The sequence below is a fragment of the Collinsella sp. TM05-37 genome (genome assembly GCF_003436455.1).
Lineage (GTDB): Bacteria > Actinomycetota > Coriobacteriia > Coriobacteriales > Coriobacteriaceae > Collinsella.
The window spans coordinates 1-115,343 of record NZ_QSPN01000004.1 but is presented as its reverse complement, the minus strand read 5'-3'; the positions used below and the strand labels follow the sequence as shown (position 1 = coordinate 115,343).

Sequence of the window (115,343 nt, the reverse complement as noted above, 5' to 3'; positions counted from 1 at the left end):
CCAAGTGCGCTAGCCGAACCATCGTCGGCGGGCGTCACGGTAAAGGTGAACTGGCCCTCGGTCATGGGGCGTCCGTAGAGGGTCTTGCTGAGCTTGAGGCCGCCGGCCGCGGCGTAATCGAGCTCAGTGCGGTACGTGTTGGTAAAGCGTCCGTTTTCCTTCTTAGTGACGTTGGCGGTCAGGGTGCCATCGCTGTCCTCGGTCACGGTCACTTCGGCGGTTGCGACATGCGCGTCATACGTCATGCCGACCGTGCTGCCCGCGTTCTCGCGAATCTCGTACTTATAGGTTCCGGCAGCGGCGTAGTGGATCTTACCGAACTTGATGGCGGCGATGCCGTCCTTCGCGTCCCTCTTGCTCACGGTTACGGTTGCGGGATCGGGCAGCGGGGTGCCTTCGGGGGCGGTGATGGTAAAGCTGAACTCGTCCCCATCCGTCCAGTCGCGACCGTCAATGGCCTTGCTCAGGCCAAAGTCGAGCTCAGTGTCGAGCGGGGTCACGCTGTAGGTGTTCTTGAAGATTGCAGCCTCGGCGTTCTTCAGAACATGCTGGGCGCTGAGCGTGCCGTCGCCGTTATCGGTGATGGTCGTCTCGATGGTGAACTTGGCGTCACTGTAGGTAATGCCCTTGCTAGTGGTTCCACCGTTGACCTCGCGCAGCGTGTAGGTGTGCGTTCCGGCCTTTTCGTACTTCACGGGGCTCATCGTAATCGTGCCGTCGGCGGCGTTCTTGCCGGTGGCGACGACCTTGGCGTCCTTGTCCCCGCCCTCGACGAGCTCGAAGGAGAACTCGCCCTCAGCCATGTCGCGGCCGGTCAGGAACTTGGTCGCGGTAATCTGTTCGGTGACGCTCGTCTCGACAGACTTCACGTTATAGGTATTGGTGAACGCAAATGCCGCATCGCCGTCCGGCTTGTGGGATACGCTCAGATTACCCTTGCCGTCATCGGTCACGGTGTAGGAAACCTTGCGCGTGGCGTTAGCGTCGTTGGTCACGCCAGCGACCTCGCCAGACTCGGTCACGGTGTAGGTAAAGGTGTGCTCGCGCTTCTCGGGCTTCTCGCCCAGGGCCTTGTTAAGGTCGTCGAGCGTAAAGGTGATCTTGCCAAAGTCGACCTTGCCCTTGGCATCATTGGTCACGCTCGCGTTCGCGGGCATGGGTGCGCCCTCTTCACCGGTCACGGTAAAGGTGAACTTGCCGGCAATATCGGCCGGGGTCAAGCCATCAGGAACCTGCAGGTTCTTCTTACCCACGAGCGATGCCGCGACGGGCGTGGCGGTGTAGGAGTTCTCGAACTTAATGCTCTTAACGTCCTCGGCGGCGCCCTGCAGCTCGTGCGTAGCCACCAGCTGGCCCTTGTTGTTATCGCTGATGGTCGTCACGATGGTGTAGGTCGTGCCATCGTAGGTGATGCCGCCGGCATTGCCCTTGACCTCGTGCAGCGTGTAGATGTGCTGACCGATCTCGGTGTACTTGATAGCCTTGAACGTAACGTTGCCGTTGGCGTCATTCTTGACGGTCTCGATAACCTTCGCGTCTTCGCCGAGACCCTCGCGCAGCTCAAAGCTGAACTCGCCGGCCTTGAGGTCGCGTCCGGTCAGGACCTTGGTCACCTTGATCTTGTCGGTGACGCTTGAATCGACGGAATTTGCAGCGTAGGTGTTCTTGAACTCAGTCTCGCCCGAAGTCACCTGTACGTCAGCGCTGAGCTCACCCTTCTTGTTGGGCGTTACCGTCACGGTAATCTCCGCGACATTCCCACTGTAAGTGATGCCATCGATAGTTTGGCCGGCGTTCTTCTCGCTGACCTTATAAACGTACGTGCCGGGCTCGGTGTAGGTAATCTCGCCGAAATCGATGGCTTTGTTGCCCTGGGTCGCGACCGCGGTCGTGGACTTCGGCATCGGGGCACCGTTCTCGGACGTCAGACCAAACTCAAACTTGTCCTCTTTCGTCCACTCGCGACCCTCGAGCACCTTGGTCAGGCCAAAGCTAGCCTTGGTGTCAACCTTTGCCGGCGTCATGTCGTACTTATAGCTGATCTTGCCGTTGTTGCCCAAGTAGGAATTGACATGCGTAGCACCCGCCTTGGCGGACACGTTGTTCCACCTGGGGTTGAGCACGTCGAGCGCGGTCTCGGTCAAGTTGCCGCCCACACCCTCCTTGGTGGTGTGGAGCTCGTCGATAAAGGCCAGGCGCGCGGTTCCCACGCTAAACGAAAGGTTATCGTCCTTGTCGCGAACTATGGCGCCGTCAAACTTCGCAGCGTCGCCGCCGATAAACTCGATGACGGCAGTGGCGGACTTGGCCTCGTTGTTCTCGCCCTGCTCCTCAAACTCATCCTTGTAGTAATAGGTGCCTTTTTCTGCCAGTGAAATCTTTGCAGGCTGCGTGCATTCCTTATCGGTGTAAATGGGAGTCTGCTTCTGGAAGTAGTAGTAGCGGTTGGTATCGGCCGGCTCAAAGGTCGCAACCGTATCACCCAACGCACCGGTCTTCCACTTGTTTGCGTAGAAGCTCACGGTCTTGCTGTCATCGTCGGCAACGGTCGTATTCTTTTCGATGTAAGTCTTGAGCCCCGTGACCTTCTCAGGCGTAAATAGGTTGTCGAGCGCAACACTCTTCACGCTCGAAGCATACTTCACCTGGATGGGCTTAACGCTGTCGACCGAAAGCTTGCCGTCTACGGTCTTAAAGTGGCTCAGCGGAATCAACGATGCAGGAATGTTAACCGTTACGATATCGCCCTTCTGGGGATTGTCATCGCCGGCACGCTGCACGGTAATGAGCAGGTCTTTTGCCTTGCCGGTGAACTCATATGTGTCGGTATTGGTTTCTTCATTGAACGTCTTGCTCGCCTCGGTAAACGGCGTGCCGTTGATGACGACTTCGGTAAATCCATCGACCTGCATAAAGTCGCCCAGCTCGTCGGTAAACGTGATGTAGCCAGACTTGGTCTTGTCATATCCCTTATGGATTTCGGTCGGATAAGGCGCCTCCGATGTGATGGCCTGCGAGATGTCGTCGAAGACCTTCTTGAGCTCTTCGGCATTGGTCGCCGACTTGTAGTAGTCGGAGTTTTCCGCGCGTGCACCATGAGTATCCCATGCCGTGGCATTGGGGTAGTTGCTCGAAACGGCGTGCATGAACTTGTTCTCTTTTTGGCTTTTTCCCGAATCCTGGATACCAGCGCTGGGGTCCGCGCCATCAAAGATGCCGATAGTATAAACGGTGGCCTTGCTGTCCTTCATGTTCTTAGCAGCTGTCACGGCAGCGTTGGCGACACCCGCATCGAATTTATTTTGCTTTGTTGGCGTACCGTCGGTAAAGAACACAATAATCTTCTTGGCGTCTTTGCGGCCAGAAGTGATAGTGATTCCCTCGGCCAGCTCTAGGCCATAGTCGGCGCGCGTGGCGCCGGCAGGCTGAATTTGATTAATTGTATTCTTCTTGAGATCATCCGCATTGCTGCCGGAACAGTAGGTCAATTCTTTCATAACCTGGGTGTAATTGTAGGAGTACCCTCCGTCGCGATACATATTGTTGCCGATATCGTTGGACTTCTTGCCCGCAAACTTAACAATGGCAACCCTATGCTGCCTATTGACGCCCTCGATGCCCTCGTTTTGCTTGGCAATGGTATCGATAAAGCTATTCGCAGCGTTCTTCAACGCATCGATACGCTTAGGTGAGTCTATACCGCCCATATGATCATCCATCGAGCCAGAGGCGTCCAGCACCATCACGATGTCGAGTGGCGTGGTAACCGTTACGGTTGAATTAGACGTCGAGGACATCGCCGAAAGCGTAGTCACAAAATCTGACGCTTCGTTTTCTCCGGCTTTCTTGACCGTCTTGTCGGTCCAGATTCGGCCGACGTTTTGAGTCGTTACTTTGTTACCGTTGTGACCGGCCGCCCAGATTTCCCAGCGTCCGCTGGTGTCGGGGTCGACGACCGTTCCGCTTACTGTCGGCCCGTCCATTCCGGTGCTGGACCTGGCGTTGGCCTCGGGCAGCATGGCAAATGCTGCAGCCGGCAACACAAGCACTACGGCAAGTATCACCGCCAAGAGACCCCTCGTGTACTTACTCATCACGTCTCCCTTCTCGCGGTCTCAGACCTTGCATCAGCCTAAAGTTACGGAATGAGACACAATTAGGGCAGGTGACACATGTTCCAGATTGTGTTTTGGGCGTGAGACAAATGTCTCACCAAAGTTGAGACACGGCGTTTTCGCAGGAAAACGGGTGCGACTCGAGCCATCAGGCAAAAATGACCCGTTTTCCTCCGTCCCCGGGGGATCAATTGGTGGTGCTCGCCTCAAAACTGGCCCATCTACTACGTTTGACCCGATACCCCTGACCATAGCCGCATTTCATGAAAAACCGCAGGCATTTTACCTGCGGTTTTGTTTTTGCGTTGTTCGTTATGGTTGAGGGTAGCGGCCTAAACGTAGTAGATGGGCCCATTTCGTGGCAGACGGGTCACGCGGCAGCCCTCGCAAGGCCAAAATGATCCGTTTCCCTCTGTCCACGGGAGATCAAGGGATGCTACGGATATGGTGGTATTTCAAAACTATGCCGGATTACGGGGCTAATGTCGGGGCCCTTATCCATACCACCATTTTTTGAAAAACGGCAGGCTAATTACCTGAGGTTTTGTTTTTGCGATTTTCTGTATGGTCGGAGGTTCGCTATCCAGCCCCGTAATCCGGCATAGTTTTGTTCGCGGCGGCTCCACCGCTCGTTTAAGCGCGGGGCCGGTGGGGCATTTGCCCCATCGGCCCCTATCCCAGCCCTATTCCGGTTTGGTTTCCACCGTGGGAGTCTTGTCCGCTGCGACTGGAGTGCGGGCGGTGTCCATAGTCAGGCAGTGCTTGGGGCAGCTCTCGATGCACTCACCGCACACCACGCAGGCATACGGGTCAATCGACCACATTCCGCCCTTGCGATCGACCGCAAGTGCACCCGCCGGGCAACGGCGCGCGCACATGCCGCAGCAGATGCACACGTCCATATCGTTGACGATATGCCCGCGCAGGCGCTCGGGTGCCGCGAGCTTCTCCTGCGGATAGCACACCGTTACCGGCTGCTTGACCATAGAACCCAAGGCCGTCTTGGCAAATGTCAGCAAACTCATGCCGCGCCTACCTTTCCGTGCAGCTAATACAGGGGTCGATGGTCAGGATAATCATGGGCACGTTGGCAATGAGCACGCCCTGCAGCGCATGCGTCAGACCCGCCAGATTTTGCGACGTCGGCGTGCGCACGCGAAAACGGTCCAAGTTCTTGGTGCCGTTGCCGCGCACATAGTAATACGCCTCGCCGCGCGGCTGCTCAATCACAACCTCGCCGCGTGCGCCGTCGGCCGGCGTAAGCTTGGCGCGCCCGCCGATCCCGTCGTGCGGAATCTTGCCCACAAGCTCCTTGATGATGTCCATGGCCTGCGTGACCTCGGCGCAACGCACCTGGCAGCGGGCATAGCAATCGCCATCGGTAGCAACGATGGGCTCAAACGCAGCCAGGTCCGCATAGGCACCGTCGCCGAACATGCGCACGTCGTAGTCCACGCCCGAGGCGCGCCCAAACGGGCCGACCATCGAAAGCTCCAGCGCGTCCTTCTTGCTGATCACGCCCACGCCATGCAGGCGCTCGCCGCAGCTATTGTCGTCCAAAAACGTATGCACCAGGGCCTCGTAGTCGGGGCGCATGGCATCGAGCGCCTGGACAATGCCCGCCAGCTCAGAGTCCTCAATGTCGTGTTTAAGGCCGCCGATTTCGTTGATCGACAAAATCACGCGGCCGCCGCAAGTGCTCTCAAAGATCTTGAGAATCTGCTCGCGCAGGGTCCACGAACGATAGAACAGCGCCTCAAAACCAAAGGCATCGGCAAGCAGACCCAACCACAGCAGATGCGAATGAATGCGCGAAAGCTCATGCAGAATGGTGCGGATATACTGCACGCGACCAGGCACCTCGATGCCGAGCATACGCTCGCAGGCGCTGGCGTAGCCGCAGCTATGGCCCACGGCGCAGATGCCGCAGATGCGCTCGGCGATGTAGCCAAACTGATGCATGTCGCGCTTTTCGGTGAGCTTCTCGAGTCCGCGGTGCACAAAGCCGATCTGCGGAATTGCCTCGATGACGCGGTCGTCTTCGATCACCAGGTCCAGATGAAGCGGCTCGGGCAGCACCGGGTGCTGCGGGCCAAACGGAATAACGGAGCGATGTGCCATGGACCTTACGCCTCCTTTTTCTGCTTGTCGCGGGCGGCCTTGGCGGCAAGCGCCGCGCGGACCTTGGCCGCTTTCTCGGGATCCATGGCGGCGAGCTTTGCCTCCATCTCGGCGGCCTTGAGCGCCGCCTTCGCAGCAGCCCCATCGTGCTGAGTATCGGAGCCGGCAGCCGCAGCGGGCTGAGCAGCGGCGCCCGCGGCATCGCCGGCGCCCGCAACGCCCTCCCCTGCAGCAGCCGCAGCCGCGGCGGCCTTCTCGGCAGCGGCCTTGCGCGCCTTGGCCTCGGCAGCCGCGCGGACCTTCATGGCCTTCTCGCGCGCGGCCTTCACCTCGGGCGTGATAACGCTCATGGGCTCGGCAGTCGAAACCTGGTAGAAAAAGCCCTTAAAGTCGATCTGCATATCGGTAATGGCAAGACCAAACAGGTCGTGGGCCTCATTTTCAAATGGGAACACCGCGGGGTAATACGAGCTGATGGACGGAATCTCCTGGTACTGGTCGATGCCCTCAACCACCAGATTCTCGATCGCATAGCTGCCGTCCTGCGCAATATGTTCCTGAGCAGCGTGAACGTTGATAAACGTATAGACCAAGCGATACGAGCCGTCGTCGACGTTGCGCTCGGTGTGCATTTGCACAAAGCGCGCGCCGACGCCCTTGAGCGCCTGGACATGCGACAGGAGCTCGTCGATCCCAACGGTGGTATAGATAGCCTTTTGCATTACTCGGCCTCCTTTGCAGCGGCGGGTGTCCCAGCAGGTGCGTCGCCAGCGGCGGGCGCGTCGCCGGCCTCAGCCGCGGCCACAAACCCGTCCTCGCCCAGCTCAACACCACCGTCCCAGGTAGCGGCACCGCCCACGGTAAGCGGATCGCCGCCGGCGCGCATCACGGCCTCCTTCTGGTCCAGGATGCCGCACGCCTCCACGATGGCATCGATCATGGTCTCGGGGCGAATGGCACACCCGGGCGCGTACACGTCCACGGGGATTGCGCGGTCCACGCCGCCGATCACGTTATAGGCATCGCGGAATACGCCGCCCGAACACGCGCAGATGCCGCAGGCCACCACGCACTTGGGCTCGAGCATCTGGTTGTAGATCTGGCGCACGACGGGCAGGTTCTGGGCATTGACCGACCCCGTCACCAAAAAGATATCCGCATGCTTGGGGTTGCCGGTGTTGACCACGCCAAAGCGCTCCGCGTCGAACAGTGGCGTGAGCGAAGCAAGCACCTCGATATCGCATCCGTTGCAGCTCGAGCCGTCGTAATGAATAACCCACGGCGAGCGCGACATTTTATAATCCATGGATGCCGCCTCCTAAATAAACACGTCGACGAGGATGGGCATAAGGTTGAGCAGGCCAAACACCAGCGCCACGCCCCAGCCGAGCTTAAAGCAGCTGCGCCAGGTGCTACGGGCGAAGGTGTTGTCGATCAGCACCTCGACAAAATACGTCGCGGCCATGACGACCAGGGCGACCACCCAGCTCACCGGGTTGTCCCAAACAAAGAACATGCCCACCCACATCAAAAACAGCACGGTCTCGCACCAGTGCATAAGGGTCATCTTGGCCAGCGTGCTGCCGCTCATCTCGGTGGCGACGCCCTGGACAATCTCCTGATGCGCGTGATGCGAGTACGAAAGGTCAAACGGCGACTTACGCAGCTTGATGGTGAGCACCGCGAGCAGCGCAAGGAAAATGGGCGCACTGTACACGATGATGGGCGCCGACTGCCCGGTCACGGCGATGGAATCAAAGCTATCGGTGGCGAGATACAGGCCCACGCTCATCAGCAGAACGGCGGGCTCGTAGCTCATAACCTGCAGCAACTCGCGATCGGCGCCGACCTGCGCAAACGGGCTTTGCGTCGAGGCGGACGCCAGCACCACAAAGATCGCGGCGAGCGTCACCATAAAAGCACACAGCAGCGTGTTGGAACCCGACACAAAGATGCCGCCGCCTACCACGGTAAAGATGAGCGCACATGCCATATAGGTATCGTCCATGGTGTTTACGCTGGCAGGAGCCTTGCGCAGCAGCTTGGCAACGTCGTAGAACGGTTGCAGCAGGCGCGGGCCCACACGGCCCTGCATGCGGGCCGAAAGCTTGCGGTCAAGGCCGTCGATCAGGCCACCCACAAGCGGCGCAATCAAGGCAAACGCCACGGTACCAATAAATATGCCCACGACACCCGAACCTTCAAAATACTTACCGCGCAGCACCGAGGGCGCACTCATGGCAAGTCTCTCGGGCCCAATCCACGCGCAACACAGCAGCGCAAACAAGATAATGCTGCAGCACACGACGCTACCCGCGGGGCCAATACGCTTCTCGCCAAGGGCGTCCTCCGAGTACCAATTGCGCTTTTCGGCCTTCACCTCGTGTCCCATCGAGCCGCGGAAATGGCGGTAATTGTCGGTTCCCACGCCCGAAAGATATACGTTTACGTGCGGTTTGTTGCTCACGCGGAATGAAGTCAGCAGCACCACGGCGATAAAAGCCACGATAACCACCATCAGATACATGGCATCCTTGCCAATAACGTACGGCACGCGGCCAAACACCATGGCCAAGTAAGGCGACACCAGACCGCTCGAGATAACCGGGAACGCCACGCAGCACAGAATCAGCAGCGCGGCGATGGTGTTGAGGGCCACCCATTCGGTCTTATGGACATTGACCTCAACGTTTTGAGCCGTGGGGTCGACGCCCGAAAGCTTGGCAAGCCACTTGCCCCAGAAGAAGAACGTCGCGGCCGAGCCAAAGGCAAGCACCATGATCATGAGCACGTTGCCGGTCTGCGCAAACGCCACCAGGGCGCCCCACTTGGACACGAGCATGCCAAACGGGGCCACGAACATGCCCATAATGCCCAGCATCATCAGGCGCGTCAGGTGCGGCATGCGGCTGAACATGCCGTCCATGTCCTCGATATTGCGGCTGCCGATATGATGCTCGGCCGTGCCTACGCACAGGAACAGCAGCGACTTGGCCACCGTGTGGAACAGGATCAGGAAGATCGCGGCCCACACGGCCTCGGGCGCGCCGACGCCCAGGCAGGCGCTGATAAGGCCCAAGTTGGAGATGGTGGAGTACGCGAGCACGCGTTTGGCGTTGCTCTGCGAGATGGCCATGAGGGCAGCGAGCAAAAACGTGATGGCACCCACACTCGTGACCATAAAGCCGGTCACGGGATAGATGGCATAGAGCGGGCTCAGCTTGACCATCAGGAACACGCCGGCTTTGACCATGGTGGACGAGTGCAGCAGGGCGCTCGTGGGCGTGGGGGCAACCATGGCACCCAACAGCCAAGTGTGGAACGGCATCTGCGCGGCCTTGGTGAGCGCGGCAAGCGACAGCAACAGGACCGGCATGACCAGCAGCGCGGATTGCGCGGTTCCGGCGCCGGAAAGCTCGATCATGCCTGAGATGGTCAGCGGCATGCCGTTAACGTGCAGGTATATGAGTCCGGCCAAAAACGCGATGCCGCCCAGCATGTTGAGGATGATCTGGGTGAAAGCGTTTTTTATGGCCTCGGGCGTGCGCGTGTAGCCAATCATGAGGAACGAGCACACGGTGGTGATTTCCCAGCCACAGAACAGCCACTCAAGGTTGTCGCTTGTCACGATGACGAACATGGCCGAGAGGAACAGGAACATAAGCGCCAGGAACTGCGGGCGTCGGTCGGGCGCCGCCTGCCCGCGCAGCGCGGCCTCGTGCTCGTCGTGGGCCTGGAAGTCCTTCATGTAGCCCAGGGCGTACACGCAGATAAGGCTGCCGACAATGCCGACGGCAAGCACCATGATCACACTCATGTAATCCAGGTAGAGCGGCGTTGCCGTGACGGCTTCGGTCGCGGGCAGCGTCATAGCTGCAAAGGCGAGCGAGCCCACCAGCTGCACCACGCCGAGCACACCGGTAAGCGCGTTCCTATATTTGAACGCGTTGTACAGGATGACGGCGCACAGAATTACGTCGATGACGGAGCTGATGATCGAGAGCACATGCGAGGTGCCGGGGGCGACCTCAAAGCTCTGAGGACCCGTGCCAAAAAACATGACGGCGACTACAACTGTCACCGCCATAATAATGCCGGAGCCTACAAGCCCTACCGCATCGCGGGCGCGGTCACCGCGCGCGAGCAGCATGCCCAGCGCCGGTACCAGCGGAAACAGGGTAAGGAAATACAGTAGCGTCATACCATCACTCCCCCATGCAAAAACGCTGCAATTGTTTAACGTTATAGCTCAGTTGAGGAGTAGCGACGGCGGGTTTTCGGTCAACTGGGGAGTTTTAGGCGTACGGGGTAAGGAGTCTGTCCGCTTTGGAGCAGAGAGGCGACGCTCCCCCTATCGCGGCGGCGGGCGCACGGGCCACTGCGCGCGGTTTATTAACCACTTTGGAGGATGTTCCAGTAGGCTCACGACGGTCCAAAAAGTTGGCGCGGCAAGAAAAATGCGCCCCTGTGGGCGCACCATCCCGTTCGCTATTCCGCTTTTTTAACGCGCGGCTTGCGACCGCGCGGCTTATCAACCAGCGCGGACTCACCGCTCTCGCGATACTGGCGGCACCAAGCCTTGACCGAAGACTCGCTGGGAATCTTGTGCTTGATCATGGCCTCGCGAACCGTTAAGCCGTTTTCCAAGCGGTCCTTGACCACGGCGAGCTTAACTTCGTACGAATAGGTGTGATGATGCGAACCGGCGTTGAGAACGGCGTCGGCACCGCCCACGGCATACGCGCGGGCCCACTGACGAGCCGTGGCCTGGGGAATGCCAAGCTCCGCGGCGAGGGCGCGATGACCGACCCCCTCTTGGAGGACCTCGACGGCGCGCTGCCTAACCTCGGGCGCATGCGTGCGAGTCCTAGTTGCTTCCGACATACCTGCCACTTCTTAGCCTTAACCGTTAATCTGCTTTCTTACGTGCAAGTTAGATAGTAGCATTTTACTGTTTGCTCAAAGCAGTTAATTAAAATAGACGCGGTGTTATCTGGGCATTTGGCACCAATTTACGACATTTCTTTATCGATTATTTACGCTGGTAGCTGACTCGCAGCCAATCGTCATTCGCTTGTCAACAAAGTTGGCATCTCTTTATGTCCTTTGCTATAGCGGATATGATTATTAACCCCTCCCCCAATTATTTTGAGTAATCGGCAAGGCAGTAGACGTCCTTACTCCTCATGATTACCGCGCATTGCCATCCACCGGAGCAAAACAAAAAGGGCGGGGCCTGCTGCGCTTGCAGGCCCCGCACCGGTTGACACCCGACGGGACACAGCCGGGCGAGACGGATCCGTGCTACCGTCCCGCCTGGCCGCGATGTTCAGCTACAGCTCGTTGGCCGCATGATACGCCGTGCGAATGGCGCTCGCGATGTCGGCGGTGCGCTCGCCCGAGCAGTCGCCCACGCAGGTCACGGGCACCGTCACGCCATCCAGGTCAAACGCGTTGGCCTTGGAGCCCACGGCCATCACCACGTAATCGCAGGCGATCTTCACCGGCTCCTCGGCACCGTCCTCGGTGGTGTGCACGGCCTCCACGCCCTCGTCGGTAATGGCGGTCAGGCGGGTCTTAACGTGCTGTTCCACGTTGTGGGCGGCAAAGTCGCTCATGATCAGCGGCAGAATGGTCTCGGACTCGCCAGCGGCAATCTTGTCGAGCATCTCGACAATCGCCACCTCGCAGCCGTGCTGCAGCAGGTACTCGGCAGTCTCGATACCCACCAGGCCACCGCCAATGACGGCGACGCGCCCGCTGAGCTCCACCTTGCCGGCCAGCACGTCCCAGCTCGAGACGACCTTCTCCGAGTCGGCGCCCGGAACGGGGATGACCACGTCATGCGCGCCCACGGCCACAATCGCGGCGTCGGCGGCGTTGAGGTCCGCGGGGCGAGCGGCATGGTTGAGCTCAACCTTCACGCCCAGGCCGGGCAGAATCTTCTCGTAGTACTCGACCGAGCGCATAATCTCATCCTTGCGCGGAGGCGCGGCCGCCAGCACAATCTGGCCGCCCAAGTGATCGCTCGCCTCATAGACGGTCACGTCGTAGCCGCGCTTGGCCGCCACGCGTGCGGCCTCCAGGCCGGCAATACCGCCGCCCACCACGGCGATCTTCTTGTCGCCCTCGCCCGGCTTAATGGCGATGGTCGCCTCGTCGCCGTTCTCGGCGTTGAGCACGCACGAGATGTACTTGCGGTTTTGAATCGCATCGACGCAGCCCTTGTTGCAGTTGAGGCACTCGCGGATGGGCTCGCCGGTCGCGGCCTTCAGCGCAATGTCGGGGTCGCACATGAGCGAGCGGCCATAGGCGATAATGTCGGCCGCGCCGTCCTCAAGAATCTTCTCGCCGGCCTCGACCGAAACAACACGGCCGACGGTGGCCACCGGCACGGAGACCAGGGCCTTGACGCGCTCGGCCACCGGCAGCGTCCAGTTGTAGGGCATGGCACCCATGGGCGGAATGGTGTCGCCCATGTTGCCGGTGTGGTTGGCCTGCGCGACCTGGATCATGTCGATGCCCGCGCCCTCGAGCAGCTTGGCGAACTCGCAGGCCTCGTCGGGCTGCAGGCCACCCTTGCCGCGCGGCGTGCCGTCGGGGTTCTCCATGATCACGGGGAGCTTGTACTCCACCATCAGCTGCGGCGCGGCTTCCTTAATGGCGGCGACGACCTCGAGCGCATAGCGAACGCGGTTCTCGAACGAACCGCCGTACTCGTCGGTACGCTTGTTGAGGATGGCCGAACATAGCGAACCCACCAAGCGGTCGCCGTGGACCTCGATGGCGTCAATGCCGGCCTGCTGCGCGCGAGCGGCCGAGGCGGCGATGGCCTCCTTGATCTGGGTGAGCTGCTCTACGCTCGCCTCGTTCACAAAGTGCTGCATATCGTGGTGCAACTTGGCGTAGGCCTGCTTGCGGATCTCGTTGGACTCGGCCATCTTGGCGGCAAAGGTCTCCTCGTCGCCGGCGGCCTTGGCCTCCTGCGCGGCCTTGGCGGCGGCCATGGAACCCATGACCATGCGGCCGACACCGGGCACGTCGTACTCGGGGTGGAACAGCTGCAGCGCGACCTTGGCGCCGTGCTTGTGAACGGCGTCGGCCAGCGCCTTAAACGTGGGGATCTGGGCGTCGGTCGCTAACTTGGGCGTGGGGCTTGCGGTCATAACAGGAGCAACGTCGCCGATGACGATGTAGCTCACGCCGCCACGGGCCAGGCGCTCGTAAAAAGCCAGGCTGCGCTCGCCAATGGAACCGTCGCGCTCCTCGTAGCCGGTGGTCAGCGGCGGGAACATAATGCGGTTTTTAAGCTCAAGGGGGCCAACCGTAATGGGCTGGAGCAGTTTGGATGCGGGTGCGGTCATGGACATTCCTCTCTTGTAGGCGCGGCGGCGATGTTGCCGCGTAGTTGTCTAGAGGATATGACATGGGAGCACGGCGACGCAACGGAAATCGGCAGATAGCAGGTAGCGGCAGGTGGATGGGGCGGGGCCGGCTGCCGGTTTGTCTCAATCTGTAACAGTAAGACCCTATTTTGCCGAGCAACTGTTACAGATCGAGACAAACCGAAACCGTCCCGGCGGAAAATCTCAATCTGTAACATCTACAGGCCAAAAACGACCCTAGATGTTACAGATCGAGACATTCCTCTCGACCCATCCCTAACAATCTAGATCTGTAACATCTGGACCCACTTTTGACCCCTACCTGTTACAGATTGAGACAAACCAATCCCGTCTGCCGAAAGATCTAGATCTGTAACAGTTACTCGGCAAAATGGGCCCCAGATGTTACAAATCGAGACAAACGGGACCCGCCTGCAAGAAAATCTCAATCTGTAACAACAACTCGGCAAAATCCGTCCCTCGTGTTACAGATTTAGACAAACTGAGACCGTCCTGCCGAAAGATCTCAATCTGTAACACCTAGCCGCCCAAATCGGGTCCACCTGTTACAGATCGAGATTATGTTTGAGAGGCTGGAAATTGGACTGAGAAAACAGTCCCGGAATAACAAAAAAGCTCGCCGGCTAGGCCGACGAGCTGCAAGTTCTTGGTCGCGGGGGCAGGATTTGAACCTACGACCTCCGGGTTATGAGCCCGGCGAGCTACCAGACTGCTCCACCCCGCAATGTCTGGACGCCTCATGTGCGCAAGAAAGAATATTACGCGGGAGTTCGGTAAGCGGCAAGGAAAATCTCGTAGAGCATAATTCCTTCATATTTAGAACCCCTCAGCCCCTATCACCGTGAACGAATCGCAGCCGAGCGCCGCCGGCGGCACGTATACAATGGTGCGCGTCCTTTTACGCCGACACCTGGAGTAGACATGCTGCTCGCTATCGATATGGGAAACACGCAGACGGCCATGGGCCTGTTTGACGGAGACGAGCTGGTGCAGTCGTGGCGTATGCCCACCGACCGCTCCTATACCGCCGACGAGATCCACGTGCGCCTGATGGGTTTCTTTAAGATGTACGACCTCTCGCTCGGCGCGGTCGACGCGATCGCCTTTGCCGGCGTGGTGCCACAGCTTTCGTGCGAGTGGCACGCCGTGGCCAACCGCATCGCGGCAGACGCCATCGTCATCGGGCCGCAGACGGCGGCCGTGACCAAGCTGCGGGCGGCACGCCCCCAGGCCGTTGGTGCCGACCGCATCGCCAACGCCGTCGCTGCCGAGACCTTCTACGGCGCCCCAGCGATCGTGGTGGACTTTGGCACCGCAACCAATATCGACGTCATCGACGAGGACGGTTATTACATTGGCGGAGCGATCGCGCCGGGTATCCGCATCTCCATGGACGCGCTCGCCGCCCGAGCCGCCAAGCTCGCCAGCGTGCCGCTCGAGGCGCCCGAGCATGCCATCGGCCGCGATACCGAGGAGTGCATCAAGGTCGGCGCCGTAACGGGCGCCGCCGCCATGGCCGAGGGCCTGGTCACGCGCATGAAGCGCGAGCTGGGGCGCGAGGACGCCACCGTTATCGCCACGGGCGGCCTCGCCAGCATCGTCGCCGATTCGACTGATGCCTTCGACATAGTCGACGGCCAGCTCACCATCAAAGGCATCTGCGAAATCTACCGCCGCATGCAGAAGCTGGGGTAAGGCGGGGTTTAAGTCGAGCGCGAGCGGCGAACTAGGCAACGCATCGGTCCTATTCCTCAAAATCGAAATTTTTTCGTTTTTGAGGAATAGGACCTTTTGCTAAGCCTCGCCGCACAACCACCTCGCCAGGTCCACGATCTGCACCCCATTGCGGTCCGTGGCCTCGTGATGCGTGCGGGCGAGAATCATCTTGGGGTACGCGTCGCCAATGCTCAGCAGTGGTGAAATCTCGCGTTCAAATGTCTTATCCGAGCTGATGTCGTCGCTCACCTGAATGTAGAGCTTCTCGCTTCGCTTGATTGCTACAAAGTCTATTTCCTTTTTATAGAGCACACCGACGTATACCTCGTATCCGCGGCGCAGCAGCTCGATGGCCACCATGTTCTCGTATACGCGTCCCCAATCCATATCACGTGTACCAAGCAGTGCGTATTTGAACGCGTGGTCTGCCAGGTAATACTTCTCGCCGCTCTTAAGGTATTTTTTACCGCGAATGTCGAACCGGCGAACTTTATAGAAGGCAAACGCATCGCACAGGTACCCCATGTACGCACCGACCGTTTTGTTCGTTATCTTTAGCCCATCTGCGTTCAAAACATCCGTAATGTTGCGTGCCGACGTTATGTTGGAGACGTTGTCCATCATGTAATCGGCAATGCGCAGCAGTGCCGATTCGTTTCTCACGTTATGCCGCTGCACGATATCCCTCACGATGAGCGTTTTGAAGACATTGGAGAGATATTGGTAGCGCTGCTCCTGCAGTGGATAAGGGTAAGAGCCGGACATACCGCCGGTTCTCGCGTACCCATCGAAGTCGCGATCGACCTCGCCCTCGTCACTATAGAAGCGATACTCCTCAAACGAGAATGGGAAAACCTCGATCTCGAACGTACGCCCCGTAAAGAGCGTCGACAGATCGCTCGACAGCAAAAAGGCGTTCGATCCGGTGATGAAGATGTCGTACTGCTCGGATGCATGGAGGCTGTTGATCGCGCGTTCAAAGCCGTCGCACATCTGAACCTCGTCGATAAGCAGGAAGTTTTGCTTGTCGGACACTCGATGCTCTTTCACATAGGCGAGCAGGGCATGATATTCGAGCAGGCCCTCGAACTCGTCGAGGTTGTAATTGATATGGATGACATTCGAATTGGACAGATTTGCCTCCACGTAATCGCGGAGGGCCTCGAGCAATTTTGACTTACCGCTACGGCGAATGCCCGTTATGACCTTGATGTCCGGTACGCCAATAAGGCTCGTCAACGTGTCCATATATGACGTTCTATTGATGAGTTTCATTGGTGCCTCCCTGCGGTCTTCTATCGCTATTCCTCAAAAACGAAAATTATTCAGTTTTGAGGAATAGACTCTGCAACGAATATACCTCGTTAAAGGCCGAGCTGGCTTAATTCTATTCCTCAAAATCGAAAGATTTTCAGTTTTGAGGAATAGGGTGCTGGCAACCCATTCACCAGATAGGCGAAACCCTCCCCGGCACAGGCCGAAGAGGGCTTCGTTGTCATCGTTATCTTTGAGCGCGGGCGCCTCGCGTTACAGTCCGCGAATCCGTACGGCCTCGGGCGGAAACTCCTGCTCGCCGGCATCGGTCTTGATGGTCGCGCGGCCCCAGATGTCCAGGCCCGCAAACACACCGACTGCGAGCGGCAAGCCGTTGGGCGACACCGCCGCGACCTGACGACCCAGCAGTGGCACCATGTCAAAGTACTCGCCCAGCACCGGAGCCAGCGGGCCGGCAGCGCCCTGCGGCGTGTTGGCGGCAACCGCCCAGGCGTCAACGCGGGTCAGCACAGCGGCGGCCAATGCCTCGATCAGCGCCTCATCTGCCATATCCACGCCAAGCTCACCCAGCGCCGCACGCTCAATATCAACCGTCACCGCGGCAAACATGCCCGCAGCACCGGCACCGCCGTTCACGGCAACACGCGCGAGCGACGCCTCAAACGCAGGCGCACCGCACACGATATCGCTCGGCCACTGGATACCCACTTTACCGGCAAGGCCCAACCCCGGCGTCGAAGCCGTGCCCACGAGCGCGTCCATCATGCCCATCGCGGCCACAAACGGCAGGCCGTGGAAGGCATGCATGTTCACATCGGGGCGCACAACCAGCGAAAACGTCAGCGAAGCATCGCCCAAGCTCCACGCGCACCAGCCCGCGGACACGCCCTCGCGGCCCGCGTCACGCGCCGCGTCGAGCTCGGTACCGGCGACAACAGCATTCATCTCGATCATCTACATACGCCCCAATTCGCCCACGATATGGCCCACGCGATCCTCGGGTTCCTTGACCTCGACACCGTTATAGCGGAAGAACCGCGCCGGGTCGTGCATCAGGTCCTCGAGCGGCACCAGCACAAAGTCACGCTCGCCGATCAGCGGATGCGGCAGGCGCAGTTTTTTGCCGCCGTGGGTCTCGCCGTCCATCCACAGCAGGTCCAAGTCGATGGTGCGCGGACCGTTGGCCTTGGCCTTTTTGGAGCGGTCGCGACCCAGCTCGGCCTCGATCTTCATGAGCTCGTCGAGCAGCACCAACGGCGCCAGCTCGGTCTTAATCTCGATGACGGCGTTGGCAAACGCGTCCTGGCGCGTCTCGTAGGCCGGCTCGCTCTCGTAGATCTTGGAGGAGTTGGACACGCAGGTGAGTGGAATCTCGGCGATCATGTCGCGTGCGGCGCGGATGTTGTCACAGCGATGCCCCAGGTTGGAGCCCACGGCCACAAACGCGCGGCGCGGCTGCGGCTTGGCAACCGCCCAGTAGCCGTTCAGGAACTGCGCAAAGCCCGCGGCGTCGTGCACGCGCACGATGTTGGCACCGGCCTGGATGGCGCCCAGGCACACGCCAAACGTAGCGGCATCGCGCTCGGCGGCCTCGGTCACGCCCGAGACGGCGCCCACAAAGCGCTTGCGCGATACGGCGCACATGAGCGGATAGCCCAGTGACGCCATCTTGGCAGTCTCGCGCTGGATGACGATGTCCTCGTTGGCCGTCTTGCCAAAGCCCGGACCGGGATCGATGCAGATGCGGTCGCGCGACACGCCGGCGTGGATGAGCGCGCGGGCCTGGTCGGACAGAAAGCCCATGACGCGGCGCATGATGGGCGCCGAATCGGGCAGGGTGAAGCGGCGGAGCTGCGAGGTGGGCACGTAGGCTTCCTCGCGGCGGGCGCTGCGGCGCATCATGGCGGCCAGGCGGTCATTGGGCTCCGATGCGGCCTCGGTGGCCTCGGGCGCGGGCGCGACGGTCTCGGCGGCAGCAGCCTGCTCGGCGGCCGGCGTCTCCTGCTTCTGCTCGTCCGTGGGCTCCGGCGCGGGCTCCGGATCGCCAAACGGCAACGAGGGCTGCACCACGCCGCCCGGAAGCTTGGCCTCCGGCTTAGGCTCGCCCAGCAACTTGCCGCGACGGCGGCGAGCCGGCTTCTCAGCCTCACGCGCGGCCTCGGCAGCCGCCTCACGCGCCTTCTCGGCAACAAACGCCGCAGCCGAGGTATCGAGCTGCACCGTTGCGTGCGTGCGTGCGGGCGCGGCGACCTCGCCGGCATGCATCACGATGACGCCGCAGGTGCTCGTCTTAACAAACTCGACCATCTTGGGGTCGGTGAAGCCCGTCACGTCGTTGACGATCGAGGCGCCGCAGCGCACGGCCGCCTTGGCAACCGCCACGTGGCGCGTGTCGATCGAGACGATGGCGCCCTCTTTGGCCAGCGCGCGCACCACGGGCAGCACGCGGCGAGCCTCCTCGTCGGGATTAACCGGGGTAAAGCCGGGGCGCGTGGACTCACCGCCCACGTCGATGATGTCGGCGCCGGCGTCAAGCATCGCCAGGCCGTACTCGATGGCGGCATCCGGGTCGAAGTGCTCCCCGCCGTCGCTAAACGAATCGGGCGTCACGTTGAGGACGCCCATGATGCGCGGACGGTCAAAGCTGAGCTCATACTTTCCGCACCGCCATGTCTTGCTGTCGTTCGCCATGAACATCCTCCTAAAATGCCCACGCCGCCGAGCTTGGGGAGCTGGCGGCGGGGTCGCTTTGCACTCAGTCTTTCTATTGTATCCGCGCACACGGGCTAGAACGCAAACGCGGCCGCGATGTCGCAAGAAATCAGCAGGTCGGCATTTGCATCCTGATCGGTGGGCGCCAAATTGCAAATGGCCAGCGTATCGCCAGTAAAGTAACGCGTGAGGCCCGCCGCCGGATACACTACGAGCGAGGTTCCGCCCACGACGAGGGCGTCGGCTGCGGCGATGGCAGCAACGGCGCCGGTAAGCACACGCTCATCGAGCGGCTCTTCGTAGAGGACCACATCGGGCTTGATGCGACCGCCGCACGCAGGACACACGGGCACGCCCACGGCATCCTCGTGCTCGCGCGCGCAAATCCATTCGGCGCTGTAGACCGCGCCGCACGTCTGGCAGATATTGCGGTGGACCGAGCCGTGCAGCTCAAACACGCGCCGTGAACCGGCCACCTGATGCAGGCCATCGATGTTTTGCGTCACCACGGCGTCGAGCTTGCCGGCACGCTCCAGCTCGGCCAGCTTGGTGTGGCAGCAGTTGGGCTTGGCGCCAAGCGCGATCATCTTGGTGCGGTAAAAGTCGAAGAACTCCGCCGGATGTGTCTCGTAAAAGCTGTGCGAGAGCATAGTCTCGGGCGGATAGGAAAACCGCTGGTGATACAGACCGTCCACGCTGCGGAAATCGGGAATGCCGCTTGCCGTGGAAACACCCGCGCCGCCAAAGAAAACCACGCGCTCGTGGGTGTCGAACAGCTCCGCCAACGCCGCGGAGGCCTGCTTGGGATCTGTTATCGCTTGCGTCATGTTTGTCCTCCGTCCATGTTGGTCGGGGCGGCTGCGATTGCGCCGTCGCCCACGGAGCCCACCCCGCCCCTGTTGCGCTAATCTTAAGCCTGCCAACCCCGTCGAAAGGACACCATGCCTCAGACTTACACTTTCGCCTCGTGGAACGTCAACGGCCTGCGCGCCGTGCTCAAAAAGGACCCGAGCTTTATCCAGATCGCGCAAGAACTCGACGTCGATATCCTGGCGCTGCAAGAGACCAAGCTGCAAGAAGGCCAGGTCGATATTGACCTGCCCGGCTATCACCAAACCTGGAGCTACGCCGAGCGTAAAGGCTATTCGGGCACTGCGGTCTTTAGCCGCCAGGAACCGCTGCGCGTGCTGCACGCCGACGCGCTGCTACCCTACGCCGGCGAGGGTGAGGCGGCCGCACTCGTCGCCCAAACCGTAACCGAGGGCCGCGTCTGCGCGCTCGAGTTCGACAAGTTTTGGTTTGTCGACGTCTATACGCCCAACGCCCAAAATGAACTCGCCCGCATCGACGTGCGCATGGCGTGGGACGACGCCTACCGCGGCTTTTTGAACGCGCTCGAGCGCGAGACCGGCAAACCCGTCGTGACCTGCGGCGACTTTAACGTGGCGCACGAGGAGATCGACCTTAAGAACCCCAAGTCCAACCGCGGCAACGCAGGCTTTTCGGACGAGGAGCGCGGCAAGTTTACCGAGCTGCTCGACGCCGGTTTTACCGATACCTGGCGCGCGGCAAACCCCGACGTCGAGGGCGTCTACAGCTGGTGGAGCTATCGCTTTAATGCCCGCAAGAACAACGCCGGCTGGCGCATCGACTACTTCCTGGTAAGCGACGCAATCGCCGACAACGTACGCGACACCGGCATCCGCGGCGACATCTTCGGCAGCGACCACTGCCCCGTCACCCTTACGTTGGAGCTCTAGCTCCAGCTGCCCCCGGAGACGAAGGAAAACGGATCATTTTGGGCCTCGTGAGGGTGTCCGCGTGACCCATCCGCCACGAAACACGCCCATCTACTACGTTTAAGCCACCACCCTCAACCACAGCGAACAACGCAAAAAGAAAACCGCAGGTAGAAAGCCTGCGGTTTTTCATAAAACGCGGTCATGGTCGGGAGTATCAAGCTAAACGTAGTAGATGGGCCAGTTTCGTGGCAAGCGCCGTCAACTGATCCCCTGGGGACATCTGGGGACGGAAGAAAATGGATCAATTTGGCTCTCTGAGGGCCACGATGCCCGTCATATCAGCCGGCCATTCCAAAACTATGCCGGTTTACGGGGCTGAATCGCGAACCCCCAACCATACGCAATTCCGAGATAATAAAACCGCAGGTGAACGGCTTACTCTATTTCGAAAAAAGCCGGCATGGTCTGCCTGCGCCAATCTAGCCCCGTAAACCGGCATAGTTTTGAAATGACACTTCGGCAGTATTGATTCCCGCCCCGACGCAACCAGCCCTACAGCCTGTATTTCACGACGACACGGTTAATGCGACGGCACCAAGGCTTGTACAAGGCGGCCAAAAACACGCAGGTCGCAAGGCCGTGCGTAATATCGAACGGCACTGCCGTGGCAAGACGCGCCACGGCACCCGCCCAAGTAAGCGGCTGTACAAAACCAATGATGTCATATGCGTTGATCACGACGCCATAGAGCAGGCCCGACGCAAAGCCGTACGCCAGCAGTGCTGGCATGCGCACGGTGCCGTCGACGCGGTCGAACGCACCCGCATACGCTAGCGCGCCGCCAACATAGCCAACCAGCCCCCAGGCATACATCTGCCACGGCGTCCACATGCCCTGTCCAAAAAAGAAATTACTGGTCAGTGCCGCCAGCGCTCCAACCATAAAGCCGTTGCGGCGTCCGAGCGTCGCCCCTGCGATGATGGCGATGGCGCTCACCGGTTTAAAGTCGGGAATGGGGCCAAACAGAATACGCCCCGCCGCAGCCAACGCCGCCAGAACCAGCGTGGGCATAATCTGGCGCAGTCCCGGGCGCGACGCCTCGTAACCCGCAAAGAACAGCGCGAGCACCAGCGCCACCACGACAAGCATGGCAAGTGCCGCCTGTTCAACGCCCGCCAGCAACGCCGCAGCCATCACGGCTGGCACCGCCAGCAGCAGCGGTATCTCCAGTTTTGCGAGTAGGCGCACGATGCGATAATCCGCCATCCCATCACGCCCTATAAAACACGTTGTCGGCAAAGAAGTCGGTCGGCGGCTCCATGCAGGCGATCTCGCCATCAAACATCATGGAAATGTCATCGGCAACCTGCTCGGCAAAGTCCAGGTCGTGCGTCGCCATGATGACGGTGCCACCAACCTTCGCATGGTCACGCAGGGCGCGGGCGATGATGCGGCGGCTGAACAAGTCTAGACCCTTGGTGGGCTCATCGAGCAATAGCAGTTCGGGGCCGATTAGCAGCAGTTTTGCCAATGCAAGCAGTTGACGCTGCCCGCCCGAAAGATCGTACGGATGGCGCCCATCCAGACCCGACAGCCCCAAGCTCGCCGCACGCTCCCGCGCCAAGTTCTCGTCATATCCGCAGGTCGAGGCCCATTCCATCAGCTCATCGCGAACCGTCTCGGCAACCAGCAATGCTTTGGGGTTCTGAGGCAGCAGCGCCGCCGAGGCCGCTCCGCGCACCATGCGACCGCGCTGCAGCTTGGCGGTCTTCGCCAGCACCGAGAGCATCGTCGACTTACCGCATCCGTTGCCGCCCACGATCGCATGCACCGCACCGGCCGAAAACGCCACGTCGAGCCCGCGCAGAACCCAACCGCCCGCGCGATCGTAGCGAAACCAGCTCCCTGCCAGGGTGGTAGCCGACCCGCCGTGCATTTTTTGGAGTATTCTGCTCCCATCCGTGCGCGGGAAGGCTTCTGAGCCGTTCTCGAGCGACGTTTGCGCCACAAATTCGGACGATTTGTCCAATTCCGAACTTTTTTTCGCGCTCGATACGTCCCCGGGCGGCTCCAGAGAGCCCAAATTGTCCTCACGCCTGCTGAATACTCCGTTTTTTGCACATCGGACGGCACCCCACCCCAACATGTCGTCGGAAAACAGCGATTCTCGACGCCCCAAAGAAGCCATATCCGCCACCTCGCGCACGCGACCGTCCTCAATCCGGTACGCACACGTCGCATACTCGAGCATTGGGCGCGGTTGATGCGTAGCCACAACAACCGTGCAGCCCAGCTCGCGATTCACACGAAACAGCGCGTGCAGAAAATTCTTCTCGGCAACGGGATCGAGCTGAGACGTGGGCTCGTCGAGTAGCAGCACACGCGGACACAGCGCCAGGACGGCGGCAAGCGACAGCAGCTGCTTGCGGCCGCCCGAAAGCGTATCGGTATCGCGATGAAGCCAGTCCTCCAGACCAAAGAAATAGCTGGTCTCAGCTACGCGACGGCGCATCTCATCACGTGCTAGCCCCAAGTTTTCCAGGCCAAACGCCATCTCGTGCCACACGGTTTCGCACACGATCTGGTTCTCGGGATCCTGGAACACATAGCTCACGCGCTCCGCCGATGCCCGCACGTCCATGTCGGCAACGTTCTCGCCCAGCACGCGCGCATCACCAGTGCGCTCGCCCGCCGGAGCGATCTCGGGCTTGAGCAGCGACAGCAGCGTCGACTTACCCGAACCGGTACCGCCAACAAGCAGCGCAAATGCACCTTGGGGAACACGCCAATCAAGCCCCTCGAGCACCGGTGCCTCGGCCCCGGGATAGGCAAAACTAAGGCCCTGCACCTCAATCGCCGGAATATCCGGGCCGCACGCCGCGCCCGACACCGGGCCCCTATCCAACCGAGCCATCAGCCAAACCTCTTCTCATCAATCGCATGAAACGCGCAAGGCAGCACCATCCAGGCAGCGTACACGACATAGCCCGGCCACGGCGCCGGCACCGAGAGCTGCGGATAAAACGAATACTGCGTCGTCGCGGTCCACGCCACTGCCACCGCGGCAGCACCAAACAGTGCGAGCCCGGCCAGCGCGGCAACGTCGCTGCGCCCCAGTCGATACCGCGCATACGTCGTACGACGCGTCGCGGCACCCCACCCGCGCGAGCGCATCGCGTCCGCGCGCTCCAGCGAATCTTCCATGCCCCAGCCCATCAACACACTCGATGCCCGCAAACGCGAGCGCACGGGGTCGGCCGGCGCGCGGCCCGGCACATCAATCGCATCCTGCACCGCCAGCACCGTACGACCGCGGCGCAAAAACTGCGGGATAAGCCGCATGCACATCGAGATCATGAGCGCAATCACCGGTGCGGCATTGCCCAGCAGCGCGAGCACCTTGTCGTATTCGAGCATCGACGCCGCCGCCTCAAACCACAGCACGCTCGCCACAAACAGCCCGCCCATGCACAGGCCGTATACCATGCTCTCCAGATACACCGCGCGCATGCCAATACGGAACAGCTCCGTCGAGCCCGAGGCGCTAAACAGCGGATTGAGCACCGCGACGATCAAAATCACCGGCAGCTGCCAGCGGAGTGCGCCCAGCGTGCGGGCAGCCCCACGCGTCGCAAATCCATACGCCAGCCCGCCCGCAAGTGACAGCGCAATCAGTACCGGCTGCATCGAGAACATAGTGAGCCCCAGCGTCAGCACTATATAGAGTGCCGGCACAGCCGGATGCGACATCGAGAATGCCGCGACGGGCTCGCCGCCAAACTCCTCTCGTATGTTGTCCACGGGCACCCCCGTCCCCTCGCTCAAACAACAGCTCCGCAGCACCGCCAACGCCGCACGTACGCAGTGCAAACGCCACGCCGGCGGCGCAAGCCTCAACCGCCGCAAACCAATCGTTACGCGCTCGTCATATGCCTGCGGTATCATATTGCGCCGTGTATCGTTTCCAAACACACGTCTCTATAACGTAACAGGAGATCACATGGACGCAACCGCAATTATCCTCGCTGCCGGCGAGGGCACCCGCATGAAGTCGAACCACTGCAAGGTTTCGCACAAGATCCTGGGTAAGCCCATGGTCCAGTGGATCGTCGACGCTACCATCAAGGCCGGCTGCAGCCGCGTCGTGGTTGTCATCGGCAGCCACGCCGACGAGATGCGCGCCCTCATCGACGGCGCCTACGCCAACAGCGCCACCAAGGTCGAGTGCGTCGAGCAGACCGAGCGTCTGGGCACCGGTCACGCCGTGAAGGTCGCGCTCGAGGCCTGTGGCATCACGCAAGGCCCCGTCGTGGTGCTCAACGGCGACCTGCCGCTCATCACCGCCGACACCGTCGCCAAGTTCGCGCAAACCGTCGCCACCGGCGAGCTCGCCTGCACCGTCATGACCATGACCCCGCCCGATCCTTTTGGCTACGGCCGCATCAAGCTGGGCGCCGATGGTCAGATCGAGCGCATCATCGAGCAGAAGGACTGCACGCCCGAGCAGGCCGCCACGCTGCTGGAGTGCAACGCCGGCTGCTACGCCTTTGACGGCGCGCAGCTCGCCGCCCACATTAACGAGATCGGCAACGACAACGCGCAATCCGAGTACTACCTGCCCGACATGCTCGAGATCCTCAAAGGCCACGGCCAGGCTGTCTCCATCTTCCACTGCGACGACTACCGCGACGGTCTGGGCGTCAACAGCCGTATCCAGCTCGCGCAGCTCACCGCCATCGCGCGCGACCGCATCAACGAGCACTGGATGGCCGAGGGCGTCACGTTCATCGACCCCACGCAGGCTTGGATCGGCCCCGACGCTACCATCGGCCGCGACACCGTCGTATGGCCGCAGACGCACCTGATCGGCCACGTCACCGTGGGCGAGGAGTGCCAGCTTGGCCCCAACAGCCGCCTCACCGACACCACTGTCGGCAGCGGCTGCACCATCGATGAGACCATCGCCATCGAGGCCGTCATCGAGAACGGCGTCGACTGCGGCCCGCGCGCTTACCTGCGCCCGGGCACCCACATGCTCGACGGCTCCAAGGCCGGCACGCACGTGGAGATCAAGAAGTCCACGATCGGCGAGGGCTCAAAGGTGCCGCACCTGTCCTACATCGGCGACACCACCATGGGCTCCGGCGTCAACGTGGGCGCGGGCTCCATCACCTGCAACTACGATGGCGTGCACAAGCACAAGACCGTCATCGGCAAGGACGCCTTCATTGGCTCCGACACCATGATGGTCGCGCCCGCCCAGATCGGCGACGGCGCGCTCGTGGCCGCTGGCTCCGTCATCACCGAGCCGGTCCCGGCAGACGCGCTCGGTCTGGGCCGCGCCCGTCAGGTAAATATTGAGGGCTGGGCCGCCGATTACCGCCGCCGCCTGCACGAGGACGACGAGGTATAACGTTTTACCAAGCACAAAAGGAGCTGCTCCATGGGGGCGGCTCCTTTTTCTATCGTGACCTGCGCAACCGGATGAGTGGTCGGTTCGTGTCCGTTGGCGGTAAAGACGTTATCAGGACCCGATAAACCCCGCCGCGCGGTTACAATGCAACAAGGCATCTATATGGCATTCGATGTATAAAGGAGAAGGGTAATGCCGATTAATGATCCCGAGAAGTCGGAGAATATGCGCAAGTCCATCCGCGTGTATTCCGGTTCCTCCAACCGTCCCCTCGCTCAGAAGATTGCTGAGTACCTTGGGGTCGAGCTTTCGGGCCTTACGCTAAAGCAGTTCGCCAATGGTGAGATTTACGCCCGCTACGACGAGACCGTCCGCGGCGCCGACGTCTTCCTGATTCAGTCCGTGGCCGGCGGCAACGTCAACGACATGCTCATGGAGCTGCTCATCGCCACCGACGCTGCCAAGCGCGCATCCGCCCGCTCCATCACCGCCGTTATCACCCACTACGGCTATGCCCGCCAGGACCGCAAGGCCGGCCCGCGCGAGCCCATCACCGCCCGCCTCGTCGCCAACCTGCTCGAGCGTGCCGGCGTCAACCGCATCATCACCCTCGACCTGCACCAGGGCCAGATCCAGGGCTTCTTCGATATCCCGGTTAACCACCTGTCCGCACTGCCGCTGTTTGGCCAGTACTACAACGACATGCACTTCGACACCGACAACCTGGTTGTCGTCTCCCCCGACGTGGGTCGCGCCAAGGCCGCCAAGAAGCTGTCCGACATGCTCGGCTGCGACCTGGCCATCGCCCACAAGGGCCGTCCGCGCCACAACGCCGCCGAGGTCATGGGCATCATCGGTGACATCAAGGGCAAGACCTGCATCATCAACGACGACATGATCGACACCGCTGGCACCCTGTGCGCCAACGTCAAGGAGCTCAAGGCTATGGGCGCCGGCGACATCTACGTCTGCGCCACCCACGGCATCTTCTCCGGTCCGGCCATCGAGCGCCTGAACGATGCCCCCATCGTCGAGTGCGTCGTCACCGACGCCATCCCCGTCGAGGTCGGCGGCAAGATCAAGACTATCTCGGTCGCCGAGGAGTTCGCTCAGGCCATCTCCGCCGTTTACCACGAGGAGCCCGTCTCCACGCTCGTCGGCGGCGACTTCGCGCTGTAGTCGCTTGACCCTCGCATCCCACCGGAAGCCCGGTAGGCCTGCGGGGTTATCACGCCGACGTCCTCGCCGCTTCGCGGCTGCGGGATGTCGGCTTAGATAACCCCTCCCGGCCTACCGGGCTTCCTGCTGTCTCGGGGCAGCTGTTTTCTGAAATGACTTTGCCGTGCCCTTTCCTCGCCTTCGGCGGGCGTGGTAGCCTTTGTCGTTGAACGAACTTCTTATGTAACGAAAGGAAGCCTATGGCAGCTGCACAGCCGCTTAAGATTCGCATGGTTGCCGGACTTGGCAACCCTGGCGATGAGTATGCCGAGACCCGCCACAACGCTGGCTTCAAAGCAATCGACGAGTTGGCCCGTCAGGCCGGTGTCACCTACTGGAAAAACCAGGCAGGCGCCGAGGTCGCGCTCATCAACATCAACGATCCCGAGGAAGAGGGTGGCAAGCGCCAGATCGTGCTGGTCAAGCCGCAGTCGTATATGAATACCTCGGGCGGACCCATCTCCAAGCTCTGCCGCGAGTACAAGATCAAGGCCGAGGAGCTGCTCGTCATCCACGACGAGCTTGACATTCCCGCCGGTGACGTGCGCGTCAAGGTGGGCGGTGGCCACGCCGGCCACAACGGCCTGCGCTCCATCATCGACAAGATGGGCAGCCGCGACTTTAGCCGTATCCGCACCGGCATCGGCAACCCTCCCGGCAAGATGGCCGTGGCAGACTATGTGCTCAAGCAGCTGCGCGCCCGCGAGGCCGAGAACTTCCAGGACACCTGCGCCCGCGCCGCCGACGCCGCCGGTCTGGCCATCGTGCACGGCGTAATCTACGCCCGCGACCACGTCAACGGCGCCGCCTCCGCCAACGGCAAGCACTAAAACCTACCATTTAGGGACAGGTTTATTTTGGCAGGTTTTACCTGCGGAAACGCCCCAGTTGCGGCATCGCAATAAACCGTGCGCCGCCATGCACACATAGCACCCCAAAGGGGGCCGGCCTCACCAATGCGCGGGCCGGCCCCCTTTGCCGTTTTGCCTGATAAAACCTGCCAAAATAAACCTCTCCCCCTTTGGTAGGCCGAAGTGGATAAACCCTTTTCCCACCTGCCGAAGATACACGTAAACGGCATGTCCATGAGGGTATAATTTGCACCGTATGTCTGCACAACGCCTGTGCGCGTACGGTTTTATTCGGGCTACCGCCCATTTCCGTGGAGGCACGGTTCGGCAGCCCTAACAAGAGAGGGGTTCTATGTATAAGATCCTGGAGAAGACGCAGTTCTCGGAGAAGGTGTTCAAGTTCCGCATCGAGGCGCCCGCAATCGCCAAGCATGCGCACGCTGGACAGTTCCTCATGGTTCGCGCCAACGAGACGGGCGAGCGCGTCCCGTTTACCCTGGCCGGCTGGAACGGTGACGAGGGCTGGGTCGAGTTCATCTTCATGGTGATCGGCAAGACCACCGAGATGCTGTCCACCTACGAGGCCGGCGAGTCGCTGCGCGACGTCGTGGGTCCGCTGGGCGTTCCCACCGAGATGGCCGAGGGCCCCTGCGCCGTCATTGGCGGCGGCGTCGGCCTGGCAATTGCCTTCCCGGTCGCCAAGCACCTGGTCGAGACCGGTCACGAGGTCCACGCCATCATGGGCGCCCGCACCAAGGACCTCCTGCTCATGGAGGACCAGTTCCGCGAGCTCCTCGACGAGGACCACATCCACATCACCACCGATGACGGTTCCTACGGCGAGCAGGGCGTTGTCACCGCTCCGCTGGAGCGCCTGCTGCAGGACAAGGCCGTGAGCCAGGTCTTCTGCGTCGGCCCCGTTCCGATGATGAAGTTCTCGACCCTCACCGCCCAGAAGTACGACACCCCCATCACCGCGTCCCTCAACCCCATCATGGTTGACGGCACCGGCATGTGCGGCTGCTGCCGCGTCGAGGTGGGCGGCGCGACCAAGTTCGCTTGCGTCGACGGCCCCGACTTCGATGCCACCCTGGTCGACTGGGATGACCTTCGTGCCCGCCAGGCCGCTTACCGTTCCGAAGAGGGCGAGTCCCTCAAGGCCTATGAGGAAAAGAGCTGCGCATGCCACTAGTTAACGGTCGTTTCGTTGCCGATATGAAGTCGCCCCGCACCCCCGATAACGAGGAGCCGGCTGCCGAGCGCGCCTGCGACTTCCGCCCCGTCGACAAGGGCTTCACCGAGGAGATGGCGCTGGCCGAGGCCGAGCGCTGCCTCAACTGCAAGAAGCCGTTCTGTGTTGAGGGCTGCCCCGTCAACATCAACATCCCCCGCTTTATCGAGCAGATCCGCGCGAAGGACTTCGGCGGCGCTCTCGATACCATCCGCGAGGACTCCATGCTTCCCGCCATCTGCGGCCGCGTCTGCCCGCAGGAGAACCAGTGCGAGGGCAAGTGCATCCGCGGTAAGAAGTCCGAGCCCGTGGCCATCGGCCAGCTCGAGCGCTTCCTGGGTGACCGCCCCGAGCTCGCTTCCACGCCCAAGATGGCCCCCAAGAACGGCAAGAAGGTCGCCGTCGTCGGCTCCGGCCCGTCCGGCATCACCTGCGCCGGCGAGCTCGCCCGTAACGGCTTTGACGTTACCGTCTTCGAGGCCTTCTTCACCGGCGGCGGCGTGCTGGTCTACGGCATCCCCGAGTTCCGCCTGCCCAAGGCAGTCGTCAAGCGCGAGATCGACGGCTTGGAGGACATGGGCGTCAAGTTTGAGTACAACTCCGTCGTGGGCAACATGGCCACGGCCGAGGAGCTGTTCGAGCAGGGCTTCGACGCCATCTACGTGGCGACCGGCGCTGGCCTGCCCAAGTTCCTCAACGTCCCCGGCGAGAACCTGCCCAACGTCTTCTTCGCGAACGAGTACCTCACCCGCGTGAACCTGATGAAGGCCAACAAGTTCCCCGAGTACGACACCCCCACCAAGCACGGCAAGAACGTCGTTGTCTTTGGCGGCGGCAACGTGGCCATGGACGCCGTCCGTACCGCCAAGCGCCTGGGCGCCGAGCACGCCATCATCGCCTACCGTCGTACCGAGGACGAGATGCCCTGCCGTCGCGCCGAGCTGCACCATGCTAAGGCCGAGGGCGTCGAGGTTCTGCCGCTCGTCTCCCCGCTCGAGTTTGTCGCTGGCGAGGACGGCTCCGTGTGCGCCGTCAAGGTCCAGAAGATGGAGCTCGGCGAGCCTGACGAGTCCGGCCGTCGTCGCCCGGTGCCCATCGAGGGCGCCATCGAGGAGATCCCCTGCGACGTCGCGATCTCGGCTATCGGCACCAACGCCAACCCCTTCGCAAAGAAGATCGGCGGCAAGATGGAGCTCAACAAGTGGGGCTACATCGTCGCCGACGAGGAGACCGGCCAGACCACCGATCCCCGCATCTGGGCCGGCGGCGACATCGTCACCGGTGCCGCTACGGTCATTCTGGCGATGGGCGCCGGCAAGAAGGCCGCCGCTTCCATCACCAAGAGCCTGCTGGGCGAGTAATCACCTGCAGTGCTAGCCACCAAACGGCAAAGTCCCCGTCGAGCACACGCCCGGCGGGGACTTTTTCTATGCCGACCACCCCAACCACCACAAAGGGGACAGGCACCTTTGTGGTGGTTGGGGACTTGCCCGGTCGTTTTATCTCAATCTGTAACAGTTAGGCCCTGTTGAGCCTTGTAGTTGTTACAGATCGAGATATTGTGCCGGCCGCCCACGCTGCATCTCAATCTGTAACAGTTAGAGACCAAATATGCCGCCTGGTGTTACAGATCAAGACGTTGGGCTGACGGCCGAACGGTTCATCTAAATCTGTAACAGTTAGAGCCATTTTCGCTGGCTTGGTGTTACAGATCGAGATTTGCAAAAGCCGAGGATAGGCACTGCCGCCAAGGCCTTCCCCTCCGCCTAAAACAAAAACCACCACAAAGGTGCCTGCCCTTTGTGGTGGTTTTGGTCGGTTAGCCTTCGAGCTGGGCGACTTTGTAGCGGTAGGCTGCGGCGATGACGTCCTTGCAACCCTCGCGGCCCAGCTTGGCGCGGTTGACGACGATGTCCTTGCCGCTCGTCATCTTCCACTTTCCGGCACTGTAGCGCTTATAGAACGCCTCGCGCGCCTTCTGCTGCTGCTTGACCAGCTTGGCGCCCTTCTTTTTGTTAAGGCCGCGCTTCTTGCGCACTATCTCGACGCGGTCCTCAAAGGGTGCGGTCACCAACACGGCAATGTGGTTGGGATTGTTGCGCAGCAGGTAATCGGACAGGCGGCCTTCGATAATGCAGCTCTCGGTCTCGCCCAGATCCAAAATCACCTGGCTCATCTTTTGGAACAACTTGTCCGAGTACGAGCGGGCGTCGTAGCGGTCGGGCAGAAACGCCATGTTCTCCACGGCCAGGCGCTCGTCGTAGGCAGCCATCTTGTCGAGCGACTCGCCCGCACGCAGCGACGCACGTACCAGCAGCTCGTTGTCATACAGCGGAATCCCCAACTCGTCGGCAAGCATGCGACCAATCTCGTGGCCCTCGGCGCCAAAGTCGCGCGCGATGGTAATGACCACAGGACTCTTCTTGTTCTCCAGATCGCTCATCGCGATTCCTTTCTAACAAATGAGAAAAAGGCTGTCTATCGCCTTTTCCCACGATAGCGTACCAGGGAAAGCCAGGCTACGCTGCCACCATTCGCCTCTGATATGCTCTCACCAGCAGCGAGATACCAAAGTTGAGCACAAAGTACATCGCAAACACCAGACCGTAGAGCATAAGCACCTGCGACAGGTCGATCGCGTGGGCCATCACGACATTTGCCGTGTACATGAGCTCGGCAACGTTAATGCCCGAAAGATACGAGCTGTCCTTAATGACGGTCGTACACTGGCTAAACAGCGCCGGAATGATCGTCTTAAACGTCTGCGGCAGAATGATGTAGCGCATGGTGGCAAAGAAGCCGAAGCCCTGGCTCTGCGCTGCCTCAAACTGGCCGCGCGGAATCGAGTTGAGGCCGCCGCGCACAATCTCGGCCATAACAGCGCTGGTAAACAGCGTAAAGGCGATGGTCGAAATCACAATGTCCAAACCCTGCACCGTAAAGTAGATAAACAGAATCCACAGCAGGTTCGGCGTGCAGCGGAACAGCTCGATATAGACGCTCACCAAAATACGGAACGGGCGGGGCGCATAACTCTTAACGAGCGCCAGCACCGTGCCAAAGATGAGCGAGAAAAAGATCGACAGCGCCGAGATCTCGATGGTCTTAACAAAGCCGCCCCAGATGTAGAGCAGGTTGGTCGCGTTGAAGATTTCCATGCGCTAGGCCTCCTCTACGTTGTCGAGCCCCAGCTCGGCCAGGCTCACGCCGCGCGGACGCTCCTTGGAGCGGCGCTCGAGCCACTGCACCAGCATGGCGAGCGGAAAGCAGATGATGAAGTACATAAGGCAGCAGACGATGTATCCCTGCAGGTAACCGTACAGACTCACAAAGTTGTCGGAACGATACATAAGGTCGCCGCCGGCCACGAGCGCCAGCACCGACGTGTTCTTGACCAGGTTGAGTGCCTGGTTACACAGCGGCGGCAGAATGATCTTGAACGTCTGGGGCAGCACGATGTACCAGTACGCCTGGGCACGGGTGAAGCCCTGGCTCTGGGCCGCCTCCATCTGACCGCGCGGAACCGCCTCGATACCGGTGCGGATGACCTCCGAGATGTAGGCCGCGTGATACAGGCCCACACCCAAAAAGCCCAGCACAAACGGTGCGATGCGCACCGGCTGGTCGGCGCCGGTTATGGCCTGCAAAAACTGTGGGCCGGCCATGTACATAAAGAGCACCTGCACGGGCAACGGGGTGTTCTGATAAAACTCCACGTACACGCGGCTAATACCACGCAGCACGCGCGAACGCGTGGTCGAGAACACGCCCAGCAGCGTGCCCAGCACCAGCGACAGCAACAGACCGGCAACAACCACCTGCAGCGTCACACCAAAGCCCTCCCAGAAGGGCCCCATGTTTTGGAATGTCGTCGACCAACGGTCGGCGTCAAATAATCCTTCGAGCATTTGATTCCTTCCTTGGACGATGCGCCTATACAAGACCCCAGGTCTTGACCTCTTGGTCGAGCCAGCCGTCGGCCAGACGATCGCAAATCACCTGATCGACCACGGCCGAAAGGTCGCAGCCCTTCTTGGTCGCCACGCCGTAGCCCTGCTCGCCAAACTTGACCTCGGGCTGCAGCAGCTCAACGGTCTCGTTCATGTAACCGGCCAGCGTGGAGCGGTCCATGGCAAAGACGTCGATATTGCCGGCATCGAGCGAGCTCTTGATGATGGGGTAGCCGCTAAAGGCCCTAAACTCGGGCTTGCAGCTAAAGCCGTTGCCCTTGATCATCTGCTCGATCAGGCCCTGCGTGGTGGCACCCTGGCTCACGCCGATGACCTTGCCGTCCAGGTCCTCAATCGAGGTAAAGCCCGAACGCTTCTTGACCATGAGTCCAACGTAGTCGGTGCGGTACGGCGTCGAGAAATCCCAGCTCTTCTTGCGCTCGTCGGTGATGGTGTAGGTCGCCGCGACCACGTCGAGTTGGCCGTTATCGATCAGCGGGCCGCGCGTCTTGGGCGTTACGTCGGTAAACTCGACAAGCTCCTGGGCGCGGGCCTCCTTGTAGCTCACGCCAAAGACGGCAGCGGCGATCTGGTAGCACAAATCGACTTCCATGCCCTCAAAGCGGCCCTTGGCGGTGTCGTAATAGCCATAGCCGGGAACGTCCTTCTTGACGCCGGCATTCAGATGACCACGCGACTTAATGGCCGCAAGCTTGGACCCCTTGTCGGAGCCCTCGCCGCTGGTAGAGTTACCGCAACCGATAAGCGCGGTCCCCGTCAGCGCAAGCATGCCGGCGCCCGCCAGCTGCAAAAAGTGACGGCGTGACACGGCCGCCCTCGTCATATCCGTCATGTCCATCACCGCGCCTAGTGCAGAATCTTGGACAGGAACTCGCGGCAGCGCGGGTTCTCGGGGTTATCGAAGAAGTGCTCGGGCGTACCCTCCTCCAGAATGCGGCCGTCCTCCATAAAGATGACGCGGTCGGCCACCTGGCGCGCAAAGCCCATCTCATGCGTCACGCAGATCATGGTGATGTCCTCCTGCGCGAGCTCAATCATAACGTCCAGAACCTCCTGGACCATCTCGGGGTCGAGTGCCGAGGTAGGCTCGTCAAACAGGATGATGGGTTGCTTGGTGCACAGGGCGCGGGCGATGGCGATACGCTGCTGCTGACCGCCCGAGAGGTTCTGCGGATACTCGCCGGCCTTATGCGCCATGCCGACGCGCTTGAGCGCGGCGATGGCGATCTCGGTCGCCTCCTCCTTGCTCTTCTTTTGTAGCTTGATGGGCGCGAGCGTCAGGTTGCCCAGCACCGTCATGTTGGGATACAGGTTGAACTGCTGAAACACCATGGAACTATACTTGCGAGCCATCTCCAGGTGATTCTTTTTGGTAAGCGGCGTACCGTCGATGATGACCTCGCCCGACGTGGGCTCCTCCAGATAATCAACGCAACGGATGAGCGTCGACTTACCCGAGCCGGAAGGCCCGATCATTACGAGCTTCTCGCCGCGCTTGACGGTGAGGTTGATATCTTTGAGCACATGCAGGTCGCCAAAGTACTTGTTGAGATGCTTGATCTCGATCATGTCTGCCATGAATGTCCCTTCCCTGCGTTTACACGAGTTGAACTATTGTACGGAAAGAACCACGTTTCCGCAGCCCACACTACATTCCCGTAAAGAACCCGCAATCTTCCACCCACTCATTGGGCACTCATTTAAGTCTGTCCCCAGTGAGCGCCCAACCGCCCTTGTTGAGCATAAGTCAGCGAAAACCCGTACACGCGAGCAAGGTGACGTGAAATGAAAGGGCGCAGACCTTATGGTCGCGCCCTTGAAATTGAACGTCAGATTGCCGCGTGTACGGGTTTGCAGCGTCGAGGCGTTACGCGGTTTGGTAAAACCGCGTAACAAATTACGCGAGTTTGGCTCCGACGATCTTTGCCGCGGCAGGCTTGTCGAAGTTGCCGCCGGTGGCCTTGCCCAGAGCGCCCATGACCTGGCCCATCTGCTTCTTGGACGTGGCACCCAGCTCGGCGATAACTTGCTCAATCAGGGCCTCGAGCTCCTCGCCCGAAACCTGCGCGGGCAGCAGGCTCTCCAGAATCTTGACCTGCTCGGTCAGGTTGTCGGTACGGTCCTGGTCGGTGCCGGCCTTGATGGACATCTCCAGCGTCTCGCTCGTCTGCTTGATGAGACGCTTGATCATGCTGTTGACGTCTTCCTCGGTCACGTCGCGGCGCTCGTTGACCTCGATATTCTTCACCTCGGCCTTAACCTGGCGAATGATGGACAGGCGAACCTTGTCCTTAGCCTTCATGGCGGCGATCATTTCCTTCTGCAGCTCTTCGTTGGTCATCTGCAAATCCTCCTCAATAGTGCGGGCGGCACTCACACGAGCGCCGCCCCATGATTACTCAGTCGTCGACGAATTGTCGGTCGAACTCTTGGTGACGCCCTTCAGGCTGACGTTGTACGGCACGTCCTTGGGCATGGGGTTGACGGTGATGTCGGCATCCTTCTTGTACTGCTCCAGCCACTCGCTGTACGCAGTGCTCTCTGCCTGCGTCTTCACCACGTTGGAGACATACTTCTTGATGTCCTTGGGCACCTGTTTAATGTCATCGACCTGGCTATCGACATGGAAGTAGTCGGTGCACTTGATGATGTGGTAACCATACGTCGACTCGACGACGTCGCTCACGTCGCCCTTGTTAAGGCCTTCGAGCGCCGCCTGATAGCTGTCGACGAAGGTGGTGAGCTTGTCCCAACCCACATCGCCCTTCTTATCCTTGGAGCCGGTATCGTCGGAGTACTGCTTCACGGCGTCTTCGAAGCTCAGCTCGCCGGAGTTAATCTTGTCCAGGCACTCCTGCGCCTTGGCCTTGGCGGCAGCCTTGTCCTCGTCGGATGCGTCGGAATCGACCTTGATCAGGATGTTCGACGAGCGGCGGGCATCGTTGTACTTCGACAGGTTCTCGTTGATGTAATCGACGATCTCGCTGTCCTTGGGCTTGCTGGTGGGCGCCACGGCTTCCTTGAGCTTTTGCTGCGCCAGGCTCTCCTTGAGCGAGCTCTTATAGGTGTCCTCGGTGTAGCCGTAAGTCTTAAGGGTCTTCTTAAAGGTCTTGGCGCCGCCCGCGCTCTTGCACGCGTCCTTCCAAGCCTTCTCGACTTCCTCATCCGACACCGTCACGCCGTTTTCCTTCTGCGCCTGCTGAAGCAGAATCTGCTGCGTGTAGGAATCGATGAGCTGCTTGCGGTACTTCTTGGGCGTAAGGTCGTTGTTGACCAGGTACTGCGCCCAATCCTTGTCCTTGGTATAACCATAGGACGTGCGCATGCTCATGATCTGCTCGGTCACGGTGTCCTCGGTGAGGTTGGTGCCGTTGATGGTGGCGGCAACACCGCCGGTCAGCTTGTAGCCCGAGGTGTCCTCGGTCTGCGACATAAGACCGGAGCACGCCATGGCCGAGACGGAAAGCAACATTGCCAGCACGCCGATAACCACCAGAACAATCTTGACGGTCTTGGACACGCGGGTCTTGCGCTGCTTCTTGCGAGAGCTGGAGGCGGCGCGAGCCTGCTGCTCGGGCGTCGGCTCGGGTGCGGGGTTCTTTTTCTTATTTGCCATAGTTGGCCTTTCGCATAACGAATCGAACAAACGCCATTGTGTCACAACGCAGCCCCCGCGGCACGCTTGGTGCATTGGGGACAGGTTAATCTGCACCATTTTGGTGCAAAGGGGACAGCTCTGGCAGCCGGCACCTTAGAAGTGACGGCGGATGGCGTCGACCATGCCCTGGGACGTGGTCTGGCCGAGCACGTCGGCTGCGGCATCGGCGTCCATAAAGATGTTCATGAGCGCCTGCAGGGCCTCGACCTGGCCGCCCGGCTCGGCGATGCCCAGATTGATGACGATCTGCGCCGGCACCGGAGCGCCCATGCCAGCCATAGCGTTAAATGTCACGGGCGCGGCGGGCTTCACCACCGCGATATAGGGCTTGGCCACAAACCCCGGATCGGTATGCGGAATGGCAATGTTTGCCGCCGGCATGGCAAGACCCGTGGGATAGGCATCCTCGCGCGTGCGAACGGCGTCGAACCAACCGTCGGCAATGTAGCCACGCGGTACAAGCTCGCCCTCAAGCCGCGCGAACACCTCATCCGGCGTCGCACACTCCCAATCAAAAAACACCAGCTCAGGCGCAAACAGCGCTTCGTTATCCGCCATGCGCTCACCTCTCTCACCTAGTCATTCAAGAACGTCCCCGATGACTACCCAAAACAAAAGGTGGCCACGCGCGCCTTGGCACCAATGACCACCTTGACCACTCAACTAAATTGTACTGTGCGCCGCTAGCCGCGGGGCGCATCAATTGCGACCTTGCCGCTCTCCAGCACGTGGACGCGGCCGTCGGCGAGCATTTGCACGACCTCGGGATACAGCACGTGCTCAATCGCGTGGATGTGCTCCTCGAGCGTGTCGACATCCCAGTCCTCCTCAACAGCCAGCGCACGCTGGGCGATGATGGGACCGTTGTCGTAGACCTCGTTGGCAAAATGCACGGTCACGCCAGTTACCTTGACGCCGCGCACAAAGGCATCGTCAATCGCATGCGCACCGGTAAAGCTCGGCAGCAGCGCCGGATGCAAGTTGACCACGCGGTTGGGAAACGCCGCCAGCAGCGGTGTATGCACCATGCGCATGTAGCCGGCCATGACCACATACTCGCAGCCGCGCTCGAGCAGCTCGTGCGCGATGATCTCGTCGGCGGCGATGGGGTCGGCATATACATCCTTGGACAGCGTAAGCGTCTGGATGCCCGCACGCTCTGCACGTTGCAGACCCTTGGCCGAAGGACGGCTCGACACCACAAGCTCAATAGAAGCGTTGAGCTTGCCGGCGGCAATCAGATCGATCAGCGCTTGCAGGTTGGTACCCGAACCGCTGATGAGCACACCGATCTTGAGCGGCTCAGCCGTATCGGTGCCAGTCGGACGGGTATAGGGCACAAAGTCCAGGCCCTCGGCAGCAGCCATCTGCTCGTTAGCGCTCATCGGAGTACACGACCTTACCGGAACCCTCGACGCACTCGCCCACGCGGAACGGCTTCTCGCCCAGCGCGACCAGTGCCTCGGTAACCGCGGCCTCGTCCTCGGGGGCGACGATCAGACACAGGCCGACGCCCATGTTGAAGGTCTTGCATGCCTCGTTGGGCGCAAGCTCGGCCTGGCGCGACACGTAGGTGATGACGGGCGGAACGTCCCAACCCATCTCGGCACCGTTGCGGGTGACCACGGCGTCGACGTCATCGGCGAGCGCACGGTTGAGGTTCTCGGTAATACCGCCGCCAGTGATGTGGGCGATGGCGTGCACGTTGGCGCCGCCGCGCAGCAGCTCCAGGATCGGCTTGACGTAGATGCGCGTGGGGGCCAACAGAGCGTCTGCCAGCGATGCACCGCCGAGCTCCTCGAGCGGACGGCTCAGCTCCTCGGCCTTAGCGACGGCCTCGGGCGTGCCCGGCTTAACGCCGTCGACGCCAATGACCTTACGCACGAGCGAGTAGCCGTTGGAGTGCACGCCGGTGGAAGGCAGGCCCAGGATCACATCGCCCGGGCGGACGTTTGCGGGGTCGAGCATCTTGGGACGGTCGACGACGCCCACGGTAAATCCGGCAAGGTCGTAGTCGGCAGGAGCCATGACGCCCGGGTGCTCGGCCATCTCGCCGCCCACGAGCGCGCAGCCCGCGAGCTTGCAGCCGTCGGCCACACCCTTGATGATCTTTGCCATGTGCTCGGCCTCGATGTGACCGATGGCAACGTAGTCCAGGAAGAACAGCGGCTCGGCGCCCGAAGCCAGAATATCGTTGACGCACATAGCGACCAGGTCCTGGCCCACCGTCTCGTGACGGTCCATGATCTGGGCGAGCACGAGCTTGGTGCCCACGCCGTCGGTACCGCTGATCAGGATCGGGTCTTCCATATCCTTAAGCGCGGCGGCCGAGAACAGGCCACCGAAGCCGCCGATACCGCCGATAACCTCGGGGCGGTTGGTATCCTTGACCATCTGCTTAATCGCGTCGACGGCGCGGCCGCCCTCGGCGGTATCGACGCCGGCGTCCTCGTACGTCACATGCTTGCTGTCGCTCATCTGAGCCTTCCTCTCCCACTACCGTGGCGCCGCGCGTGCGCCAAACGGTGCTCATAGTTGCGTTCATTTCGGCGCGCGCCATAACAGCACGCTCCGTCATATCAACAAAACAGCAGGTAAAACCTACCAAAATAAACCTGTCCCCATATGGCAGGTTTTATGCCTCGCCGTGCTCCTCTTCCCAGCTGCGGTCGTCGTATTTCTCGATCACGGCGTCGTCGTCAAAGTGCAGCGGCTTGTCCAGGTTGCGGGGCTTAAAGCCCTCCATAAACTTGTCGCGGCCAAAGCTCTCGGGAATCGCCACGGGGTAGCGGCCGGTAAAGCACGCATCGCAGTAACCGCCCTTGGGCATGACCTTAAGCAGGCCCTCGACCGAAAGGAAGGCCAGCGAATCGGCGCCGATATACTCGCAAATCTCGTCGACCGTCTTGTTGGCGCTGATAAGCTGCGACTGCACGTCGGTATCGATACCGTAGAAGCACGGCCAGATGACCTCGGGCGAGTTGATGCGGATATGAATCTCCTTGGCGCCGGCGTTGCGCAGCATCTTGACGAGCTGCACCATGGTGGTGCCGCGCACGATGGAGTCGTCGATGACGACCAGGCGCTTGCCCTCGATGTTGTCGCGCAGCGGGTTGAGTTTCATACGCACGCCCATGGCGCGCAACTCCTGCGTAGGCTCGATAAACGTACGGCCCACGTAGCGGTTCTTGATAAGGCCCTCGCCAAAGGGAATACCGCTCTCGTGCGAATACCCCTCCGCAGGCGGCAGGCCGGAGTCGGGCACGCCGATGACCAGGTCGGCCTCGACAGGCTCCTCATGTGCCAGCTGACGACCCATGTCGTAACGGCAGGCATAGACGCTCTTGCCGTTCATGATGGAGTCGGGGCGGGCAAAGTAGACCTGCTCAAAGATGCAGTTGGCGGGCTCTTCGGCTGCAGGCACGCCCTGCTCGGATACCAGGCCCTCGGCGCTGATGCGCAAGATCTCGCCGGGACGGACGTCACGGACGTACTCGGCACCCACGATGTCGAGTGCGCAGGTCTCGGAAGCAACGACCCAGCCGCCGGCGCGCGTGACACGGACGGCGGAGTCGACCGTCGCGGCGCCGTCCTGCGACGGCAGCTGCGAAACGGCTGCGGCATCGGCCTGGTCCAGACCCTCGTCCACCAGCTTGCCCAGCACGAGCGGGCGAATGCCGTGTGGATCGCGGAATGCGTAGAGCGCCTGCTCGTTGATGAGCGTCATGGCGTAGCCGCCGCGCACGAGCTCCATGGTCTTGCGAATACCCTCGCGCAGGTGGCCCGTACGCTGGGTAAAGTAGCCGATAAGCTTGGTCGCGACCTCGGAATCCGAATTGGAGAGGAACGGCACGCCCAGCTCGATCAGCTGACGGCGCAGCTCGTCGGTGTTGACGAGGGTGCCGTTGTGCGCGAGCGCGATAATGACGCTATTGATGGTAGAGAGGTGCGGCTGAGAGGCTTCCCAGCTCTTGGCGCCGGCAGTGCCGTAGCGCACATGACCCACGGCCAGCTGGCCGGAGAGCGTCGACAGGTCGGCGTTGGAGAACACGCGGTCGAGCAGGCCCAGATCTTTGCGGACCATAACCGTGCCGCCGTCACCCACGGCGATTCCAGCCGATTCCTGGCCACGGTGCTGCAGCGCACGCAGGCCAAAGTACGTCAGTCGAGCCACGTCGCGATCGGGCGCCCATACGCCGAAAATGCCACATTCCTCATGCAGCTGGTCGGAGTCCGGATCATACGTCGACATGGTGTTCACCTGTCCCGCGGCACGCTCGGCCGCGCGGATGGTTTCTTGAGACATGGTATCCCCTCAGAGCCTCGTATTTTTGGCGTTACCTGCCCTATTATACGCACGGCAAGACAAGCACTCCCGCGCATGAACAGCGCTTTTTAAAAGCCCACCGAGCTAATAATCAGTTTTGTTGCCAAACATTTTATCGGTCTATCCAGTGCAAGCGCCCGCGCCCCCCCAGATGGCCGCCGCGTCCACCGTTGGGGATTACAAAGTTGCAATTGGGACGTTCGTCCTGTCTTTTGGCAGGTCGGCGGCGTATCCTTATAACCTACAACAAAGCGAGAAAGGTTCTGTATGGATCGAAACGAACTCGACCCCAGCGTCCCCAGCGCCACAGAGGTCAAGAAGATTCCCCTCATCATTAAGGTGTACGCCGTCCTGTGCATCCTTTCCGGCGTGGGCACGCTCCCGTCGGTCGCTGCCTTTATGTGGCAGGTCATCACGGCACTTGTTAACGGCAACGCCACCGAAAAGCTCGGCGACAACACGCTCGTCGCAGTCGGCCTTATCGTCGCCGGCATCATGCTCTCTGCGGCAAGTGCCGTCATCCTAATCATCTTTGGCCTGGACCTTATCAAAAACCAGCGCCGCAACGCCGCCCGCCTGTCCTACATCCTTATTGCATTCACCGTCGTCGAGCTTTTGGTCGACGTGATGCTCCAGGGCATCGGGCCCTTCCTGCTGCGTCCCGCGATCCAGCTCGGCATCCTTGTTGCACTTTCGGCAACCGTCGACCCCACGCTGCGTCAGGAGCGCGAACTGCAGCGCCGCCTGCAGGAGATGCTCGACCGCGACGCCGCCGCCGAGGGCATGCTCGGCCGCGATGAAACCGGCGAGGGCTACATCAAGCTCAACTACTTCAACCTGTTCTGGGTGTTCTTTGTCTGCTGCATACTCGGCCTGATCGCCGAGGACATCTGGCACATGACGGTCGACGACCCGGGCGTCTATCAGAACCGCGCCGGTATGCTGTTTGGCCCCTTCAGCCCCATCTACGGATTTGGCGCCGTGCTCATGACCATGGTGCTTAACCGCTTCTACAAAAAGAACCCCATCATCATTTTCCTGGTGAGCGCCCTGCTCGGCGCCAGCTTTGAGGTGTTCGTGGGCTGGTTTATGCAGACCGCGTTTGGCGTGGTCTCGTGGAGCTACTCGCACATAACGCTGTTCGGTTTGCCCGATCCGCTCGTGGTCCTCACGGGCGGACGCACCTGCACGGGCTTCGCCTGCTTGTGGGGCCTGGGCGGCCTCATCTGGATCAAGCTGCTGCTGCCGAGGCTGCTTAAGCTTATCAACAAGATCCCCTGGAAGAGCCGCTACTCGGCCACCGTCATCTTTACCGTTATCATGCTGGTCGACGGCGTCATGACGCTGCAGTCGCTCGACTACTGGTACCAGCGCGTTAACGGCACGGAGCCGGACATTCCCGTCGCACAGTTCTACGGAGAGCACTTCGATAACGAGTACATGGAAAACCGCTTCCAGAGCATGACCATGAGCCCCAAGGATGCGACGCGCGTATAGCGCTCACCGCGCCCAAAACGCAAAATGCCCGCCGGTATCACACGTACCGGTGGGCATTTTTATAAACGATCCTTCTATCGACGCAATCCTCTATGCCTCGCGCTCGACCTCACTCACGCATTCGTTCTTGATGGTGCCAACGAGCGCCTGCAGCGCATCGACCACGTGCGGGCGAATGTCCCCGCCGATAAGCACGAGCATGATGTCGTCACCTACGGCAAGCTCGCCGCTTGCCAGCCACACGCGCACATAGCCGATACCCGGCATCGCACGCGTCGCCTCGATAGCAGCCTGCACCTTCTGAGCATCGAAGCCAAACACCATGCCGCCCACCTTATGCCCAGGCGCCACGCCATCGGTCTCGACTCCGCGCACCTCAGCCTTGGGCGTCGCGCGCACCACACCGTTATGCGTCAGATACATCCCACAGCCTGCCGCCGAAGCATCGGCCTTGGCCTCGCGCAGCCAAGCATCAATCGAAGGCATCAATTTGCCACTCTCGAGCATCATTTCTCCCTTACCGTCGTCGAGTAGCCAATTTGGGACGGGGCCTTTTTAGCTACTCTCGAACAACTTATTCCTCGACTGGCGTGAGCACCATGACGGCGCGTGTGTTGCTCAGCGACAGCGAACGACAGGTCACGAGCGTTACAACCTTGGTTGCCGAAGCGGCACGATCGGTGGCATCACTCGCCACGGCAGAGGCGCCGTCGAGCATCTCGGACAGGTGGTTCTTGAGTCCGTCGTCGCCCTCAAAATTGGTCGTGCGCGCCTTGGCATACGTGTCCTCGACCACCTTGGTCGCCAGCGGACGCAACTTATACGTCGCATCGCGCGTGATGTAGTACACATATTCAATGCTATCGAACGTTGCCTGGTCAGTCGTATCCGAAATCACGTTGAACATCGACCCATCGTTCATATGGTGGCCGTAGATCGTGGTCTGCTGGTCGACCATTCCCGGCGCGGTGTCATCGCTATCCAGGAAAATAGCACCGGACGCGTTAGCCGTTCCGTCGAACAGCGTGTTGAGGTATTTGGAGTTGTTGTTGGTCTGCACCACGGGATAGTTGATGTTGGTTCCCGGCACGTAAATCCAACCCACAATCTCGGGGTTCGTCTGAGCAAGCGCATCAAAGTCGATAATCGGCACGCCGCTGGCGTCCTTATCGCTTACATATTGCTTCTCGATTTTCTGATACGAATCGCTCGCCTGCTTATAGCCAATCTGGGCATTAATAAAAATAGCGGCGGCGGCGACAATCAGACCGATACCGATGATGATGAGCAGAATGGGAATAATGGAGCGGCGCTTTTTGCGCGGCGGCTCGGTGCAATCCGACGGCGCGGCATGCGATGAAGACCGGGGCGGCTTCTTAGCGGAGCTATAAGACGAAGGACGATATGCGGCCGGCGCGGCCTGTCGACGATGCGTCGCCGGTGTCACGGGGCGCGGCGCGCGCGGCTGCTGAGGAGAGGATGTCCGACCCTGCTGTGCCGCACGGGCAGCACCCGGCTTCGACGGATCGGGAATCTGAGAAGCCTTGAATCGTTTTTCCTGATAATCGGACATGGCTCTCCTTATACTGCGGTGAAACGGCGGAACGCTTAGGCGTCAGCCATCTCCTGCTTCATCTTCTCGATAACCTTGCGGTACTCGGGGTCGCAAGCACCCAGAATCTGTGTGGCATAGATGGCGGCGTTCTTGGCACCGTTGATGGCAACGCAGGCCACGGGCACGCCCGAAGGCATCTGCACCATCGACAGCAGCGAATCCATACCGCCCAGGTCACTCGTCTTCATAGGCACGCCGATAACCGGCAGCGGCGTAAAGGCAGCCACGACACCACCCAAGTGAGCGGCCTTGCCGGCGGCGGCGATAATCACTTTGATACCGCGATCGGCGGCAGTCGAAGCCCACTCGTGGACCTTCGCCGGCGTGCGGTGCGCGCTCGCAATGACGAGCTCATAGGGCACACCCAGTGCCTCGAGCTCGGCGGTGCAGCCTTCCATAACGCCCAGATCGGACTTGGAACCCATGATGATCCCGACAACCGGCTTTTGATCTGCCATAAACAAAGACCTCCTGTTGAGAGCGGCGACGCGGCGGATCCGCGACCCTTAACTACTGAGAGTAGTATAGCTGCTCCCGTCCCTGCGGTCTGCGGGTGCCCCGCGGCGGTCTGGTGTTTTCATCTTCACTCCGGTTGCTTCGCAAAGTCGTTCAGATGAAAACACCAGACCGCCGCGGGGCACCCTCGACCTACCGGGGATTGCCATGACGTACGTTGGCTGATTTGGTTTGGAATGAGATGCTGACGGTAGTCAATGGGCACAACTGTCCCGGGTGCATTTCAAGATGCACCTAAATGTCTGTCTTTATCCTTATAGATTGTCCAGGTAGTCGTCGGCATCATAGGTAAGGCTGTAAGCTTTATTCAGGATGCGCACGAGCTCCTGGGCATCGTGCTCGCCGAGCGCTGAGAGTTGTTTCGAGAGCGATGCCACACTCTCGGCATTTTTTTTCGCCGCGAAATCACGGCCTTCCTCGGTAATGCTCACCAGCACACGCCGACGATCGTTTGGATCGGTCCTGCGCTGAACGTAACCCTTGCTCTCGAGTGAATCCAAGATATGCGACATGCGCGCACGGGAAAATTTCAGCTTCTTGGCAATCTCGGAGGGAGTGACATCACCGTCAATACCCGATAGATACTGTAAAACCGGTGCCTCGCCCACACTGGCGCCGCCGGCAGCACTCAAGGATCCCTTGGCAAGGGAACGTGAGTACACAATCAGTTTTCGAGCGACGTCATCGTAATCCACTGGGGATATTGTCCTTTGCAACTCTAGAAGGGCCATAAAACCGTCATTTGCCGTACATTAGTTAACATTCGCAACAATTATTTATGATACCCCAACGCGGAAGTCTATTGCTCGTCCTTCTTGCGTCGCATAAGCTCCTCAACGTCGATACCCGCGGCCTCAAGCATGCGCTCGACATTCTTTTTGGCGTTGGTCGTGCCAACCTTAAGCACGATCGAAAGCGGAGTGCCCACCACCAGGCACACGATGCCCACGGGGACACCCCAGCCGGGGCCTCCCTGCATACCCCACATCCCCACCAAAAAGCCAATAGCCACGAGCGAATAGCCCAGGCGCAGCCAAACGTTGAGCCGCTGAATAGCATCGGTCTGCATCTTTGCCTCGCGGATCAAGTCGTCGCGCGAAAGGTCGTGTCCGTGTTTCTCGTGCATATGGGTCCTCCTCGTGCAAAGCGTGCATCATGTGCAAGTGCATCGTTTTTCGAATACGTCATCTTTCAAGAGCAATATAGCGGGTGTCGTGTAGGCGATGGAGGTCGCTGGCCATATTGCCCTTGAAGGGCGGCGCAAAATCAGAAGGCCGTGCGGTTGAGGCCGCACGGCCTTACAGGGGGCCAGGGGATGATGACTAGTAGCTCAGTGCCGGGTCGAAGAAGCCAATAACAACGCCCACGAATGCGATCACGACGAGAATCAGCATCATAACGATGGGGTTGACCTTCTTCTTGGTCATCATGTACCAGCAGAAGACGATGAAGACCATCGGCAGCAGGTGCGGATAGATGCCATCGAGCGTGTCCTGGAACTTACCGCCACCGGGCAGCACCAGGTTGGGGCTGCAGGTGATGGAGACCCAGGTAGCACCGACTGCACCGATGACCATGGTACCGACCATCACGATGGAATCACGCAGAGCCTTGGCCTTGGGGCCGACGAGGGCCTCGACCGCCTTGCCGCCGAGCTCATAGCCCTGGTTGTAGGCAAAGCGCATGCCAAGGAACATGAGCAGGTTCCACACGACAATATAGAAGATGGCGCCGAGCGGGGAGCCGCCGGTCGAGAGACCGAGGGCAATACCGAGCAGGATCGGGATCAGGGTACCGACGATCAGCGAGTCGCCAAGGCCGGCGAGCGGGCCCATGAGGCCGGCGCGGATGCCGTTGATGGCGTCGTCGTCGATGGCCTCGCCGTTTGCGCGAGCCTCCTCGAGGCCGGCGGTGACGCCGACAATCATGGTGCCGATCTGCGGCTCGGTGTTGAAGAACGCGGAGTAGGTCTGGAGGGCCTGCTTCTGCTCCTCGGGCGTGTCGTAGAGCTCCTCGACAATCGGAAGCATGGCGCACAGGTAACCGAAGGTCTGCATGTGCTCCTGCGAGAAGCAGGTCAGGTTGCCATAGGACCAGTTACGGAACGACTTGGCAAGCGTTTTCTTAGAGAGCTTTTTCTTCTCTGCCATTAGATGTCCTCCTCTTCCTCATCATCTGAGCCTGAGGCGATAGCTGCCTTGGGAGCGTTTGCGAGGTCGATCTTGAGCGAAGCGATCTCATAGTTGATCAGGGCGAAGAAGCAGCCGATGCCGGCAGCGGCGATCAGGTTGCAGCCCATAACAGCGGACAGGGTGAAGCCGAAGAAGAACGTCAGGAAGTCCGTGGGCTTAGAGATGACCTGCTTGAGCAGGATGGCGATACCGACGGTAGGCAGCAGCGAGCCGACGGTAAACAGCGTCTTCATCGCGATGCCGTCCATGGGCATGTAGGTCTTCATGAGGTCGACCATGGCGGTGCCGCCCATGGTGATGATGAACGTCGGGAGGAACGAGCAGACGATGTGACCGATCCAAGGCAGAACGTTGTTGACCAGGTAGAGCTTGTGGAGATCGCCCTTCTCGAGCCACTTCCAGCCCATGCCCTGCCACACCAGGTTGATGGTGGCGGTGCCATAGAAGAGCACAGTGCCGAGCGTGCCGACGGCGGCACCGAGGGATGCGGCCATGCCGGCAGCCTCAGCGGAGGCGGGATCGATGCCCGAGTTCTTGATGGCGAGAATCGCCAGCGGGATGCCGATATAGGACACGGCGCGGACGTCGGCGGAGACGGTTCCGCCGGGGGTCACGAGAGCGATGTAGACAACCTGGATGGCAGCGCCGACGAGGATACCCGTCTGCATATCGCCCATGATGATGCCGACGATGAGGCCGGCGACCAGAGGACGACCCAGAGTGTAGTTGCCGATCGTCGTGCCGCCCATGCCAGGCAGGCGAACAGGCCGAACAGCGCGGCTTGGAATGCATTGATTGCCATGCTTTCCCCTTTCTTTATTCCTCAGCCCCTTTCACCAAGGGCTGTAGATACCAAAATGCGGCTGGCGCCTAACTAGAAGCCAAACTGACCGCGGAACTTGGGCCACTCACCGATGGACTTCTCCTTGATAAGGGCGAACTCGACCGTGTAGCCGGCGTTGGTGAGATCCTCGAGCGCCTGGGCCTCTTCCTGCGTGATCGACTGGTTGTTGCCAAGCTTGGTGGTGCCGGGACGATCGTTGCAGGGACCGACGATGATGCGGTCCATGCCGGGCTTAAAGCCAAAATCGACGAGAAGTTCCTTCATGTCGAGCGGGTTCTTGGTGATCAGGAAGTACTTGGTGTCGGACTTGAGAACCTTCTCGGAGACCTCCTTGAAGTGCTCCTTGGTCCACACGAACGTCTTCTTGCCCGAGGCACTCTTGTAGGCCTCCTTGAGCACGGGGTTGGACGCTGCAGCGTCGTTGACGGCGATAAGACCGTCGCAGGGATACTCGAGGGCCCAACGGGTAACGGTCTGTCCATGGATCATACGGTCATCAATACGGATGAACGAAATCATGCGTTCTCCCTTTCTTTATCACCGGGGGTCTTTCCTCTTAACCCCCGCTCCATCACGAAAATTTGGGCGGATGCGCTGCCTAGATGTCGTCGTCCTCGTCGTCGGCGTCATCGGTCGGGACAACGAGCTCGGACATACCGTTCTTGCCCTCCTGCAGCATCATCTGCTTGAGGGAATCCAGGTCCATGGTGGCAAGCCCCATCATGGCGGTCATAGCCATGGGCAGATTCATACCGCCGAAGGCAATGGTGTGGGCGAGCAAACCCTTCTCGGCCAGCGTGTTCATGGCATTGGTGAGCGGCGATCCGCCCAGGATGTCACCAAGCAGGACAACCTCGTCATCGGCGGTAACGGGAGCGAGCATCGCCTTGACGTTCTCGACATACTCGTCAGCGCCCATGCCGTCCACGAGACTCGTCGACAAGATGTTCGGGGCGTCATTGCCGAGCATCTTGAGGACACTGTGCAGTCCGGGAGCGAGCGTTCCGTGACTGACCATTACCAGATACCGCATGCGGTCTCCTCTCGACCTGCCGTGTGTCGCACGGCTTTGCTTTTTGCTGAGATTATTGTTGCGCCGGGGCATGTTCGGTACAAGAAAATAGTTGCGAACGGCAACTATTCATCGGTTAACGGTAGCAGCTATTTTTGTGCCTAAATTATTTTTTCTTCTAATTATTTTTAAAATAGCAGGTAGATTGCCTGATAAATGTTTTATGTTCCTTATGCACCATACATACCAGCAAGAATCGGGCCTGGCATCTCCGGTTTGCCCCGCAGTGTCAGACCATGTCACGTACGCCCACGACATGGAGGTACCCCATGGATATGATCTCGTTTCTCGCCTCCGAACCCTTCGACCGCAGCGGTGATACGCCGCTCTATGTCCAGCTTAAACATCGAATCGCTCTGCTTATCGCCAGCCAGGCGTTCGACACCAAGACGCCGCTGCCACGCGAGCTCGAAATCTGTGAGCGGCTGGAGTTATCGCGCGCGACCGTGCGCCGTTGCTTCCAAGATCTCGTCATCGAGGGGCGCGTGGTGCGCAAGCGCGGCCAGGGCACGTTCATCAAGCCCCAAACTTCAGCACCCGGCATCGACCTGGCCCTGAATTTCAGCGCGCGGATGCGCGAAGCGGGACGGGTTCCGAGCTCGCAGATTCTCGCCTTTTCAAGCATACCGGCCGTCCGCGGCATCGCCTCCGGGCTCAAAGTGCCCGAAGGGACACCCGTCTGGGAGATTCGCCGCCTGCGTCTCGCCAACGACAAACCCATGGAGCTCAACTACGTCTATATCCCCGTGTCACTTTGCCCCGAGCTCACGCGCAAAGACGTGGATGGCTCGCTCTACGCCTACATCGCGGAAAAGACCGGCATCCTGCCCGCAAGCGTCGATGCCGTCTACGAGACAGTCAACCTCGACAAGCATGAGGCGCGTCTTTTGGGACAGAACGCCGGTAAGGCGGCGATGCGCATCGTGCGTTCGACCTACGACAAGACGGGAACCCCGTTCGAGGTAGGCGTGCTCATCAGCTGCGACGGTCAGGCAAAGCTGCACGTGCACATCGCCGCCGACAAAACAACCTTCACCGCCACAGCCCAATAAATCCAAAACGTGGGCGCCGTCGTTCAAACGAACGACGCCGCCCACACTCATTTTCTATTCAGCCCTAGTCATCGCACAAAGCCCCTTCGGCAGCACACGGTGCAACCGAGTCACCGTAGGCCGGGGCGGGAGGCGGTCCTTTCTCTCGGAAAACTTCGCGAAGCCCAGTTTCCGAGAGAAAGTGTCCGGCTGCCGCCCCGGCCGACCAGGTCACATTACACCGTGTGCTGCGGCAGGTCCTGCAGGGCGATGACGTCCATGCCCATGTCGTTGGCGCTGCCGTGACCCTGCTGGTCCTCACGCACCGCCTCGATGGCACTCACGTACGTGTTGGCGGCAGACATCGCGGTCACGCAGGTCACACCGCGTCGCACTGCCTCGGTGCGCAGCAGATAGCCGTCGCCGCGCGAGCCCGGACCGTACGGCGTGTTGATGATCACCGCGATCTTGCCATCGGCGATGAGGTCGCCGATGTTGGGGCGCTCGCCGTCGTGCGGGCCGCTAATCTTCTCCACGATCTCGCACGTCACGTTGCCTCCACGCAGCACGCGCGCCGTACCCTCGGTAGAGCAGATGTCAAAGCCCAGATAGCGCAGGATACGGGCGACCGAAAGGATATGGCGCTTGTCGCGGTCGCACACGCTAATGAACACCTTGCCGCAACTCGGGTCGGGCAGCTTGTAGTCGATCGCCAGCTGCGTCTTGGCGTATGCCTCGGGATAGCTCTTGGCGATACCCATGACCTCGCCCGTCGACTTCATCTCGGGCCCCAGGATGACGTCGGCGCCCGGGAAACGGCCCCAGGGCATAACGGCTTCCTTCATGCAGAACCAGTCCAGCTGACGCTCATCGCTCGGCAGGCCCAAGCTCGCGATGGAATCGCCCGCCATGATACGCGCCGCGCACTTGGCCAGCGGCACGCCGGTGGCCTTGGAGATAAACGGCACGGTACGGCTGGCACGCGGGTTGGCCTCGATCACGTAGACGGTCTCACCCTTGATGGCATACTGCACGTTGACCAGGCCGCGTACGCCCAGCGCCATCGCGATGCGGCGCGTGGTCTCGCGGAGCTTCGCCTGCAGGCTCTCGCTAAAGCTAAACGGCGGAATGCAGGTCGCAGAGTCGCCGGAGTGAATACCGGCCTCCTCAATATGCTCCAGGATGCCGCCGATGTAGACCTCTTCGCCGTCGCACAGGGCATCGACATCGGACTCAATCGCACCCTCCAGGAAGCGGTCGAGGTACACCGGGTAGTCGGGGCTAATGCGCGCAGCCTCGGCCATGTAATCGCGTAGATGCCCGGCATCGTAGGCGATCATCATGCCGCGGCCACCCAGCACGTAGCTCGGACGCACCAGCAGCGGGTAGCCGATGTGCGCGGCCACGGCCTCGGCCTCCTCAAACGAGGTGGCCTGACCCGCCGGCGGGTACATAATGCCCAGCTTGTCGAGTAGGGCGGCAAAGCGCTCGCGGTCCTCGGCAAAGTCGATGGCGTCGGGCTTTGTGCCCATAATGTTGACGCCGCTCTCCTCGAGCATGCGCGCCAGTTTAAGCGGGGTCTGGCCGCCGAGCGTCACCACGACGCCGTCGGGGCGCTCGACATCGATAACGTCCATGACGTCCTCGTAGGTGAGCGGCTCAAAGTACAGACGGTCGGACGTGTCATAGTCGGTCGAGACGGTCTCGGGATTGCAGTTGACCATGATGGTCTCGAAGCCGCGGGCCGCCAGCGCGTAGCTCGCGTGCACGCAGCAGTAATCGAACTCGATACCCTGGCCAATGCGGTTGGGGCCGGCGCCCAGGATCATCGCCTTGGGCTTGTCCGCCGGCGTGGTCTCGTCGGGAGCCACGCACTTCTTGGCATCCGGGCTCGTGCGGTAGATGTTCTCGTACGTCTTGTAGTGGTACTCCGTGGCGCTCGAAAACTCCGCAGCGCAGGTATCGACCGTCTTCATGCTGGGAACCACGCCCAGACCCTTGCGATAGGCGCGCACAAAGCGCTCGTCCGAGCCGGTCAGCGCGGCAATCTCGGCGTCGCTCGTGCCGTACTGCTTGAGCAGGCGCATCGCGTCGGCGTCGATATCCTCCACACGCAGGCCGCGGATGCTCTCCTGGACCTGCACCATGTCGTTGATACGGTTGAGGTACCACGGATCGATACCGCAGATGGCATGGATGTGGGCGATGTCCCAGCCACGGCGCAGGGCCTCGACCACAAAGAAGATGCGGTGCTCGGTCGGGGTTGCCACGGCCTGAGCGAGCTCATCGTCGCTCAGCTTGTCGGCACCCTCCTTGCCACCGGCGCAGATGCCCTGGTGACCGTCCTCCAGTGAGCGCATGGCCTTGCCGAAGGCCTCCTCAAAGGTGCGGCCGATCGCCATAATCTCGCCCACGGCCTTCATGCGCGTGGTGAGCGTGGGGTCGGTACCCTTAAACTTCTCGAAGGCAAAGCGCGGCACCTTGACCACACAGTAGTCGATCGTGGGCTCAAAGCAGGCGGGCGTTGCCTTGGTGATGTCGTTGACGATCTCGTCGAGCGTGTAGCCCACGGCCAGGCGAGCGGCGGCCTTGGCGATGGGGAAGCCCGTGGCCTTGGAGGCCAGTGCGGACGAACGGCTCACGCGCGGGTTCATCTCGATGACGATCAGACGGCCGGTCTGGGGGTTCACGGCAAACTGCACGTTGGAGCCGCCGGTCTCGACGCCAATCTTCTCCAGAATGGCGAGCGACGCGACACGCATGCGCTGGTACTCAAGGTCGGAGAGGGTCTGCGCTGGCGCCACGGTGATGGAGTCGCCGGTGTGCACGCCCATGGGGTCGAGGTTCTCGATGGAGCACACGATGATGCCGTTGCCGGCGTGGTCGCGCATGACCTCCATCTCATACTCTTTCCAACCCTCGATGGACTCCTCGACCAGCACCTCATGGGCAGGCGAGAGCTCAAGGCCCTGGCTCACGATGGAGACGAGCTCCTCGTGGGTATGCGCGATGCCGCCGCCGGCGCCACCGAGGGTAAAGCTCGGACGCAGTACGCAGGGATATCCCACGCGCTCGGCGATAGCCTCGGCGTCGGCCACGCTGTAGGCATAGCCCGAGCGCGCGACCTCCAGGCCGATCTCGGCCATGGCCTCGTTAAAGAGTTTGCGGTCCTCGCCGCGCTCGATAGCGGCCAGGTCGCAGCCGATCATCTCGACGCCGTACTTGTCGAGCGTGCCGTCCTTTGCCAGCTCGACGGCGGCGTTCAGACCGGTCTGGCCGCCCAGCGTGGGCAGCAGCGCGTCCGGGCGCTCTTTCTTGATCACGCGCTCGATAAACTCGGCGGTGATAGGCTCAACATAGGTGCGGTCGGCCAAGCCCGGGTCGGTCATGATGGTCGCCGGATTGGAGTTGACCAGGATGACCTCAAAGCCATCCTCCTTGAGCACCTTGCAGGCCTGGGCGCCGGAGTAGTCGAACTCGCAGGCCTGGCCAATAACGATGGGGCCCGAACCAATAACGAGGATGCGCTTGATGTCAGTACGTTTAGGCATGTTAGTTCTCCTCGGTCGCAGCGTTCTCGGACTCGGCGAAATTCCAGCCGGCGAGGCGGTCCTTCGCGGTGTCGATGTCCAGGTAGTTCTCCTCGCCGTCCATGAGTCGCGTAAAGGCGGTAAAGAGATAGTGGGCATCGGTGGGGCCGGGCGAAGCCTCGGGGTGGTACTGGACCGAGAAACACGGGGCGTCGAGCAGCTGGATGCCCTCGGCGGTGCCGTCGTTGAGGTTCACATGTGTCAGGCGAATGCGACCAAAGCGCTCGTTCATCACGACCGGCGCGACGCCGCGACGCACCCAGGCGCGCAGGTCGCCATCGGCCGCATGCTCGGTTTCGCCGCCGGAAAGCTCCGGAATCAGTTTGCCCAGACTGGGGAACAGCAGGCCAAAGCCGTGGTTTTGCGCGGTGATCTCCACGCGACGGCTCACCAGATTCATAACCGGCTGGTTACCGCCACGGTGACCGAATTTAAGCTTTTCCATTTGGGCGCCGCAGGCCAAGCTGATCATCTGGTGACCCAGGCAAATACCAAAGACCGGCACCTTGCCGATCAGCTGCTGCACCTGCTCGTAGGTCTCCACCACGGCATCGGGGTCGCCGGGGCCGTTGGACAAAAAGACGCCATCAGGATTCATGTCGAGCACCTGCTGGGCGGGCGTATCCCACGGCACGACGGTGAGGTCGCAGCCGGCACGGACCAGGCCCTCCAGAATACCGCGCTTCACACCGCAGTCGTAGGCGACCACTTTGTGACGGGCAGGAGCGGCAGCCACAAGCGCAAAGCCATGCGTGGCAGGCAGGTCGGCGGCCACAAACTCGTGAGGCGCGGGACAGCTCACGGTCTTGACCAGGTTCTCGCCCACCAGCGTGGGCGCTGCGTCCAGACGCTCGGCGAGCTCGTCGACGTCGAAGATCTCTGTCGAGATAATGCCCATCTTGGAACCATTGTCGCGCAGATGGCGCACCAGAGCGCGGGTGTCGACACCCTCGATAGCGACGATGCCGTGAGCGCGCAGGTACTCCGGCACGCTGACGGCCGAGCGCCAGTTAGAAGGCGTGGCGCACATGTCGCGAACGATCATGCCGCGCATAGCCGGAGCGCTCGCAGGGCGCACGGCGTCGCCGGGGAAGGCCGACTGGACATCGGTCTCGTCGATACCGTAATTGCCGATCTGCGGATAGGTCATGGTTACAATTTGGCCGGCATAACTCGGGTCGGTCATGACCTCAAAGTAGCCCTCGAGCGAGGTGTTGAAGCAGACTTCGCCGGTCGCGGTGCCCTCGGCGCCGCATGCACGTCCATAAAAAATGGTCCCATCCTCAAGATACAGGATACAGGGACCGCAGGTGCCCTTGCTGGTTTTGGCCAGCATACGCTGGCAAAGCTCGCTGGGCGCGAAGGTGCGGGCGGCAGCGCCCGCGGTATGGTTGTTCGCCATAATTCTCCTTCCCGGTCTCACAGGACCGGCTTAAAGGTGTGTAGTTAGGCCTCGCGGTATTGTAACCGCAAGCATGCCTCATGGCGTTAATTTCATCGAAATGTTTACGAAATGATAATTATGACTTTCTATGCATAATGATTATTTAATCCCCGTCCCAGAAAAATTATCCCGCGTGGGCTTGTGGCTCACGCGGGATAATGGCCTCTTACTTTTGCTTGTCCTGTTCCAGCAGATCGGACGGTGAGCGATCGGGCTTGCCGCCGCGGAAAATCTCGCGGCCATGCAGACGATGCTCCAGGTCACGTTCGGCCTTTTCCTCGTCAATCTTGGTCTGGCTCACCACCGGGTCCTCGATCAGCGACGAAACCGAGTTCACCTGTTTTTGAATGCGCTCGGCAATGGTGTCGTCCATGCTTACGATGCGCATCTTCCAGTCGATACTCGTGGCGTTGGATGAGCTCTTGGTCCACACAAACGTCAAAATGGCGCTCTGATGACCCCGCGCGGGAAACATGCCAAAGAAGGAATCGTGCTGAATGTTGCTATCCTCGTCGATATAGGCGTGAACGTTATACACCACGCGGTCGATCTTATCGTTGAGCAGCGCGTTGGTCGCAAGCGCAGCGGCCTGAATCTGCCCGTTGGACAGCAGCTCGAGCTCGTTGGCAGACGATGTGTCCAACACCGTCACCTCGACCGTGCCCGTACGCTCATCAGCTTCATCGACGGTAAAGTCGAGCGGGAACTGCGTAAAGCCGTTGCCCCACTCAAGGCCGCCCTTCAGCGCCGTCGAAACGGTATCCACCGAAACGCTCTCGGACAGGTTGGCGGTGTTCAGGCGTCGCATCACGCCGTAGCCAATCTGCATGCCCACAATCAGCACCAAGATGCCAATGACCACGGCCATGGCAGTCTTCGTAATGGTATGGCTCACCTGCGAGCCCGAAGGGTCGTCCTCGGACAGCGGGTCGATATGTTTTGCCTGGCTCGCGCGGTCCTCGCTGCGCAGCTGCGCTAGCGCCGCTTTGTCACCGCGCTTGGCCGCAGCCTCCTTCTCACGCATGCGCTCGGTGCGCTTTTTGGCAAGCGTGGGATCCAAGACACCGGATGCATCGATTTCGGAGAATAACTCCGTCACTTCTTCCGGAGTCAAAGGGTTCTTGTCAGCCATAAACTTCCTGTCATATCAATCAGTCGAGCTCGTGCGCACGCGCACCTTCGAACTGCATTCGATAGTAACGGGCATAAGTGCCGCCACGGGCGAGAAGCTCCTCGTGCGTGCCACGCTCCACAACGCGACCATGCTCAACGGTCGCGATCTCATCGGCATGCTTAATGGTCGAAAGACGGTGGGCGATGATAATCGTGGTGCGGCCGCGTGCCAGCTCTTCGAGCGACTCCTGCACCGCCTCCTCGCTCTCGTTATCCAAAGCACTCGTCGCCTCATCCAAAATAAGGATCTTGGGGTTCTTGAGAAACACGCGCGCGATGGCAACACGCTGCTTCTGTCCGCCCGAAAGACGGCTGCCGCGCTCGCCCACGACCGTGTCATAGCCCTGTGGAAGCGACTCGATAAAGGCATCGATGTTGGCGCGACGGGCGGCCTCGGCGATCTCTTCAGCCGTAGCGCCCGGCTTGCCATAGGCGATGTTCTCGCCAATCGTACCGTCAAATAGATAGACATCCTGCTGCACCAGGCCGATGGCGCGGCGCAGGCTCTGCTGCGTCACATCGCGCACGTCCTGGCCGTCGATGCTAATGGATCCGGTAGCCACGTCATAAAAGCGCGGCAGCAGCGAACAGGTCGTGGACTTGCCGCCGCCCGAAGGGCCAACCAAAGCGATGGTCTGCCCGGGCTTGATGGACAGGTCCATATGGTCGATAACGGGACGCTCGTCGGCATCGCCCTCGCCCAGCTCAACATCCTCGTAGTTAAAGCACACGTCGTGATAAACCACGGCGCCGGCGGTCACCTGCAGATCCGTGGCGCCCGGCTTGTCCTGGATATCCGGCGCGGTCGAGAGCACCTCGTCCATGCGCTTAAAGCCGGCGATGGCCTTCTGATACGTTTCGGCCGAATTGACGAGCGTCTCGAGCGGCGTGCAGAACAGCGAAATATAGAGTGCAAAGGTCGCCATATCAACCGCCTGCAGCTGTCCCTGGGCGACCAGCCAGCCGCCCAGCAGTACCACGATCACATAGAGCACACCCGAGAGCAGGCCATACGTCGCAGTATAGACGCCCATGGCGTGATACATGTTCTCCTTGGACGAAAGGTAGCGATTGTTGGAGGCGCGGAACTTGAAGCGTTCGGTCTCCTCATTGGCAAAGCTCTTGACCACGCGCATGCCCGCCAGCGAATCCTGCAGCTGCGCATTGATGCCGCTGATCTTTTTGCGGTTGTCGCTAAAGACCTCGCGCATGCGCATGTTCTGCCAAAACATGATGACCGCAAACGCTGCTGTCACCACAGCCATGGCGAGCGCCAGCACCGGGGCGATGGTAAAGAGGATCACAAACGAGCCGATAATCTCGATGCCGCAGATGATGATCCACTCGGGCACGTGGTGCGCCGCCTCGCAGATATCGAACAGGTCGTTGACCACGCGGCTCATCATGTCGCCCGAGCTGTTGCGGTCAAAGTACGCAAAGCTAAAGCGCTCATACTGGTCAAACAGGTCCTCGCGCATTTTGGACTCCATACGCGCGCCCATCACGTGACCCCAATAGCTCACAAAATAGCGGCAGGCGCAGCGGACGGCATACATCAGCACCAAGCCCACCGCGATCATGCCGAGCGCCTGCATAATGACAGCCTGACCCTGAGTAAAGAGCCCACCGGTCAAATTGCGCAGGATAATGGGGAACGCCAGGTCAATGGCGGCAAGCACCAGAGCACAAACAGTATCGGCAACAAAAAGCCCCATCTGGGGCTTGTAGTAAGAAAGAAACCTCTTCAGCATAATCACCTTACGCGGTTTTACCAAACCGCGTTTCGTCTCGACGCTGCAAGCGCCCCATTTAGACAATCTGGCCTTCAATCGTCGGTCGCGTATATCCATACGCTTCCCTCCTCTTTTAGACCACCTTGTCTCAAATGGAGCACTTTCGCTGACTTACACAAACCTGCGGGATCATCCCCGCTCGCTACAGCTCTGCCCCGCCTAGTCGGTGAGCGATACTGTCGCAGGCAAGAGCGCCCACGACGGTCTTGGCGTCTTCGATCTTGCCGTCGAGCACGGCGTCGATCAGCTCGTGCAGCGGCACCAGGTCCACGTTGACAAACTCGTCATCGTCGGGGTTGGGCGCATCAAACTCGAGCTTGGTAGCCAAGTAGATGTGGATGATCTCATCGCAAAAACCGCAGGACGTGACAATCGACGTCAAAAAGCGAATGCGACCAGCCCTAAAGCCCGTCTCCTCATGCAGTTCGCGCTTGGCGCAATCGAGCGGGTCCTCACCTGAATCGAGCTTGCCGGCGGGAATCTCGACCGTCACACGGTCGATGGCGGTGCGGTACTGACGCACCAGTACGATCTTGCCGCTCTCGGTCAGCGCCACAACGGCCGCCGCACCCGGATGGCGAACGATATCGCGGGCGCTGCGGCGACCGTTGGGCAGCTCAACCTCAAGACGGTGGACGTCGAGGATCTTGCCCTTCCAGGCGCACTCCTCCGAAAGAATCTTCTCGTGCAGCTCGGCATCGTGTGGGTCGTCGTCGCCCAGCACCAGCGCCGGCTCGTCAGCGACCTCGCCACCAGGCTCGCCCTCGGCGTGCCCATACATGCGGCTGTCCTCTTCGACGATCTGCGCGTCCACAAGTTCTTCGTTCTTCTCGTCCATCCGTCTCATTCCTCTCGGATTTTAGGCATCCCAGGCGTCGCGGCCGCGCAGCGCGCGCAGGCCGATGTCGTGACGCAGGGTCTTGCCCTCAAAATCAATCTTCTCGCAGGCATCGTAAGCAAGGTTGCGAGCGTTCTCGAACGTGTCGCCCAGAGCGGTCACGGCAAGCACGCGACCACCATTGGTCACGAGCTGGCCGTCCACCATGGCAGTGCCCGCGTGGTACACGGTCACGTTCTCCATGGCCTCGGCGTCGGCGATACCGGTGATGACCTTGCCCTTCTCGTAGCTGCCGGGATAGCCCGCGCTCGTCAGGACAACGGCCACAGCCCACTCGTCACGCCAGTCAAGCTCAATCTGATCGAGCTCGCAGTTGGCGCAGGCGAGCATGACCTCGACCAGGTCGTTCTTAAGGCGCGGCAGCACGACCTGCGTCTCGGGGTCGCCAAAGCGAGCATTGAACTCCAGCACCTTGGGGCCGGCAGGCGTGAGCATAAAGCCGCCGTACAGGCAGCCGCGGTAGTCGATGCCCTCGGCAGCGAGCTCGGCCACGGTCTGCTCCATGACCGCCACCATGGTGGCGTGCTCCTCGTCGGTCACGATGGGCACCGGGCTGTAGACGCCCATGCCGCCGGTGTTGGGGCCCTTGTCGCCCTCGAGGGCGCGCTTGTGGTCCTGCGAGGTGGCCATGGGGCGCACGGTCTTGCCGTCGGTAAAGGCGAGCAGCGAGCACTCGGGACCAACGAGCATCTCCTCGATAACCACGGTGTTGCCGGCATCGCCAAAGGTGCCGCCAAAGCACTCGCGCACGGCCTCCTCGGCCTGCTCAAGTTCGGTCGCCACGATAACGCCCTTGCCCGCGGCAAGGCCGTCGGCCTTGACGACCAGCGGAGCGCCCTGCTCACGCACATAAGCAAGAGCCGAAGCCTCGTCGGTAAACGAGCCGTAGGCTGCCGTCGGAATGCCCGCGCGCTCCATGAGCTGCTTGGAGAACAGCTTGGAGCCCTCCATCTGAGCGCCCTCGGCACCCGGGCCAAAGCAGGGAATACCCGCCGCGCGCACGGCGTCGGCCACACCCGCCACGAGCGGAGCCTCGGGGCCAATTACCACGAGTCCGCATCCGTGGCTCTGCGCAAACGCCGCCACGGCCGCAGGATCGCAGTCGTCGAGAACAACGTTCTCGCCGCAGCTCGCGGTGCCGCCGTTGCCCGGCGCGATGTAGAGCTTGCCGGCGCGCGGTGATGCTGCGAGCTTAGCTGCCAAAGCATGCTCACGGCCGCCGCTGCCCAACAACAGGATGTCGATGGTTTGAGTGTCCGCCTTCAAGGGTGCCTCCTCTATGGATGAATGGCCCGCTCCGCGCGAGCCCTTTGCAAGCAAATATACCCCTCGGCCGCCCGCTTGGGCTGCAAAGGGGTATATCGCAATAACCAAATAGTCCCGATTACTTCCAGAATCGGTTGATGATCTGCTCGCGACCGGCGCCGACGCCAATGAACGTCACGCGGGTGTGTGCCAGATCCTCGATAAACGCCACGTAGTCCTGAGCCTCCTGCGGCAGCTCATCAAAGCTGCGGCAACCGGTGATGTCGCACTTCCAGCCGGGGAGCTCCTCGTAGATGGGCTTGGCATGCTCAAAGCGCACCTGATGCTCGGGCACGCTGGTGTAGCGCTCGCCATCGACGTCGTAGGCCACGCACACCTTGATGGTGTCGAAGGCCGAAAGCACGTCGAGCTTAGTCAGGGCGATATCGGTGAGGCCGTTGACGCGTGAGGCGTAGTTGGCGATGGGGCCGTCGAACCAGCCGCAGCGACGACGGCGACCGGTGGTCACACCGTACTCATAGCCCTCCTCGGTCAGCGTGTGGCCGGCCTCGGACTCATAGGAAAGCTCGGTGGGCATGGGGCCCGAACCGACGCGGGTGATATAGGCCTTCATGACGCCCAGCACGCGGTCGACGTTCTTCATGCCCACGCCGGAGCCGGTGATGGCGCCGCCGGCGGTGCAGTTGGAAGACGTCACGTACGGATAGGTGCCGTGGTCGATGTCGAGCAACGTCGCCTGGGCGCCCTCAAACAGCAGGTCCTTGCCCTCATCGATCATGTTGTTGAGCAGCAGGCTCGTCTCGGTGATGTAGGGACGCAGGCGCTCGGCCATGGGCAGATACTCGTCGCAAATCTGGTCCACGGTGTAGGTGGGCAGGTTGTAGATGAGCTCAAGCTCGGGGTTCACGCGGGCAAGAGCGGTCTCCAGCTTGTCGCGGAACAGTGCCTCGTCCAGCATGTCCTGCATGCGCAGGCCGATGCGGGCCATCTTGTCCTGATAGCACGGACCGATGCCGCGCTTGGTGGTACCGATGTTCTTCTTGCCGAGCTTCTGCTCAAAGGCGCCATCCAGATCGATGTGGTACGGCATGATGACATGCGCGTTGCCACTAATCTTGAGGTTCTTGGTGGTGATGCCGTCGGCCTCGAACATGTCGATCTCCTCAAGGACGACCTTGGGGTTGACGACGCAGCCGTTACCGATCACCGACACGTGATCGGAATACATGATGCCGGAGGGCACCTGGTGCAGGCCGTACTTCTTGCCGTTGACGACGATGGTGTGACCGGCGTTGTTGCCGCCCGAATAGCGCACGACGGCATCGAAGTCGCCGGCGACCAGGTCGCAAATCTTACCCTTGCCCTCATCGCCCCACTGGGCACCGACCAAAACGGTTGACGGCATGTTTACTCCTTACATTCATGGACTGTCTACGCGCCACGCCGGCACGCAGAAGCACAAAACATTCCCAGTATACCCGTGCAACGGGCGCCTGTCCTACTCCTCGGCATGTGCCCCATCAAGCTCATAGAACTTGGTGGATGCCGGCAGGAACATCAGGTCGACGTCGCCGATCGGGCCCGAACGGTTCTTGGCCACGACGATACGCGTAACGCCCTCGTCGGGTCGATCGTCGCGCGAGGCTTCGGCCTCGTCGGCGGAGCGGTCCAAGAACATGACGATATCGGCGTCCTGCTCGATGGAGCCCGATTCACGAAGGTCGGAAAGCTGCGGGCGCTTGCCGGTACGGGATTCGACCTGACGCGAGAGCTGTGACAGCGCGATGAGCGGGATCTTGAGCTCCTTGGCCATAATCTTAAGACCACGCGACATCTCCGAAACCTCGACGGTACGGCTCTCGGAGCGGCGTCCCGGTGGAGGACTCACCAGCTGCAGGTAGTCCAAAATGATGATTGCCTTTTCCTTGTTATGGAGCATGCGGCGGCTCTTGGCGCGAATCTCAGTCACTGTGGTGCCGGGCGTATCGTCAATCAGAATATCGAGCTTGGACAAGGTCTGCGTGGCCTCGTTGATATTGGCCCACTGCTCGGGGCTAATGCGGCCCATGCGGAAGTCACTGATCGAGATCATGGCGTAGGCGCAAATCAGACGCTGGGCAATTTCCTTGCCCGACATCTCCAGTGAGAAGAAGCCGACGGTATAACCAGCAGCGGCAGCGTTAAGTGCCAGGTTCAGAGCGAACGACGTCTTACCCACGGCAGGACGGGCGCCGATGATGATGAGCTGGCCTTCGCGAAAACCCATGAGCATGCGGTCGAGCGACGGGAAACCCGTGGGCACGCCCGCAGCCTGGCCGCCGGCCTGGCATACTTCCTCGGCCTCGTTATAGGCCTCGACCATAAACTCGGTCAACGTCTTGTAGCTCGACTTGACCTCGCGCGCCGTGACCTTGAGCAGCTTGCTCTCGGCCAGCTCCACGACCTCCTTGGTGTCGGTAGGGGCGTTATAGGCCAGCGCGTTGATCTCGTTGGTGGCACCGATCAGCTCGCGCAGCATCGAGTCGCGACGGACGATGGCGGCATGGTGCTGCCAGTTGACGAGCGACAGGGTCTGACCCATCAGCTCCAAAATGTAGGCCTCGCCGCCCACGGCATCGAGCTTGTTGATGCTGCGCAGGTAATCGATCAGCGAGATGGAGTCGATGGGAATGCGGCTGTTGTACATATCGACCATCGCGGTATAGATGGTCTTATGAATGGGCCGGTAGAAGTCATCGGGCTGCAGCTCGACCTGGGCCTCTTCGACCACCTCGGGCGATAGCAGCATAGCGGCCAGTACATTGGCCTCTGCATCTTGGTTTTGGGGAAGACCCAACTTTGAGCCGCGGTCCTCGACCGTCAGCCCGGTCTCCCTATCGTCATATGCCATGATCATCCTCATTCATATCGCTTGCGAGCATCCATAGTATCAGCCACGGTCCCAAAACGCGCCGCGCGCCGCCAATCATCACCGAACCAAACGGATGAACGGTCCTGTATATAGGACTTCGACGCAACGTTCACCATGACACTCACTCAGCGCAAAAAACAAAAGGGCGCCCTGGTTTCCCAGAGCGCCCTTCTTAGAACAAGATTGTTGCGTTGCAGCAAATGCTACTCGGCAGCAGCCTCAGTCTCGACCTCGGCGGTCTCGGCCTCGGCGACCTCAGCGGCCTCCTCGACCTCAGCCTCGGCAGCGAGCTCCTCGGCGGTAACGCCGACGAGAACGACAACCTCGGCCTTGATCTCGCGGTACAGCGAGATGGCAACGGTGTGGGCACCGGCAACCTTGATGGGCTTACCGAGCTCGACGCGCTTGCGGTCGATGTCCATACCGAGCTGAGCCTTGATGGCGTCAGCGATCATAGCGGCGGTAACGGAGCCAAAGAGGATGCCCTCGTCGCCGACCTTGACGTCAACGGTGACCGTCTTGCCCTCGAAGGCAGCCTTGGTCTCGTTGGCGGTAGCCAGACGGACGGCCTCGCGCTTGGCGATGTTGTTGCGACGCTCGTCAAGCTGCTTGAGGTTGCCCTTGGTGGCGGCAACAGCGAGCTTCTTGGGGAACAGGAAGTTCTCAGCGTAACCCTGAGCGACCTCTACGACGTCACCCTCGCCGCCCTTGCCCTTGATCTCATCGAGAAGAATAACCTTCATGATGCGTCTCCCTTCTTAGCCGCGGTCGCGGTTGCCACGAGAGGAAACCACGGGGACGGTGTACGGCAGGAGAGCCATCTCGCGGGCGCGCTTGATGGCGTTGGCGATGTCATGCTGATGCTGCGTGCAAGCGCCAGTGACGCGACGGGGCTTGATCTTGCCACGATCGGTCATGTACTTACGGAGAAGCTGAGTGTCCTTATAGTCGATGAACTCAGTGTTCTCCTTGCAGAACTGGCAGTACTTACGACGCGGCTGACGTGCAGAAAAATCATTAGCCATGTCAAAATACCTTTCATTTGGCAACTTCGGCGAACCGAAGCCGCCTCTCACTCAAAAATAGGTGAACAACCCTTAGAACGGGATGTCCTCATCGTAGACGTCGACCGCGGGCGGCGTAGCCACCGGTGCGGCAGGACGTGCTGCAGGCGCGGGAGCTGCGGGGGCATAACCGCCCTGATCGTAGCCACCCTGGCCACCACGGGAGCTCATAAACTCGATCTCATCGACGATGACCTCAAGCTTGCTCCGGCGCTGGCCGTCGCGCTCCCAAGAGCTGTAGCGCAGCTTGCCCTCGATCGCGACCTTGTTTCCCTTTGCCAGGAAACGGCTCACGGCCTCGGCGCGGGTGCCGAACATAGTGCAGTCGACAAAGTTGGGATAGTCCTCCCACTCGCCAGTCTGCGCGTTACGGCGACGATCGTTGACGGCGACGCCAAAGGACAGAACCTGGGTTCCGCCGGCGGTGGCGCGCAGCTCGGGATCGCGGGTGAGGTTACCGGTGATGTTCACTCGATTGATGCTCATAACTCACTACTTCCTCTTGGGGCACAAGCCCAGTCCAAAACGACAGTCTTACTCCTGGTCGTCGCGACGGACGATCATGTGGCGGACCACAGCGTCGGTGATGCGCAGGATGCGATCAAGCTCGGCGATCTGGGTAGGATCTGCGTGGAAGTTGATGAGGGTGTAGTCACCATCGGTGAGGTCGTTGATCTCGTAGGCGAGCTTGCGCTTGCCCCAGTCGTCAACGGAGTCGACCTTGCCAGCGCCCTCAGCGATCGTGGTATCGATACGCTTCATAACAGCGAGACGAGTCTCGGGGTCGAGCGACGGGTCAACAAAGAACAGCAGTTCATAAGCCTTCATATTGTCACCTCCTCTGGGCAAATGTGGCTTCAGGTCGTGAAGGTGCGCCTGAAGCAGGAAAAGACTTGGTAATAATATCTTTCAACCTCCTAGGCCGCAAGAATATGCAGCTACAACCTCATGACCTCCACATATGCCCATACTCGCACGACGTTTCATGCGTCTTCCAACCAAATGCTGACCAAGTGCTTGACGGATTTGTGGACAAGATACGACGCCGCGGGGACAAGCTGAGCCAAGCCACAGGTCAACGGGCACAAGGCTGTGGTCGCAAAATGCATACCAGTGGTCCACAGCGCCACCCAAAGATTTTTAAATTCATTGCCAAGTCGCTTATGAATACCCCTTTTGAACAATTGAGTTAATCAACCACGCTGGTCGGAAGCCGTTTTTTGGCACCTCAAACCCCACTGCAACGACAAGCGCGGCCAAGCGTTTTAAAAAATGCCAACTTTTCTGTTTGCACTTTGCGGTTCCTCGTGTATACTGACTTTCGCATTTAACGGAGAGTTGTCCGAGTGGCCGAAGGAGCACGATTGGAAATCGTGTAGGCGTCAAAAGCGTCTCCAGGGTTCAAATCCCTGACTCTCCGCCAGTTAATTCCAAAGCAGGCCTTCGAGCCTGCTTTGTTTTTACCCCACGCGGAGGGGTGGCAGAGTGGTTGAATGCGGCGGTCTCGAAAACCGTTTGGCCTGTATAAGGTCACGAGGGTTCGAATCCCTCCTCCTCCGCCATTTTGGTTGAGAAAGCTCCCGAAAACGGGGGCTTTTTTGTTTAGAGTCCCTTACAAGCAAATACGGCGGAGGAGGAGGGATTCGAACCCGCCAGGGCGCAAAGCGTAAAGAAAACGCGCCAGTGGCGCGTTTTTAGCGCAGCGCGGTCGGCGTAAGCCGACCGGATAAATTTTGAGCGCTGCTCAAAATTTGGACATCCCTCCTATTCAGCCACGCCCCCATCACGTTCAATCCCAACCCAACATCCCAAACATGTACATCACCCTCCAAAGATGTCAAAAAATGTCGTTTTTGGAGGGTGGTGTACACGTTTGTATATGACACACGCCGTGCATGAGTCGGCTTACTCGCATTCGGTATATTTCCCCACCTCAACGGACATAAGAGTTGGGTATCGACTCAGAGCGAGAGGTCCCCAATGGATACCCCTGTTCTCATTTCGCATAAAACTGCATGGCTCGTCCATCACGCGCCGCAAGGCCGGGTTCAAGCGGTCGCGCAACACGACTACCAGATAGGCGCAAGAGGTCTCTCCACCCAGCAACGCATCGCGCGCATACGACAGGCCCTCACCGACTGCGGCATTCCGCCCGATATGTTCAAGACTATCGATATCTCCGTAGTGTTTGCTTTCGAGCGAATTCGCACCAACGGCGTCACTTGCCATGTTCTCGGCCAAAGCCTACCCTATGGCCATATTGACGAGCTTACGCCCGGCATCTTTATCACCGACGAAGCCTTCACCTTCGTGCTCGCCGCCGAGTGGATGGATAGAATCGAATACCTCGAGTATGGCTACGAAGTTTGCGGCGACTATCGCATGGGCCTTAATCCCTCTGACCCTTATACCGAGCAACCAGCAACCACCTCCAAGGACGAAATTGTCGAACTGCTCGATCAACACCCTGGCAAACCCGGTGCCACACGCGCGCGACTCGCGCTCAGACATGTCTACGACCACTCGGTCTCGCCTATGGAGGCTGCATCGGCAATCGCACTTTCACTTCCAACAAGCGAAGGCGGCGTTGGCATTCGAGGCATCGAGCTCAACCGACCGCTCGAGATCCCTCAACGTCTTTGGCATTGCACCAAAGCCCGAACACTCAAAATCGATGCCCTCATTACCTATAAGCGCAGAGAGCTCGGCATCGAATATAAGGGTGGCTTTCACGACGAGACTGGCCGTAAGGGAGCAGATGCGGAACGCGAAGCTGTGCTCGCCCAAATGGGTTATCGCATTGTCACACTCACCTCAGCGCAATTTGCCAGTCAACTCGCTTTTCACCGTGCCATGAACAATATCCGCGAAGCACTCGGTATGCCCCGCTGCACGGATGCCGAGTATCAGCGAAAGCAAAACGAACTGCGAAAGGCACTTATCCGCAACTGGAAGGGCACGAAGGACATAGAGACGCCCTCCGAGTAACGTCGCCCGCTCGGCGCGCGCCAAAACATGTACATCATCCGCCAAAAACGACATTTTTCGACATCTTTGGAGGCTGGTATACATGTTTGGAACCTATGACCGCACCCAACCCCTACCGTTTGCCGAGCAATAGGGTCGCAATCGCCGCCAACCATGTACTATGTACGGGCATTGTCCAAACCTGCAACTCAAAGGATTCCATCTTGCCCGTCGTCGCCGCTATGACCGTTACCTCACGCGCCACAGATGCCATGGTCGCCATCCCGTTTTGGCTCGAAATGTTCGCCGTCGTCGCGGCTTCAATCTCGGGCGTGTTGGTCGCGCGCGAGCACAAGCTCGATCTGGTGGGCGCGGTCGCGCTTGCCGTGGTCTGTGGCTTGGGCGGCGGTCTTTTACGCGACATGACGCTGCAGGTGGGCAACGTCTACATCCTCAACCAGCCCATGGCACTACCGCTCTCCATCGCCACAGCCGCCATCATCTATATCTTCCCGGCAATCGTCGATAAGCCCGAAAAACTCATTCCCCTGCTCGACATCATCTCGGTCGGCATCTATGCAGCAACCGGCGCGGACAAGGCGTTGGTGTACGGATTTGCGCCCGCCGTATGTATCATGATGGGCTTCTTTACCGCCGTGGGCGGCGGCATGCTGCGCGACGGCTTTATGGGCGTGGTCCCGGGCATTTTCCAACGCACCAACTTCTATGCCATCGCGGCCATCGCCGGATCGGCAAGCTATGTAGCCCTCGTCATGAGCGGCCTCATGAGCAATGTTGCCGCGCTGGTCGTATGCGTTGTGGTGACCATGGGGCTGCGTTGGCTATCACTGCGCTTTGACATTAAAAGCCCTACCGAGGAAGACATCGCGCGCTTTTTGCACCGTAAAAAGTAGGTAGCACAGCACAACCCCTCGAAATGCAACCGAGAGATTCTTTTAGAGCGCCCGCGCGTTGGGTACCCTGTTAGATACCTGTCGAGTATCTAACGAAGGATTCACTATGCCTTGCAACCAAGTACCGTCGATCCGGCGCCACAAAGCGCAGGCCCGCATCACCATCCTATTCGCGCTGATTGCGCTCGCGCTCACCGCACTTCCCACGGTGTCGTTCGCCGGCACCGACACCGCGGGAAACGTGCTCGCAACCGAAGTTGACTCAACTCCGTCCGGTATCGAAGGCGACCTGTACTGGGCCGGCCAAAGTCTCAACCTAGACGACGCCTCCATCGGCCGCGATATTATCGCGGCGGGTGAGAACCTGTCGATTCGCGATTGCACCGTAGGCGGCGCCGTTCGTCTGGCGGCACGCACCATCGATATCGCCAAAACCGCAATCGATGGCAGCGTCACGGTGGCCGGCCAGCACGTCGTGCTCAACACCGGCAGCACCGCCAACTGTTTTTACGCGGCAGGCGAAACGGTCGCCCTGCGCGGCTCCGCCAAATCGGCGGCGCTTGCCGGCGACACCGTAACCATCGACGGCACCGTCGATGGCGATGTTGAGGTCTGGGCCGACAAGCTCATCCTGGGTAAAAACGCCCGCATCACCGGCACGGTGAACGCCCACGTCTCACAGGACCCCGAGCGGGCCGAGGGCGCCCAGGTCGGAGCTCTCAAGATCGACCGGACCGAGAACGAGAACACCTCTACGGCCAACGACATTATCGGCGGCATCGTTGCCGCGGCGCTTTCCACCTGCTTTGTCGCCATCCTGCTTGAGCTTGTCTTTCCACGCGCAACCGCCAGCGCTGCCGGCATGCTCCATCAGCGTCCCATGCCGCTGTGGGTAAGTGGTCTTCTGGGCACGGTCGCCGTCGCTCCCGCCGTGCTGCTGCTCATCATCTCGATTGCAGGCCTGTCGCTCGCCGCCGCCCTCATGTGCGGCGTCATCGGCATCGCTTTGGTCTCGGCGGCATTTACGGGCACCGCGGTCGCGCGCATGGTCGGACACAACCAAAACCGCTACGCCATGGCCGCCGTGGGCGGTATCGTCGCGGGCGCACTCACGGCACTTCCTCTTATGGGCAACTTTGTCAGCGGTGTAGCCTTCGTCTTCACGCTCGGCTACGCCATCCAGATCATCTGGCGCAACGCCCACCTCAAGCCGCAGCAGCCGGCTAACACGCCAGGACTCCCCACCGCCTAGCCGCCAACCACCACAAAAGGGCCAGGCACCTTTGTGGTGGCGCAAAGCAACCTGATCCCATTGCACCAAAAAGGGCGCCGACCATTGCGGTCGACGCCCTTTCTTATTGGCAGTTATAAGCCCCAGCGCTTATTTGTTGACCTGGCCGGCGCGGACGGCTGCCTTCTTACGGTCGGTGGCGTTGAGCAGACGCTTGCGCAGGCGGATGTTCTTGGGAGTAATCTCCACCAGCTCGTCGTCGGCGATGTACTCCAGCGCCTCCTCCAGAGAGAAGGTGCGAGGCGGCACCAGCTGCACGGAGATGTCGGAGGTCGAGGAACGCTGGTTGCCCAGGTTCTTGGTACGGGCGATGTTGACGACCATGTCGCCGGCCTTGCTGCGCTCGCCCACGATCATGCCCTCGTAGCACTCGGTGCCCGGCTCAACAAACAGCTGGCCGCGCTCCTGCAGCGTGCCCAGGGCATAGGCAACGGCCTTCTCGGTGGTCATGGAGATCATGGCACCGTTCTGACGGTTGCCGATCTCGCCGGCGTAGGGACCGTACTCCAGGAAGGTGTGGTAGAACACGCCCTCGCCGTGGGTGACGTTCATGATGCGGTTCTTAAGGCCCATGATGCCACGCGTCGGGATCTTAAACTCAAGGTGCGTCACGATGCCCGAGGTATCCATGCTCGTCATGATACCGCCGGAGGTACCGAAGACCTCAACGACCTTGCCCGAGTACTCGTCCGGGCACTCGACGACGGCCTGCTCGACGGGCTCCATCTTGTTGCCGTTCTCGTCCTTCTTAAACAGAACGCGGGGACGGCCGACCTGGAACTCAAAGCCCTCGCGGCGCATGGACTCCATCAGGACGGACAGGTGCAGGATGCCGCGGCCCGAGACCTCGACGCCGCTCTTGTCCTCGAGCTCCTCGATCTTCATGGTCACGTTGTTCTCGGCCTCGTTGAACAGGCGCTCCTTGAGCTGACGGGCGCCCACGATGTCGCCGTCGCGACCGACGAGCGGGGAGGTCGAAGCCTCAAAGACGATGGACAGAGTCGGCGGGTCGATCTCGATGGGCTCGAGCTCAACGGGGTTCTCGGGGTCGGTGTAGACATCGCCGATATCGGTGCGGTCAATACCGACAACGGCGGCAATGTCGCCGGCGCCGACTTCCTGGCACTCGGTGCGGCCCAGGTAGTCGAAGGTAAAGAGCTGCTTGACGGTAGCAGTTGCGCTGGAGCCGTCGTTCTTGACAACCAGGATCTGATCGCCCTGGTGAATGGCGCCGGAATACACGCGACCGATGCCGATGCGGCCGACAAAGTTGGAGTGGTCGATGGTCACGCACTGCATGGCCAGCGGGGCGTTCTCGTCAACCTCGGGGGCGGGCATGTCGTCGATGATCATATCAAGCAGCGGATACATGTCCATGTTGCCGTCGTTGGGGTCAAGACGGGCAAAGCCGTTCATGGCGCTGGCGTAGACCACGTGCTCCATGGCGAACTCGAGCTGGTCGTCGGTGGCACCCAGGTCGGCCATAAGGTCCAGGCAGTCGTTGTAGGCCTTCTCGGGGTTGGCGCCCGGACGATCGATCTTGTTGATAACGATCATGATCTTGAGGCCGGTGTCGATAGCGTGACGCAGCACGAAGCGAGTCTGGGGCATGGGGCCCTCAAAGGCGTCGACCAGCAGCAGAGCGCCGTCGGCCATGCGCAGCACGCGCTCGACCTCGCCACCAAAGTCGGCGTGGCCCGGGGTGTCGATGACGTTGATCTTGACGTCCTTGTACTCGATAGAGATGTTCTTGGCGAGAATCGTGATGCCGCGCTCGCGCTCCTGGTCGTTAGAATCCAGGACGCGGTCCTCGACCTGCTGGTTGGCACGGAAGGCGTCCGTGGCACGCAGGAGCTTGTCGACCATCGTCGTCTTGCCGTGGTCGACGTGGGCGATGATGGCGATGTTCCTCAGATTGTCTACGCGCATGTAGTTCCCCTATCTTCTATCCATATACAAACGGCACGCGTATGCGGCCCGCCCAGCGATACAACGCTCAGCGGGAATATTGAGCCTTTTACCGAAAACTCGTTTATTTTAGCGATTTTAGATGAGAGGGGTTTCCTCACCTGCAGGTTCAGGGTCGCTCCACATAAAACCATCGCCGGCGCCCATGCCCTCATACAGCACATATGCCGAAAAACCGCTCTCGAGCGTAGTCTCAAAGAAGCTCACGAGCAGAGCGTCGTGGTAGCCTCCGTCAATCTCGACGCAGCCGGTATAGCCGATGGCATAGCGGGCGATACGGCCCAGGCCCTCGTCCTTAAGACCCATCTTGTGCTCGGAGATAAAGTTGGTGGCCGCCTCGAGGCACGCCTCTTCGCCATCCTCATCGAGTGCCGCCAGATAACGGTTGGAAGCAGCGTCCTCAATTGCCACGACCACGCCAGGGTTTTCACCGGCGGCAAGGTCGTCCAAGAACGCGCCGATCAGGTCACACACCATGGCGTCGAGCTCGGCGGAGACGTTACCGGCGTCCTGCATATCCTGTGCCATCTTTAGACCTTCCCATCGAGTCTGGCGTCGTTACAGTTCTTGTGCCTCGGCAGCGATCTTGGCGGCAGCGTCGCGGGCGCGCATCATATCCATCGCGCGCTTGTCGAGTACCTTGATCTGGTTGGTCAGCATTACTGCATCGACCACACCCCAGATTACCAAGCCTGTTGAAATCGAAAACCCAAGCGCACCAACTGTACCACGAAGGCGCGAGCAGATTGCCGCGACAAGGGCGGAGACGACAACCATCTTGATAAACGAGCCGCGGCGCTCGCGAAGCGTGCGGGCCTGCGTCACATAGGCAATGCGAGCCGCCTCAGAAGCCTCCGAGCGCATCTGGGCTTCACGCGCGATGGCGGCCGCTTCAGCCGATATACCGCCGGCCATCAGCGAACACTCCGCAACTCTGCCGCCCCGCATTTAGAAGTCATCGGGGGAGAGCGTATGGACGAACTCGTCGAACTTCTCGAACTCCTGCTCGTCGTCGACATCCTCGGCGTGGGTGGAAACAGTGCCCAGGCGATTCATGATGTCGTCCTCCACAAACATGGGGGCATTGCTGCGCACGGCAAGGGCAATGGCGTCACTGGGGCGGGCGTCGATCTTGCGCTCCTCGCCATCGACCAGTACGACGATCGTCGCGTAGAACACCGGCGGCTCGGCGCGAACGATCTCGATGCGCTCGAGTTTGGCACCCAGGGCGTCAACGGTATCGAGCAGCAGGTCATGGGTAATCGGGCGCTCGGCGCGGCCGCTATCGATGCCGCGGCTGATGGCAGCAGCTTCAAACGAACCAGTCTGAATGGAAAGGGAACGCAGCGGCGCGGGCGAGTCCGATTTGCTGCTGCGCTCACGAAGTACGATAAGCGATGGCACGGGACCGGCGGCCATGACGATGGTCTCTATGTCGACACGAACCATGGAACACCTCCGGTACGTAGCGGTTAACACGCGGCAGCCCGCCGCATTGAATAGCTATACTACCCAAACTTTCGCACAGCACACAAAATCAAAGTAGTTAATTTGGGACGGGGCTTTTTTGACTACTTTCTGTAGGTAAGAAAAGAGCCCCGAGGCAACGCCCCGGGGCTCTTCACGGTTTTGATGGTGGACCTGACAAGATTCGAACTTGTGACCTCCCGGTTATCAGCCGGACGCTCTAACCAACTGAGCTACAGGTCCATCATGGTGGAGGTTAGGGGGATCGAACCCCTGACCTCAGGCTTGCAAAGCCCGCGCTCTCCCAGCTGAGCTAAACCCCCACGGAGACAGTAATAAACACCCCAGCGGCGACTCGGCTCTCGCTGGGGTGTTTATTGCGAAAGAAAGTGGTGGACCTGACAAGATTCGAACTTGTGACCTCCCGGTTATCAGCCGGACGCTCTAACCAACTGAGCTACAGGTCCATCGCGCAAGGGATATATTAGACGAGTCGTTACGCGCGCGTCAACAACTTTTTTGAAAATCTTTGGAGGGTGTTCGCCCCGGCCGCACGGCGGCATGTGAAGTCGCCTGCTCGGACAGTCCTGACTCGCGATCGACTTCACATGCCGCCGTGCGGCCGGGGCGTACGCGAGTCCCAAAGTTTTCAAAAAAGCGGTCGACGCGCAGTGCGCCGACCGCCGATATATGGGGTCTGATATTTTCTACCAGCTAGGGCCTCTTACTCGTCTAGGAGATCCTCTGGCATGTCGTTGCCGTCGCCTAGGTCGACTGGGGCCTCTTCGGTGTCGGCTGCGGCCTCGGCGCTTTCACCTTCGGGCTTCTCCTTGGCGGCCGTCATGCGGGCTACGGCGCAGATGCGGTCGTTGTCGTCGACGGTCATCATCTTGACGCCCTGGGTAGCGCGGCCAGTCTGGCTAATCTCATCGGTCTTGACGCGAATGACCGTCGCGCCCTCCGTCACGATGAACAGCTCGTGCTGCGGGCCCACCGTCTTCATGGCCGCGAGGTTACCCTTACGCTCGGTCATTTGGATGGTGTAGACGCCCTGGCCGCCGCGATTCTGCTCCGGGTAGTCCGCGACCGGCGTGCGCTTGCCGTAGCCGCGCTCGGTGATGACGAATAGATCGCCGTTGCCGTTAGTGACTTCCATGCCCAGAACGCTCACGCCGTCCTTCATACCGATACCGCGAACGCCGCTGGTATCGCGGCCGGTGGCGCGCACCTGCTCCTCGGAGAACATGATCGCCTTGCCCGCGGTGGTGGCCAGGATAATCTTGTCGCCCTCGCGCACGCGGCGCACGTTCAGCAGCGCGTCGTCGTCACGCAGGTTGATAGCGATCAGGCCGTCGCGACGGCTGCGGTCATATGCGCTCATCACGGTCTTCTTGACCATGCCGCTCTTGGTGGCAAACATCAGGTACTCGTCGGCAGGGAACTCGCGGCAGCTGATGACGCTCGCGATCTTCTCGCCCTCCTCGAAGGGCAGCAGGTTGACGATCGCGGTACCGCGCGCCTGGCGCGTACCCACCGGCAGCTCGTGCACCTTCAGGCGATAGACCTTGCCCTTGCTCGAGAAGAACAGCACGTACTCGTGCGTGGACGCGATGAACATCTCGTCGATGACATCGTCCTCTTTGAGGTTGACGCCCGACACGCCCTTGCCGCCGCGTTTCTGGGCGCGGTAGGCGGCCACCGGGATGCGCTTGACATAGCCGGTGTGGGTGATGGTCACGACCATGTCCTCGTCGGCAATGAGGTCCTCGACGTCCAGGTCCTTCTCGACCTGGCTGATCTCGGTGCGGCGCTTATCGCCAAACTTCTTGGAGATCTCGCGCATCTCTTCCTTAATGACGCCCAGGATCTTCTCCTCGTGCGCCAGCAGGTCCTCGTAGTAGGCGATGGCGCGGCGCAGGCCGTCCAGCTCTTCCTGAATCTTGTCGCGCTCCAGGCCAGTCAGGCGGCGCAGCTTCATCTCGAGGATGGCCGTGGTCTGCTCGGGCGTAAAGCCAAAGCGCTCGATCAGGCGGCTGCTGGCCTCAGAATCGGTCTGCGAGGAGCGAATGATGCTAATGACCTCGTCGATATGGTCGAGAGCCATCAAGTAGCCCTCAAGGATATGCGCGCGGGCCTGGGCCTTCTTAAGGTCGAAGCGGGTGCGGCGAGTGACGACGTCGACCTGGTGGTCGATGTAGTGCTGCAGCATCTCGCGCAGGCTCAGGCATTTGGGAACGCCGTTGACGAGCGCCAGGTTGTTGGCGCCGAAGGTCGTCTGCAGCGAGGTGTACTTATACAGGTTGTTGAGCACGACCTGCGGAATGACGCCCTTCTTGAGCTCGATGACCAGACGGATGCCCTTCTGGTTGGACTCATCGCGCATGTCCGAGATGCCCTCGATGCGCTTGTCGTTGACGAGCTGGGCGATCTTCTCCTGCAGGGTGCCCTTGTTGACCATGTAGGGAATCTCGGTAAAGACCAGGCGGTTGCGGCCGGTCTTGGTGGATTCCACGTGGGCCTTGGCGCGCACGGTAATGGAGCCGCGGCCGGTCTCGTAGCTCTGCTTAATGCCGGCGCTGCCCATGATGATAGCGCCGGTGGGGAAGTCCGGACCGGGCATGATCTGCATGAGCTCGTCGACAGTGGCGTCGGGATTATCGATCAGGTAGCAGGTGGCCTCAATCGCCTCGGTGAGGTTGTGCGGGGCGATGTTGGTGGCCATGCCGACGGCGATACCCTGGCTGCCGTTGACCAGCAGATTGGGGAAGCGCGCGGGCAGCGCCTGAGGCTCGGCGAGCGATTCGTCGTAGTTGGGCTGCCAGTCGACGGTATCCTTCTGCAGGTCACGCAGCAGCTCCATGGCGGGCTTTGCCAGGCGGCTCTCGGTGTAACGCATGGCAGCGGCGCCGTCGCCGTCGATGTTGCCGAAGTTGCCGTGGCCGTCGATGAGCGGCGTGCGCATGGAGAACCACTGCGCCAGGCGAACCATTGCCTCGTAGACCGCGGAGTCACCGTGCGGATGGTACTTACCGATAACTTCGCCGACCGTCCAAGCGGACTTCTTGTGCGGACGGTTGGGGTAGATGCCGCTCTCGTTCATCGCGTACAGGATGCGGCGGTGCACCGGCTTTAAGCCGTCGCGCACGTCCGGCAGGGCGCGCGCCGTGATGACCGACATCGAATACTCGATAAATGACTGCTTCATCTCGCGGCCAAACTCCGAAATCTGGAGCTGGCCGCCGTTTATATCCTCGCCGGCCGAGGCGCCACGATCGACTTCGCCAAAGCTCTCCTCGAGCTCACCGTCGTCGTCCTCTTCCTCGTCATCATCGGCATCGGGGTTATAGGCGTCAGGATCGCCGTCCTCGCCCTGCTCAGCACGGGCAAGCAGGCGCTTCAGATCGTCGGGCATGCCGGCATCGCCGGCCTCGCCCATGCCCTCGTTATTGTTGATATCGTCTGCCACGTTACCTCCTCTTAAGCGTCAAGGAAGCGTGCATCATGTGCATGCTTCTCGATGTACTCGCGGCGATAGCCGACCTCGGAACCCATCAGCTCGCGCACGGCGCGGTCTGCCACCACGGCGTCCTCGATCGACACACGCTGCAGAATGCGGGTCTTGGGGTCCATCGTCGTCGAGGCAAGCTGCTTGGGGTCCATCTCGCCCAGGCCCTTGTAGCGCTGGACGGTATAGCCCTTGCGCTTTTTGGTGATCTTGCCGTCCTTGGCCTTGCCGTCCTCGTCGTTATCGTCGGGGTTCAGTCCCAGACCCTGGATGGTGTCGCGCAGGATCTCGTCTTCGGGCTGGCGGCCGTTGGGATACACGTAGTGGATCTTGTTGCGCACCTTGATGCCAAAGATGGGCGGACAGGCAACATAGACGTAGCCGGCATCGATCAGCGGACGCATGTACTTGTAGAAGAACGTCAGCAGCAGGATGCGGATATGCGCACCGTCGACGTCTGCATCGGTCATGATGATGATCTTGTGGTAGCGAGCCTTAGTGATATCGAAGTCGCCGCCGTCGCCGGCACTCGTCGTGACACCGCAGCCGATCGCGGTAATCAGCGACTGGATGGTGTCGCTCGAGAACGCGCGATGGTCACCAACGCGTTCGACGTTCAGAATCTTGCCGCGCAGGGGCAGAATCGCCTGGATGTCTCGGCGACGGCCGTCCTTGGCCGAACCGCCTGCCGAGTCGCCCTCTACGATGAAGAGCTCGGTCAGCTCGGCATCGCGCACCGAGCAGTCAGCGAGCTTACCGGGCAGGGACGCCGTCTCGAGCAGGCTCTTGCGGCGGGTCGCCTCGCGCGCCTTGCGGGCGGCGTTGCGCGCCTTGCAGGCCTGTTGCGCCTTCTTGACGATCTCGCGGGCGGGCTTGGGATGCTCCTCCAAGTAATCGGCGAGGCCGTCGGTCACGATCTTGAGCGTGAGCGCGCGCATATAGGAGCTACCGAGCTTTGCCTTGGTCTGGCCCTCAAACTGCGGATCGGGCAGCTTGACCGAGATAACGGCCGAAAGGCCCTCGCGCACATCGTCGCCGGTCAGGTTGGCGTCTTTTTCCTTGAGCAGGTTCTGTTTGCGCGCGTAGTCGTTGATTACGCGGGTGAGCGCGGTGCGGAAGCCCTCAAGGTGCATGCCGCCCTCGGGAGTGTAGATGTCGTTGGCGAACGACATGACGTTCTCGCCGTAGCCGCTATTCCACTGCAGGGAAACCTCAACCTCGCCCATCTTGGCCACAGGCGCGTCCGGATCCGATTTGCCCTCGATGTAGATGGGCTCCTTAAAGGCCTCAGGGACGTCCTTGCCCTCGTTGAGAAACTTGACGAAGTCGACGATGCCGCCCTCGTAGCAAAACTCCTCCACGTGGGGAGTCGCCTCGCGCTCGTCGGTCAGCACGATTTTGAGGTTCTTATTGAGGAACGCCGTCTCCTGCAGACGGTTGTACAGCGTATCGAAATCGTAGATGCAGGTCTCGAAGATCTCGTCGTCGGGCCAGAAGGTGACGGTGGTACCCGTCGAATCCGAGGTGCCCACGACCTCCATCTTCTTGACGGTCTTGCCGCGCGAGAACTCCATCTCGTAGGTGTTGCCATCGCGACGAACCTGAACGACCACGCGCTTGGACAGTGCGTTGACGACGGAGATGCCCACGCCGTGCAGGCCGCCCGAGACCTTATAGGCCGAGTTATCGAACTTACCGCCGGCGTGCAAGATCGTCATGACGACCTCGAGCGTCGGGATCTTTTTAACAGGGTGCTCGTCGACGGGGATGCCGCGCCCGTTGTCGACGACCGTGATGGAGTTGTCGGCGTGGACCGTCACCTGGATCTCGGTGCAGAAACCGGCCATGGCCTCGTCGACGGAGTTGTCAACGATCTCCCACACCAGGTGATGCAGACCGCTGGCGCTCGTCGAGCCGATATACATGCCCGGGCGCTTACGAACGGCCTCGAGACCTTCGAGAATCTTAATCTCGCCGCCATCGTAATCGTTTTCGTTTGCCACACGTCCTCCTTCAGTCAAGAAAATGTGTACAGCCTTACTAGTTTATCGTAAAAAAATACCCTCGGGAACGAGGGTATTTGGCTCTACAAGGCCACCAGATGCGATTTAAGGCTCTTTTTTGCTTTGCACGCCCTTGGCCCACTCGGCACTGGCTCTCATGGCATTCTCGAGGGCCTCGCGCAGTTTTTGGTCTTCGATGGGCGCCACTTGGCGCTCGATCTCGGTACGCTCGGCCTCACTTAGGTCGGCGTGCGGGGCCGGCGGTCGCTCGGTCGTCGCCGGGCGCAGGCACTCCTTGGCGGCGGGCGGTGTGTGACCGGGCGCGGTGGTTTTGAACACCAGGCCGTCCACATGCGCACCGGCGCGCTCCATGCGTGCGCGGATGATCTCGCGCAACAGCGTCATTTCCTGCGTCCACGAGGGCGAGTCGAGATACACCAGCAGCTCATTGGACTCGGGCAGGTAGCGCAGTCCCGTCACATGCCGCCCCTCGCGCGTGCCCGAGCACACCGCGTTCCATGCGCGATAGACCGTGCGCGACTCCTCGGCAGCCTCCATCTGCGCACGGCGCTTAGGCGTTGCAGCCGCCAGGATGCGCTGGCGCTCTGCGTTCAAAAACCCGCTGAAGGCGGCTGTCTCGCTCTCGCGCTCGTAATTAGCACGTCTCACCCATGCTCACCACCTTGGCTCGATCAAGCAGGTCATCGGTAAAGTACCCCAAGTTGGTCGTAGTTATGACCGTCTGGATATCATCGCCGATCAGCCGCAGGAAAGCACCGCGACGCTCGCCGTCGAGCTCGCTCATCACGTCGTCCAACAGCAGCAGTGGGGCGGTGCCCAGGACATCGCGAGCCACGGCAACCTCGGCCACCTTCCAGGACAGCACCAGTGTACGCTGCTGTCCTTGGCTGGCAAATGAACGGGCGGAGCGACCCGCCACGGTAAACTCAATCTCGTCGCGATGCGGTCCCACCAACGTCACGCCGCGGCGGATTTCCTCGTCGGCGTGCTCATCAAGGGCAGCCAGCATGCGCTCGTACGCCCAGCCCTTCAGCTCTTCGCGATCCTCGACCTGGGGCAAATCCCCCAGCGTGGACGCATAGGTCACGCTGGCGGCCTCACCGGACGCCACTTGCCCGTAGGCAGTGTGCACATGGCCCGCCAGCCGGTCGAGCAGGGCCAACCGGTGCACGAGCAGGGCCGAGCCCGCGCGGGCAATCGAATCGTTCCACGCGCCGAGCATCTCGCGGCAGCACCAAATCTCCTTGAGCAAGGCGTTACGCTGGGTCACGCAGCGCCCATAGGTGCTCGCAAGATCGGCATAGCGTGCGCTCAGCTGCATGCCAAAGTCATCGAGGGCGGCGCGGCGCACACTGGCGCCTCGCTTAACCATGTCCAGATGGTCGGGGCAAAACAGCACGCTCGGCAGAACCCCGCGCACACCGGCGGCAGAGCATCTCTTGCCGTTGCGGCTAAACGAGCGCCTACCGTCCTCCGCGCTCAATCCCATATCAAGCACGCGGCCGTCGCCCTCGAGCCTCAGCTCAATCTTGCACGAGCCCACGCCGTCATGGACGAGCTCGGCTGCGGTCGGATGCCTAAACGAGGCGCCGCTCGTCAGCAGCTGCAGTGCCTCTATGAGATTGGTCTTTCCCGCCGCGTTGGGTCCCGCAAGTATCGTCACGCCCTCGTCCAGGGCAAGGCGATAGTTATCGAAGCTGCGGTAGTGCGCGACGGAAAGATCGCGGGCGAACATGGTCATGGCGCAGCGCTAGATGCGGACCGGCATGACCAGGTACAGGTAGTTAATCTTGTCGTAGGACTTAAAGATGCCCGCCTGCGAGTAACTCTTGAGCTCCAGCGTGATCTCCTTCTCCTTGGACAGGGCATTGAGGCAGCCGAAGATGTAGTGGTAGTTGAAGGCGATGGTGCCCGACTCGCCCTCGGCCTCGACATCGATCGTCTCCTGCGCAAGGTCCTGGTCATTGGAAATGGAGGACAGGCCCATCTGCCCGTTCTCGACATCGATCTCGAACTTGACGGCGGGGTTGGCGCTCGCGATAACGGCCACGCGCTTGAGGGCGGCGTTAAAGGCGGCGACATCGATCTTGACGCTCGTCACGCACGAATCGGGGATGAGCTGCTTGTAGTTAGGGTACACGCCCTCGATGCGACGCGACACGTAGGTGGTGTTGCCGGCCTCGAAGACGACCTGGGTGTCGGTAGCCCCGATCATGATGGTCGCCTGGCTGGCCATGATGTTCAGCGCGTCGTTAAAGGCGTCGGCCGGAACGTTGAGCTCAAAGGAGCCCTCGAGGGTCGAGGTCTCGACCTGCGTATCGCACACGGCCAAGCGGAAGGAATCGGTCGCCACCAGGCGTACGGTGTTGTTCTCGACCTTCATGTGCACGCCGCCCAGGATGGGGCGAGCCTTGTCGGTCGAGGTGACGCGCCACACGCGGCCGACCATTTCGGACAAGATATCGGTCGGCAGCTCCACGGCACTCTCGATGGCATAGGCCGGAAACTCGGGGAAGTCATTGGCATCGAGCGTGTTCAGCCTAAAAGAGCTCTTCTCGCAACCAATCAGCACCTGGCGCTCGGACAGCTCAAAGGTGACCGGGGCATCGGGGAGGGTCTTGGTGATATTGGAGAGCATCTTACAGGGGATAACCATCTCGCCCTCTTCTTCGACATGCGCCGCGATGCGATGACGGATCGAGATGGTGTAGTTAGAGGTCTGGAATTCCAAGATGCCGTCTTGGGCCTTAACGAGCACGCCCGACAGGATGGGAAGGGTGGATGCCGAAGCGACACCCTTCATAACGACGCCGATGGCTTGTGTAAGCGAGCTCTGGCTGACGGTGAACTTCATCTTTTAATACCTTTCTATAGATATAAATATCTTAATAATAGTAATAGCACTGACGAAACTGTTGATTACTCCCAAAGACGCAGGTCAGACCCAGAAAGAGAATCGACAGCAACCTGTGTGCAACAGGGGTGGTTTTTCACGTTCAAAACCTGCGCAAAACTTTTCATCACCGCGGGTTGGGTTTTAGACACCTTATGCCCGTGGTTTCGACAAGTTTTCAACAGGTGTCTCTATTTCCCTACGAGCGCAGTGTAATTTTATCGCGCAGCGACTTGAGGTCTTCGGTGACGGTGCGGTCTTCCTGGATCATCTTCTGGACCTTTTTGTAACTCGTGCTGACGGTCGAGTGGTTGCGGTTGCCAAATTCGGCGCCCACCGCCGTGGTCGTCATCTCGCACATCTCGATGGCCAGATAGATGGCAATATGGCGTGCTTTGGCGATATTGGCGTTGCGACGCGGGCCGATGAGCTCCTCGTGCGTCACGCCGTACTGCTCTTCGATGACGGACTGAACCGTCTGGACGTTGATCTTTTTGGCCGATGTGTCGAAGTACTGGCTGGCGATGGCGTCGATATCGTCAAAGGTGAGCTCCCCGCCCTCGCGCTCGCGGTCGCCCGCCTCGCCGGCGCAGCGCTCGCAAAAGCTCTCGAGTTCGCGGATGTTGGTGCCCGAGACCTCGGCCATGTGTTTAAAGTGCTCGTCGGTCAGGTGCCCGCCGTCGCCCCCATAGGCCGCCAGCAGCGAGTCGTCGCCTGCCTCGGGAGCGGCGACGATGGTGTTCTCGTAATAGCGCTGCAAGATCTTGTATTTCATCTCGTAGCTGGGCTCTGCGACCAGGCAGAGCATGCCGGCGTTGAAGCGGCTGGTCAGACGCTCGTCCATGCTCAGGTCCTTGGGGGCGCGGTCTGCCGCGATGACGACCTTCTTGTTGTTGCGGATGAACTCGTCCATGAGCTGGAAAAAGTAGTCCACGCTCGCGCGCTTGCCGATGATGTTTTGGATGTCGTCGATGATGAGCACGTCCACGCCGTGGTACGCCTGCATGATGGGGGCGTTGCTCTTCTTTTGGCGGTCGAACTCGGTCATCAGGTCGTCCAGATATGCCTGGGAGTTGGCATACTTGACCTTGATCTCGGGCGACTTCTCGGCGAGCTCGTTTTTGATGGCAAGCAGCAGGTGCGTCTTGCCCAGGCCCGATTTGCCGTAGATGAACAGTGATGTGCACGTGCCCCGCTCGTCCGCGAGGGCGGCAAACTTGAGTGCCGAGCGATAGGCATGGCTGTTCTCGGGGCCGTAGACAAAGTTCTCAAAGGTAAATTTTGAGTTCGCGGCGAGCGGGGCTCCATCCGTATTCTGTTCGGCCGGCGCGGTCGGTGCTGGCATGGGTGAAGCGGGGGTCGCAGCTTGCGTGGATTTAGTCGGCGCTCCGCCCTTCATCTGGTTCATCATGCGACGAAAATCATCGGCCGAGAGCGTGTTCTTGATTGCAATGCCCGAATCCGCGCCCGCCGCTGCGTCGTGAGCGATGGGCATGTGCGTGGCGGGTGCGTTCGTTGACGTCGCCGCCGCGGTCGGCAACGGTGCCATGGTTTCACGGGAAACATCGCTGTGCTGGTGCTCGATTGCCGGCACGTCGCCTGCGGAGGCTGGCGCCGCAGGGGAAGCAGCGGGAGCCGTGGCGGGCACCGTCGCGGCACCGGATTCGGCCGTTGCGCCTTGCGGTGCCACGATGTCGAGCGCAATCGGTGCAAAGGCGATTTCTTCCAGATAGGCCTCAATGGTCGGCTGATGCTTTTTGAGCTGCGCGATGGCAAAGCGCGAGGGGGCCTCGATCGTGAGCGTATCTTCGGTCAGGCTTATGGCGCGCGATTGCCCCAGCATGTTGATGAGGCGTGCATCTTGGCCGTCGCGCTGGCAAAAGGCGATGGCATCCCCCAGGATGATGCTTGCTTCCTCGTCCACTATCTCTCCCGTTCTTTAGCTCTGAGCTCGCACGCGAGCGGCGCCGAGTTCGGTCAGATGGTATTTCTGGCCATGCTTGATGACCAAGCCGGCCTGCGCCAAGTCATTGAGCGTGCGTGACCAAGTGGGGGCCGAGTTTCCAAACGCCCTCGCCAGATCGGTTGCACCGCACGCTTGATTTTGCGCCAGATAGCCCAGCGCGGCGTTGCCGCGATCGCTTACGAACACGTCCGGTTGTGGCTGCGCATACTGATTTGCTGCATTAGGATACATCATTTGAGCTGCTGGTTGTTGAGAACTCTGCATCGGCGGCATTTGCTGTTGAAAACTTTGAGGCCACTGTTGGTAAGGCTGCGGAGGCATCTGCTGGGCCCAGGGGTTGTACTGCTGCTGCGGCATCTGCTGGTACGGTTGCTGATATCCCTGCTGGTACTGCTGCGGGAACTGCTGGCCATACCCCAGTGGCGGCATCTGCTGATATGGATATCCCTGTTGGTACGGCTGATAGCCCATTTGCTGGCCACCCGGCGCCCCCGTCGCCTGCTGCATTGCTGCTGTATCCTGATCCGCCAGCGGCATGGCCTGTGGCACGTTTGGCGGCATCGACATCGACGCCGCCTGGGGCTCTTGTGTAGGAAGCATTCCGGGCTGCTGCATCTGTCCCACGCGGGGCTGCATCTGTTGCGTTGCCATGGGCTGCTGCGCAAAAGCTCCCGGCAGGGGATATGCGGGCTGCTCCGTCTCGGGCCGCACGGCAGCACCGCGCCCGCCGGCGCGTTCGATTTCCTGCACGCGTTTAGGGTCCAGGCTTACCGTAACCACGGTGCCGTTGCCCATGTTGTCCTCGATGGACACGGCCCCGCCGGCGTTTTCCAAATACTCCTGCACCATGGGAAACCCTGCTCCGGTTCCACGGATATAGCGCTTCATCTTGCTGTTTGCGCTGGTAACGCCAAAGTCGAAAGCACGCTCCTTGTCGTCGATGCCGGGTCCTTGGTCAGCAAAGCGGATGGTGTCTCCGCCGTCCAGAATCGAGATGATGGGCTCGGCAAAGTGCGCGTGGATAAAGTTTTCGACAATCTCGCGGATGACCATGAGCGAGATATGGCCACCTTGTTCTTTCATGCACTGGTAGACGGTGTTGGTCGTCTCTTCCAAATACGTGCGGACATCTTGCGGATCAATGACGATCACACGCGGTGTCGACAGCATATCGTCATAGACGGCGATGCGCGCGGCGTACATGGCTTTTGGCGCCTGCGTGGTCGTCTGCTCGCCTTCCTCACGCTCTTCGCGCACGCCGGTGATGTGCTCGTTGTCGGGTGCCGGGTCTCCGGAATCGACCATGGTGTAAAAGTCGTCAGACATGCCGCTCGCAATCTTTCAAAAGGTTTCGAACAAATAGTAGCTCACCGTGCAATGTTTCTCATCTTTCGACAACTTTTCAAAACCTGTTGAAAACTTTGGAAAACGGACGAAAAGTTCTCAACATTGCCAACATGACCTGTTGAAAACTCGATGAAATATCGTGAAAAGTTGCCATGCACCGTTAAATCGAGCTCGGCTTATGGGGGAACCGTGTGAACTGCGCAACCTTTTACCTTTGATTTCTTGACATTTGAACATTGATTTCCCTACAATCTTCAAGCTCACGTGTCTATATCTGCGTCCGCGCCCCCGCGGACACTCGAAATGCAGCAGGAGGAACTTAAGATGAAGCGTACGTATCAGCCTAATAAGCGTAAGCGTGCCAAGACCCATGGCTTCCGTGCCCGTATGGCCACTAAGGGTGGTCGTGCCGTGCTCGCCCGTCGTCGCGCCAAGGGCCGCAAGCGTCTCACTGTCTAGCAGCGATACACACATCTCGCATGAAGACTATTAAGTCTCGGCAAGATTTCGAGCATGTGTTCAGTCAGGGGCGTCGTTTTAATCACCCTCTGATTCGAATGACCATATGTGAATCGGTTGGCGAAGGCGACTCCGGAAGGGTCGCCTTCGTTGGTGCTAAACGGCTCGGTTGTGCTGTCGTGCGCAACCGTTCTAAGCGTGTGATGCGCGAGGCCGCCCGCAGCTGTGGATTTCCCGTTGCGGGTTATGACATCATCTTGTTCGCAACTCCCAAGACGAGGGTTTCTTCGCCTCAGGAGATGGACAATGCATTGCGTTCGCTTATGAAACGCGCCGGCGTTGCCGGGGAGGAGCGATGAGCAATCACGTTTTGCGACGTGTTGCCATCGCTCCTATTCGCATATATCAACAGGTTATTTCGCCCTTATTGCCTGACGCCTGCATTTATTACCCAACGTGCTCGCAATACGCCGTCCAGGCGATTGAGAAGTACGGTGTTTTGAGAGGCTGCTGGCTTGCCGTGAGGCGCATCGCTCGCTGCAATCCCCTGCACGTCGGCGGTTATGACCCTGTGCCCTAGCGGGCACTCGCTATCGGAGGAAAACTTACATGTGGGATTGGATCGTTAACATCCTTTTCGAGCTGCTCAAGCTCATCCAGACCTTTGCGGTCGACTGGGGCCTGTCCATCATCATCCTGGTGGTCATCATCCGTCTGCTACTGACGCCGCTTATGCTCAAGTCGACTAAGTCGACGGCACGCATGCAGGTGCTGCAGCCCAAGATGCTCGAGATCCAGGAGCGCTATGCCGACGATCCCCAGCGTCAGGCCGAGGAAATGCAGAAGTTCTACAGCGAGAACAAGTTCAACCCGATGGCTGGTTGTCTGCCGCTGTTGATTCAGATGCCTGTCCTGTTCGCCCTATTTACGCTGCTGCGTAACCTGCCGGACTACTTTAACGACGGCGCGTTCTCGTTCTTTAATATTCTGCCCGACCTGACCACCACGCCGAGTGCCTCCTTTGCCGATGGCTTTATGGTCGCGCTGCCTGCGCTGGTCTGCCTGATCCTGTTCGCTGTCCTGACCCTGATTCCGCAGCTCTATATGTCGCGCAACCAGACCGGCCAGCAGGCTCAGAGCATGCGTATGATGGCCGTTGTCATGACGGTCATGATGCTTTGGATGGGCTGGAGCCTTCCCGTTGGTGTTCTGCTGTACTACGACGTCTCGTCTGCTTGGCAGGTTATCCAGCAGATTTTTGTGACGCAGAAGGTCATCGACAAGGCGAAGGCCGATGAGGAGGAGCGCCTTAAGAACGCGCCGCTGCAGGTTGAGGTCACTCGTCGCGAGAAGAAGCCGCGCCCGCACAAGAAGAAGTAGCGGGATATCAATCTTATTTAGGTACCTAACTTTTGGAGTACGTTATGTCTGAAGAGATCATCGAGGATATGCTTGAGGAGGTTGCCCCGCAGGTCGCGGGCGATTATCCCGAGATTGCACAGCGCTACAAGGCCGGTGAAGAGCTGACCGACGAGGAGCTCGACACCATTGCCGATGTCGCGATTTCCATCCTGCGTTCCATCCTTTCGCACTTCGATGCCGCCAACTCTCCTATCGATGAGTATGAGGGCGACGAGGGTGAGCTGATTCTGGATGTAACGGCTCCCGACCTTGCTGTTCTCATTGGCCGTCATGGTCGCACCCTTGATGCCCTTCAGGTTATGTTCTCTTTGCTAGTGAGCCGCAAGCTTGGCTTTAGGTATCCGGTTGTAGTGGACGTCGAGGGATACAAGAGCCGCCGTCAGGACAAGGTTGCCTCCATGGCTCAGTCTGCAGCCGAGCGTGCCATCCGCACTCATAAGAGTGTTTCGCTTCCGCCCATGAATGCCTACGAGCGCCGACTGGTTCACATTGCACTTCGTGGCAATGACGCCGTCGATACTCATTCTGAGGGTTCTGACCCCGATCGCCATGTGGTGATTGTTGCTCGATAATCTACTCGAGCTTATGCTAAGGGGACGTGGTTTCCACGTCCCCTTTTTTTGTCAAAAGTTCTCGATACACTGATTTTTGTCAGAAAGGAGCTTTCGTTGTTAGTACTTACTGATCAGCAAGCTGACGAGATGTTGACTCGTCTAACTTCCTATTGCAAAGAGTATTCCTTGAGCGTATCTGATGTTGAGATGAGGAATTGTATTCAGCATTTGGATTTGGTTCTGGAAACAAATAAGACAACTAATCTCACCCGTATTCTTAACGTTGAAGATGCTGCGGTACTTCATATCCTCGACTCACTTGTTTTGCTCCCCTATATCAATAAGGCTCCTGAGGGAGCTTTGCTCGATATGGGGACAGGTGCGGGCTTCCCTGGTATTCCGTTAACCATAACCACGCATCGTAAAGCTACTTATATTGACTCTGTTGGTAAGAAGGTTGATGCCGTCAATTCTTTTGTTCATGCTCTTGGGTTGAAACATGCTCATGCGGTCCATGATCGTCTTGAAGAATATGCTCGAAGCCATAAGAAGCAGTTCTCTGTCGTAACTGCCCGCGCACTGGCTCCTCTACCGATTCTTGTTGAGTATGCAGCTCCGTTCCTCAAGGATGGAGGGCTATTTGTTATCACCAAGGGCAATCCTTCGGATGAGGAGCTTGCTTCTGGCATGTCAGCAGCTAAGATTTGTGGCTTCACTTTGCTTCTGAATGACGCAATCGATTTGCCTGAGGGCTTGGGCCACAGGGAGTTCATTGTTCTTAAGAAGAGTCATCCAGCATCTGTTTCATTGCCTCGTGCAAATGGCATGGCAAAGAAGAATCCGCTTGCCTAGATGTTTCACGTGAAACATAATGGATACTAACAACTTGCAGTGTTTCACGTGAAACATGGCAGTTGATATCGAATCGGAATGTTTCACGTGAAACATCCTCCGTTTGACAGCTTTAATACACACCAGGAGGGACCGTGGGATTTCGCGACGTTAAGCGTTCTAAGAACGCAAAAGACACGCGTATCATTGCAATCATCAATCAAAAAGGCGGCGTCGGTAAGTCAACAACGGCTGTAAACCTTGCAGCAGCACTGGGTGAGCAGGGTCGTAAGACACTGATTGTCGATTTTGATCCGCAGGGAAACAGTACCAGTGGATTTGGAATTGAAAAAGAAGACCTTGATCACTGCATCTATGATGCATTGTTGAATGATGTGCCGGCAGAATCGCTTGTTCTTGATACAAATTGCAAAAAGGTATTCGTAATTCCAGCTACGATTCAGCTTGCAGGTGCTGAAATTGAGCTCGTAAGCGCAATTGCTCGTGAAACCCGCCTCAAAGACTTGCTTGAGCCGATTCAGGACGAGTTCGATTTTATTTTCATTGACTGTCCTCCTTCGCTCGGCCTGCTTACAATCAATGCCTTGACCGCAGCAGATAGCGTTTTGATTCCAATCCAGTGTGAGTATTACGCACTCGAGGGCGTTACGAAGCTGCTTGAGTCAATGAAGATGGTCAAATCACGTCTGAACAAGGGCTTAGACACCTATGGCGTGCTTATGACCATGTATGACTCACGTACTTCTTTGTCGAATCAGGTTGTTGAGGAAGTTCAATCGTACTTTGGTGATAAGGCGTTTAAGACGCTGATTCCCCGTACTGTTAAAATCTCTGAAGCTCCGTCTTTTGGAGAACCGGTAATTACCTATGCACCTCAAAATAAGGGTGCAAAAGCGTATATGAACCTTGCAAAAGAGGTGATCAAGCGTGCCTAGTGCAAAGAAACGCGGTGGATTGGGACGCGGACTCAATGCTTTGGTCTCAGAGGCTGAGTATGAGACCGGTGGTTCTGCTGCATCTGCTTCAAATACAGCATCTGAAACAAAACTACCGGTTGAGGATATCGTTCCCAACCCTAATCAACCGCGAATTCACTTTAATGAAACTGAACTTCGCGAGTTGAGCGAGTCAATCCAAGAACATGGCGTTTTGCAGCCGCTTTTGGTTCGCAAGCATGGAAACGGCTATGAGATCATCGCTGGTGAGCGTCGTTACCAGGCGTCAAAGCTTGCTGGTCTTGAGGAGCTGCCTGTCATCATTAAAGATGTTAATGATGAAGAGATGCTGGCTCTTGCTCTTATCGAAAACCTTCAGCGTTCTGATCTGAATCCCGTCGAAGAGGCTAAGGGCTATCGCCAGCTCATTGATGCCAGCGGTATGACCCAGGAGGCATTGTCGAAGGCAGTAAGCAAATCACGCTCTGCAATTACAAATTCGCTGCGCCTTCTCGATCTCCCCGAAGTAGTTCAGCAGATGATTTTTGAGGGTAAACTTACTGCTGGTCACGCACGTGCGATTCTTGCAGTTCCCTATGAGGATGCTCGAATTCGACTTGCAGAGAAGGTTGTTGCGGAGGGCCTTTCTGTAAGAGCGACAGAAAATCTTGCTCCATTGTTTTCTGCCGGAGAGACACCTAAGACGCCGCGGCCTGCAACGCCTCAGTCTTTTAAAAAGGCTGCGCGTGTACTTCGTCAGGTATTTAATACCAACGTGCGCGTGAAAAGCTCGCGTGGAAAGAATAAGATTGAGATTGAGTTTAAAGACGAGGAAGAGCTCTCTCGTATTCTTGGTGAAATGATTCAGTTTGATCAAGGAGGCCAAGATGAGGAATAAGATTTTAACTGCGATTGCATTGGTGACGACTGTCGCGGCCGGTGCCTTTGCTGGTTATAAGATCGCGACAGACGATGAACTTCGAGGTCGTTTGCTTCGTGGTGCGCAAGATATTGTCGATACTTCCAAGAAGAAAATGGATGTTATGACAGAAGATGTTGCCATGCGCACTGCTCAGGTAACAAAAAATCCTAAGATTAATCAAGGTTGGGTTAGCAACCAATGGGAAAATGTAGGCTATTAGGTACCTAACAATTACCCTGCATATTTTGAGCGGCCCTTGTCTGATTCATGAGACAAGGGCTGCTTATTTTGTCCGTAAACAATGGGGAAGCTAGCAGCGGTCCAAAATTGAGGTCAATAAATGAAACGGCCCCTGTTGCATATCCTGCAACAGGGGCCGTCCGATGTTTCACATGAAACGTTTTGGAGTGCGACTCCCCTATGCGCTCTTTTGAACTTTGAAGCGCTGTTTCAGCTGTCCGCAAGCGGCGTCAATATCGTTACCACGGGAGTTACGAATCGTGGTCTCGATGCCACGGGACTCAAGACGACGCTGAAGATCCTCAACCTTATGAATCGGCGACGGCTTGAGCGGGCTGCCCTCGATGTCGTTAAGTTGAATCAGGTTAACGTGGCACAGCGTTCCCTCGCAGAAGTCGCAGAGTGCCTGCATCTCGGGATTCGTATCGTTGACGCCTTCGATCATGGCATACTCATAGGTCGGGCGGCGGCCAGTCTTCTCGGTGTAGAGCTGAAGCGCTTCGTGAAGGCGAAGCAGCGTGTATTTCTTAACACCGGGCATGAGCTTATTGCGCGTCGACTGGATGGCGGAATGCAGGGAAACGGCAAGAGTGAACTGCTCGGGGATATCGGCAAATTTGCGAATACCGGGAATAACGCCGCTGGTAGAGACGGTGAGGTGACGAGCGCCGATACCGATACCATCGGGGTCGTTGAGGATACGCAATGCCTTGAGAACCTCGTCGTAGTTGGCAAACGGCTCGCCCTGGCCCATGAAGACAACGCTTGTGGCACGCTCGCCAAAGTCGTTGGATACATGAAGCACCTGGTCGACGATCTCTTGAGCGGTCAGAGAGCGCTTGAGGCCGTTGAGACCGGTAGCGCAAAAGGCGCAGCCCATGCCGCAGCCTGCCTGGGTTGAAACGCAGACGGAAAGTTTGTTACGACGGGGCATGCCGACAGTCTCGACGGAAATGCCATCGTGGTACTCGAGCAGATACTTGCGCGAGCCATCTTTGGAAACCTGCTTGGTGAGTTCAGTCGGCGTATCAAAGGCAAAAGCCTCTTTAAGCTGCTCACGGAAAGCCTTGGGAAGGTTGGTCATATCGTCAAACGAACAAACGTTCTTCTCAAAGACCCATTCGATGAGCTGCTTTGCGCGGAAGGCGGGCTGGCCAAGTTCGGCCACAAGCTCGCGAATATCGTTTTGGCTCAAGTCGCGAATGTCCTGAGATTTAGTCCTGGGATTCATGGAAGCCTTTCGATTTTGGGGAAACGTAGAGGGTATCGCTACAATATGGTATCAGCTGCAGAAATTATAGAGGAGGAGTCTGCCCATGCCGGGTAAAAGCCTAGAGAACATGCACGTAGCGGTCTTGGCGGGCGGTCGTTCCGCCGAGCGCGAGATCTCGCTCAATTCGGGAAAGAACGTCGTGGTGGCACTGAAGGAAGCCGGCTACACTTCGGTGGAGCTGCTCGACACGGCTGCCGATGACTTTATGGTAACCATGGCGACCGGTGGTTTCGACGTGGCGTTTATTGCCATGCACGGTGCCGGCGGTGAAGATGGTGCCATGCAGGGTGCCATGGAGACCCTGGGTATCCCCTACACGGCCTCGGGCGTGCTTGCCAGCGCTTGCGGTGCCGACAAGGAGGTCTCGAAGCTCCTGTACGCCAAGGCGGGCATTCCCATTGCCCCCGGCCTCGCGCTCGAGGCGGGCGATGAAGTCGATATCGATCATATCGTCGAGGTTTGTGGCGAGCGCTGCTTTGTGAAGCCGGCCGTAAACGGTTCCAGCTATGGCATTTCCCTGGTCCATGAGCCCTCCGAGCTGCCCGCGGCAATCGCCAAGGCGTTTGAGTACGGCGACAAAGTGCTGGTCGAGAAGTGCATCGAGGGTACCGAGATCACCGTCGGCGTATACGGCGAGGATGACGTGCGCGCCCTGCCGATTGTTGAAATCCGTAAGCCCGAGGACTGCGAGTTCTACGATCTGGACGTGAAGTATGTCGACCCTACGGACATCCATCGCATTCCGGCGCAGATTTCACCCGAGAACTACGCTCGTGCTCAGGAGCTCGCCTGTGCTGCCCATAAGGCACTCGGCTGCCTGGGTATCTCGCGCAGCGACTTTATCGTGAGCGAGGATGGCCCCGTCATCCTCGAGACCAACACGATTCCCGGCATGACCGATACATCGCTGTATCCGGATGAGATTCGCCACACCGATGACATGACGTTCCCGCGGGTGTGTGACAGTCTGATTCGTATGGGACTTCGTCGAGCGGGCGTTGCATGCTAATCGAGGACGCTGTTTCGTCGGGAACGCCGCAGTTTGTCATCGATTCCTATGCCACGCTTGCCGGGCGCGCCAAAACCCAATCGTTTGGTCTCATCGAGGAAGATGTTATCGTCCTCGATACCGAGACCACGGGTCTTTCGGTGCAGGACAACGAGCTTATCGAGATATCAGCGGCCCGCCTTTCGGGCCGCGAGGTTGTCGATCGGTTCGATACCTTCGTGCATCCCAAGCAGCTGATTCCCGCCGAGATTACCGAACTCACGAGCATTACAAACGCCGATGTGGTGGATGCCCCATCGGCCGTCGAGGCCGTGGCCGCTCTCGCCGATTTTGTCGGCGGCTGCCCGGTGATTGCGCATAATGCCACCTTCGACCGTTCGTTTATCGAGTCGGTCAAGGGCGGTGTCAACGTCAGCGACATCTGGATCGATTCGCTGGCACTGTCGCGCATCGCGCTTCCGCGCCTGGCCTCGCATAAGCTGTCTTTCATGGCCGACCTGTTTGGCTGCGACTCGGTGTCGCACCGCGCCAACGCCGATGTCGACGCCCTGTGTGGTGTGTGGCGCGTGCTGCTCGTGGCGCTCACCGACTTGCCTCAGGGCTTAATGGCGCGCCTGGCCGACATGCACCCCGACGTGCCCTGGTCCTATCGTCCCATCTTCTCGTTCTTGGCGGGACAGAACCCCGGTTCCATCTTCTCTCTCAGCGCCGCCCGCGCCGACGTGCTCAAGGCCGATCGGGCCGATGATCGCGTCGATGCGGACGAGCTGCCGGTCCTTAAGATGCCGAGCCGCGAGGAAATCGAGGCGGACTATGCCCCGGGCGGCCTGGTTAATCGCATGTATCCCACGTATGAGCCGCGCGATGAGCAGATCGCGATGGCGCTCGAGGTCCGTGACGCACTCGTTACGGGAACGCATCGCGTGATTGAGGCGGGGACAGGCGTCGGTAAATCGATGGCCTATCTGGTGCCTTTTGCCGAGGCCGCGCGCCGCAACAATATCACGGTTGGTATCGCGACTAAATCGAATAATCTTGCCGACCAGCTCATGTATCATGAGCTGCCCAAACTTGCCGAGCAGCTGGACGGAGGCCTATCGTTTTGCGCCCTCAAGGGCTATGACCACTATCCATGCTTGCGTAAGCTTGAGCGCATGAGCCGCGGCCAAGTCGAAATTACGACTAAGCGTGATCCCGCCGACACGCTTACGGCAGTCGCGGTCATCATGGCGTACGTGTGTCAGTCGGCCGATGGCGACCTCGACTCGCTTGGCATTCGCTGGCGCAGCGTCAACCGTCCCGACTTCACAACGGCCTCGCGCGAGTGTGCCCGTCGCCTCTGCCCGTTTTTCCCCGATAAATGCCTGGTCCACGGCGCCCGCCGTCGCGCGGCGCATGCCGATGTGGTGGTCACCAACCATTCCCTGTTGTTCCGCAATGTTGCGGCCGAGGGCAGAATCTTGCCTCCGATTCGTCACTGGGTGATCGATGAGGCCCACTCCATCGAGCGCGAGGCACGCCGTCAATGGGCGCGCGTGGTGTCGGCGGATGAATCGCGCGTTCTGTTTGAGCGCCTGGGCGGCTCGAGCACCGGTGCGCTGAGCCAGGTTTCCCGCGATTTGGCAACCTCGGAGGGCTCTACGCTTTACCTGGGTCTTACCGCCAAGGCGACGTCGACGGTTGTACGTGCGAGCATGGCGATTGCCGATGTGTTTGACGGCGTTCGCGAGCTTGGCCGCCGTGCCCGCGGCGGCTATGACAATGCGAACCTATGGATTGGCCCCGAACTGCGCGAATCTGACGACTGGCATGATTTCTTACAGTCGGCCTACGCTGCCATCGATGCATTGGAACAAGCTGACAAGAGCGTCGACGCGCTGGTGCAAGCCGTTGCCGCCGACAAGCCCGAGGTTGTTGTCGGCCTGGGTGATATCTCGCGCCGCCTACACGAGCTGGCCGAGAACCTCAAACTCATCATTGACGGTACCGATGAGCACTACGTGTACTCGCTGCAAGTCAATCGCAGATTGCGCGCCGGCGGCGAGTCGATGACCGCGGAGCGCATCGATATTGGCGAGGCCTTGGCAACCGAGTGGCTGCCCGAGGTCCACACGGCTATCTTTGCATCGGCGACCATGACGGTTTCCAAGAGCTTTGAGCATTTTAACCACGCCGTCGGACTCGATCGTATCGGTGCCTCGACATCATCGTCGCTGCACTTGGATTCGAGCTACGACTTCGATTCGAATATGGCCGTGGTCGTGGCTGGGGATATTCCTGATCCGCGCGACCGCGAAGGCTATCTTACGGCGCTCGAGCGAGTGCTGGTCGACGCCCATCTTGCCATGGGCGGATCGGTGCTCACGCTGTTCACCAACAGGCGCGACATGGAGGAGCTGTACGCTCGCGTCGAGCCCAAGATGGCTCGTGCGGGTCTGGAACTCAACTGCCAGCAGCGCAACTCGTCCCCTCGCCGTCTACGCGATCGCTTTATCAACGAACCGACCTCGTCGCTCTTTGCGCTTAAGGCCTTTTGGGAAGGGTTTGACGCCAGCGGCGAGACGCTGCGCTGCGTCATCATCCCCAAGCTGCCGTTCTCGAGCCCCACAGACCCGCTCTCATGCGAGCGCAATCTGCGCGAAGACCGCGCTTGGGTGCGCTATTCTCTGCCCGAGGCCGTGCTCGAGGTCAAGCAGGCAGCCGGTCGCCTCATTCGCTCATCGACCGATTGCGGTGTGCTGATTCTGGCCGACCCGCGCCTAGTGACGAAGGGCTACGGAAAGAAGTTCTTAACGTCGCTGCCCACGAGCTCCTACCAGCGCATCGAATCGGCGCAGATCGGTCACTATCTGCAGCTGTGGCGCGCACGCCACGAGCGGCGCCGCTAAAGCGGACAGACGAGGGATTTTGCCATATCGCACAGACGCTCTGACAGGGCGGGGTCATCCAAGATGCGGATGGCCCCGCCCGCTGCGATTACCTGGCTTAACAGCCAGCGCTCGGAGCCGTAGCGCACATTCGCTGTCGAGCTGTCCGCCCCATTGGGTTCAATCGACATGATGCCGGGCCAGTCTAGGCGCTCTGCCAAGGCGCGCGGCATGAGAAGTTTCGCGCTCCGCTCCGCCTGGGCGAGGGAGTCATGGAGGGTCGCGGGCTCCGGTTCGTGGCGCACGACGGAGTCGTCGGTCAAGACCAGGCCCTCGATTTTATCCATACGATAGGTACGCTGTTCGTCGACCGCGACATCCCAGGCAATCAGATACGTTTGGTCGCCGTTTGTTGTGATGTGCAAGGGGTCGACCAAACGCTCGCGCGCTTGTGTGTCATCCATCGAGCGATACGAGATGCGGCAGCGAACGCCGTCCCGAATGGCGCAGCTCAGCTGCTGCCAGTGCGATCCGTGGGCGACGGTGTCAAAGACGCGCTGGTTGTAGCCGAGCTCTTTGGGAAGAAGGGCGCGCCGTATTCGAGCCGCCGCTTGGGGTTCGATCCCCAATGATTCAAGTTCATGGTTGAGCACAGCGCCCTCGGCGGCACTCAGCCGCAGCGGTAGCACGCGCCCCGCATCACCGGTGAGGATCACGCACTCGCCGCGGCGTTCGCAGATAATACGTGCGCCCGATTCTCGGTCCGCAAGCGTCGAGACGATCTCGAGAATCTCGTCGAGAGATGTCCCCGTGATATCAAAGCGGCTGCAAAGCTCGTCTCGTGCCATGCCATTCTCGCCGGCGGCGTAGAGGGCCTCCATGATGTCGATGGCGCGCGAGAATCTTTGCTCGCTGGTGAGTTTACGCACGGGCATGCTCGTGCACCGTCCTTTCGATGAGGTGATTCCACGTCTGCTTGAGGGAATCGGGGGCGACGGGCCTCATGCCATCCATGGCATGAGCCATGCAAAACGAGGCTGCGGCTTCAAGGTCGCGCGCGTCAACGGTCCAGGTCCATCCCGAATCGGTGTGTGCGAGCTCACCTCGCCCGCGTGTGAGACCGCTGATCATATCGGCCTGCGCTTCACGCGCGAACGAGAACGTAGCTGAAACGGGTGGGCGGTCGGCAAAATCGAAGTCAAAGAATAAGTAATCGTTGAGGTTGAAATCCGCAGGGATGGCGTAGGCCTTCGAAGGTCTCCAGGCGCGAACGATGCGGTCGCAGCGGAATGTTCTGATATTGCCTGTGGCATTGTCGAGGCCGCAGAAGTATGCCGTACCCTCGCGCTCGAACATGCCGTAGATGCAAACGGTCCGCTCGCGTTGTTCACCGCGCCCGTTTTGGTACAAAAAGCGCAGCGCGCAACGCTCGGCAAAGGCACTCCATACCGCATCGACGGCGGGAGAGCGGCGGATCGGTGCCTCTCCTGTCGTCGACATGCCGGTAAGGTAGGCAATCTTGGAGCGAATGTCGGCAAGCGGCGCGGAAAAGGTGGATGAGCCCGCCGCGAGTGTCTGGTCGATGGCGTTGAGCAGGATGTCGGCATCGTCTGCGGTGATGAGACCACCCGCGGCAAACGTGTGCTCGCGGTCGATCGTCCAGGCGCTCTCCTCGGTTTCCTGCGCTCCGGCAGCACGAACCTCCCTGATAACGATGCCGCGTTCGAGCAGCTTGTCGCGATCGCGGCGGAACTTACGCTTGTCTGAGTCGATATTGCCCGAGCCGTATCCCAAATCGGAATCCAGGACGATTTGCTCGGTCGTCAGCGGTTCGGGAGAACTGTTGAGTACAAAGAAAAGGTTGAGGATGCGCTGAGCCGTTTTATCGAAACCGGGCTCGGGTGCCCCCTTTTTAATTGTCGCGGTCGCGTCGCTTGCCGTCATAGAATCCTCGCATGAGAAGGTCGTTTGATGCCATGATTTTAGTCCGATATGGAGATTAGGCTATATCCTTGTCCGCTCGTGGCGTTAAGATGGCCCGAATTCGGTCGTTTGCGCTCGCTCGGGGTATACTTTCGACTATATACGGTTCTAATGTGCATGCATTGGGCCTATTTGTCGGATTATGGATGTGGAGCGCACATGGCGAACACCCAGAACTATATTAACCACCTGCTGCAGAGCACCGGCATTACGCCGGCGTGCAGTGAAGAAGAGCGCCTGGCTGCCGAGGATATCGCTCAGATTTTCCGCAACCACGGCTTTGACCCCGAGGTGCAGGAATTTAATGCTCCCGCGCCCAGCAGGTTGGCGTTTGCCGTTACCGGTATTCTGGCGTTTGCCGGCGCCCTGCTGATGGGCATCGGCGGCGGTATCGGCTTGGTCGGCACCTTGCTGGCCATTGTCGGTGCCGTGCTCTACGTGCTCGAGCGCACGGGGCATCCCGTGGTTTCGCGCCTGGGAAAGACCGGTGTGAGCCAAAATGTCATCGCCTATCACAAGGCCTCGGGCCCGCTTGCGTCTCCGCGCAACCGCCCGGTCGTCGTGGTGGCGCACTATGATTCCCCCCGTGCCGAGCTCCTTGCTCGCGAGCCCTACGCTCCGTATCGCGCGCTCATCGCCAAGCTCCTGCCTGTTGCCACGATCGCGCCCGCGGCTGTTGCCATCCTGCGTATCCTGCCGCTTCCCGGCGCGCTCAAGGTTCTGCTGTGGATTGTCGCGATCCTCGCTTCCCTCGTTGCGCTCGCCAACGCGGCAAACATCATCTCTAACCGCTACATTCTTCCCTATACGTCCGGCGCGGTGTGCAACAAGTCTTCTGTCGCCGCTATGCTCGGTGTTATGGACAACGTTGCTCCTTTCCAGGGCGAAAACGAGTTTCCCAACGATGTTCCGTTCGATACCTATTTTGGGGAGCAGAAGCGTCGTGCCGAGGAAATGGCGCGCGCAGCGGCGGAGTATGCCGCGGCCCAGCAGCAAAACGACTACGGCAACACCATCGAGTATGAAGAGCCTACCTACGCCGAGGACGAGTTCGGTCAGCCGATTGCTCCCGACGCTCAGGCCGAGCCCGAACAGGGTGAGGCTTTCGACGAGCAGATCGAGGGCTTTGAGGGTGCGTCTGCCGACGAGACGCTGATTGGCGCCATTGTGCCCGAGGATCAGAATCAGGCTGTCCAGGCCGAAGAGTTCAATGACGAGGTTCCCGCTGCCGAGCCGGCGGAGGAGCCTGTCGCGGCCGAGCCCGAGCCCAAGCTCTATCGCAATGCCGCCGGCAACATCCGCTTTGGTTCGGATGCCATCCGTGCGCTCGGAATGCTTCCCGAGTCCTGCACGCTCGATTACGAGGAGGGCGAGGAGCCGACGTTTGAGCCCGAGCCTGCCCCCGTCGTGACCGTGGATGATGAGTCTGCCGCGGTTACCGCTGCCGTTGCCGAGTCCGAGGCGGTGTCCGCGATCGATCCCGCGGCAGGACTGGACATTTTGGCTCCCGCCGCGCCGGCGCAAGACGTTGCGGACGAGTCTGACGACGATTACGCTGAACAGCCGAGGCGCGTGTCTTACGAGAGCGATACTGATTTCTCGGCCGAGATTCCCGCGGCAACGCCCCATGCCGATATTGCATCCGCGTTCTCTTCGATTGGCGCCAGCGCTTCCAACTTCTTTAAGGGTGCGCTTGCAAAGGGCAAGAAATTTGTCGACGATTTCGAGGAGAAGCGCGCTGCCGCACGCGAGGCTGCCGAGCAGGAGGCTATCGCTCAGCAGCAGGCGGCCGAGGCGGCACGCGAGCGCGCAGCACAGGAGTTCGAGCAGAACGAGGCTATGCAGTCCGTGCCCGTCGACGCTGCCGAAGCTACGACGTCCTTTGAGTCCCAGCAACCGGCGTCCGCGGATGTTGTTGAGGCGACGACGTCTTTCGAGGCTCAGCAGCACGTCGATAGCACCATGTCGTTTGATGCCGCGCAGTTCGATTCTACGATAACGTTTGAAAAGCAAGGCACCGCGATTGCCGAGCCCCTTCCTGTTTCCGATGAGCAGGGCGACGCGGCAGACGATGACGAGCCTATTGATGCTGCTGAAATCCAAGATGTCGCCGAGGACGAGCCCGTCGAGGCCAACTCTGACGAAGAGCAATACGCGGCAGCCGAGCAAGATGATTCGACCGAGGTCGAGCAGGAGGAAGTGCCTGCGGTTTCCGAAGCTTCCGAGACAGATGAGTCGAGGCCTTACTCCACGCAGATTTTCACCATGCCGACCCCGAGTGGTTCCGGTGCCACGGTTGCCGATGTTGCTCCCACCCAGGACGAAACAGTCGATTCCCTTATGGCCCAGATTTCCTCCCAGGCATCACCACGCCCGCAGATGAATGTTCCCGATCCGGCGTCGGCTCCGTCGCCTGCACCTTCCTCGTCTCCGCTAGCTTCGGTCCCCGATCCGTCGCTGCCGTCGATGAAGCAGGCAAACGTTGCGTCTCGCACGTCGCTGTTCGACCTTCCCGACCCCTCCGCACAGGTCAACGACCCCTTTGCTACCGCTCAGGGTCCCGAACCCACATCGGCACCCGTTGCGCCTCCTAGGCCCGTTGCGTCGGGCGCACAGCCGATCGAGACCATTTCGGCTCCCGCCCCGGCGGCACCCAAGTCTCGCAAGCGCGGCCTGGGCGGCCTGTTCGGTCGTAAAAAGAAAAACGAACAGGACAGCATGAGTGACTGGCTGGGCGTCGAAGACGATTACGATGCCAAGAAGTCCGGTCGCGGCATCGGTTCGTGGGATAATTTCGAGGACGATAACGATGGCTGGAAGGGCGGCGCTACGTCTTCCGACGGCGCTTCTTCCGAAGATATGCTCTCGGCTGTTGCCTCTATGGGTGACGATGAGCTGCTCGGTCACGATATCTGGTTTGTGGCAACGGGCGCCTCGGATTGTGATGGCGCCGGTATGAAGGCCTTCTTGGCTTCGCATCGCGATAAGCTCCGCGGCGTATTCTTCATCAATCTTGAATCCGTCGGCGCCGGTAGGCTTTCGGTGGTGACGGTTGAGGGCGAACAGCAGCTGCTCAAGGGCGATCGCCGCATCATGAACCTGGTCAGCAAGGTGTGCAAGTCGTTCCATGTCGATTGTGGCGCGCTCGAGATGCCCTATGCCAAGACCGATGCCTATGCCGCGCTCGAGGCGAGCCGCCGAGCCCTCACCATCGCCGGCGTGGACGGCACGCGCCTGGCTTGTGCTCGTACCGAGGACGACCTGCCCCACAATGTCAACCCGACGAACATTGCCACGGTATCCGAGGTCGTGACCGAGGTTATCCGCCGTTCGTAGACGGAGCTCTAAGGAGTCAACGTGTTTTCGTATATTAAGCGCCATTGGCCTGTCTACGTGATTTTGACCTTGATTGCCATTGCGTTAGGGTTTGGAGCTGCCTACATCGTGGGCGCGAAGGGCTCGACCCCCGCCTCCGCAATCAGCGAAGAGGTGGAGCAAGAACAGAGCACGGGCGCCGATGGGATTCCTGAGTCCGAGCAGGCAATCGTTGATGGTGGATCTTCGTCTGCAGAGTAGATACGGCGATTTAGATGATTGAAAGCGGGCGAGCCGGGGGACTGGCTCCCCCGCCTTTTTCTCGCGCTAGCGCTTCTTTGGGATTGACCTAAGGCGAGCGAACCATAGGGCTGCGGCACCCGAGGTCAGGAGCGCGGTGATGCAAGCGGCGATGGGAGCTGATCCTGTTGCCGGTAGGTCCTGCGGTAGGGTACAGCGTTGAATGACACGGTCCTCGTCATGTGACTCAAGTTTATCGCCGCCGCCGTTGCGGCAAAGATCGACGCGTGCGCTGTTGGTGAGTGCAGTTTGAGGTGTGTAAGCCGACGTTGCCTGCATGTGCACGACTGCGCCCCGAGCATCTGTGCCAAGGATTGCTTTGGCATCGTCAAGGTCGTCGTGCTCATCTTTGAGATCATCGCGGGTCCAAGAATCCGTATCGCTTCGAGTCGTAAAGTCGGCGGCTACCGCACCGTATTCAATGCGAATGCCCGTTACGACGGTATTGGATGCAAGGTCGAGTTCTTTCGCCTCGAGTGTGGCGGATTCCGTGGTCGAGACATCCGCCTTCCAGAGGTGCCAGCCGTCGTAATCGACGAGGCGGCAATCTTCACCCAGACTCTCTTTTACTTCGTCGGACTCAAGCCAAGGATTTTCGTGCCCATCGTCAAGCGTCGCGTTTGCCGGCTCATCGACGTCTGTCGAGTCCAACGGCGTCGTGCGATACCACACGTTGCACAGACCGTTGAGGTCGCCGATGGCGACGGGGGTTTCGATTGAGACGAATCTCGCCGTATCGTCCTCGGCACACTCAAGATCATCGGTAATTGTGAACTCATCAACCCAGGTAGCTGAATCGTTTCGAGCGTCGATGGTATAGGAGAAAAGACCGTCCGTATTGGTTTGCGTTGCGGCGCGATTTTTACCATCGCCGTTGGCCAGCAGACCCTTCCCGATAGGTTGGACAAGCTCCTGACGCTTGTCGACCTGTCCTTTGATCTCGATGGGCGCATCCTTCATCGCGACGGATTGGACTTCTCCCGTATCCTTTATTTCAAACGTTATCTCCTCGGCAAGGTCATAGGTCCGCGGAGACATCATTTCGCGCAACGAGTAGGTGCCGGGTGCAAGATGTTCGACGCGGTGCGGCTTGTCGGATGAGGTCCAGGAGTCTATTTCGGTTTTATCGGGACCATATAAGGTGAGTTGTGCGCCTTTCACTTCCTGCTCTCCGCTTGCATCGACCTTGGAGATACCAACCTTGGTGTAATTGTCGGATACGTTAAGCCGTGCTTCTACAACGGGTGTTTTCTGGTCGGCATAAGCGAGGTCTACGATATGGGGCGTCCGGTCGAGTAAGAAGCCTGCCGGCGCTTGAGTCTCGACAACCTCGTAGCGTGCGGTGCCAGATCCCAGCGGGAGGTCGTCCGCGCGTGCTTCTCCAGTTTTATCCGTTGTGACGGTAGCGACAGTCTCACCGTCGAGCGCGGCAATGCTACCGTCGGAGCGCACGATATCACCCGAGGCACGGATCTCAAAGATGGCGCCCGCGAGGCTGCTGCCGTCTACGACATCGGTTTTAACGATCCTGATGTTTCCGGTCGCGGCGCGGTCATAATACGAGGCGATTACAACGGGCGTTAGGTTCATGTCGGCGGGTATGTTTACCTCGATCTCTTTGCCGACAAGATAGGGCTCTTTGGCCGAGGTTTCGCGTACATAATAGGTGCCCGGCACGAGCGATTCGGGCAGTGTGACGGTCCCGGTCGCGTCAGTCGTAAAGGTGTCCATTACGTTATGTGCTGGATGCCAGCAAGTTTGTGAGACAGGTTTGTGATTGCTGTCGAGGAGTTGGAAGGTGAATCCGGCTAGGGGAACAGAAGCGCCTGTTTGGGCATCGCGTTTTACAATCTGGAGATGCGTCGACAGAGCGTGGTTGTCCACGATATATTGAAGCTCGGCGCCGTTGGAAATCTGATTGGCCTCGACGGTCCATTCCCCTGCACGTTTAAAACCCTCTGGGACGGTTTCCGGAACCTCACGAACGGTGTAGCCGGCGCGGTCGTATGGGATGGCTCCGTGGACACCGGCGGGTCGCTTGCCTGCGCCAAACCATGCTTCGGGCTGATCTTTGGTGGAGGCAAAGCCATAGATGTTTGTGGTCAGTGTGCCAACAACCTGCTGAGAGCTGTTGCTCACAACCTCAAAGACAACACCTCCCGCCGGCTGCTCCAAGCCGGATTGGTCGCTATTGCCGTAGTCCTTGAATTTGGAAATTTCAAGGTCAAATGCAATGGGGATATCGGAAACGCGAGATTCGATCTCGACCACGCCTGAATCACCGAGCTGGTCGGCTCTAACGGTATAGGACCAGCTGTCGTTGGATGGCAGGTAGCCCTCGGGGGTTTTTGATTCGTAGATGGTAAAGGTTCCTAAGGGGACATCGGCGAGGGTGGCCCGACCGCTTTCGTCGGTCGTGAGGATTTGCGCCCATCCAGGGGTTGATTGCGACACACACGTGAACTCTGCTCCCGCGAGTGAAGATCCCACCTGGGGGCCGGCATTCGTCGCGGCATCGAGTTTTACGACATGCAGGGTGATGGCGCCGGGTTGTTCATCGATGGCGACCTGCCCGCCGTCATTCCCCGTGGTAAAGGCGATGCGATCGGGGCGGGGGACATAGCCGGCCGGCGCCTTCGTTTCAACTAGGTAGTATGCCGTATTGGGCAGAAGTGTTGCCTGTGCTCGACCGTTGCCGTCCATCTGAATGGTGCCGACACGTGCGTCGCTGGCGCTCTCAAAAACATCGAATGTTGCCCCGTCAAACTGATAAGTATTGTTTCCGCTGGTAATGGCAGCGTTTGCAGACTGCTTTTGGAAGGAAACAGAGACCGCCGGCAGTACATAGAGCATGTCTTGACGTTTGCTGCCGCCCGATACGGTTCCTATATAGCGCCGCGCGCGGTGCGGAGCGGCTTTGATGCTTCCTGATTTTGCGCTGTCGTGGAGCCACCGCGCAGCCGCCACGACTTCATTGTCGGCGGTAAAGTGCCCGCTCTTGGTTTTGCCCTGAGCGGTTGTGTAGGAGTAGGTGCCGTCGACATGGGTAGTGCCGTTGAGCATCCATACGGCAAGCTGGGTGGCGGCGCGGGCGCGATCGGGTGAAAGATGGTAACCGCCAAACGACGTGGCGGTAGGATATCCGTGACAAACGATTGCCGCGAACTCGTCGTCGAGCCACACCCAGCCTTGATCAAAGTTGAGCCATGGGCCGCCCGGCTTGGTGGGGCCGGGGCGCTCCTGGTTCATGCAGTAGGCAATCGAGGCGTCTTGAGCTTCATACTTGCCGATGAAGAAGGGCCCACAATCATCGCTAATAGTGCGGAAGCCGAGCTGGTCGTAGCCATCGACGGCAAATGCGGCTCCCGGTGCCAGACAGCCGAAAAGCAGGAAGAGGAGCAGGAGCAGCGGACCTGTTGCGATTGCGCTGTGGACAGAGTGCGTGGGTGCGTTGGACATGGCTGCTCCTTATCCCTCGTGCGCCGCATGGGGAGGTTGCGACGCGTAGGATGAGGCTACCCCCGAGGTTCATGCGGGTAAGTACCGGAGCCTGACCAAAAGCTTGCCCAATTCCTGACAAATTGAGCTCAAATACAACAATCAGGCAAAAGCGCAGGTAGAAGATAAGGAGAACAGGAGGCCAAAGGTCCTCGTCTCCACAATTGATGCGATTTTCAAACGAATCTCCACAGCTAAAACAAGCATCGCCACCCTTGTATCGAACAAGACAACCGCGTTATACTAGCCAACACACAAGCGGGCATCGCCAAGTGGTAAGGCATCAGCTTCCCAAGCTGACACTCGCGGGTTCGAGTCCCGTTGCCCGCTCCAGAAAAAGTAAAAGCACGACACCGTTCCGGTGCCGTGCTTTTTTCAATAAAGCGCCGGGACTCGAACCCGCCAGGGTGCGAGCGTAAAACAAACGCGAAGCGTTTGTAGCGAGCAGGCGAAGGCGCCGGCAGGCGCCTGAAGCCGGTGCGGATTTGCGAAGCAAATACGCGGACGTCCCGTTGCCCGCTCCATCGAGCGCGGGAGACTTTGGGGCGGCCAATTCAACAAAGTCTTCCCCATCGTCTCCGTGAATCCGAGGAGATCGACCGCAGCCGGTGCGGATTTGCGAAGCAAATACGCGGACGTCCCGTTGCCCGCTCCAATTCCAAAATGTTAGGTTAATGCCTGCTGCCCATACTTGCACCTGCGCACGGTACAATGGTTGGGTTACGACCAACGTGCCAATAACCAAAAAGGAGCCGCTATGATCGATCGCTATACCCGCCCGGAGATGGGACACATCTTCTCCCTCGAGAACAAGTACGCCATTTGGCAGGAGATCGAGGTCCTGGCCTGTGAGGCCCAGGCGGAGCTCGGCAAGATCGGCATTTCTAAAGACGAAGCCCAGTGGATCCGCGACCATGCCAACTTTGAGAAGGCAAAGGTCGACGAGATCGAGGAGGTCACGCGCCACGACGTCATCGCCTTCCTGACCAACATGAAGGAGTACATCGACGCCGATGTTCCCGAGGGCGACCCCAAGCCCAGCCGCTGGGTTCACTATGGCATGACCAGCTCCGATCTGGGCGACACGGCTCTGTGCTACCAGCTCACCCAGGCCTGCGACCTGATCATCGAGGACGTCAAGAAGCTCGGCGAGATTTGCAAGCGTCGCGCCTTTGAGGAGCGCAACACGCTCTGTGCCGGCCGCACTCATGGCATCCACGCCGAGCCGATGACCTTCGGCATGAAGTTCGGCTCTTGGGCCTGGGAACTCAAGCGCGATCTGGATCGTCTTGAGGACGCCCGCAAGAATGTTGCCTTCGGTGCCATCTCGGGCGCTGTTGGCACGTACAGCTCCATCGAACCGTTTGTCGAGGAGTATGTCTGCGAGCACCTGGGTCTGGTTCACGACCCGCTGTCCACGCAGGTTATCAGCCGCGACCATCACGCCTATCTCGCCGGCGTTCTCGCCACCACCGCGGCCACCTGCGAGCGCATCGCTACCGAGGTTCGCAATCTGCAGAAGACCGATACCCTCGAGGCCGAGGAGCCGTTCCGCAAGGGTCAAAAGGGCAGCTCCGCCATGCCGCACAAGCGCAACCCGATCACCATGGAGAAGGTCTGCGGTCTGTCGCGCGTCGTGAAGTCCAACGCCCAGGTTGCCTTCGATAACGTCGCCCTGTGGCACGAGCGTGACATTTCGCACTCCTCTGCCGAGCGTGTCGCCCAGGCCGACAGCTTCATCGCCCTCGACCACATGTTCCAGTGCCTCATCCGCGTTATCGACGGCCTGCAGCTGTACCCTGCCCGCATGATGGCCAACCTCAATAAGACCCGCGGCCTCATCTTCTCCTCCAAGGTGCTGCTGGCCCTCGTCGACACGGGCATCACCCGCGAGGACGCGTACGCCATTGTGCAGGAGAACGCCATGGCAACCTGGCGCGAGGTGCAGGATTGTGTCTCCGGCCCCACCTTTAAGGAGCGTCTCGAGGCCGACCCGCGCTGCACCGTCAGTCAGGAGAAGCTCGACGAGATCTTTGATCCGTGGGACTTCCTCACCCGTATCGACACGGTCTTTGATCGTCTGGAGCAGCTGAGCTTCGAGTAGGTTCGGGCATAACGTTAGCTTTTTAGGGCGCTTTGCTGGTAATGTGTGTTGCCGGCAAAGCGCCTCGTTGCATTTAGGGAAAGACGGGGATAATAGTCGTCTCGAATAACATTCTGAGAGGGGATCGCATGATTTCGTTTGATTACAAGCCGCAGGGTGTATGCTCTCGCAATATTCACCTTGACCTTTCCGATGACGGCAGCAAGGTGCTGGGCGTTGAGTTTACCGGCGGCTGCGATGGCAACCTCAAGGCCATCTCCAAACTGGTCGAGGGCGCTCCTGCTGACCGTGTGATCGAGGTTCTTGCCGGCAATACCTGCGGCATGAAGAAGACCTCTTGCGCCGATCAGCTTACGCGCGCTATCGAGGCCGCTCGCGCCGAGATCGCCTAATGGGTATCGCCGACCACATCAAGAACGGAATATCGCGTCGCGGCTTTGTGCTCGGTGGAGCTGCCGCGGGCGCTGCCACGGTGCTTGCCGGATGTTCGAAAAAAACAGGCACCAGTGATGATGCCGCTGGCGAGCCGCAGGTTATCAAGGACGATTCGAAGATTGTCTCGATCACTGATGAGTACGAGGCAGTTGACATCGATCTTGAGCCGGCGGCATCGTGGACGCTGCCGCTGGGCACGTTGCTGTACTACTGCGATGGTGACTATGCTGCGGCAATGATGGCGCCCGCATCGGCACTGCACGCCAACACACTCGGTGTGCTCAACCTGGGCGATGGCTCGCTTACCACATTAATTGAGAATCCTATCGAGGGCACGGGATATGCTTTTTACGATGTCCGTGCCGGCGACGGCGTGTTTGCGTGGGTTGAGATGAACTTTGCCAGTTCATCGTGGAAGCTCTACGCTCAAAATCTGTCGGGCGCTTCGCTCTCTGGCGACGTGGTTGAGCTCGATCGAGGTGGCAAGGACTACGATCCGCCACTGTTTACGGCGTTCGGGTCATCAGCCATCTGGTATAAAATGCCTTCGGCAGGCGGCAATAAAACGAGTAGTGATTCGTTTTGCTATCGTCGCTCGCTTGATGAATCCAAGGCCGAGACAATTTGGAAATCGACGGGCCGCTTTGCGTCGGCCCCGCGCGTGAGCGACGGCATTTTGACCATCTCGCCGCGTGTCCGCAACGACGAGGGCGTCTACTACGGCATAACGGCAATCGATCTGACCGATGGCAACAACACCAAACGTGCCCAGCTAGTCCTTCCCTCGTCAGTCTCGCCTTTCGAGGCCGTATATATGGGCGATACCTTCGTGTTTTCTATCGAGGCGACCTATAGTGGCGTGGGCAGCTTGGGCAACATGGGCACGTATATCGGTAATGAGGGAGGGCCGTACCTCTTCCTGTCACGCGAGCCGCTCGCATGTGCGGCTGGCAAGAAGAATAAATACCTTGTTAAGGTGCAGGCATCGCATTTCCTGATCGACACCTCCGCCAAGACCTATGGCTCGCTGCTGTCGCCCGACCGCGCTTTGGAGTATGGCGATTATCCAGCTACGGCGGGAAAATCGGACTCATTCCTTACGTACGCCACGGTGCGCAACAGCCAGGGTATACCAGAGACGGTCACTGCACGCCTATTCTCTCTTTAAGCTTAGAGGGGTTAAAAAGGCGCCAACAGGGGAATAAACGCGTTGTAATTGTGAGTACCGCCCGCCGAGCTGCCGCGTCATAGCGGCATCCGGCGGGCTCAGGTGCGTTAAAATGGGCTTGTTCTTAGCTAATTGAGACAGGGGGGCCGTGTTATGGCTTCAGATGCAAAAAAGATTCTGCTGGTCGAGGATGAGAAGGCAATCCGTGACGCCGTCGCTGCCTATCTCGAGCGCGAAGGCTACTGGGTTGTGGGCGTCGGCGACGGCCAGTCCGCGATCGAGGAGTTCGAGAAGCACCAGTTCGACCTGGTTGTGCTCGATCTTATGCTCCCCAAGATCCCCGGTGAGCGCGTTTGCCGCACTATCCGCGATACCTCGGATGTGCCCATTATCATGCTTACCGCCAAGGGTGAGATCGAGGATCGTATTATCGGTCTTGAGCTCGGCGCCGACGACTATCTGATCAAGCCGTTCTCGCCGCGCGAGCTCGTCGCCCGCGTTCGCGCTCTGTTCCGCCGTGCCCATCAGGCCGACGAGCCCGCCGTCGAGGTACTCGACTTCGGCGATCTGGTCATCGATATCTCGGGCCACAAGATCTTAGTCGAGAACAAGGAAGTGGACCTGACCGCTTCTGAGTTTAAGCTGCTCACCACGCTTGCTCGTCATCCCGGTCGTGTCTACAACCGTATGGAGCTGGTTGAGAAGGTTCTCGGCTACGACTTTGAGGGCTATGAGCGCACCATCGACAGCCACGTGAAGAACCTTCGCGCCAAGCTGGGCGACGACCCCAAGAAGCCCAAGTGGCTCTACACCGTTCACGGTGTCGGCTACCGCTTCGAGGCTCCGACCAAGACCGATAAGTCGGACGAGAAATAAAGGAAATCACATATGACACCTGCGCGCTTTGAAATCGGACAAAAGCACAAGCAGGAGAGCGAGGCGGGTTCCAAGGCTAGTTGGAACACGCCTCGTTCCGATTCACGGCCAACGATGAGCTATCCCTCGCGCATGGCACTTGCTTTTGCTCTGACATCGCTCATGACGGTATTGGTGCTGGTGGGCGTGGTCTCTGTTGTGTGGGGCACGGTCTTTTCGGATTACACGCGCTCCAATATCGTCGAGATCGCCAATTCCGCAGCCGAAAAGCTTGCGACGTCGTATGAGGAAAACGGCAACTGGACTGCGGGCGAGCTGCGCACGGTCGCGACATCGAGTTTGGTATCCGACGACCTGAGTATGCAGGTCGTCAACAAGAAGGGCGTTGTCGTCTATGACGACTCATGGCCTTCGGCAAGCGCGACCGCCGATGTGCGCGAGAGCGAATCGGCGTCGAGCAGCTCGAGCGGTAAAAAAGCATCGCATAGCCCGGTCTCGTCTGCTCCAACCGACTCCGATAGCGTTGCCAACGTCGAAATCATAACGTCTTCGGGCGAGCATGTCGGACAGGTAAAGCTATGGGCCATCGGCTCCGATGCCTTGCTCACCAAGGCGGATTCTGCATTTAGGGAGAAGACCTTTAACGCCATGGCCCTCGCCGCGGTTGTTGCAATCTGCATTTCGGTCGTTATCGGATCGCTCGTGTCGCGCATGCTCACCAAGCCGATTCATCGTATTACCAGCACGGCCAAGCAAATTCGCGATGGCGATCTGTCTGCTCGTACGGGCTTGCGCGGCGATGACGAGATCGATCAACTGGGCGAGACGTTCGATGAGATGGCCACTTCGCTCGAGAAGGATATGAAACACGAGAAACGTTTGACCTCGGACGTGGCTCACGAACTTCGTACTCCGCTTATGGCCATGCTCGCAACGGTCGAGGCCATGCAGGATGGCGTATATCCTACCGACGATGAGCACTTGGAGACTGTTGCTTCCGAGACGCGTCGCCTGGCTCGTCTGGTGCAGCAGATGCTCGACCTGTCGCGCATGGAAAACAGCACGGCTCCGCTCAACCTTGAGCCGGTGGACATGGTTCCTTTCGTGCGTTCCATCGTCAATGCCCAGGAGCGCCTGTTTGTCGACCGCGATCTGCGCTTGCGCTTTGCTGACGAGACCCAAGGTCACGACGATGTCGTCGAAGCCGATCCCGACATGATCACACAATGCGTCATCAATCTCATGAGCAACGCCATGCGCTACACCCCCGAGGGCGGTTGGGTCGTGGTGTCGGTGCTCAGTGACCGCAAACACGTCAGCATTGCCGTTTCTGATACCGGCATCGGTATTGCCAAGGATGACTTGTCGCGCATCTTCGGCCGTTTTTGGCGCGCCGATGCCAGCCGTGCCCGTGAGGCGGGCGGTCTGGGCGTGGGCCTCGCCGTGACTAAACAGATCGTCGAGCGCCATCACGGCTACATATCCGTGGAGTCGGAGCTTGGAAAGGGTACGACTTTTACGATTCATCTGCCTCGCGAGCACACGGCGGACGCGGCATCTACTACAATGGAGCACTAGCTTTTCGCTATTCGGTGAAGGAGGGGTTTCGTCCCTGCCGCTCCGAGTTTGCGAAAACGTGCGGGAAAGAACCCGCATTACTGTCGTATTTTGGTAAGGAGTGACTCACGTGACAACGATGGAGCGTCGTCCGGATTCCCGTGGCAAGGTTCGTGATATCTACGATGCCGGTGAAAACCTGCTGATGGTCGCCACCGACCGCATTTCTGCGTTCGACTTCATTCTTCCCGACGAGATTCCGTTTAAGGGAGAGGTGCTCAACCGCATCTCGGCATTCTGGTTCGATAAGTTTGCCGGCATCGTTCCCAACCACCTCGTTTCCATCGACCCGGCGGATTTCCCCGAGGAGTTTGCTGAGTATCGTGACTACCTCGCCGGCCGCGCCATGCTGGTTAAGAAGGCCCAGACGATTCCTATCGAGTGCATCGTCCGCGGCTATCTGACCGGTTCGGGCAAGAAGACCTACGACGAGAACGGCACCGTCTGCGGCATCCAGCTGCCTGAGGGCCTGACCGAGGCTTCCAAGCTTCCCGAGCCGCTGTTCACGCCGTCCACGAAGGCCGAGATCGGTGACCACGACGAGAACATCTCGTTCGAGCGTTGCTGCGAGATCGTGGGCGAGGACATCGCCACGCAGATTCGCGACCTTTCCCTCAAGATCTACAAGGCTGCCGCCGAGTATGCAGCGACCCGTGGCATCATCATTGCCGACACCAAGTTCGAGTTCGGTGTCATCGATGGCAAGGTTACGCTGATCGACGAGTGCCTCACGCCCGACTCCAGCCGTTTCTGGCCTGCCGCCAGCTACGAGGAGGGCAAGATTCAGCCCAGCTACGACAAGCAATTCGTCCGCAATTGGCTCAAAGCCAACTGGGATATGACGGGGGAGACCCCGCATCTGCCCGCCGAGGTCATCGATGGCACGTCCGAGCGCTATCGCGAGGCCTTCCAGATCATCACGGGCTCCCAGTTCACAAGCATGAAGGAGAACGCATAAGTGAGTACCCGTAGCGCCACGAACAAGCGCACGCAATCCCACGAGGTTACCGGGGTTGCGCGCAAGTCCGCTGCATCCGCCAAGCCCGCCCGTCAGGCAGCGAGCTCTGTCCGCGTCGTGCCGGCTTCGTCTAAGGCACGCCGCAAAGAGCTCGAGAAGGGCGAGAACCTCGAGGGCCTCTCTAAAGAGGAGAAGCGCGCCCGCAAGGCTAAGCAGCGCGCCAAGGAGGATCGCATCTACACGGTGTCGAATATCCTTCTCAAGCAGGATGAGGACTACACCAAGCGCCGCCGCATCTGGTGGGCCGTGCTCACTATCGGCATGGTGCTCGTCGTGGCCATTTGGGCTTCGCTGTACTTCGCTCCCGCTGGCATGGTGTCCAGCCCTGTCCAGATGGTCGGCATTGTTTTGTCCTACGTCGTCATTTTGGGTGACTTCATCTACGACTTCGTTCGTATTCGTCCCCTGCGCAACATGTACCGCACGCAGGCCGAGGGCATGTCCGAGAACAAGCTCAACGCCCTTATCGAGCGCTCGGCTGCCGAGGAGGACAAGAAGGACTCCAAGAAGAAGTAGCGTTTGCATGCATACTTATCGCTAAGATATAAGGCGCGTCGTTTTTGCGGCGCGCCTTTTTACTGTTCTATAGATAGATGGAGTGGCACATGATTCGAGCTGCCCTGACGGTCGAAGAGGCTCTGGAGGGCATGAAGGCCCTAGAGCCCAAGATTAAAAACTATGCGCGCCTGGTTGTCCGCAAGGGCGTAAACGTCAAGCCCGGTCAGGAGGTTGTCGTTCAGTCTCCGGTCGAGTGCGCGCCGTTTGCGCGCGTGGTGGTCGCGGAGGCCTATGCCTCCGGTGCCGGTCACGTGACGGTTATTTGGGCCGATGACGCCGTGACGAGGCTCACGTACGAGCATGTCGAGAAAAGCTATTTTGAGCAGACGCCCGAGTGGAAGCGCCTGCAGCTTGATTCACTGGCCCAGGATGGTGCCTGCTTTATCTTTATCGAGGGTGCGGACCCTGCCGCTCTTAAGGGCATCGATCCCGCTAAGCCTGCTGCAGCTTCTAAGGCAAGGAACACGCAGTGCAAGGTCTTCCGCCGCGGACTGGACTACAACATCAACCCGTGGTGCATCGCCGGCGCGCCGGTCGTTGCCTGGGCGCGCGAGGTGTTCCCGGGAGACGCCGATGAGGTTGCAATCTATAAGCTGTGGAATGCGATTCTGCATACCGCTCGCGCCGATGGCCGGGACCCGGAGAGCGACTGGGAACTCCATGACGCCGCATTCGAAAAGAACCTGCGTTTCCTGAACGACAATCGTTTCGACTACCTGCATTACACCTCGGCAAATGGAACCGATCTGACGATTGGCATGACGAAAGGTCACGAGTGGGCCGGCGGCAAGGGCAAGACGCCCGATGGGCACCCCTTCTTCCCCAACATTCCCACCGAGGAAGTCTTCACCTCGCCTGATCGTATGCGTGCCGACGGTATCGTGTATTCGGCTATGCCGCTCATTCACCACGGTAACAAGGTTGACGATTTTTGGATTAAGTTCGAGGCGGGCCGCGTAGTGGACTACGATGCCCGCGTGGGTAAGGCGACGCTTGCGAGCATTATTGACACCGATGAAGGTGCCGCTCATCTGGGTGAGGTCGCGCTTATCTCCAAGAACACGCCGATCCGTGAAAGTGGCGTTCTATTCTATGACACGCTCTATGATGAGAACGCTAGCTGCCATCTCGCGCTGGGTGTCGGTTTCCCCGAATGCATCGAGGGTGGGTATGACATGTCCAAGGAGGAGCTCCTGGAGCATGGCGTTAACGTCTCGAGCACGCACGTCGATTTTATGATCGGCACGGACGATATCGATATTACGGGCATTACGCCTGATGGACGTGAAGTTGTGATTTTCCAGAACGGCCAATGGAGTTGGGAATAGCCCCAGACCGTGGTACAATGCCACCCGCGGGCCGTTAGCTCAGCTGGCAGAGCAGGGGACTTTTAATCCCAAGGTCCAGGGTTCGAACCCCTGACGGCCCACCATAGAATAGAAAAGCGACTGGCGGATGCCGGCCGCTTTTTTGTTGCCGCGACATGGGTTCGAACCCGAAAGGGCGCGGAGCTGAGTAAACGCGTGAGCGTTTGCCAGCGCAGCGCGCAAGGCGCGAAGCGCCGCAGCGGCCGTCTGCAGAGCAGGCCGAACCTCTGACGGCCCACCCAAAGAAAGGAAAACGAAATGAAAACAGATAGATACGGAATTAGCGGCAGCACATTAAAGATAATAGCGGCCATTTCGATGGTTCTCGATCATGTAAGCAGGATCGTCCTGACCAATGGAATCATGACTCACGCATCGTACAATCAGATATCAGACGAACAGTGGGCGATTCTAAGCGAGGCTTCGGATGTGCTTCATGTTCTTGGCAGAATTGCATTTCCCTTATTTTGCTTTTTGATAGTTGAGGGATTTTTGCATACTCATGACATAAAGAGGTACCTGCGAAATATGCTTGTCTTCGCAATCATTGCGGAGCCCATATACGATTTCGTTCAAACCGGGCAACTATTTGACCTTCGGCAACAAAATGTTATGTGTGAGCTCCTGCTTTGCTTGGTCTTCTTGATAATTCTGGAAAAGATACAAAGCCTTTCAAAATGGAAGAGGTACATCGCAGAAACTGCTCTGATTGTTTTGACAGCACTGGCAGCTGAATACACTAAACTAGATGGCGGTGTGTATGGCATTCTGCTTGTGGCTGCATTCTATTTATTCCACGACAGCAAGGCCAAGATGTTCTTTGCTGCAGTATGCGCAGTGCTCCTTTCGTCATGCCATATAGTTGGCGGCGGATTTGAGTTTGCTACAGCTAATATATTTAATCCTGATGTTGCTGCCGCGGTCGTTTCGTTGCTGCTTATCAATCTTTATAATGGCAAGCGAGGGCTGAAGCTCAAATATTTCTTCTACATTTTCTATCCGGCTCATCTTGCTCTGCTTTATGGTGTCTCACTTATTGTTTTGAACTGTCTTTAAAAACTCTCAAACAAGTCTCTGAAAGCAGAACTAAATTGACCCTAAGACTGCTTGTGAATTTCCGGAAGACCTGTGAGATACGAGGATAGACAACGAGGGCTGTAGAAAGATGCTTCGAAAGCATGAATGGCAGCGAGAAAATGAGTTCGGAAGAACCCCTCTGGATGATCCAGCATAGAATAGAAAGCGATCGGCTCCGGCTGGTCGCTTTTTTGTTGCCGCGCCACGGGTTCGAACCCGAACTTCTCTATATATAAGAACGCTTGGCGAACAAAACCTGCCTTTTACCGACGGGAAACAAATAGCTGATGCTTTTGGAGTAAAGTGGCGCTCCAGAGATGACCGATGCCTTAACACCTATAAACCAGCTGGTCATCGCCAATATCAGAAGCCAATGCTTCAGTTTTAACCTCAGTGATGCGACTGAGGGACCTATTCATTTGTGAACAAAATATGGAGTGCGCGATTCCCGCCCCCGGCGCCCCTCCGGTCTGGCAATATATCTCCTTGC

The 115,343-nt window shown here is 59.5% G+C and carries 96 protein-coding genes and 8 tRNA genes (1 of these 104 running past the window's edge); 38 read left to right on the top strand and 66 right to left on the bottom strand.

Translation table 11 applies throughout. The features are described 5' to 3' along the window. The 9 genes from DXD48_RS03835 to DXD48_RS03790 form a co-directional block, all read right to left on the bottom strand. Window positions 1-4,094 carry the 5' portion of a Spy0128 family protein gene (locus DXD48_RS03835; RefSeq protein ID WP_117564063.1) on the bottom strand. It extends 2,188 nt beyond the left edge of the window, so 4,094 of the gene's 6,282 nt are visible here — the first part of the coding sequence; the start codon lies at window positions 4,092-4,094; its stop codon lies off the left edge, out of view. Between the two features lie 704 nt (window positions 4,095-4,798). Next, window positions 4,799-5,140: a 4Fe-4S dicluster domain-containing protein gene (locus tag DXD48_RS03825; protein WP_117564062.1), complete on the bottom strand. Its 342-nt coding sequence runs from the start codon at window positions 5,138-5,140 to the stop codon at window positions 4,799-4,801. Between the two features lie 7 nt (window positions 5,141-5,147). Further along, window positions 5,148-6,236 carry a nickel-dependent hydrogenase large subunit gene (locus tag DXD48_RS03820; protein WP_117564061.1) on the bottom strand — a complete coding sequence of 363 codons (1,089 nt, stop codon included), beginning with the start codon at window positions 6,234-6,236 and terminating at the stop codon, window positions 5,148-5,150. A 5-nt stretch (window positions 6,237-6,241) separates the two neighbouring features. Then, window positions 6,242-6,958 (bottom strand): NADH-quinone oxidoreductase subunit C, encoded by a 717-nt coding sequence (locus tag DXD48_RS10090; protein ID WP_089573465.1) that lies wholly within the window; start codon window positions 6,956-6,958, stop codon window positions 6,242-6,244. After that, entirely contained in the window at window positions 6,958-7,542 is a 585-nt protein-coding gene (locus DXD48_RS03810) for an NADH-quinone oxidoreductase subunit B family protein (protein WP_117564060.1), read from the bottom strand. Before DXD48_RS03810 ends, DXD48_RS10090 begins: the two co-directional genes overlap by 1 nt. A gap of 12 nt (window positions 7,543-7,554) precedes the next feature. Beyond that, window positions 7,555-10,437: a proton-conducting transporter membrane subunit gene (locus DXD48_RS03805; RefSeq protein WP_117564059.1), complete on the bottom strand. Its 2,883-nt coding sequence runs from the start codon at window positions 10,435-10,437 to the stop codon at window positions 7,555-7,557. Window positions 10,438-10,724: 287 nt separating this feature from the next. Beyond that, on the bottom strand, window positions 10,725-11,120 hold the full coding sequence (locus DXD48_RS03800) for a helix-turn-helix domain-containing protein (protein WP_117564058.1): 396 nt from the start codon (window positions 11,118-11,120) through the stop codon (window positions 10,725-10,727). 449 nt (window positions 11,121-11,569) lie between these two features. Further along, window positions 11,570-13,600 (bottom strand): bilirubin reductase, long form, encoded by a 2,031-nt coding sequence (bilR, locus tag DXD48_RS03795; RefSeq protein WP_233506756.1) that lies wholly within the window; start codon window positions 13,598-13,600, stop codon window positions 11,570-11,572. 689 nt (window positions 13,601-14,289) lie between these two features. After that, a tRNA-Met gene (locus tag DXD48_RS03790) sits at window positions 14,290-14,366 on the bottom strand. A 197-nt stretch (window positions 14,367-14,563) separates the two neighbouring features. On the opposite strand from DXD48_RS03790, the gene DXD48_RS03785 reads away from it, so the two are divergent. Then, window positions 14,564-15,337 (top strand): type III pantothenate kinase, encoded by a 774-nt coding sequence (locus DXD48_RS03785; protein ID WP_117564056.1) that lies wholly within the window; start codon window positions 14,564-14,566, stop codon window positions 15,335-15,337. Window positions 15,338-15,436: 99 nt separating this feature from the next. Here the strand turns inward: DXD48_RS03785 and DXD48_RS03780 are convergent, their stop codons facing one another. From DXD48_RS03780 to DXD48_RS03765, 4 genes are all read right to left on the bottom strand, one after another. Continuing rightward, complete coding sequence (locus DXD48_RS03780) at window positions 15,437-16,633, bottom strand: ATP-binding protein (protein WP_117564055.1); 1,197 nt, start codon at window positions 16,631-16,633, stop codon at window positions 15,437-15,439. A gap of 252 nt (window positions 16,634-16,885) precedes the next feature. Next, a complete protein-coding gene (locus DXD48_RS03775) occupies window positions 16,886-17,587 on the bottom strand; it encodes a hypothetical protein (protein ID WP_117564054.1) in 702 nt (233 codons plus the stop codon). Further along, window positions 17,588-19,324 carry a dihydropteroate synthase gene (gene folP / locus DXD48_RS03770; RefSeq protein ID WP_117564053.1) on the bottom strand — a complete coding sequence of 579 codons (1,737 nt, stop codon included), beginning with the start codon at window positions 19,322-19,324 and terminating at the stop codon, window positions 17,588-17,590. 95 nt (window positions 19,325-19,419) lie between these two features. Then, on the bottom strand, window positions 19,420-20,172 hold the full coding sequence (locus DXD48_RS03765) for an NAD-dependent protein deacylase (protein ID WP_117564052.1): 753 nt from the start codon (window positions 20,170-20,172) through the stop codon (window positions 19,420-19,422). A gap of 114 nt (window positions 20,173-20,286) precedes the next feature. Here DXD48_RS03765 and DXD48_RS03760 point away from each other — a divergent pair, with 114 nt between their 5' ends. Continuing rightward, on the top strand, window positions 20,287-21,105 hold the full coding sequence (locus tag DXD48_RS03760; RefSeq protein ID WP_117564051.1) for an exodeoxyribonuclease III: 819 nt from the start codon (window positions 20,287-20,289) through the stop codon (window positions 21,103-21,105). A 534-nt stretch (window positions 21,106-21,639) separates the two neighbouring features. Here the strand turns inward: DXD48_RS03760 and DXD48_RS03755 are convergent. Genes DXD48_RS03755 through DXD48_RS03745 form a run of 3 tightly spaced genes read right to left on the bottom strand, consistent with a single transcriptional unit; the run spans window position 21,640 to window position 24,888 of the window. Then, window positions 21,640-22,353 (bottom strand): DUF6580 family putative transport protein, encoded by a 714-nt coding sequence (locus DXD48_RS03755; protein WP_117564050.1) that lies wholly within the window; start codon window positions 22,351-22,353, stop codon window positions 21,640-21,642. Between the two features lie 4 nt (window positions 22,354-22,357). Next, window positions 22,358-24,001, bottom strand: a complete 1,644-nt coding sequence (locus tag DXD48_RS03750) for an ABC transporter ATP-binding protein (RefSeq protein ID WP_117564049.1) — start codon at window positions 23,999-24,001, stop codon at window positions 22,358-22,360. Then, a complete protein-coding gene (locus tag DXD48_RS03745; protein ID WP_233506729.1) occupies window positions 24,001-24,888 on the bottom strand; it encodes an energy-coupling factor transporter transmembrane component T in 888 nt (295 codons plus the stop codon). The genes DXD48_RS03750 and DXD48_RS03745 overlap by 1 nt, the downstream gene beginning before the upstream one ends. Before the next feature lie 199 nt (window positions 24,889-25,087). On the opposite strand from DXD48_RS03745, the gene glmU reads away from it, so the two are divergent. From glmU to gltA, 5 genes are all read left to right on the top strand, one after another. Beyond that, complete coding sequence (gene glmU / locus DXD48_RS03740) at window positions 25,088-26,500, top strand: bifunctional UDP-N-acetylglucosamine diphosphorylase/glucosamine-1-phosphate N-acetyltransferase GlmU (RefSeq protein WP_099432438.1); 1,413 nt, start codon at window positions 25,088-25,090, stop codon at window positions 26,498-26,500. Window positions 26,501-26,692: 192 nt separating this feature from the next. Then, window positions 26,693-27,679: a ribose-phosphate pyrophosphokinase gene (locus DXD48_RS03735; protein ID WP_089573682.1), complete on the top strand. Its 987-nt coding sequence runs from the start codon at window positions 26,693-26,695 to the stop codon at window positions 27,677-27,679. Between the two features lie 239 nt (window positions 27,680-27,918). Beyond that, on the top strand, window positions 27,919-28,548 hold the full coding sequence (pth, locus tag DXD48_RS03730) for an aminoacyl-tRNA hydrolase (protein WP_199407887.1): 630 nt from the start codon (window positions 27,919-27,921) through the stop codon (window positions 28,546-28,548). Between the two features lie 373 nt (window positions 28,549-28,921). Next, window positions 28,922-29,761, top strand: a complete 840-nt coding sequence (locus tag DXD48_RS03725) for a sulfide/dihydroorotate dehydrogenase-like FAD/NAD-binding protein (RefSeq protein WP_117564048.1) — start codon at window positions 28,922-28,924, stop codon at window positions 29,759-29,761. Continuing rightward, window positions 29,752-31,161, top strand: coding sequence for an NADPH-dependent glutamate synthase (gltA, locus tag DXD48_RS03720; protein WP_022094914.1), 1,410 nt, complete (start codon window positions 29,752-29,754; stop codon window positions 31,159-31,161). Before DXD48_RS03725 ends, gltA begins: the two co-directional genes overlap by 10 nt. Window positions 31,162-31,619: 458 nt before the next feature. On the opposite strand, the gene DXD48_RS03715 is transcribed toward gltA, so the two are convergent. The 11 genes from DXD48_RS03715 to purF all read right to left on the bottom strand — a co-directional run bounded on the left by DXD48_RS03715 (window position 31,620) and on the right by purF (window position 41,735). Next, window positions 31,620-32,243 (bottom strand): AAA family ATPase, encoded by a 624-nt coding sequence (locus tag DXD48_RS03715; RefSeq protein ID WP_117564047.1) that lies wholly within the window; start codon window positions 32,241-32,243, stop codon window positions 31,620-31,622. A 76-nt stretch (window positions 32,244-32,319) separates the two neighbouring features. Continuing rightward, the gene (locus DXD48_RS03710; RefSeq protein WP_117564046.1) at window positions 32,320-32,958 is read right to left on the bottom strand and encodes an amino acid ABC transporter permease; all 639 of its coding nucleotides are present in this window, start codon (window positions 32,956-32,958) and stop codon (window positions 32,320-32,322) included. A 3-nt stretch (window positions 32,959-32,961) separates the two neighbouring features. Next, window positions 32,962-33,708, bottom strand: coding sequence for an amino acid ABC transporter permease (locus DXD48_RS03705; RefSeq protein WP_117564045.1), 747 nt, complete (start codon window positions 33,706-33,708; stop codon window positions 32,962-32,964). A gap of 25 nt (window positions 33,709-33,733) precedes the next feature. Continuing rightward, window positions 33,734-34,609 carry a transporter substrate-binding domain-containing protein gene (locus tag DXD48_RS03700; protein ID WP_117564044.1) on the bottom strand — a complete coding sequence of 292 codons (876 nt, stop codon included), beginning with the start codon at window positions 34,607-34,609 and terminating at the stop codon, window positions 33,734-33,736. A gap of 8 nt (window positions 34,610-34,617) precedes the next feature. After that, complete coding sequence (locus DXD48_RS03695; RefSeq protein WP_055251548.1) at window positions 34,618-35,349, bottom strand: amino acid ABC transporter ATP-binding protein; 732 nt, start codon at window positions 35,347-35,349, stop codon at window positions 34,618-34,620. A gap of 319 nt (window positions 35,350-35,668) precedes the next feature. After that, complete coding sequence (locus DXD48_RS03690; protein WP_117564043.1) at window positions 35,669-36,112, bottom strand: GatB/YqeY domain-containing protein; 444 nt, start codon at window positions 36,110-36,112, stop codon at window positions 35,669-35,671. A 54-nt stretch (window positions 36,113-36,166) separates the two neighbouring features. After that, window positions 36,167-37,387, bottom strand: coding sequence for a peptidylprolyl isomerase (locus DXD48_RS03685; RefSeq protein ID WP_117564042.1), 1,221 nt, complete (start codon window positions 37,385-37,387; stop codon window positions 36,167-36,169). 135 nt (window positions 37,388-37,522) lie between these two features. Further along, window positions 37,523-37,987 (bottom strand): PTS sugar transporter subunit IIA, encoded by a 465-nt coding sequence (locus tag DXD48_RS03680; protein ID WP_117564041.1) that lies wholly within the window; start codon window positions 37,985-37,987, stop codon window positions 37,523-37,525. 125 nt (window positions 37,988-38,112) lie between these two features. Beyond that, a complete protein-coding gene (purN, locus tag DXD48_RS03675) occupies window positions 38,113-38,814 on the bottom strand; it encodes a phosphoribosylglycinamide formyltransferase (RefSeq protein ID WP_117564040.1) in 702 nt (233 codons plus the stop codon). Then, window positions 38,804-39,907, bottom strand: a complete 1,104-nt coding sequence (gene purM, locus DXD48_RS03670) for a phosphoribosylformylglycinamidine cyclo-ligase (protein WP_117564039.1) — start codon at window positions 39,905-39,907, stop codon at window positions 38,804-38,806. Before purM ends, purN begins: the two co-directional genes overlap by 11 nt. A gap of 157 nt (window positions 39,908-40,064) precedes the next feature. After that, complete coding sequence (purF, locus tag DXD48_RS03665) at window positions 40,065-41,735, bottom strand: amidophosphoribosyltransferase (protein ID WP_117564038.1); 1,671 nt, start codon at window positions 41,733-41,735, stop codon at window positions 40,065-40,067. A 288-nt stretch (window positions 41,736-42,023) separates the two neighbouring features. Here purF and DXD48_RS03660 point away from each other — a divergent pair, with 288 nt between their 5' ends. Further along, window positions 42,024-43,253 carry a putative ABC transporter permease gene (locus DXD48_RS03660; protein WP_117564037.1) on the top strand — a complete coding sequence of 410 codons (1,230 nt, stop codon included), beginning with the start codon at window positions 42,024-42,026 and terminating at the stop codon, window positions 43,251-43,253. A 90-nt stretch (window positions 43,254-43,343) separates the two neighbouring features. Here the strand turns inward: DXD48_RS03660 and DXD48_RS03655 are convergent, their stop codons facing one another. The 9 genes from DXD48_RS03655 to DXD48_RS03615 all read right to left on the bottom strand — a co-directional run bounded on the left by DXD48_RS03655 (window position 43,344) and on the right by DXD48_RS03615 (window position 49,453). After that, window positions 43,344-43,760 carry a molybdenum cofactor biosynthesis protein MoaE gene (locus DXD48_RS03655; RefSeq protein WP_117564036.1) on the bottom strand — a complete coding sequence of 139 codons (417 nt, stop codon included), beginning with the start codon at window positions 43,758-43,760 and terminating at the stop codon, window positions 43,344-43,346. Window positions 43,761-43,827: 67 nt separating this feature from the next. Continuing rightward, window positions 43,828-44,826 carry a class B sortase gene (locus DXD48_RS03650; RefSeq protein WP_117564035.1) on the bottom strand — a complete coding sequence of 333 codons (999 nt, stop codon included), beginning with the start codon at window positions 44,824-44,826 and terminating at the stop codon, window positions 43,828-43,830. A 35-nt stretch (window positions 44,827-44,861) separates the two neighbouring features. Then, window positions 44,862-45,326, bottom strand: a complete 465-nt coding sequence (purE, locus tag DXD48_RS03645; protein ID WP_006235810.1) for a 5-(carboxyamino)imidazole ribonucleotide mutase — start codon at window positions 45,324-45,326, stop codon at window positions 44,862-44,864. Window positions 45,327-45,638: 312 nt separating this feature from the next. Next, complete coding sequence (locus DXD48_RS03640) at window positions 45,639-46,079, bottom strand: MarR family winged helix-turn-helix transcriptional regulator (RefSeq protein ID WP_158548921.1); 441 nt, start codon at window positions 46,077-46,079, stop codon at window positions 45,639-45,641. A gap of 104 nt (window positions 46,080-46,183) precedes the next feature. Then, window positions 46,184-46,510: a hypothetical protein gene (locus tag DXD48_RS03635; RefSeq protein WP_117564033.1), complete on the bottom strand. Its 327-nt coding sequence runs from the start codon at window positions 46,508-46,510 to the stop codon at window positions 46,184-46,186. A 196-nt stretch (window positions 46,511-46,706) separates the two neighbouring features. Then, on the bottom strand, window positions 46,707-47,534 hold the full coding sequence (locus tag DXD48_RS03630) for a PTS system mannose/fructose/sorbose family transporter subunit IID (RefSeq protein ID WP_117564032.1): 828 nt from the start codon (window positions 47,532-47,534) through the stop codon (window positions 46,707-46,709). Continuing rightward, on the bottom strand, window positions 47,534-48,325 hold the full coding sequence (locus DXD48_RS03625; protein WP_233514960.1) for a PTS sugar transporter subunit IIC: 792 nt from the start codon (window positions 48,323-48,325) through the stop codon (window positions 47,534-47,536). The genes DXD48_RS03630 and DXD48_RS03625 overlap by 1 nt, the downstream gene beginning before the upstream one ends. A gap of 125 nt (window positions 48,326-48,450) precedes the next feature. Further along, window positions 48,451-48,939 (bottom strand): PTS sugar transporter subunit IIB, encoded by a 489-nt coding sequence (locus DXD48_RS03620; RefSeq protein WP_089572604.1) that lies wholly within the window; start codon window positions 48,937-48,939, stop codon window positions 48,451-48,453. Between the two features lie 79 nt (window positions 48,940-49,018). Next, window positions 49,019-49,453 (bottom strand): PTS sugar transporter subunit IIA, encoded by a 435-nt coding sequence (locus DXD48_RS03615; protein WP_089572603.1) that lies wholly within the window; start codon window positions 49,451-49,453, stop codon window positions 49,019-49,021. A 308-nt stretch (window positions 49,454-49,761) separates the two neighbouring features. Between DXD48_RS03615 and DXD48_RS03610 the strand changes: the two genes are divergently transcribed. Beyond that, window positions 49,762-50,544, top strand: coding sequence for a GntR family transcriptional regulator (locus tag DXD48_RS03610; RefSeq protein WP_158548920.1), 783 nt, complete (start codon window positions 49,762-49,764; stop codon window positions 50,542-50,544). 215 nt (window positions 50,545-50,759) lie between these two features. Here the strand turns inward: DXD48_RS03610 and carB are convergent, their stop codons facing one another. The 12 genes from carB to rpsF all read right to left on the bottom strand — a co-directional run bounded on the left by carB (window position 50,760) and on the right by rpsF (window position 65,490). Then, window positions 50,760-54,074, bottom strand: a complete 3,315-nt coding sequence (gene carB, locus DXD48_RS03605) for a carbamoyl-phosphate synthase large subunit (protein WP_117564030.1) — start codon at window positions 54,072-54,074, stop codon at window positions 50,760-50,762. Between the two features lies 1 nt (window position 54,075). Then, window positions 54,076-55,515, bottom strand: coding sequence for a glutamine-hydrolyzing carbamoyl-phosphate synthase small subunit (gene carA, locus DXD48_RS03600; protein ID WP_117564029.1), 1,440 nt, complete (start codon window positions 55,513-55,515; stop codon window positions 54,076-54,078). 208 nt (window positions 55,516-55,723) lie between these two features. Further along, window positions 55,724-56,689, bottom strand: a complete 966-nt coding sequence (locus tag DXD48_RS03595; protein WP_117564028.1) for a hypothetical protein — start codon at window positions 56,687-56,689, stop codon at window positions 55,724-55,726. A 19-nt stretch (window positions 56,690-56,708) separates the two neighbouring features. Continuing rightward, window positions 56,709-58,481 carry an ABC transporter ATP-binding protein gene (locus tag DXD48_RS03590; RefSeq protein ID WP_117564027.1) on the bottom strand — a complete coding sequence of 591 codons (1,773 nt, stop codon included), beginning with the start codon at window positions 58,479-58,481 and terminating at the stop codon, window positions 56,709-56,711. 184 nt (window positions 58,482-58,665) lie between these two features. Then, window positions 58,666-59,361, bottom strand: coding sequence for an NUDIX domain-containing protein (locus DXD48_RS03585; RefSeq protein WP_199407886.1), 696 nt, complete (start codon window positions 59,359-59,361; stop codon window positions 58,666-58,668). A gap of 21 nt (window positions 59,362-59,382) precedes the next feature. Then, window positions 59,383-60,687 (bottom strand): phosphoribosylamine--glycine ligase, encoded by a 1,305-nt coding sequence (gene purD, locus DXD48_RS03580; RefSeq protein ID WP_117564026.1) that lies wholly within the window; start codon window positions 60,685-60,687, stop codon window positions 59,383-59,385. A gap of 118 nt (window positions 60,688-60,805) precedes the next feature. Continuing rightward, window positions 60,806-62,092: an adenylosuccinate synthase gene (locus DXD48_RS03575; protein WP_055251352.1), complete on the bottom strand. Its 1,287-nt coding sequence runs from the start codon at window positions 62,090-62,092 to the stop codon at window positions 60,806-60,808. 93 nt (window positions 62,093-62,185) lie between these two features. Then, the gene (dnaB, locus tag DXD48_RS03570) at window positions 62,186-63,583 is read right to left on the bottom strand and encodes a replicative DNA helicase (protein WP_117564025.1); all 1,398 of its coding nucleotides are present in this window, start codon (window positions 63,581-63,583) and stop codon (window positions 62,186-62,188) included. Window positions 63,584-63,801: 218 nt separating this feature from the next. Further along, complete coding sequence (rplI, locus tag DXD48_RS03565; protein WP_022094073.1) at window positions 63,802-64,341, bottom strand: 50S ribosomal protein L9; 540 nt, start codon at window positions 64,339-64,341, stop codon at window positions 63,802-63,804. A gap of 15 nt (window positions 64,342-64,356) precedes the next feature. After that, a complete protein-coding gene (gene rpsR / locus DXD48_RS03560) occupies window positions 64,357-64,623 on the bottom strand; it encodes a 30S ribosomal protein S18 (RefSeq protein WP_006235829.1) in 267 nt (88 codons plus the stop codon). A gap of 72 nt (window positions 64,624-64,695) precedes the next feature. Then, the gene (locus tag DXD48_RS03555) at window positions 64,696-65,148 is read right to left on the bottom strand and encodes a single-stranded DNA-binding protein (RefSeq protein WP_006235830.1); all 453 of its coding nucleotides are present in this window, start codon (window positions 65,146-65,148) and stop codon (window positions 64,696-64,698) included. A 48-nt stretch (window positions 65,149-65,196) separates the two neighbouring features. Beyond that, window positions 65,197-65,490 (bottom strand): 30S ribosomal protein S6, encoded by a 294-nt coding sequence (rpsF, locus tag DXD48_RS03550; RefSeq protein ID WP_117564024.1) that lies wholly within the window; start codon window positions 65,488-65,490, stop codon window positions 65,197-65,199. Between the two features lie 504 nt (window positions 65,491-65,994). On the opposite strand from rpsF, the gene DXD48_RS03545 reads away from it, so the two are divergent. The 5 genes from DXD48_RS03545 (at window position 65,995) to DXD48_RS03525 (ending at window position 69,795) form a co-directional block, all read left to right on the top strand. Then, window positions 65,995-66,085, top strand: a tRNA-Ser gene (locus DXD48_RS03545). Window positions 66,086-66,133: 48 nt separating this feature from the next. Further along, a tRNA-Ser gene (locus tag DXD48_RS03540) sits at window positions 66,134-66,224 on the top strand. A gap of 418 nt (window positions 66,225-66,642) precedes the next feature. Continuing rightward, entirely contained in the window at window positions 66,643-67,650 is a 1,008-nt protein-coding gene (locus DXD48_RS03535) for a hypothetical protein (protein WP_117564023.1), read from the top strand. Between the two features lie 203 nt (window positions 67,651-67,853). Then, window positions 67,854-68,543, top strand: coding sequence for a trimeric intracellular cation channel family protein (locus DXD48_RS03530; protein ID WP_233514959.1), 690 nt, complete (start codon window positions 67,854-67,856; stop codon window positions 68,541-68,543). A gap of 106 nt (window positions 68,544-68,649) precedes the next feature. Then, the gene (locus DXD48_RS03525) at window positions 68,650-69,795 is read left to right on the top strand and encodes a polymer-forming cytoskeletal protein (protein ID WP_117564022.1); all 1,146 of its coding nucleotides are present in this window, start codon (window positions 68,650-68,652) and stop codon (window positions 69,793-69,795) included. 129 nt (window positions 69,796-69,924) lie between these two features. On the opposite strand, the gene typA is transcribed toward DXD48_RS03525, so the two are convergent. The 14 genes from typA to DXD48_RS03455 all read right to left on the bottom strand — a co-directional run bounded on the left by typA (window position 69,925) and on the right by DXD48_RS03455 (window position 84,983). Next, complete coding sequence (gene typA / locus DXD48_RS03520; protein ID WP_055287536.1) at window positions 69,925-71,763, bottom strand: translational GTPase TypA; 1,839 nt, start codon at window positions 71,761-71,763, stop codon at window positions 69,925-69,927. 117 nt (window positions 71,764-71,880) lie between these two features. Further along, window positions 71,881-72,330 (bottom strand): hypothetical protein, encoded by a 450-nt coding sequence (locus DXD48_RS03515; RefSeq protein ID WP_089572580.1) that lies wholly within the window; start codon window positions 72,328-72,330, stop codon window positions 71,881-71,883. A 30-nt stretch (window positions 72,331-72,360) separates the two neighbouring features. Further along, entirely contained in the window at window positions 72,361-72,717 is a 357-nt protein-coding gene (locus tag DXD48_RS03510; RefSeq protein ID WP_117564021.1) for a hypothetical protein, read from the bottom strand. Window positions 72,718-72,750: 33 nt separating this feature from the next. Beyond that, window positions 72,751-73,251 (bottom strand): bifunctional nuclease family protein, encoded by a 501-nt coding sequence (locus DXD48_RS03505; RefSeq protein ID WP_117564020.1) that lies wholly within the window; start codon window positions 73,249-73,251, stop codon window positions 72,751-72,753. A gap of 184 nt (window positions 73,252-73,435) precedes the next feature. Then, window positions 73,436-73,512: transfer RNA gene (locus DXD48_RS03500), tRNA-Ile, on the bottom strand. 4 nt (window positions 73,513-73,516) lie between these two features. Continuing rightward, window positions 73,517-73,592 (bottom strand) — tRNA-Ala (locus DXD48_RS03495). Between the two features lie 67 nt (window positions 73,593-73,659). Beyond that, window positions 73,660-73,736 (bottom strand) — tRNA-Ile (locus DXD48_RS03490). A gap of 257 nt (window positions 73,737-73,993) precedes the next feature. Further along, on the bottom strand, window positions 73,994-76,705 hold the full coding sequence (gene gyrA, locus DXD48_RS03485) for a DNA gyrase subunit A (protein WP_199407890.1): 2,712 nt from the start codon (window positions 76,703-76,705) through the stop codon (window positions 73,994-73,996). Window positions 76,706-76,746: 41 nt separating this feature from the next. Continuing rightward, the gene (gene gyrB / locus DXD48_RS03480; RefSeq protein WP_117564019.1) at window positions 76,747-78,777 is read right to left on the bottom strand and encodes a DNA topoisomerase (ATP-hydrolyzing) subunit B; all 2,031 of its coding nucleotides are present in this window, start codon (window positions 78,775-78,777) and stop codon (window positions 76,747-76,749) included. A gap of 105 nt (window positions 78,778-78,882) precedes the next feature. After that, the gene (locus tag DXD48_RS03475; protein ID WP_117564018.1) at window positions 78,883-79,446 is read right to left on the bottom strand and encodes a DciA family protein; all 564 of its coding nucleotides are present in this window, start codon (window positions 79,444-79,446) and stop codon (window positions 78,883-78,885) included. Then, window positions 79,433-80,539 carry a DNA replication/repair protein RecF gene (locus DXD48_RS03470; RefSeq protein ID WP_117564017.1) on the bottom strand — a complete coding sequence of 369 codons (1,107 nt, stop codon included), beginning with the start codon at window positions 80,537-80,539 and terminating at the stop codon, window positions 79,433-79,435. The genes DXD48_RS03475 and DXD48_RS03470 overlap by 14 nt, the downstream gene beginning before the upstream one ends. A gap of 9 nt (window positions 80,540-80,548) precedes the next feature. After that, window positions 80,549-81,652 carry a DNA polymerase III subunit beta gene (gene dnaN / locus DXD48_RS03465; RefSeq protein ID WP_022094338.1) on the bottom strand — a complete coding sequence of 368 codons (1,104 nt, stop codon included), beginning with the start codon at window positions 81,650-81,652 and terminating at the stop codon, window positions 80,549-80,551. 238 nt (window positions 81,653-81,890) lie between these two features. Further along, window positions 81,891-83,615, bottom strand: coding sequence for a DnaA ATPase domain-containing protein (locus DXD48_RS03460; protein WP_117564016.1), 1,725 nt, complete (start codon window positions 83,613-83,615; stop codon window positions 81,891-81,893). A gap of 15 nt (window positions 83,616-83,630) precedes the next feature. After that, a complete protein-coding gene (locus DXD48_RS03455; RefSeq protein ID WP_117564015.1) occupies window positions 83,631-84,983 on the bottom strand; it encodes an ATP-binding protein in 1,353 nt (450 codons plus the stop codon). Window positions 84,984-85,328: 345 nt separating this feature from the next. Here DXD48_RS03455 and rpmH point away from each other — a divergent pair, with 345 nt between their 5' ends. The 9 genes from rpmH (at window position 85,329) to DXD48_RS03410 (ending at window position 90,368) form a co-directional block, all read left to right on the top strand. Continuing rightward, entirely contained in the window at window positions 85,329-85,463 is a 135-nt protein-coding gene (rpmH, locus tag DXD48_RS03450) for a 50S ribosomal protein L34 (RefSeq protein WP_019127408.1), read from the top strand. A 20-nt stretch (window positions 85,464-85,483) separates the two neighbouring features. After that, complete coding sequence (rnpA, locus tag DXD48_RS03445) at window positions 85,484-85,822, top strand: ribonuclease P protein component (protein WP_082435526.1); 339 nt, start codon at window positions 85,484-85,486, stop codon at window positions 85,820-85,822. After that, on the top strand, window positions 85,819-86,043 hold the full coding sequence (yidD, locus tag DXD48_RS03440; RefSeq protein WP_022093804.1) for a membrane protein insertion efficiency factor YidD: 225 nt from the start codon (window positions 85,819-85,821) through the stop codon (window positions 86,041-86,043). Before rnpA ends, yidD begins: the two co-directional genes overlap by 4 nt. 29 nt (window positions 86,044-86,072) lie before the next feature. After that, window positions 86,073-86,843, top strand: a complete 771-nt coding sequence (locus DXD48_RS03435; protein WP_117564014.1) for a YidC/Oxa1 family membrane protein insertase — start codon at window positions 86,073-86,075, stop codon at window positions 86,841-86,843. A 44-nt stretch (window positions 86,844-86,887) separates the two neighbouring features. Then, window positions 86,888-87,457 (top strand): R3H domain-containing nucleic acid-binding protein, encoded by a 570-nt coding sequence (locus DXD48_RS03430; protein WP_022093802.1) that lies wholly within the window; start codon window positions 86,888-86,890, stop codon window positions 87,455-87,457. 168 nt (window positions 87,458-87,625) lie between these two features. Then, entirely contained in the window at window positions 87,626-88,291 is a 666-nt protein-coding gene (rsmG, locus tag DXD48_RS03425) for a 16S rRNA (guanine(527)-N(7))-methyltransferase RsmG (RefSeq protein WP_233509094.1), read from the top strand. A 134-nt stretch (window positions 88,292-88,425) separates the two neighbouring features. Continuing rightward, a complete protein-coding gene (locus DXD48_RS03420; RefSeq protein ID WP_055251322.1) occupies window positions 88,426-89,226 on the top strand; it encodes a ParA family protein in 801 nt (266 codons plus the stop codon). Next, window positions 89,219-90,124, top strand: a complete 906-nt coding sequence (locus tag DXD48_RS03415) for a ParB/RepB/Spo0J family partition protein (RefSeq protein ID WP_187362344.1) — start codon at window positions 89,219-89,221, stop codon at window positions 90,122-90,124. Before DXD48_RS03420 ends, DXD48_RS03415 begins: the two co-directional genes overlap by 8 nt. Then, complete coding sequence (locus DXD48_RS03410; protein WP_117564012.1) at window positions 90,114-90,368, top strand: hypothetical protein; 255 nt, start codon at window positions 90,114-90,116, stop codon at window positions 90,366-90,368. Before DXD48_RS03415 ends, DXD48_RS03410 begins: the two co-directional genes overlap by 11 nt. Window positions 90,369-90,566: 198 nt before the next feature. On the opposite strand, the gene rlmN is transcribed toward DXD48_RS03410, so the two are convergent. Continuing rightward, window positions 90,567-91,619: a 23S rRNA (adenine(2503)-C(2))-methyltransferase RlmN gene (rlmN, locus tag DXD48_RS03405; RefSeq protein WP_117564011.1), complete on the bottom strand. Its 1,053-nt coding sequence runs from the start codon at window positions 91,617-91,619 to the stop codon at window positions 90,567-90,569. A gap of 85 nt (window positions 91,620-91,704) precedes the next feature. Here rlmN and DXD48_RS03400 point away from each other — a divergent pair, with 85 nt between their 5' ends. Continuing rightward, window positions 91,705-92,670: a D-alanine--D-alanine ligase gene (locus DXD48_RS03400; protein WP_117564010.1), complete on the top strand. Its 966-nt coding sequence runs from the start codon at window positions 91,705-91,707 to the stop codon at window positions 92,668-92,670. Continuing rightward, window positions 92,664-95,558: a helicase C-terminal domain-containing protein gene (locus DXD48_RS03395; protein WP_117564009.1), complete on the top strand. Its 2,895-nt coding sequence runs from the start codon at window positions 92,664-92,666 to the stop codon at window positions 95,556-95,558. Before DXD48_RS03400 ends, DXD48_RS03395 begins: the two co-directional genes overlap by 7 nt. On the opposite strand, the gene DXD48_RS03390 is transcribed toward DXD48_RS03395, so the two are convergent. Next, window positions 95,555-96,472 (bottom strand): YafY family protein, encoded by a 918-nt coding sequence (locus DXD48_RS03390; protein WP_117564008.1) that lies wholly within the window; start codon window positions 96,470-96,472, stop codon window positions 95,555-95,557. The two genes, DXD48_RS03395 and DXD48_RS03390, sit on opposite strands and share 4 nt — an antisense overlap. Then, window positions 96,459-97,481 carry a YafY family protein gene (locus DXD48_RS03385; protein WP_117564007.1) on the bottom strand — a complete coding sequence of 341 codons (1,023 nt, stop codon included), beginning with the start codon at window positions 97,479-97,481 and terminating at the stop codon, window positions 96,459-96,461. Before DXD48_RS03385 ends, DXD48_RS03390 begins: the two co-directional genes overlap by 14 nt. Window positions 97,482-97,679: 198 nt before the next feature. Between DXD48_RS03385 and DXD48_RS03380 the strand changes: the two genes are divergently transcribed. Next, window positions 97,680-100,856 (top strand): hypothetical protein, encoded by a 3,177-nt coding sequence (locus tag DXD48_RS03380; RefSeq protein WP_117564006.1) that lies wholly within the window; start codon window positions 97,680-97,682, stop codon window positions 100,854-100,856. Window positions 100,857-100,877: 21 nt separating this feature from the next. Then, window positions 100,878-101,096: a hypothetical protein gene (locus tag DXD48_RS03375; RefSeq protein WP_022094153.1), complete on the top strand. Its 219-nt coding sequence runs from the start codon at window positions 100,878-100,880 to the stop codon at window positions 101,094-101,096. A 66-nt stretch (window positions 101,097-101,162) separates the two neighbouring features. Here DXD48_RS03375 and DXD48_RS03370 read toward each other — a convergent pair whose 3' ends face one another. Continuing rightward, the gene (locus DXD48_RS03370; protein WP_117564005.1) at window positions 101,163-104,594 is read right to left on the bottom strand and encodes a SpaA isopeptide-forming pilin-related protein; all 3,432 of its coding nucleotides are present in this window, start codon (window positions 104,592-104,594) and stop codon (window positions 101,163-101,165) included. Between the two features lie 297 nt (window positions 104,595-104,891). On the opposite strand from DXD48_RS03370, the gene DXD48_RS03365 reads away from it, so the two are divergent. From DXD48_RS03365 to DXD48_RS03315, 11 genes are all read left to right on the top strand, one after another. Then, window positions 104,892-104,966: transfer RNA gene (locus DXD48_RS03365), tRNA-Gly, on the top strand. A 424-nt stretch (window positions 104,967-105,390) separates the two neighbouring features. Beyond that, entirely contained in the window at window positions 105,391-106,737 is a 1,347-nt protein-coding gene (gene purB / locus DXD48_RS03360; protein ID WP_117564004.1) for an adenylosuccinate lyase, read from the top strand. 128 nt (window positions 106,738-106,865) lie between these two features. Next, window positions 106,866-107,129: a TIGR03905 family TSCPD domain-containing protein gene (locus DXD48_RS03355; protein ID WP_117564003.1), complete on the top strand. Its 264-nt coding sequence runs from the start codon at window positions 106,866-106,868 to the stop codon at window positions 107,127-107,129. Further along, a complete protein-coding gene (locus tag DXD48_RS03350; protein WP_117564002.1) occupies window positions 107,129-108,340 on the top strand; it encodes a twin-arginine translocation signal domain-containing protein in 1,212 nt (403 codons plus the stop codon). The genes DXD48_RS03355 and DXD48_RS03350 overlap by 1 nt, the downstream gene beginning before the upstream one ends. A gap of 153 nt (window positions 108,341-108,493) precedes the next feature. Further along, a complete protein-coding gene (locus tag DXD48_RS03345; protein WP_117564001.1) occupies window positions 108,494-109,216 on the top strand; it encodes a response regulator transcription factor in 723 nt (240 codons plus the stop codon). A 12-nt stretch (window positions 109,217-109,228) separates the two neighbouring features. Further along, window positions 109,229-110,794 carry a cell wall metabolism sensor histidine kinase WalK gene (locus DXD48_RS03340; RefSeq protein WP_117564000.1) on the top strand — a complete coding sequence of 522 codons (1,566 nt, stop codon included), beginning with the start codon at window positions 109,229-109,231 and terminating at the stop codon, window positions 110,792-110,794. Between the two features lie 118 nt (window positions 110,795-110,912). Then, window positions 110,913-111,791, top strand: coding sequence for a phosphoribosylaminoimidazolesuccinocarboxamide synthase (locus DXD48_RS03335; RefSeq protein ID WP_117563999.1), 879 nt, complete (start codon window positions 110,913-110,915; stop codon window positions 111,789-111,791). Further along, window positions 111,792-112,367, top strand: a complete 576-nt coding sequence (locus tag DXD48_RS03330; protein ID WP_055251296.1) for a hypothetical protein — start codon at window positions 111,792-111,794, stop codon at window positions 112,365-112,367. An 89-nt stretch (window positions 112,368-112,456) separates the two neighbouring features. Then, window positions 112,457-113,737 (top strand): aminopeptidase, encoded by a 1,281-nt coding sequence (locus DXD48_RS03325; RefSeq protein WP_117563998.1) that lies wholly within the window; start codon window positions 112,457-112,459, stop codon window positions 113,735-113,737. Between the two features lie 28 nt (window positions 113,738-113,765). Beyond that, a tRNA-Lys gene (locus DXD48_RS03320) sits at window positions 113,766-113,841 on the top strand. A 193-nt stretch (window positions 113,842-114,034) separates the two neighbouring features. Continuing rightward, the gene (locus DXD48_RS03315; protein WP_117563997.1) at window positions 114,035-114,832 is read left to right on the top strand and encodes a TraX family protein; all 798 of its coding nucleotides are present in this window, start codon (window positions 114,035-114,037) and stop codon (window positions 114,830-114,832) included. Window positions 114,833-115,343: the final 511 nt, after the last annotated feature.

Excerpts from the sequence above, each read along its gene's own strand:
- DXD48_RS03825 (WP_117564062.1), bottom strand. The coding sequence starts at position 5,140 with ATGAGTTTGCTGACATTTGCCAAGACGGCCTTGGGTTCTATGGTCAAG.
- DXD48_RS03820 (WP_117564061.1), bottom strand. The coding sequence starts at position 6,236 with ATGGCACATCGCTCCGTTATTCCGTTTGGCCCGCAGCACCCGGTGCTG.
- DXD48_RS10090 (WP_089573465.1), bottom strand. The coding sequence starts at position 6,958 with ATGCAAAAGGCTATCTATACCACCGTTGGGATCGACGAGCTCCTGTCG.
- DXD48_RS03810 (WP_117564060.1), bottom strand. The coding sequence starts at position 7,542 with ATGGATTATAAAATGTCGCGCTCGCCGTGGGTTATTCATTACGACGGC.
- DXD48_RS03805 (WP_117564059.1), bottom strand. The coding sequence starts at position 10,437 with ATGACGCTACTGTATTTCCTTACCCTGTTTCCGCTGGTACCGGCGCTG.
- DXD48_RS03800 (WP_117564058.1), bottom strand. The coding sequence starts at position 11,120 with ATGTCGGAAGCAACTAGGACTCGCACGCATGCGCCCGAGGTTAGGCAG.
- bilR (WP_233506756.1), bottom strand. The coding sequence starts at position 13,600 with ATGACCGCACCCGCATCCAAACTGCTCCAGCCCATTACGGTTGGCCCC.
- DXD48_RS03785 (WP_117564056.1), top strand. The coding sequence starts at position 14,564 with ATGCTGCTCGCTATCGATATGGGAAACACGCAGACGGCCATGGGCCTG.
- DXD48_RS03780 (WP_117564055.1), bottom strand. The coding sequence starts at position 16,633 with ATGAAACTCATCAATAGAACGTCATATATGGACACGTTGACGAGCCTT.
- DXD48_RS03775 (WP_117564054.1), bottom strand. The coding sequence starts at position 17,587 with ATGATCGAGATGAATGCTGTTGTCGCCGGTACCGAGCTCGACGCGGCG.
- folP (WP_117564053.1), bottom strand. The coding sequence starts at position 19,324 with ATGGCGAACGACAGCAAGACATGGCGGTGCGGAAAGTATGAGCTCAGC.
- DXD48_RS03765 (WP_117564052.1), bottom strand. The coding sequence starts at position 20,172 with ATGACGCAAGCGATAACAGATCCCAAGCAGGCCTCCGCGGCGTTGGCG.
- DXD48_RS03760 (WP_117564051.1), top strand. The coding sequence starts at position 20,287 with ATGCCTCAGACTTACACTTTCGCCTCGTGGAACGTCAACGGCCTGCGC.
- DXD48_RS03755 (WP_117564050.1), bottom strand. The coding sequence starts at position 22,353 with ATGGCGGATTATCGCATCGTGCGCCTACTCGCAAAACTGGAGATACCG.
- DXD48_RS03750 (WP_117564049.1), bottom strand. The coding sequence starts at position 24,001 with ATGGCTCGGTTGGATAGGGGCCCGGTGTCGGGCGCGGCGTGCGGCCCG.
- glmU (WP_099432438.1), top strand. The coding sequence starts at position 25,088 with ATGGACGCAACCGCAATTATCCTCGCTGCCGGCGAGGGCACCCGCATG.
- DXD48_RS03735 (WP_089573682.1), top strand. The coding sequence starts at position 26,693 with ATGCCGATTAATGATCCCGAGAAGTCGGAGAATATGCGCAAGTCCATC.
- pth (WP_199407887.1), top strand. The coding sequence starts at position 27,919 with ATGGCAGCTGCACAGCCGCTTAAGATTCGCATGGTTGCCGGACTTGGC.
- DXD48_RS03725 (WP_117564048.1), top strand. The coding sequence starts at position 28,922 with ATGTATAAGATCCTGGAGAAGACGCAGTTCTCGGAGAAGGTGTTCAAG.
- gltA (WP_022094914.1), top strand. The coding sequence starts at position 29,752 with ATGCCACTAGTTAACGGTCGTTTCGTTGCCGATATGAAGTCGCCCCGC.
- DXD48_RS03715 (WP_117564047.1), bottom strand. The coding sequence starts at position 32,243 with ATGAGCGATCTGGAGAACAAGAAGAGTCCTGTGGTCATTACCATCGCG.
- DXD48_RS03710 (WP_117564046.1), bottom strand. The coding sequence starts at position 32,958 with ATGGAAATCTTCAACGCGACCAACCTGCTCTACATCTGGGGCGGCTTT.
- DXD48_RS03705 (WP_117564045.1), bottom strand. The coding sequence starts at position 33,708 with ATGCTCGAAGGATTATTTGACGCCGACCGTTGGTCGACGACATTCCAA.
- DXD48_RS03700 (WP_117564044.1), bottom strand. The coding sequence starts at position 34,609 with ATGGACATGACGGATATGACGAGGGCGGCCGTGTCACGCCGTCACTTT.
- DXD48_RS03695 (WP_055251548.1), bottom strand. The coding sequence starts at position 35,349 with ATGGCAGACATGATCGAGATCAAGCATCTCAACAAGTACTTTGGCGAC.
- DXD48_RS03690 (WP_117564043.1), bottom strand. The coding sequence starts at position 36,112 with ATGACCAACGAAGAGCTGCAGAAGGAAATGATCGCCGCCATGAAGGCT.
- DXD48_RS03685 (WP_117564042.1), bottom strand. The coding sequence starts at position 37,387 with ATGGCAAATAAGAAAAAGAACCCCGCACCCGAGCCGACGCCCGAGCAG.
- DXD48_RS03680 (WP_117564041.1), bottom strand. The coding sequence starts at position 37,987 with ATGGCGGATAACGAAGCGCTGTTTGCGCCTGAGCTGGTGTTTTTTGAT.
- purN (WP_117564040.1), bottom strand. The coding sequence starts at position 38,814 with ATGAGCGCTAACGAGCAGATGGCTGCTGCCGAGGGCCTGGACTTTGTG.
- purM (WP_117564039.1), bottom strand. The coding sequence starts at position 39,907 with ATGAGCGACAGCAAGCATGTGACGTACGAGGACGCCGGCGTCGATACC.
- purF (WP_117564038.1), bottom strand. The coding sequence starts at position 41,735 with ATGTCTCAAGAAACCATCCGCGCGGCCGAGCGTGCCGCGGGACAGGTG.
- DXD48_RS03660 (WP_117564037.1), top strand. The coding sequence starts at position 42,024 with ATGGATCGAAACGAACTCGACCCCAGCGTCCCCAGCGCCACAGAGGTC.
- DXD48_RS03655 (WP_117564036.1), bottom strand. The coding sequence starts at position 43,760 with ATGCTCGAGAGTGGCAAATTGATGCCTTCGATTGATGCTTGGCTGCGC.
- DXD48_RS03650 (WP_117564035.1), bottom strand. The coding sequence starts at position 44,826 with ATGTCCGATTATCAGGAAAAACGATTCAAGGCTTCTCAGATTCCCGAT.
- purE (WP_006235810.1), bottom strand. The coding sequence starts at position 45,326 with ATGGCAGATCAAAAGCCGGTTGTCGGGATCATCATGGGTTCCAAGTCC.
- DXD48_RS03635 (WP_117564033.1), bottom strand. The coding sequence starts at position 46,510 with ATGCACGAGAAACACGGACACGACCTTTCGCGCGACGACTTGATCCGC.
- DXD48_RS03630 (WP_117564032.1), bottom strand. The coding sequence starts at position 47,534 with ATGGCAGAGAAGAAAAAGCTCTCTAAGAAAACGCTTGCCAAGTCGTTC.
- DXD48_RS03625 (WP_233514960.1), bottom strand. The coding sequence starts at position 48,325 with ATGGGCGGCACGACGATCGGCAACTACACTCTGGGTCGTCCTCTGGTC.
- DXD48_RS03620 (WP_089572604.1), bottom strand. The coding sequence starts at position 48,939 with ATGATTTCGTTCATCCGTATTGATGACCGTATGATCCATGGACAGACC.
- DXD48_RS03615 (WP_089572603.1), bottom strand. The coding sequence starts at position 49,453 with ATGCGGTATCTGGTAATGGTCAGTCACGGAACGCTCGCTCCCGGACTG.
- DXD48_RS03610 (WP_158548920.1), top strand. The coding sequence starts at position 49,762 with ATGGATATGATCTCGTTTCTCGCCTCCGAACCCTTCGACCGCAGCGGT.
- carB (WP_117564030.1), bottom strand. The coding sequence starts at position 54,074 with ATGCCTAAACGTACTGACATCAAGCGCATCCTCGTTATTGGTTCGGGC.
- carA (WP_117564029.1), bottom strand. The coding sequence starts at position 55,515 with ATGGCGAACAACCATACCGCGGGCGCTGCCGCCCGCACCTTCGCGCCC.
- DXD48_RS03595 (WP_117564028.1), bottom strand. The coding sequence starts at position 56,689 with ATGGCTGACAAGAACCCTTTGACTCCGGAAGAAGTGACGGAGTTATTC.
- DXD48_RS03590 (WP_117564027.1), bottom strand. The coding sequence starts at position 58,481 with ATGCTGAAGAGGTTTCTTTCTTACTACAAGCCCCAGATGGGGCTTTTT.
- DXD48_RS03585 (WP_199407886.1), bottom strand. The coding sequence starts at position 59,361 with ATGGACGAGAAGAACGAAGAACTTGTGGACGCGCAGATCGTCGAAGAG.
- DXD48_RS03575 (WP_055251352.1), bottom strand. The coding sequence starts at position 62,092 with ATGCCGTCAACCGTTTTGGTCGGTGCCCAGTGGGGCGATGAGGGCAAG.
- dnaB (WP_117564025.1), bottom strand. The coding sequence starts at position 63,583 with ATGATCATGGCATATGACGATAGGGAGACCGGGCTGACGGTCGAGGAC.
- rplI (WP_022094073.1), bottom strand. The coding sequence starts at position 64,341 with ATGAAGGTTATTCTTCTCGATGAGATCAAGGGCAAGGGCGGCGAGGGT.
- rpsR (WP_006235829.1), bottom strand. The coding sequence starts at position 64,623 with ATGGCTAATGATTTTTCTGCACGTCAGCCGCGTCGTAAGTACTGCCAG.
- DXD48_RS03555 (WP_006235830.1), bottom strand. The coding sequence starts at position 65,148 with ATGAGCATCAATCGAGTGAACATCACCGGTAACCTCACCCGCGATCCC.
- rpsF (WP_117564024.1), bottom strand. The coding sequence starts at position 65,490 with ATGAAGGCTTATGAACTGCTGTTCTTTGTTGACCCGTCGCTCGACCCC.
- DXD48_RS03535 (WP_117564023.1), top strand. The coding sequence starts at position 66,643 with ATGGATACCCCTGTTCTCATTTCGCATAAAACTGCATGGCTCGTCCAT.
- DXD48_RS03525 (WP_117564022.1), top strand. The coding sequence starts at position 68,650 with ATGCCTTGCAACCAAGTACCGTCGATCCGGCGCCACAAAGCGCAGGCC.
- typA (WP_055287536.1), bottom strand. The coding sequence starts at position 71,763 with ATGCGCGTAGACAATCTGAGGAACATCGCCATCATCGCCCACGTCGAC.
- DXD48_RS03515 (WP_089572580.1), bottom strand. The coding sequence starts at position 72,330 with ATGGCACAGGATATGCAGGACGCCGGTAACGTCTCCGCCGAGCTCGAC.
- DXD48_RS03510 (WP_117564021.1), bottom strand. The coding sequence starts at position 72,717 with ATGGCCGGCGGTATATCGGCTGAAGCGGCCGCCATCGCGCGTGAAGCC.
- DXD48_RS03505 (WP_117564020.1), bottom strand. The coding sequence starts at position 73,251 with ATGGTTCGTGTCGACATAGAGACCATCGTCATGGCCGCCGGTCCCGTG.
- gyrA (WP_199407890.1), bottom strand. The coding sequence starts at position 76,705 with ATGGGCGAGGCCGGCGATGCCGGCATGCCCGACGATCTGAAGCGCCTG.
- DXD48_RS03470 (WP_117564017.1), bottom strand. The coding sequence starts at position 80,539 with ATGACCATGTTCGCCCGCGATCTTTCCGTCGCGCACTACCGCAGCTTC.
- dnaN (WP_022094338.1), bottom strand. The coding sequence starts at position 81,652 with ATGAAGTTCACCGTCAGCCAGAGCTCGCTTACACAAGCCATCGGCGTC.
- DXD48_RS03455 (WP_117564015.1), bottom strand. The coding sequence starts at position 84,983 with ATGTCTGACGACTTTTACACCATGGTCGATTCCGGAGACCCGGCACCC.
- rpmH (WP_019127408.1), top strand. The coding sequence starts at position 85,329 with ATGAAGCGTACGTATCAGCCTAATAAGCGTAAGCGTGCCAAGACCCAT.
- rnpA (WP_082435526.1), top strand. The coding sequence starts at position 85,484 with ATGAAGACTATTAAGTCTCGGCAAGATTTCGAGCATGTGTTCAGTCAG.
- yidD (WP_022093804.1), top strand. The coding sequence starts at position 85,819 with ATGAGCAATCACGTTTTGCGACGTGTTGCCATCGCTCCTATTCGCATA.
- DXD48_RS03435 (WP_117564014.1), top strand. The coding sequence starts at position 86,073 with ATGTGGGATTGGATCGTTAACATCCTTTTCGAGCTGCTCAAGCTCATC.
- DXD48_RS03430 (WP_022093802.1), top strand. The coding sequence starts at position 86,888 with ATGTCTGAAGAGATCATCGAGGATATGCTTGAGGAGGTTGCCCCGCAG.
- DXD48_RS03410 (WP_117564012.1), top strand. The coding sequence starts at position 90,114 with ATGAGGAATAAGATTTTAACTGCGATTGCATTGGTGACGACTGTCGCG.
- rlmN (WP_117564011.1), bottom strand. The coding sequence starts at position 91,619 with ATGAATCCCAGGACTAAATCTCAGGACATTCGCGACTTGAGCCAAAAC.
- DXD48_RS03400 (WP_117564010.1), top strand. The coding sequence starts at position 91,705 with ATGCCGGGTAAAAGCCTAGAGAACATGCACGTAGCGGTCTTGGCGGGC.
- DXD48_RS03395 (WP_117564009.1), top strand. The coding sequence starts at position 92,664 with ATGCTAATCGAGGACGCTGTTTCGTCGGGAACGCCGCAGTTTGTCATC.
- DXD48_RS03390 (WP_117564008.1), bottom strand. The coding sequence starts at position 96,472 with ATGCCCGTGCGTAAACTCACCAGCGAGCAAAGATTCTCGCGCGCCATC.
- DXD48_RS03385 (WP_117564007.1), bottom strand. The coding sequence starts at position 97,481 with ATGACGGCAAGCGACGCGACCGCGACAATTAAAAAGGGGGCACCCGAG.
- DXD48_RS03380 (WP_117564006.1), top strand. The coding sequence starts at position 97,680 with ATGGCGAACACCCAGAACTATATTAACCACCTGCTGCAGAGCACCGGC.
- DXD48_RS03370 (WP_117564005.1), bottom strand. The coding sequence starts at position 104,594 with ATGTCCAACGCACCCACGCACTCTGTCCACAGCGCAATCGCAACAGGT.
- purB (WP_117564004.1), top strand. The coding sequence starts at position 105,391 with ATGATCGATCGCTATACCCGCCCGGAGATGGGACACATCTTCTCCCTC.
- DXD48_RS03355 (WP_117564003.1), top strand. The coding sequence starts at position 106,866 with ATGATTTCGTTTGATTACAAGCCGCAGGGTGTATGCTCTCGCAATATT.
- DXD48_RS03350 (WP_117564002.1), top strand. The coding sequence starts at position 107,129 with ATGGGTATCGCCGACCACATCAAGAACGGAATATCGCGTCGCGGCTTT.
- DXD48_RS03345 (WP_117564001.1), top strand. The coding sequence starts at position 108,494 with ATGGCTTCAGATGCAAAAAAGATTCTGCTGGTCGAGGATGAGAAGGCA.
- DXD48_RS03340 (WP_117564000.1), top strand. The coding sequence starts at position 109,229 with ATGACACCTGCGCGCTTTGAAATCGGACAAAAGCACAAGCAGGAGAGC.
- DXD48_RS03335 (WP_117563999.1), top strand. The coding sequence starts at position 110,913 with ATGGAGCGTCGTCCGGATTCCCGTGGCAAGGTTCGTGATATCTACGAT.
- DXD48_RS03325 (WP_117563998.1), top strand. The coding sequence starts at position 112,457 with ATGATTCGAGCTGCCCTGACGGTCGAAGAGGCTCTGGAGGGCATGAAG.
- DXD48_RS03315 (WP_117563997.1), top strand. The coding sequence starts at position 114,035 with ATGAAAACAGATAGATACGGAATTAGCGGCAGCACATTAAAGATAATA.